Source organism: Streptomyces avidinii, assembly GCF_014650695.1.
Lineage (GTDB): Bacteria > Actinomycetota > Actinomycetes > Streptomycetales > Streptomycetaceae > Streptomyces > Streptomyces avidinii.
Genome location: NZ_BMVL01000007.1, coordinates 338664 through 452991, shown reverse-complemented (window position 1 = coordinate 452991; position 114328 = coordinate 338664). Strand labels below are relative to the sequence as shown.

The 114328-nt window shown below is 71.5% G+C and carries 109 protein-coding genes and 1 pseudogene (2 of these 110 only partly in view); 64 read left to right on the top strand and 46 right to left on the bottom strand.

The window, feature by feature from the left end; genetic code table 11:
• The 12 genes from IE257_RS21280 to IE257_RS21225 all read right to left on the bottom strand — a co-directional run.
• Positions 1-233: the 5' portion of a VgrG-related protein gene (locus IE257_RS21280; RefSeq protein WP_189970869.1), read on the bottom strand. It extends 1585 nt beyond the left edge of the window; 233 of the gene's 1818 nt are visible here — the first part of the coding sequence; the start codon lies at positions 231-233; its stop codon lies off the left edge, out of view.
• Positions 230-955 (bottom strand): CIS tube protein, encoded by a 726-nt coding sequence (locus tag IE257_RS21275; protein ID WP_189970867.1) that lies wholly within the window; start codon positions 953-955, stop codon positions 230-232. The genes IE257_RS21280 and IE257_RS21275 overlap by 4 nt, the downstream gene beginning before the upstream one ends.
• A 94-nt stretch (positions 956-1049) precedes the next feature.
• Positions 1050-1475, bottom strand: a complete 426-nt coding sequence (locus tag IE257_RS21270) for a phage tail protein (protein WP_189970865.1) — start codon at positions 1473-1475, stop codon at positions 1050-1052.
• A 34-nt stretch (positions 1476-1509) separates the two neighbouring features.
• On the bottom strand, positions 1510-4590 hold the full coding sequence (locus tag IE257_RS21265) for a hypothetical protein (protein ID WP_189970863.1): 3081 nt from the start codon (positions 4588-4590) through the stop codon (positions 1510-1512).
• 4 nt (positions 4591-4594) lie between these two features.
• Complete coding sequence (locus tag IE257_RS21260; RefSeq protein WP_189970861.1) at positions 4595-4753, bottom strand: DUF6760 family protein; 159 nt, start codon at positions 4751-4753, stop codon at positions 4595-4597.
• The gene (locus IE257_RS21255; RefSeq protein WP_189970859.1) at positions 4750-5244 is read right to left on the bottom strand and encodes a zinc-ribbon domain-containing protein; all 495 of its coding nucleotides are present in this window, start codon (positions 5242-5244) and stop codon (positions 4750-4752) included. The genes IE257_RS21260 and IE257_RS21255 overlap by 4 nt, the downstream gene beginning before the upstream one ends.
• The gene (locus IE257_RS21250) at positions 5241-5681 is read right to left on the bottom strand and encodes a phage tail protein (RefSeq protein WP_030388073.1); all 441 of its coding nucleotides are present in this window, start codon (positions 5679-5681) and stop codon (positions 5241-5243) included. Before IE257_RS21250 ends, IE257_RS21255 begins: the two co-directional genes overlap by 4 nt.
• Before the next feature lie 56 nt (positions 5682-5737).
• On the bottom strand, positions 5738-7297 hold the full coding sequence (locus IE257_RS21245) for a phage tail sheath family protein (protein ID WP_189970857.1): 1560 nt from the start codon (positions 7295-7297) through the stop codon (positions 5738-5740).
• Positions 7298-7469: 172 nt separating this feature from the next.
• Positions 7470-9569 carry an ATP-binding protein gene (locus tag IE257_RS21240; protein ID WP_189970855.1) on the bottom strand — a complete coding sequence of 700 codons (2100 nt, stop codon included), beginning with the start codon at positions 9567-9569 and terminating at the stop codon, positions 7470-7472.
• Positions 9566-10270 (bottom strand): Pvc16 family protein, encoded by a 705-nt coding sequence (locus IE257_RS21235; protein ID WP_189970853.1) that lies wholly within the window; start codon positions 10268-10270, stop codon positions 9566-9568. The genes IE257_RS21240 and IE257_RS21235 overlap by 4 nt, the downstream gene beginning before the upstream one ends.
• Complete coding sequence (locus IE257_RS21230; protein WP_189970851.1) at positions 10267-13449, bottom strand: DUF11 domain-containing protein; 3183 nt, start codon at positions 13447-13449, stop codon at positions 10267-10269. Before IE257_RS21230 ends, IE257_RS21235 begins: the two co-directional genes overlap by 4 nt.
• 198 nt (positions 13450-13647) lie before the next feature.
• A complete protein-coding gene (locus tag IE257_RS21225) occupies positions 13648-14313 on the bottom strand; it encodes a helix-turn-helix transcriptional regulator (protein WP_229920549.1) in 666 nt (221 codons plus the stop codon).
• Between the two features lie 168 nt (positions 14314-14481).
• Here IE257_RS21225 and IE257_RS21220 point away from each other — a divergent pair, with 168 nt between their 5' ends.
• Positions 14482-15873: a COG1470 family protein gene (locus IE257_RS21220; RefSeq protein ID WP_189970847.1), complete on the top strand. Its 1392-nt coding sequence runs from the start codon at positions 14482-14484 to the stop codon at positions 15871-15873.
• A 325-nt stretch (positions 15874-16198) separates the two neighbouring features.
• Here the strand turns inward: IE257_RS21220 and IE257_RS21215 are convergent, their stop codons facing one another.
• Entirely contained in the window at positions 16199-16810 is a 612-nt protein-coding gene (locus IE257_RS21215; RefSeq protein ID WP_229920548.1) for a potassium channel family protein, read from the bottom strand.
• Positions 16811-17130: 320 nt separating this feature from the next.
• Between IE257_RS21215 and IE257_RS21210 the strand changes: the two genes are divergently transcribed.
• On the top strand, positions 17131-17826 hold the full coding sequence (locus IE257_RS21210) for a hypothetical protein (protein WP_189970844.1): 696 nt from the start codon (positions 17131-17133) through the stop codon (positions 17824-17826).
• A gap of 104 nt (positions 17827-17930) precedes the next feature.
• Positions 17931-18368, top strand: coding sequence for a hypothetical protein (locus IE257_RS21205; protein WP_189970842.1), 438 nt, complete (start codon positions 17931-17933; stop codon positions 18366-18368).
• Between the two features lie 124 nt (positions 18369-18492).
• Here the strand turns inward: IE257_RS21205 and IE257_RS21200 are convergent, their stop codons facing one another.
• Complete coding sequence (locus IE257_RS21200; RefSeq protein WP_078626517.1) at positions 18493-19092, bottom strand: hypothetical protein; 600 nt, start codon at positions 19090-19092, stop codon at positions 18493-18495.
• A gap of 133 nt (positions 19093-19225) precedes the next feature.
• Here IE257_RS21200 and hemL point away from each other — a divergent pair, with 133 nt between their 5' ends.
• The 8 genes from hemL (at position 19226) to IE257_RS21160 (ending at position 27672) form a co-directional block, all read left to right on the top strand.
• A complete protein-coding gene (gene hemL, locus IE257_RS21195; protein WP_189970840.1) occupies positions 19226-20548 on the top strand; it encodes a glutamate-1-semialdehyde 2,1-aminomutase in 1323 nt (440 codons plus the stop codon).
• A complete protein-coding gene (locus IE257_RS21190; RefSeq protein WP_189970838.1) occupies positions 20545-21252 on the top strand; it encodes a histidine phosphatase family protein in 708 nt (235 codons plus the stop codon). Before hemL ends, IE257_RS21190 begins: the two co-directional genes overlap by 4 nt.
• 265 nt (positions 21253-21517) lie before the next feature.
• Positions 21518-22753: a polysaccharide deacetylase family protein gene (locus IE257_RS21185; RefSeq protein WP_189971049.1), complete on the top strand. Its 1236-nt coding sequence runs from the start codon at positions 21518-21520 to the stop codon at positions 22751-22753.
• Between the two features lie 90 nt (positions 22754-22843).
• The gene (locus IE257_RS21180; protein ID WP_189970836.1) at positions 22844-23476 is read left to right on the top strand and encodes a TlpA family protein disulfide reductase; all 633 of its coding nucleotides are present in this window, start codon (positions 22844-22846) and stop codon (positions 23474-23476) included.
• A 4-nt stretch (positions 23477-23480) separates the two neighbouring features.
• On the top strand, positions 23481-24254 hold the full coding sequence (locus IE257_RS21175; RefSeq protein ID WP_189970834.1) for a cytochrome c biogenesis CcdA family protein: 774 nt from the start codon (positions 23481-23483) through the stop codon (positions 24252-24254).
• Between the two features lie 13 nt (positions 24255-24267).
• On the top strand, positions 24268-26049 hold the full coding sequence (gene resB, locus IE257_RS21170) for a cytochrome c biogenesis protein ResB (protein ID WP_189970832.1): 1782 nt from the start codon (positions 24268-24270) through the stop codon (positions 26047-26049).
• Positions 26046-27143: a c-type cytochrome biogenesis protein CcsB gene (ccsB, locus tag IE257_RS21165; RefSeq protein WP_189970830.1), complete on the top strand. Its 1098-nt coding sequence runs from the start codon at positions 26046-26048 to the stop codon at positions 27141-27143. The genes resB and ccsB overlap by 4 nt, the downstream gene beginning before the upstream one ends.
• Before the next feature lie 25 nt (positions 27144-27168).
• On the top strand, positions 27169-27672 hold the full coding sequence (locus tag IE257_RS21160; protein ID WP_189970828.1) for an SRPBCC domain-containing protein: 504 nt from the start codon (positions 27169-27171) through the stop codon (positions 27670-27672).
• A gap of 89 nt (positions 27673-27761) precedes the next feature.
• On the opposite strand, the gene IE257_RS21155 is transcribed toward IE257_RS21160, so the two are convergent.
• Positions 27762-28226, bottom strand: a complete 465-nt coding sequence (locus IE257_RS21155) for a MarR family winged helix-turn-helix transcriptional regulator (protein ID WP_189970826.1) — start codon at positions 28224-28226, stop codon at positions 27762-27764.
• A gap of 98 nt (positions 28227-28324) precedes the next feature.
• Here IE257_RS21155 and IE257_RS21150 point away from each other — a divergent pair, with 98 nt between their 5' ends.
• Positions 28325-28690 (top strand): cupin domain-containing protein, encoded by a 366-nt coding sequence (locus IE257_RS21150; protein ID WP_229920547.1) that lies wholly within the window; start codon positions 28325-28327, stop codon positions 28688-28690.
• 78 nt (positions 28691-28768) lie between these two features.
• On the opposite strand, the gene IE257_RS21145 is transcribed toward IE257_RS21150, so the two are convergent.
• On the bottom strand, positions 28769-29065 hold the full coding sequence (locus tag IE257_RS21145) for a PLD nuclease N-terminal domain-containing protein (RefSeq protein WP_189970823.1): 297 nt from the start codon (positions 29063-29065) through the stop codon (positions 28769-28771).
• 90 nt (positions 29066-29155) lie between these two features.
• Between IE257_RS21145 and IE257_RS21140 the strand changes: the two genes are divergently transcribed.
• From IE257_RS21140 to mqnP, 3 genes are read left to right on the top strand one after another with little or no spacing between them, the layout of a single operon-like run.
• Positions 29156-30610 (top strand): menaquinone biosynthesis decarboxylase, encoded by a 1455-nt coding sequence (locus IE257_RS21140; protein ID WP_189970821.1) that lies wholly within the window; start codon positions 29156-29158, stop codon positions 30608-30610.
• Positions 30607-31083 carry a hypothetical protein gene (locus tag IE257_RS21135; protein ID WP_229920546.1) on the top strand — a complete coding sequence of 159 codons (477 nt, stop codon included), beginning with the start codon at positions 30607-30609 and terminating at the stop codon, positions 31081-31083. The genes IE257_RS21140 and IE257_RS21135 overlap by 4 nt, the downstream gene beginning before the upstream one ends.
• Positions 31080-32003: a menaquinone biosynthesis prenyltransferase MqnP gene (gene mqnP / locus IE257_RS21130; RefSeq protein ID WP_372453098.1), complete on the top strand. Its 924-nt coding sequence runs from the start codon at positions 31080-31082 to the stop codon at positions 32001-32003. Before IE257_RS21135 ends, mqnP begins: the two co-directional genes overlap by 4 nt.
• Here the strand turns inward: mqnP and IE257_RS21125 are convergent.
• Positions 32000-32626, bottom strand: coding sequence for a rhomboid family intramembrane serine protease (locus IE257_RS21125; protein WP_189970819.1), 627 nt, complete (start codon positions 32624-32626; stop codon positions 32000-32002). The genes mqnP and IE257_RS21125 overlap by 4 nt on opposite strands.
• Positions 32627-32712: 86 nt before the next feature.
• Here IE257_RS21125 and IE257_RS21120 point away from each other — a divergent pair, with 86 nt between their 5' ends.
• On the top strand, positions 32713-33402 hold the full coding sequence (locus IE257_RS21120) for a UbiX family flavin prenyltransferase (protein WP_189970817.1): 690 nt from the start codon (positions 32713-32715) through the stop codon (positions 33400-33402).
• Here IE257_RS21120 and IE257_RS21115 read toward each other — a convergent pair.
• Positions 33399-33536 carry a hypothetical protein gene (locus IE257_RS21115; RefSeq protein ID WP_189970815.1) on the bottom strand — a complete coding sequence of 46 codons (138 nt, stop codon included), beginning with the start codon at positions 33534-33536 and terminating at the stop codon, positions 33399-33401. The genes IE257_RS21120 and IE257_RS21115 overlap by 4 nt on opposite strands.
• A gap of 122 nt (positions 33537-33658) precedes the next feature.
• Between IE257_RS21115 and IE257_RS21110 the strand changes: the two genes are divergently transcribed.
• From IE257_RS21110 to IE257_RS21090, 5 genes are all read left to right on the top strand, one after another.
• Entirely contained in the window at positions 33659-34114 is a 456-nt protein-coding gene (locus IE257_RS21110; RefSeq protein WP_030710106.1) for an Lrp/AsnC family transcriptional regulator, read from the top strand.
• A gap of 61 nt (positions 34115-34175) precedes the next feature.
• Positions 34176-35339, top strand: a complete 1164-nt coding sequence (mqnE, locus tag IE257_RS21105; RefSeq protein ID WP_033224140.1) for an aminofutalosine synthase MqnE — start codon at positions 34176-34178, stop codon at positions 35337-35339.
• A gap of 100 nt (positions 35340-35439) precedes the next feature.
• The gene (locus IE257_RS21100; RefSeq protein WP_189970813.1) at positions 35440-35964 is read left to right on the top strand and encodes a GNAT family N-acetyltransferase; all 525 of its coding nucleotides are present in this window, start codon (positions 35440-35442) and stop codon (positions 35962-35964) included.
• A gap of 110 nt (positions 35965-36074) precedes the next feature.
• Positions 36075-36386: a DUF4229 domain-containing protein gene (locus tag IE257_RS21095; protein WP_229920545.1), complete on the top strand. Its 312-nt coding sequence runs from the start codon at positions 36075-36077 to the stop codon at positions 36384-36386.
• Positions 36387-36757: 371 nt separating this feature from the next.
• On the top strand, positions 36758-38077 hold the full coding sequence (locus IE257_RS21090; RefSeq protein WP_189970811.1) for a dicarboxylate/amino acid:cation symporter: 1320 nt from the start codon (positions 36758-36760) through the stop codon (positions 38075-38077).
• Between the two features lie 125 nt (positions 38078-38202).
• Here IE257_RS21090 and IE257_RS21085 read toward each other — a convergent pair whose 3' ends face one another.
• The 3 genes from IE257_RS21085 to IE257_RS21075 are packed head-to-tail and all read right to left on the bottom strand — an operon-like array spanning position 38203 to position 40363.
• Positions 38203-38523, bottom strand: a complete 321-nt coding sequence (locus IE257_RS21085) for a hypothetical protein (RefSeq protein WP_189970809.1) — start codon at positions 38521-38523, stop codon at positions 38203-38205.
• Positions 38520-39920 carry a hypothetical protein gene (locus IE257_RS21080; protein WP_189970806.1) on the bottom strand — a complete coding sequence of 467 codons (1401 nt, stop codon included), beginning with the start codon at positions 39918-39920 and terminating at the stop codon, positions 38520-38522. Before IE257_RS21080 ends, IE257_RS21085 begins: the two co-directional genes overlap by 4 nt.
• On the bottom strand, positions 39917-40363 hold the full coding sequence (locus tag IE257_RS21075; RefSeq protein WP_229920544.1) for a hypothetical protein: 447 nt from the start codon (positions 40361-40363) through the stop codon (positions 39917-39919). Before IE257_RS21075 ends, IE257_RS21080 begins: the two co-directional genes overlap by 4 nt.
• A gap of 536 nt (positions 40364-40899) precedes the next feature.
• Between IE257_RS21075 and IE257_RS21070 the strand changes: the two genes are divergently transcribed.
• The gene (locus tag IE257_RS21070; RefSeq protein ID WP_229920543.1) at positions 40900-41763 is read left to right on the top strand and encodes a helix-turn-helix domain-containing protein; all 864 of its coding nucleotides are present in this window, start codon (positions 40900-40902) and stop codon (positions 41761-41763) included.
• Positions 41764-41783: 20 nt separating this feature from the next.
• Here IE257_RS21070 and IE257_RS21065 read toward each other — a convergent pair whose 3' ends face one another.
• The gene (locus IE257_RS21065) at positions 41784-42584 is read right to left on the bottom strand and encodes a DUF4190 domain-containing protein (protein WP_189970802.1); all 801 of its coding nucleotides are present in this window, start codon (positions 42582-42584) and stop codon (positions 41784-41786) included.
• A 269-nt stretch (positions 42585-42853) separates the two neighbouring features.
• Here IE257_RS21065 and IE257_RS21060 point away from each other — a divergent pair, with 269 nt between their 5' ends.
• The gene (locus tag IE257_RS21060) at positions 42854-43060 is read left to right on the top strand and encodes a hypothetical protein (RefSeq protein ID WP_189970799.1); all 207 of its coding nucleotides are present in this window, start codon (positions 42854-42856) and stop codon (positions 43058-43060) included.
• A 116-nt stretch (positions 43061-43176) separates the two neighbouring features.
• On the top strand, positions 43177-45048 hold the full coding sequence (locus IE257_RS21055; protein ID WP_372453102.1) for an AMP-dependent synthetase/ligase: 1872 nt from the start codon (positions 43177-43179) through the stop codon (positions 45046-45048).
• A gap of 146 nt (positions 45049-45194) precedes the next feature.
• Here the strand turns inward: IE257_RS21055 and IE257_RS21050 are convergent, their stop codons facing one another.
• Positions 45195-46361: a lipase family protein gene (locus tag IE257_RS21050; RefSeq protein ID WP_189970795.1), complete on the bottom strand. Its 1167-nt coding sequence runs from the start codon at positions 46359-46361 to the stop codon at positions 45195-45197.
• A gap of 208 nt (positions 46362-46569) precedes the next feature.
• Positions 46570-47580, bottom strand: a complete 1011-nt coding sequence (locus IE257_RS21045; protein ID WP_189970793.1) for an AraC family transcriptional regulator — start codon at positions 47578-47580, stop codon at positions 46570-46572.
• A gap of 198 nt (positions 47581-47778) precedes the next feature.
• Here IE257_RS21045 and IE257_RS21040 point away from each other — a divergent pair, with 198 nt between their 5' ends.
• On the top strand, positions 47779-49527 hold the full coding sequence (locus tag IE257_RS21040; protein WP_189970791.1) for an AMP-dependent synthetase/ligase: 1749 nt from the start codon (positions 47779-47781) through the stop codon (positions 49525-49527).
• A 318-nt stretch (positions 49528-49845) separates the two neighbouring features.
• The gene (locus IE257_RS21035; protein ID WP_229920542.1) at positions 49846-51531 is read left to right on the top strand and encodes a lytic transglycosylase domain-containing protein; all 1686 of its coding nucleotides are present in this window, start codon (positions 49846-49848) and stop codon (positions 51529-51531) included.
• A 208-nt stretch (positions 51532-51739) separates the two neighbouring features.
• On the opposite strand, the gene IE257_RS21030 is transcribed toward IE257_RS21035, so the two are convergent.
• A complete protein-coding gene (locus tag IE257_RS21030; RefSeq protein WP_007265804.1) occupies positions 51740-51943 on the bottom strand; it encodes a cold-shock protein in 204 nt (67 codons plus the stop codon).
• Positions 51944-52180: 237 nt separating this feature from the next.
• Here IE257_RS21030 and IE257_RS21025 point away from each other — a divergent pair, with 237 nt between their 5' ends.
• From IE257_RS21025 to IE257_RS21010, 4 genes are all read left to right on the top strand, one after another.
• On the top strand, positions 52181-53044 hold the full coding sequence (locus IE257_RS21025; protein WP_189970789.1) for a menaquinone biosynthetic enzyme MqnA/MqnD family protein: 864 nt from the start codon (positions 52181-52183) through the stop codon (positions 53042-53044).
• Positions 53045-53253: 209 nt separating this feature from the next.
• Complete coding sequence (locus IE257_RS21020) at positions 53254-55119, top strand: serine/threonine-protein kinase (RefSeq protein ID WP_189970787.1); 1866 nt, start codon at positions 53254-53256, stop codon at positions 55117-55119.
• A gap of 78 nt (positions 55120-55197) precedes the next feature.
• Entirely contained in the window at positions 55198-56397 is a 1200-nt protein-coding gene (gene mqnC, locus IE257_RS21015; protein WP_033224154.1) for a cyclic dehypoxanthinyl futalosine synthase, read from the top strand.
• 16 nt (positions 56398-56413) lie between these two features.
• The gene (locus IE257_RS21010; protein ID WP_189970785.1) at positions 56414-57058 is read left to right on the top strand and encodes an imidazolonepropionase-like domain-containing protein; all 645 of its coding nucleotides are present in this window, start codon (positions 56414-56416) and stop codon (positions 57056-57058) included.
• Here the strand turns inward: IE257_RS21010 and IE257_RS21005 are convergent.
• Complete coding sequence (locus IE257_RS21005) at positions 57024-57476, bottom strand: LuxR C-terminal-related transcriptional regulator (RefSeq protein ID WP_209468416.1); 453 nt, start codon at positions 57474-57476, stop codon at positions 57024-57026. The two genes, IE257_RS21010 and IE257_RS21005, sit on opposite strands and share 35 nt — an antisense overlap.
• Positions 57477-57522: 46 nt before the next feature.
• Positions 57523-58422 (bottom strand): DUF3152 domain-containing protein, encoded by a 900-nt coding sequence (locus tag IE257_RS21000; RefSeq protein WP_189970782.1) that lies wholly within the window; start codon positions 58420-58422, stop codon positions 57523-57525.
• Positions 58423-58688: 266 nt separating this feature from the next.
• Between IE257_RS21000 and IE257_RS20995 the strand changes: the two genes are divergently transcribed.
• Together IE257_RS20995 and IE257_RS20990 are read left to right on the top strand one after the other, a co-directional pair.
• Positions 58689-59381 carry a demethylmenaquinone methyltransferase gene (locus IE257_RS20995; protein ID WP_189970780.1) on the top strand — a complete coding sequence of 231 codons (693 nt, stop codon included), beginning with the start codon at positions 58689-58691 and terminating at the stop codon, positions 59379-59381.
• Positions 59382-59419: 38 nt separating this feature from the next.
• On the top strand, positions 59420-60316 hold the full coding sequence (locus tag IE257_RS20990; RefSeq protein ID WP_245385410.1) for a glutaminase: 897 nt from the start codon (positions 59420-59422) through the stop codon (positions 60314-60316).
• Between the two features lie 63 nt (positions 60317-60379).
• Here IE257_RS20990 and IE257_RS20985 read toward each other — a convergent pair whose 3' ends face one another.
• Positions 60380-60898 carry a GNAT family N-acetyltransferase gene (locus IE257_RS20985; protein WP_189970776.1) on the bottom strand — a complete coding sequence of 173 codons (519 nt, stop codon included), beginning with the start codon at positions 60896-60898 and terminating at the stop codon, positions 60380-60382.
• 97 nt (positions 60899-60995) lie between these two features.
• Here IE257_RS20985 and IE257_RS20980 point away from each other — a divergent pair, with 97 nt between their 5' ends.
• Entirely contained in the window at positions 60996-62279 is a 1284-nt protein-coding gene (locus tag IE257_RS20980; protein ID WP_189970774.1) for a geranylgeranyl reductase family protein, read from the top strand.
• A gap of 46 nt (positions 62280-62325) precedes the next feature.
• Here IE257_RS20980 and IE257_RS20975 read toward each other — a convergent pair whose 3' ends face one another.
• The 5 genes from IE257_RS20975 to IE257_RS20955 form a co-directional block, all read right to left on the bottom strand.
• On the bottom strand, positions 62326-62625 hold the full coding sequence (locus IE257_RS20975; protein ID WP_189970773.1) for a hypothetical protein: 300 nt from the start codon (positions 62623-62625) through the stop codon (positions 62326-62328).
• A 67-nt stretch (positions 62626-62692) separates the two neighbouring features.
• Positions 62693-63928: an ABC transporter permease gene (locus tag IE257_RS20970; RefSeq protein WP_229920541.1), complete on the bottom strand. Its 1236-nt coding sequence runs from the start codon at positions 63926-63928 to the stop codon at positions 62693-62695.
• Positions 63925-64647, bottom strand: a complete 723-nt coding sequence (locus IE257_RS20965) for an ABC transporter ATP-binding protein (protein ID WP_229920540.1) — start codon at positions 64645-64647, stop codon at positions 63925-63927. The genes IE257_RS20970 and IE257_RS20965 overlap by 4 nt, the downstream gene beginning before the upstream one ends.
• Complete coding sequence (locus tag IE257_RS20960; RefSeq protein WP_229920539.1) at positions 64644-66227, bottom strand: peptidoglycan-binding protein; 1584 nt, start codon at positions 66225-66227, stop codon at positions 64644-64646. The genes IE257_RS20965 and IE257_RS20960 overlap by 4 nt, the downstream gene beginning before the upstream one ends.
• Positions 66224-66598 (bottom strand): hypothetical protein, encoded by a 375-nt coding sequence (locus tag IE257_RS20955; protein WP_189970769.1) that lies wholly within the window; start codon positions 66596-66598, stop codon positions 66224-66226. The genes IE257_RS20960 and IE257_RS20955 overlap by 4 nt, the downstream gene beginning before the upstream one ends.
• A gap of 334 nt (positions 66599-66932) precedes the next feature.
• Here IE257_RS20955 and IE257_RS20950 point away from each other — a divergent pair, with 334 nt between their 5' ends.
• Together IE257_RS20950 and IE257_RS20945 are read left to right on the top strand one after the other, a co-directional pair.
• Positions 66933-67343: a hypothetical protein gene (locus tag IE257_RS20950; protein ID WP_189970767.1), complete on the top strand. Its 411-nt coding sequence runs from the start codon at positions 66933-66935 to the stop codon at positions 67341-67343.
• Between the two features lie 29 nt (positions 67344-67372).
• Positions 67373-68341, top strand: coding sequence for a hypothetical protein (locus tag IE257_RS20945; RefSeq protein WP_189970766.1), 969 nt, complete (start codon positions 67373-67375; stop codon positions 68339-68341).
• Positions 68342-68472: 131 nt separating this feature from the next.
• On the opposite strand, the gene IE257_RS20940 is transcribed toward IE257_RS20945, so the two are convergent.
• On the bottom strand, positions 68473-69312 hold the full coding sequence (locus tag IE257_RS20940) for a C40 family peptidase (protein ID WP_189970764.1): 840 nt from the start codon (positions 69310-69312) through the stop codon (positions 68473-68475).
• An 849-nt stretch (positions 69313-70161) separates the two neighbouring features.
• On the opposite strand from IE257_RS20940, the gene IE257_RS20935 reads away from it, so the two are divergent.
• From IE257_RS20935 to nuoN, 14 genes are read left to right on the top strand one after another with little or no spacing between them, the layout of a single operon-like run.
• Positions 70162-70521, top strand: coding sequence for an NADH-quinone oxidoreductase subunit A (locus IE257_RS20935; RefSeq protein WP_030010013.1), 360 nt, complete (start codon positions 70162-70164; stop codon positions 70519-70521).
• Positions 70522-70535: 14 nt separating this feature from the next.
• Positions 70536-71090: a NuoB/complex I 20 kDa subunit family protein gene (locus tag IE257_RS20930; protein WP_123079911.1), complete on the top strand. Its 555-nt coding sequence runs from the start codon at positions 70536-70538 to the stop codon at positions 71088-71090.
• A complete protein-coding gene (locus IE257_RS20925) occupies positions 71087-71806 on the top strand; it encodes an NADH-quinone oxidoreductase subunit C (RefSeq protein ID WP_189970762.1) in 720 nt (239 codons plus the stop codon). Before IE257_RS20930 ends, IE257_RS20925 begins: the two co-directional genes overlap by 4 nt.
• The gene (locus IE257_RS20920; protein ID WP_189970760.1) at positions 71806-73146 is read left to right on the top strand and encodes an NADH-quinone oxidoreductase subunit D; all 1341 of its coding nucleotides are present in this window, start codon (positions 71806-71808) and stop codon (positions 73144-73146) included. The genes IE257_RS20925 and IE257_RS20920 overlap by 1 nt, the downstream gene beginning before the upstream one ends.
• A complete protein-coding gene (gene nuoE / locus IE257_RS20915) occupies positions 73143-73898 on the top strand; it encodes an NADH-quinone oxidoreductase subunit NuoE (RefSeq protein ID WP_189970758.1) in 756 nt (251 codons plus the stop codon). The genes IE257_RS20920 and nuoE overlap by 4 nt, the downstream gene beginning before the upstream one ends.
• On the top strand, positions 73898-75274 hold the full coding sequence (gene nuoF, locus IE257_RS20910) for an NADH-quinone oxidoreductase subunit NuoF (RefSeq protein ID WP_189970756.1): 1377 nt from the start codon (positions 73898-73900) through the stop codon (positions 75272-75274). The genes nuoE and nuoF overlap by 1 nt, the downstream gene beginning before the upstream one ends.
• Positions 75271-77775: an NADH-quinone oxidoreductase subunit G gene (locus IE257_RS20905; RefSeq protein ID WP_189970754.1), complete on the top strand. Its 2505-nt coding sequence runs from the start codon at positions 75271-75273 to the stop codon at positions 77773-77775. Before nuoF ends, IE257_RS20905 begins: the two co-directional genes overlap by 4 nt.
• A complete protein-coding gene (gene nuoH, locus IE257_RS20900) occupies positions 77772-79124 on the top strand; it encodes an NADH-quinone oxidoreductase subunit NuoH (protein WP_189970752.1) in 1353 nt (450 codons plus the stop codon). The genes IE257_RS20905 and nuoH overlap by 4 nt, the downstream gene beginning before the upstream one ends.
• Positions 79125-79127: 3 nt before the next feature.
• On the top strand, positions 79128-79724 hold the full coding sequence (nuoI, locus tag IE257_RS20895; protein WP_189970750.1) for an NADH-quinone oxidoreductase subunit NuoI: 597 nt from the start codon (positions 79128-79130) through the stop codon (positions 79722-79724).
• Complete coding sequence (locus IE257_RS20890; RefSeq protein ID WP_189970748.1) at positions 79721-80536, top strand: NADH-quinone oxidoreductase subunit J; 816 nt, start codon at positions 79721-79723, stop codon at positions 80534-80536. The genes nuoI and IE257_RS20890 overlap by 4 nt, the downstream gene beginning before the upstream one ends.
• A complete protein-coding gene (gene nuoK, locus IE257_RS20885) occupies positions 80533-80832 on the top strand; it encodes an NADH-quinone oxidoreductase subunit NuoK (protein WP_052874835.1) in 300 nt (99 codons plus the stop codon). The genes IE257_RS20890 and nuoK (IE257_RS20885) overlap by 4 nt, the downstream gene beginning before the upstream one ends.
• Before the next feature lie 9 nt (positions 80833-80841).
• Positions 80842-82737, top strand: coding sequence for an NADH-quinone oxidoreductase subunit L (gene nuoL, locus IE257_RS20880; protein WP_189970746.1), 1896 nt, complete (start codon positions 80842-80844; stop codon positions 82735-82737).
• A 1-nt stretch (position 82738) separates the two neighbouring features.
• Positions 82739-84331 (top strand): NADH-quinone oxidoreductase subunit M, encoded by a 1593-nt coding sequence (locus tag IE257_RS20875; RefSeq protein ID WP_189970744.1) that lies wholly within the window; start codon positions 82739-82741, stop codon positions 84329-84331.
• Positions 84328-85983, top strand: a complete 1656-nt coding sequence (nuoN, locus tag IE257_RS20870) for an NADH-quinone oxidoreductase subunit NuoN (protein WP_189970742.1) — start codon at positions 84328-84330, stop codon at positions 85981-85983. Before IE257_RS20875 ends, nuoN begins: the two co-directional genes overlap by 4 nt.
• Positions 85984-86050: 67 nt before the next feature.
• On the opposite strand, the gene IE257_RS20865 is transcribed toward nuoN, so the two are convergent.
• The 3 genes from IE257_RS20865 to fahA form a co-directional block, all read right to left on the bottom strand.
• Entirely contained in the window at positions 86051-86665 is a 615-nt protein-coding gene (locus tag IE257_RS20865) for a Uma2 family endonuclease (protein ID WP_189970740.1), read from the bottom strand.
• A gap of 121 nt (positions 86666-86786) precedes the next feature.
• Complete coding sequence (locus IE257_RS20860) at positions 86787-87392, bottom strand: hypothetical protein (protein ID WP_189970739.1); 606 nt, start codon at positions 87390-87392, stop codon at positions 86787-86789.
• 168 nt (positions 87393-87560) lie between these two features.
• Positions 87561-88784, bottom strand: coding sequence for a fumarylacetoacetase (gene fahA / locus IE257_RS20855; protein WP_189970737.1), 1224 nt, complete (start codon positions 88782-88784; stop codon positions 87561-87563).
• A gap of 339 nt (positions 88785-89123) precedes the next feature.
• Between fahA and IE257_RS20850 the strand changes: the two genes are divergently transcribed.
• A complete protein-coding gene (locus IE257_RS20850) occupies positions 89124-89942 on the top strand; it encodes an HAD family hydrolase (RefSeq protein WP_189970734.1) in 819 nt (272 codons plus the stop codon).
• A gap of 84 nt (positions 89943-90026) precedes the next feature.
• Here IE257_RS20850 and IE257_RS20845 read toward each other — a convergent pair whose 3' ends face one another.
• Positions 90027-92030: a CocE/NonD family hydrolase gene (locus tag IE257_RS20845; protein ID WP_189970732.1), complete on the bottom strand. Its 2004-nt coding sequence runs from the start codon at positions 92028-92030 to the stop codon at positions 90027-90029.
• Positions 92031-92090: 60 nt separating this feature from the next.
• Positions 92091-92333 (bottom strand): annotated as a pseudogene (locus IE257_RS20840) (peptide MFS transporter); the annotation flags it as partial.
• Between the two features lie 381 nt (positions 92334-92714).
• Between IE257_RS20840 and IE257_RS20835 the strand changes: the two are divergent.
• The 4 genes from IE257_RS20835 (at position 92715) to IE257_RS20820 (ending at position 95894) form a co-directional block, all read left to right on the top strand.
• Positions 92715-93725: a polyprenyl synthetase family protein gene (locus tag IE257_RS20835; RefSeq protein ID WP_052874826.1), complete on the top strand. Its 1011-nt coding sequence runs from the start codon at positions 92715-92717 to the stop codon at positions 93723-93725.
• Between the two features lie 222 nt (positions 93726-93947).
• Positions 93948-95159, top strand: a complete 1212-nt coding sequence (locus tag IE257_RS20830; RefSeq protein WP_189970730.1) for a LolA family protein — start codon at positions 93948-93950, stop codon at positions 95157-95159.
• A 118-nt stretch (positions 95160-95277) separates the two neighbouring features.
• On the top strand, positions 95278-95481 hold the full coding sequence (locus IE257_RS20825; RefSeq protein ID WP_225884906.1) for a ribbon-helix-helix domain-containing protein: 204 nt from the start codon (positions 95278-95280) through the stop codon (positions 95479-95481).
• Complete coding sequence (locus tag IE257_RS20820; protein WP_229920538.1) at positions 95478-95894, top strand: hypothetical protein; 417 nt, start codon at positions 95478-95480, stop codon at positions 95892-95894. Before IE257_RS20825 ends, IE257_RS20820 begins: the two co-directional genes overlap by 4 nt.
• A 114-nt stretch (positions 95895-96008) precedes the next feature.
• Here IE257_RS20820 and IE257_RS20815 read toward each other — a convergent pair whose 3' ends face one another.
• The 7 genes from IE257_RS20815 to IE257_RS20785 all read right to left on the bottom strand — a co-directional run bounded on the left by IE257_RS20815 (position 96009) and on the right by IE257_RS20785 (position 105720).
• Positions 96009-97325 (bottom strand): M28 family metallopeptidase, encoded by a 1317-nt coding sequence (locus tag IE257_RS20815; protein WP_189970728.1) that lies wholly within the window; start codon positions 97323-97325, stop codon positions 96009-96011.
• Between the two features lie 248 nt (positions 97326-97573).
• Positions 97574-98521, bottom strand: a complete 948-nt coding sequence (gene rarD, locus IE257_RS20810) for an EamA family transporter RarD (protein ID WP_189970726.1) — start codon at positions 98519-98521, stop codon at positions 97574-97576.
• Between the two features lie 223 nt (positions 98522-98744).
• The gene (locus IE257_RS20805) at positions 98745-99824 is read right to left on the bottom strand and encodes a 2-oxoacid:ferredoxin oxidoreductase subunit beta (RefSeq protein WP_189970724.1); all 1080 of its coding nucleotides are present in this window, start codon (positions 99822-99824) and stop codon (positions 98745-98747) included.
• Positions 99817-101760 carry a 2-oxoacid:acceptor oxidoreductase subunit alpha gene (locus IE257_RS20800; protein WP_189970722.1) on the bottom strand — a complete coding sequence of 648 codons (1944 nt, stop codon included), beginning with the start codon at positions 101758-101760 and terminating at the stop codon, positions 99817-99819. The genes IE257_RS20805 and IE257_RS20800 overlap by 8 nt, the downstream gene beginning before the upstream one ends.
• 150 nt (positions 101761-101910) lie before the next feature.
• Positions 101911-102570: a response regulator transcription factor gene (locus tag IE257_RS20795; RefSeq protein ID WP_189971029.1), complete on the bottom strand. Its 660-nt coding sequence runs from the start codon at positions 102568-102570 to the stop codon at positions 101911-101913.
• Positions 102571-102877: 307 nt separating this feature from the next.
• The gene (locus IE257_RS20790; protein WP_189970720.1) at positions 102878-104170 is read right to left on the bottom strand and encodes a sensor histidine kinase; all 1293 of its coding nucleotides are present in this window, start codon (positions 104168-104170) and stop codon (positions 102878-102880) included.
• Positions 104171-104541: 371 nt separating this feature from the next.
• A complete protein-coding gene (locus tag IE257_RS20785; RefSeq protein WP_189970719.1) occupies positions 104542-105720 on the bottom strand; it encodes a sensor histidine kinase in 1179 nt (392 codons plus the stop codon).
• Between the two features lie 147 nt (positions 105721-105867).
• On the opposite strand from IE257_RS20785, the gene IE257_RS20780 reads away from it, so the two are divergent.
• The 10 genes in view from IE257_RS20780 to IE257_RS20735 are tightly spaced (at most 38 nt apart) and all read left to right on the top strand, a layout consistent with a single transcriptional unit that may run on beyond the window.
• Complete coding sequence (locus tag IE257_RS20780) at positions 105868-106275, top strand: NADH-quinone oxidoreductase subunit A (RefSeq protein ID WP_229920537.1); 408 nt, start codon at positions 105868-105870, stop codon at positions 106273-106275.
• On the top strand, positions 106266-106859 hold the full coding sequence (locus tag IE257_RS20775; protein WP_229920536.1) for an NADH-quinone oxidoreductase subunit B: 594 nt from the start codon (positions 106266-106268) through the stop codon (positions 106857-106859). Before IE257_RS20780 ends, IE257_RS20775 begins: the two co-directional genes overlap by 10 nt.
• The gene (locus IE257_RS20770) at positions 106856-107941 is read left to right on the top strand and encodes an NADH-quinone oxidoreductase subunit C (protein ID WP_189970714.1); all 1086 of its coding nucleotides are present in this window, start codon (positions 106856-106858) and stop codon (positions 107939-107941) included. Before IE257_RS20775 ends, IE257_RS20770 begins: the two co-directional genes overlap by 4 nt.
• Positions 107938-108906: a complex I subunit 1/NuoH family protein gene (locus tag IE257_RS20765; RefSeq protein WP_189970711.1), complete on the top strand. Its 969-nt coding sequence runs from the start codon at positions 107938-107940 to the stop codon at positions 108904-108906. Before IE257_RS20770 ends, IE257_RS20765 begins: the two co-directional genes overlap by 4 nt.
• Positions 108906-109523 carry a NuoI/complex I 23 kDa subunit family protein gene (locus IE257_RS20760; protein ID WP_189970709.1) on the top strand — a complete coding sequence of 206 codons (618 nt, stop codon included), beginning with the start codon at positions 108906-108908 and terminating at the stop codon, positions 109521-109523. Before IE257_RS20765 ends, IE257_RS20760 begins: the two co-directional genes overlap by 1 nt.
• Complete coding sequence (locus IE257_RS20755; RefSeq protein WP_372453099.1) at positions 109520-110107, top strand: NADH-quinone oxidoreductase subunit J family protein; 588 nt, start codon at positions 109520-109522, stop codon at positions 110105-110107. Before IE257_RS20760 ends, IE257_RS20755 begins: the two co-directional genes overlap by 4 nt.
• A complete protein-coding gene (nuoK, locus tag IE257_RS20750; protein WP_030726044.1) occupies positions 110107-110454 on the top strand; it encodes an NADH-quinone oxidoreductase subunit NuoK in 348 nt (115 codons plus the stop codon). Before IE257_RS20755 ends, nuoK (IE257_RS20750) begins: the two co-directional genes overlap by 1 nt.
• The gene (locus IE257_RS20745) at positions 110451-112472 is read left to right on the top strand and encodes an NADH-quinone oxidoreductase subunit 5 family protein (protein WP_189970707.1); all 2022 of its coding nucleotides are present in this window, start codon (positions 110451-110453) and stop codon (positions 112470-112472) included. The genes nuoK (IE257_RS20750) and IE257_RS20745 overlap by 4 nt, the downstream gene beginning before the upstream one ends.
• A gap of 38 nt (positions 112473-112510) precedes the next feature.
• Positions 112511-114064, top strand: a complete 1554-nt coding sequence (locus IE257_RS20740; RefSeq protein ID WP_189971023.1) for a complex I subunit 4 family protein — start codon at positions 112511-112513, stop codon at positions 114062-114064.
• A gap of 5 nt (positions 114065-114069) precedes the next feature.
• On the top strand, positions 114070-114328 hold the start of the coding sequence (locus tag IE257_RS20735) for an NADH-quinone oxidoreductase subunit N (protein ID WP_189971025.1). The gene runs 1265 nt beyond the window's last position; 259 of the gene's 1524 nt are visible here — the first part of the coding sequence; it begins with the start codon at positions 114070-114072; its stop codon lies off the right edge, out of view.

Below are 114328 nucleotides of genomic sequence, written 5' to 3'. Positions count from 1 at the left end.
CCCTTCACGGTCGCCACCGACACCCGCAGCGGGGAGCCGATGGTGATGCCGGTGGCGCGCAGGAACTCGTGGTCGGGGTCGCGGTAGGTGAGGACCGCCGTGTCCGGCAGGCCCACGTTCTCGTCCACCACGCAGCTCACCAGTTGTGCCGCCCAGGTCGGCGGCAGTTCGCCGGGGGCCTCCACGATCGGGTCGGCCGCGAACGACCGGCCCCCGGACTCGGACCCGCTCACCGCTGCTCCTCCTCGCCGTGCTGGTCCTGCGTGCCCGGCACCACGATCTCGGTGCCGGGGACGAGTGCCATGGGGTCGTCTATGCCGTTGGCCTCCGCGATGACCCGCCAGGCCGTCGCGTCGCCGTACTCGCGCCAGGCGAGCATCGCCAGGCTGTCGCCCGCCACCACGATGTGCGTGCTGCGGGCGGTCCGTGAGCCGGAGGTCGGGTTCTGGCCGGGCGGGTCGACACTGGCCTCCTCGATGGACAGCGAGCAGGTGGCCCGCAGCGGCTTCCCGTCCACGTCGAAGAGCGTGTACGACACCGAGAGGTTCGACAGGACCCCGTCGAACGACGTCGTCCGCGCGCTGCCCCACTCGAAGCGAACCCAGGGGCTCGCCGGCTTCTTGCGGCCCAGGCTGGCCGGGGTCGGCACGCACGCCTTCATCAGCTTCTCCACCGCCTGCTCCACCGAGTTGTCGTGGGTGGCGGTCGCGTCCAGGAACACCTCCAGGCTCAGGGTGCGCGGACCGCTGCCCACGAACTCGGGCAGCGCGGACTGCCCGGCCATGCGGGACGGGGAGCGCCGCCACTCGGTGGTCTTGCCCAGCTGCAGGGTCGACGGGTTGAACTGGAGATCGAGCTTCGCGAGCACCCCGCCGGGCTTGGCCCCGACGGAGGTCGGGGGCTCCTTGAGGGTGAGCTGGGCCCGGGCGCGGCTGGCGCGTGCCGATGAGGCCATGGCGTGGTTCCCTTCGGGAGCGGGAGCGGGAGCGGGAGCGGGAGCGGGAGCAGGGGTGGTGCAGGAGGGCGGGTACGGGCGGGAGGCCGGGCGGTCAGGTGGGCAGCAGCCCCTGGTGGGCGATCTCCAACGTCTCCACCGCGGCGGCGGAGTTGGCGGGGTCGAAGGACGGGCCCTGCCATCGGACCGGGACGATCCCGAACACCTGCCAGCTGATGATCCGGCTCAGGTCCGGGCGTAGCGCCACGATCTCCCCGTCCTTGGGCTCGACCCGCCGAAGCGTCTCGTCCAGCCAGCGGCCGATCTTCGCGGTGTCCGCGGTGACGGGCCGGGTGAGGGTGATGTTCGACCAGGTCACGCGGCCCGGCAGCTGCCAGGTGAAGCCGTTGTTGCCGCCCTCGGCGTAGCTCTCCATCTCGACCTCGGCACCCATGCCGGAGCAGGTGTGGAAGGCGCCCAGGTCGTTGCCGCCGATCGCCAGCCGGAAGAACACGCTGGTGGCGAAGATGTTGTCCGTCATGGGTCCGTCGTCCGTTTCTCGTGCGTACGCGTTCTCAGCGGCGGCCGTCGAAGGGCCGGCCCGCGCGTTCCCGACCGCGCCGCAACTCGGTGCGCAGCAGGCGGGAGACAGGGTCCAGCAGGCGACGGGCCAGGTCGTCCAGATCGGAGTCGGGGACCTGCGGTGCCGGCGTTGTGTGCCGGTCGGCCGGGGCGGGCCGGGTGCCCCCGGCCGGGGTTCCGGAGCTCCCGGCCGGGGCGCGCTGCACCGGCGCCGGTGGCGCGGGGCCGGTGGCTCCGGGCGGGCCGGCTCCGGTGGCTCCGGTGGCTCCGGTGGCGCCGGTGGGGGCCGGTGTCCTGGGGCGCACGACGGGTACGGGCTGCGCCGACGGGGTGACCGGCGCCGGCTGGACCACGAGCGGCGGTGCGTGCGGGCCGGTCACGGGGAGGGGAGCGGCCGCGGCGCGGGCGGGGGCCTGAGCGGGCGGCGCGGGGCGCACGGCGCGTACGGCATGCACCGCGTGCGGGGTCGCCGCGCGCGGCCCGTCGACCGCGGCCCGCTGGACCTGCGGCTGCGCAGGGGTGCTCGGGGCGGGCCAGCGGGCCGGGACCACGGGACGGCTCGCCGGGCGGGCGGCGGCGGCAGCGGTGCTCCCCATGTCACGGGTGCCGAGGGCCAGGGGCCGGGCCGCCAGGAGCTGGAGGGTACGCGTGCGGGACCCGACGGGCGCCGCGGCGCCCGCGGCGGGGTGCGGGGCCACGCTCGGATCGGTGACCGCACGGGCGACGACCAGGGGAATCGGGTGGGCGGCCCCGGGGGGTGCGCCGGGGCCGCCGGTCTTGGGTGCGCGCGGGGCGGCAGAGCCTGCCCCGAGCACGGGTGCATGACCCGTCGGCGTCGACGGCGCACCGGGCGCAGCTGCGCGCTGTACGGCGGCAGGGGAGACGGGCCGAGCCGCTCGGGCCCGGGACGAGGCGGGAGGGGGCGGCGCGGCGCTCGGCGGCAGCGCGGGCAGCGGCGCCCCCAGGCCGCTACGGACCCGCGGCGTGGACCCACGGGTCGCGCCGGGCCCGGCCCTGTCGGCCGTGGGCTCCGTCTGGCGCTGGACGACGGGCATCGCGGGGTCGGTCGTGGGAGCCGCTGCGGGGTGGCCCGACGGGATGGCCGTGGCGGGCAGTTCGGCGAGGGGCGCCCCGAGCGGTGCGCGGGTCCGTGCCCGCTGCACGGGTGCCTCGAGGCCGGTGGCGGGCTCTGCCCGGCGGTGCGCGGCGGGCTTCGGGCCGCTGCTGTCGGGAGCGGCGCCGCCTGCGGTCGTGGGCTCCGTCTGGCGCTGCACGACGGGCATCGCGGGGTCGGTCGAGGCGGCCGCTGCGGGGTGGCCCGACGGGATGGCCGTGGCGGGCAGTTCGGTGAGGGGCGCCCCGAGCGGTGGGCGGCTTCCCACACGCACAGGCGTTTCCGGGCCGGCGGCGCCCTCGGCCGCCGGCTCTGCCCGGCGCTGGACGATGGGCATCGCCGGGTCGGGCGCGGGGGCCGTTACCGGGTGGTCCGACGGCGGGGCCGTGGGCGGCAGTCCGGTGAGACCGGTGCCGAGCGGTGGACGAACCTCCGCACGCTGCACGGGTGCCACGGCGCCCGCGGCGGGCTTCACCGGGCGGTGCTGCGGGGCTCCGCTGTCAGGGGCGGTCGCACCCTCGGCCGAGGGCTCCGCCCGGCGCTGGACCACGGGCGTCACGGGTACGGGAGCTGCTGCGGAGCGGCCCGACGGGGCGGCGTTCGAGGCCGTCGGCTCTGCCCGGCGCTGGACGATGGGCATGGCCGGGGTGGGCGCGGTGGGCGTTGCGGGGTGGTCCGACGGCGGGGTCGCGGGCGGCAGCCCGGTGACGGGAGTGCCGAGCGGTGCGCGACCGTCCGCACGCTGTACGGGCGTGCCCGACTCGGCCGTGGTCGTGACCGGGGCTGTCCGTACCGGTGCGGGGCGGACGACGGACACCCGGCGCCCGGGCGTGGCGGGGACCCGCGCGACGGTCAGCGTGCGGCCGACGGAGCGCGGGCGGACCACGGCGGCGGCGGATCCCGCGGACTCGGCGGATCCCGCGGACCCCGCGGACCCCGTGGAGCCGGACGGGCCGGCCGCGGCTCGCTGGACGGGCGGACCGGACGGGGACGGGGCCGCACTCCCGGCGGACGCTCCCCGGCCCGCCGAGGTGTCGGGGACCACCGCGATACGGCGGACCAGCGGGAACCGTGCGGGCGTCGGCGCACGGCCGGACGCGGCAGGGGTCACCGCGGCGCCGGCCCCGGCCCGCTGAACGGCGGGAGCCGGCGTGCCGAGGGTGGCTGCGGAGTGCGGGGCAGCGCCGCCACGGGCGACGCCCGACCCCGGTGAGCCGCCGCGCAACGGCGACGCGGCGTGCGGTACGGGCGCGCCCGGTCCGGACACCACCGGATCGGCGGCCGGGCCGCGGGTGCCCGGGTTGCCCGGACGGGACGGCGCGGCACCGGCCCGCTGTACGGCGGGGCCGGGTGTGCCGCGTACGGGGGCGGAGTGCGTGGACGCGCCGCCGCGGGCGGTGGCGCGGGTGACGACCGGGTCGGGGCCGGCCGTCGCCGGGCCGCTCGTGTCCGAGCCGCCCGGACCGGACGACGGGGTGCCGGGCCGCACCCGGCGCGAGATCTGCGCGGCGTCGGGCACCCGCGACGTACCCGAAGCAGCGGGGGTCGGTTCCGCTTCCTCCGGCTGTCGCAGCGCCCGCAGCAGCAGCGGGCCGCCGCCCCCGGGCCCGCTACGGGGACCGGCGGGGCGGGTGACCCCACGTACGAGGCCCGCCGGGGCGGACGGGAGCAGGGCGTGGGCGAGCCCTGTGTCGAACGACGGATCGCGCCACGCGGCCAGGCCGGCGCGGAAGGCGAGCCCGTCGCTGACGCCCATGGCCGCACGGGACACGGTCAGCGCGGGCGGCGCCGTCATGCGCCAGCCGCCGTCCCAGTCGCCGGGTACGGCACCGTCCGGCACGGCACTGTCCCGCACGGCGGGCGTGCCCCGCGCAGCCTCCGGTGACGCGGCCGCGGCCGCGCCCGCGGCTTCCGGCACGGCCGTGGCAGCGCGCCGACGCAGCCTGTCCCGCCATGCCATGCGTTCAACCGCCTTCGTTCACACGGGTGTTGATTCGACCGATCTCGGTGACCCACTCCTGGCGCTCGCCGTGGGTCAGGTCGAGGATCTCGTCGCGTTGCCAGTGGAAGTGGTAGGCGATGTACGCGATCTCCTCCCTGAGTCGGGGGAGGGCGTACGTCACGATTCCCCCAGGCGCCCACCGGAGAGGTCGACCTCGAAACCGCCTTCGCAGTGCGGGCAGGTGACGGCCGCGCGGGTGTGACCCTCGCTGTTGACGCGCCGGTAGAAGTCCTGCAGGAACGCGACGTCGGTCGCGTACATCCGCTCCACGATCCCGGCGTGCACGTCGGTGACGGTGCCGAGCCGGGTGATCACCTGGCTGAGCAGCACCACGCTGAGGTACGCCGGGTTCTCCTTGACCCGCAGGTCGATCTGGGGGCGCAGTTCGTCGCGGGCGGTGGCCAGGCGCATCGATCCGTGCCGGTGCACCGTGCCCGCCTCGTCGACGTACCCGCGCGGCAGCTCGAACTCGAACTCCGTCCGCAGTCCGTGGTCCTCGCGCCCTGCCGGAGCGGCGGCCGGGGGTGCGGCCGCCGGCTCCGGGGCCGCCGCGGGCGCAGTGGCCTGGAGGATCTCCTCCAGGCTGCCCGCCGTCACCGTACGGCGCCTCATTCGACGATGATCTCCTCGAACACGATGGTCACGGACTCGGTGGCCGCGGCGGACTCGCCGGCCTTGAGGGAGGGGCCCTCCCACTTGGAGGCCCAGCCCTGCATCAGCTGGATGCGGCGGACGGTCGCGCCCGTCGAGTCCTTGATCTCGATGGTGAGGTTCTGTCGCGCGGTGTCGACGGCACCGTTGTTCAGGGTCTCCTTGATCCACTTGGTGAACTCGCTGCTCTTGTCGAGTCCCCGGGTGATCGTGACCTCGCCCGCCTGGCGCGCGCCGGGCTGCTTGCGGATGATCTGCTTGCCCTCCGCGCTGACCTGGCGGACCTCGACGACCTCTTCCTCGACGGTCAGGCCGCTGATCTCCTGGATCGATTCGACCAGGTAGCCGCCGAGCTGCACGCCGAAGATATGGGTGGAAAGAGCATCGCCCTCTGCCATGACTGTCCTTCACCTTTCCTTGCTGCTGCTGCTGGTGGTGCCGCTGCCCCGGAGGGTCACTCGTCGACGAGGCTGGTGCTGTCGGAGAACTGGGCCAGCCGGAAGACCACGAACTCGGCGGGCTTGACGGGTGACACACCGATCTCACAGACCACGCGGCCCTGGTCGATCGATTCCTGCGGGTTGTTGTCCCGGTCGCACTTGACGTAGAACGCCTCCGCCGCCGTGCGGCCGAACAGCGCGCCGCGGCGCCATTCCTCGGTGAGGAACGCGGTGACGTTGCGCCGGATGCTCGACCAGAGCCGGTCGTCGTTCGGCTCGAAGACCACCCACTGGGTACCCAGGAGGATGGACTCCTCCAGGTAGTTGAAGAGGCGGCGCACGTTCAGGTAGCGCCAGGCCGGGTCCGAGGAGAGGGTGCGGGCGCCCCAGATCCGGATGCCCCGGCCGGGGAAGGCCCGTACGCAGTTCACCCCGATCGGGTTGAGCAGGTCCTGCTCGCCCTTGCTCAGGCGCAGTTCCAGGTCCACCGCACCGCGGATCACCTCGTTGGCGGGGGCCTTGTGCACACCGCGCTCGGCGTCGCTGCGCGCCCACACACCGGCGACGTGGCCGCTCGGCGGGACGGTCGTGTTGCGCCCGGCGGCCGGGTCGAAGACCCGCACCCACGGGTAGTACAGGGTGGCGTAGCGGGAGTCGTAGCCCGCCTCGTCGTTGCGCCAGGTGCGCACCTGCTGCGCGGAGAGCCCGGGCGGGGTGTCCAGGACGGCCACCCGGTCGCCCATCTGCTCGCAGTGCGAGATCACCGCGAGCTGCACGGTGCGCACGCCCTCGGAGTCGATGTCGCCGCGCTGGTAGGCGCTCATCAGGTCCGGCACCGCGACCATGGTGATCTCGTCGATGGTCTCCAGACCGGCGAACCCGGTGCGGGCGGCGGAGTCGCCGACGTACTCGGCCGGGTCGAGCCGCGCCACGCCGGCGCCGCCGGCCGGAGCGGGCGACGCGGCGGAGGCGTCGGGCACGACGACGGTCTGCCCGGCGGGCCGGGTCTGGGTCGCGCCCCGCTGCTCGGTGACCTCGATCAGCTTCGAGGCGCGGGCCTGGGTGACGAGGTAGCCCTTGACGTTCTTGCGGGCGGAGACCTCGTAGGTCTCGGCCACCTGCTCGCCCTGGCGGACCACGATCTTGAAGCGGTCCTCGGGCGGGTTCTCGCCCTCCGCGGCGGCGATCTCCACGGACACTCCGGTGACGCCCGGCCGGGCCGCGATCAGGAAGCCGCCGAGCTCGACGGGCTCCGCGGCGCGGGGCTGGGGGACGGAGCCCGCGGCGGCCGGTGCGGAGGCGTCCCGGGCCTGCCCGCCGATGCGGACGACGTACGCGGCGCCGCCGCCGTTGGCGAAGTACCCGTAGACGGCGTGCGGCAGGTAGGTGCCCTCGGTGAAGCCGCCGAACCGCTGGGAGTACTGGTCCCAGCTGGTGACCAGAGTCGGCTCGTGGAACGGGCCGGTCTGGGCGAAGCCCACGAACGCGGCGACGGCGGTGCCGACCCCTTCGATCGGGCGAGCACCGGACTGCACCTCCTCCACGTACACGCCCGGGGTGAGGTACGTCGGCATGCTCGCTCCTTCGGGTTACAGCTGCGCCATCAGGTCTGACCACAGCCTTTCCGTCGGCCGCCGCCTGCGACAAGGGCGTTCGGACCTGGCCGGGGGCAAGTGCGATGCCCTCCCGGTCGCCAGCGCCGGGCCGGCCAGGCACCGCGCTGCGCCCGTCGGCCGGCGCCCGCGCTCACACGCCGGTGACCTGGCTCAGGTACGGCCCGAACTCGCCCTCCAGGACCAGGCGGCCGAGCTTGCGGTACTCCTGGGCGACCGCCGTCACCACCTGGCCCATGGTCAGGGGTTCGCCCGACGCGGCCGCGGAGTAGGCGGCCGTCACGGCGCACGCCCGGATCGAGCCCCCGGACAGCTCGAAGCGGTCCGCACAGAAGCCGAGATCGAGGTCGCCGGCCCGGGGCAGCCGCTCGCCCAGGCACCGCTCCCACAGGGCCAGGCGCTGGGCGGCGTCGGGCACCGGGAAGTCGGCGACCACGTCCAGGCGGCGGGTGAACGCCTCGTCGAGGTTGGCCCGCAGATTGGTGGTGAGGACGGCGATGCCGTCGAACGACTCCATCCGCTGGAGCAGGTAGGCCGACTCCATATTGGCGTGCTTGTCGTGGGAGTCCTTCACCTCGGAGCGTTTGCCGAAGATCGCGTCGGCCTCGTCGAACAGCAGCACCGCGTTGACGGCCGAGGCCTCGGTGAAGATCCGTTCCAGGTTCTTCTCGGTCTCACCGACGTACTTGTCGACGACCGTGGACAGGTCCACCACGTACAGGTCCATGCCCAGGTCGGCCGCGACCACTTCGGCGGACATGGTCTTGCCGGTGCCTGAGGACCCGGCGAACAGCGCGATCACCCCGCGTCCGCGCCCGCCGCCGGGCCGCATGCCCCACTGCCCGAGCACCTGGTCGCGGTGGCGGGCGCGTACGGCGAGTTCCCGCAGCCGGCGGTGGGTGGGCGCGGGCAGTACCAGGTCGTCCCAGCCGACCGCGGGCTCCACCCGGCGGGCGAGGCGGGCGAGCCCCGCGCCGTTCTGGGCCCGTACGGCGGTGCGCAGGCCCTCGGCGGAGAGCGGGCGGCCGTCGAGCGCCGCGGTGCGCACCGCGGTGTCGGCGGCGCGCCGCAGCTGCCCGGCGTCCAGGCGGTGCGCGGACACGGACCGGGCGAGCTCGGGGATGTCCCCGTCCGCGCCGCGTCCTGCGGCGGCTCCCTCCAGCGCGTGCCGCCAGCGGGTGACGTGCCGGTCGGGGGTGGCGGCCGCCACCGTCAGGGTGACGGGGGTGTCGGCCGCCCAGGCGGGTTCCCAACCGCTCGTTCCGTGGGTGAACAGGGGGATGCCGCGCAGCGCGGTGCACAGCGTGCGCAGGATGCGGGTCCGTTCGTCGGGCTTGTCGGGCAGTTCCTCCAGCGGCCCCAGCAGCACACCGGCGCCCGTCAGCCGGGCCTCGCGGGCGGTGGCGCGGGCGAGTTCGGGCACGGCGCCGGCGTGCCGGGCCAGCGCCGCCGTGTCCAGCGCCAGGGGGCCCGGCCCGCACGCGTGCAGGGCGGCGGCGGCCAGGCCTTCCGCGTCGCCGCCGCGGGCCCGCAGGTGGACGTGGCGGGTGCCGCTGCCGGCCGCGGCGACGGCCCGCCGCAGCTCGGCCGGGTCGACGGCCGGGTCGTCGTGCGCCCGGCCGAGCACCTCGGCCAGTCGCGGATCGGGCCAGGCGTCGCCGAGCAGATGCGCGGTGACCCGGTCCGGGATGGCCAGCACCCGGGACAGGGGCGGCCGTTCCGGCTCGGTGACCTCCAGGAGGCCGCCCGCGACCAGCGGCGCGGTGGGGGAGAGCCGGAACCGCGCGGCTCCCGACCCGGTGCGGCCGCACAGTTCGAGGGCGAGGCCGACGGTGGGCCGGCGGCGCGTCAGGTCGTCGTTGAGGTAGCCGTAGAGCCGCTCGAAGCGGGCGTCCAGGTCCGGCGCCACGGCCACCAGGAGCAGGTCCAGGTCGAGCGGCTCCAGTGCGAAGCGCGTGGCGAGGACGTCGAGGGGCGAGCCGGCCGGCGGTGCGGCCGGCGCGGGCGCGGGCAGCGCGGGTCCGTGCGGTGCGTCCAGGATGCGGGCGACCGCCTCGGGCGTGAGGTACTGGCCCCGGTAGGGGTCGTCCGGGTCGGGATCGACGGCCCGCCGGAGCTCCACCGCCCGGCGCACCCGCTCCTCGACGAGCCGGAGCCGTGTCCACAGGTACGGGGTGGTGTCGGCCGTGGCCGTGGCTGCGGGCGCGGCCGGCGGCGCGGCGGTGTGCGTCACGGCTGCCGTTCCCCCCGTCGGCGGCGCGCGGGGGCGCCCGGCCGTTCCCGGGATCCGCCGAAGCCCTCGGGCCCCGGCTCGACCGTCTCGGTGTAGCGCAGCCGGCGCGCACCCCCGTCCCCGTCGGGTGCGGCCTGCGGTACGGAGCGCACGACGAGCCCCTCGGTGACCGGCGGGGCCGCGGCCCTGCTGATGCCCGCCAGCGGCGCCTTCACGCGCAGCCCGAGGGAGGGCTTCAGCTCGCCGCCGAGCGCCGACCACACGTCGGAGGCGGCCGGTGCGTCCAGGCCGGTGCCGCCCGCGTCCACGTCCACGAGCAGGCCGAGTTCGGCGAGCGTGCCGGTGAGCATGTGCGGGGGCAGCGTGTCGGTGTTCACGAGGCAGCCGAGCACCTGGGAGAGCAGCCGGTGCTCGTCCTGCGGCCGGCTCGCCCACGCGGTGACCAGGTACGTCAGCTCGAACCAGCGCGGCGGGGTGCGGCGCGCGACGACGAACCCGTCGGCGTCGTACACCTCGCCGGCGCCGCTGCCGCGCCGGGTGGCGTCCTCGCGGATGTCGTACAGGAACACGCAGACCGTGGGCGCGCTGCGGCGCGCCGCCCAGTCACTCGTCGGGGCGTCGAAGACCACCTCGACGCCCGACGCCTCCAGGCCGGACTCCGCCAGCAGCCGGCGCAGCCCCTCGTCGACTTCGTGGATCACCGGCGGGTCACCTCGTCGGGCGGCTGCACCGAACCGTTGACCACGAGGAAGTCGGTCTGCACCGGCGAGAAGCCGGGGCCGCTCGCGGTGATGATCCGGGGGCCCGTCTGGTCCTTGGCCAGGATCAGCAGCTGGCCGATGAAGGTGCCGTCGCGCCGGGGGAAGGTGGGTGCCGCCGCTGCCGTGATGCCCGGCTTCCACGTGAACCGCACCGGCACGCCGGACGGGAAGTCCTCGCCGCGTACGGAGGTGACGAAGCCGGGCTTGCCGATCGGCGGCACGGCCACGATGCGCGGCTGGAGGATGCGCAGTTGCTCCTGGGCGGTGTTGTCGCGGGGGTCGGCGTCGGTGCCGGTCGTGGTCAGGTTGCCGGTCACCTGAGCGGTGAGTGCCTTGTCCGGGTTGAGGACGACGCGCAGGACGGTCCGTGCGCCCGGCGCCAGGTCCGGCAGGACGCACTCCCCGTTCGTGTCGCAGCCCGGCGGCGGTCCGCCGGCCGGTACGCCCTGCGGGAGGCCGATGCGCAGCCGCAGGCCGGTGGCCAGGGCGTTGCGGCCGTTGCGGACGGTGTACGTGACGACGACGCGGCCGCCCACGTAGCCGGGGTTCGGCTGCGCCGTGATGCTCAGCCCGGGGCCGGCCGGGGGTGCGGGCGGTTCCGGCCGGGGCGCGGGCGGGGTCGTCGGCGGGGCCGGAGTGGGCGGCACCGGGGTCGGCGTCGGCGGCGTGGGGGTCGGCTTCGGGGGTACGGGTGCCTCGCGCACCGGCACCACGGTCCGGCCGGAGTTGTCGCTGGGACGGGGGTCGATCACGGTGCCGGTGACCGACCAGTCCACCGGCTGCTCCCCGGGGGTGATGCCGGTGAGGGTGACGGTCACCGGGACGGTGGCGCCGGGGGTCACCACGCCCAGCGTGCAGGTCAGCGCCGCCGCGTCACACGTGGCGCCGGGTGCGGTGAGCGCGGTGACGTTCACCCCGAGCGGGGGCGCGACGGTCAGCCGGGTACCGGGCGAGGCCGCGGGGCCCTGGTTGACGACGTCCACCCGGACCGTGGCGGAGTCCCCGACGGTGAGCGGCGGGGCCTTCTCGGGTGCCCGTACCGCGAGGTCCACGGACTGCTGCACGCCGGGCTCCTTCTGGCGGCCCGGCAGGCCCGTGACGAGCAGGGTGTGGTTGCCGGAGGCCACGTCCACCAGCTTGAGCTTCTCAGGGCTGTTGGGGGCCCGTGAGCCGCGGGCACTGAGGACCAGGCTCTTGCCGTCGGCGGTCCATGCGGCGTCGCGGGGCTGGAACGGTCCCTTGGCCGGGGGTTCGGGCAGTTCGCGGCCGCAGGCTCCCGGCACGTCGCGGGCGGCGGTGGGGAGCAGGACCCGGCAGGCACCGCCGCCGGCCGCGGAGGCGAGCAGGATGCCGCTGCGCTCGTCGACGCGGCCGCCGCCGTTCTTGCGGTTGAAGGCGATGGTGGCGCCGTCCGGTGAGAACGCGGGGCTGTCGTCGATGACCTCGCAGGCACCGGGACAGAGGGTGGCGCTCAGGTCGCGCTGCCGGTCCAGGTGGTCCACGGGCACGGTCCAGACGTGCTTGTTGCCGCCACGGCCGTTGATCACGAGGTTCCGGGTGAAGGCCAGGGTCGTGCCGTCGGAGGACCACGTGGGCTGGGCATCGCCGAGCCGGTCCTGGCCGGCGGGCGGGGTGATCTCGCCGCGGATCGCCCCGGTGGCGGCGTCCGCGATCAGGATGCGCGCGGGGCCCGTGTCACCGCCGACGCCACCGGGCGAGGTCCGGGTGAAGGCCAGGAGCTTGCCGTCGGGGGAGAACGCCGGGTCGGTGTCCCAGTCCTTGGGGCCGCGGCCGGCGAGCGGCAGGACCGCCTCGTTGGTGCCGTCGGCGTCCGCCGTCCAGATCCGTTCGATCCGGCCCTCACGTGTGTCCTCGAAGCGGGTCAGTACGATCCTGCGCCCGTCGGGCGTGTAGTTCTGCCGCTCGGTCCACGGGTCGAAGTCGGGGGCGGGCTGGAACAGCGGGTCCTTGGCCGGGTCCGTGTTGGTGTCGGCCGCCGGGTCCTCCTTGAGGATGGTCAGGTTGAGGTCGCGGGGGTCGGAGCCGTCCATCCGGGCGTCCTGCAGGGTCACCACGTGCGGCCCGGCAGCCGAGGTCCGCTCGACCACGACACCGCCGCCCTTCAGCGGACCGAGCCAGGTGGGCGGGCCGACCTCGCGGTCCTCGCTGAGCACGAGCTCGGGGGTGTCCGCCGAGTGCGCGGGCACCCGGAAGACGTGGTCCCAGTCGCCCTTGCAGTCACAGGTGCGGTCCGGGCTGAGGAAGAGCACACCGTTCCCGTCGGGCAGCCACGCTGCACCGTGGGTGCGCCAGTTCGCCTGGGCGCCCGCCAGCAGCGGACCGCCGCCGCGCCCGTCGGTCCAGCGCAGGCGGGGCCCGGCCGTGCCGGTGGTGGTGGCGGTGTAGGCGATCACGTCCCGGTTGGCGGTGTCGTCCACCGGGTTCCACACCGGCTCGGTGGCCGTGCCGCCCGCGGGGTCGGTGACGCGGGTGGCGGCGCCGCCGCGCAGGGGGCGTACGTAGACCTGCCGCCCGGCGGCCGGGTCGCTGTCGGAGGAGTACGCCAGCCGTCCGCCCTCCGGCGAGACCGTGGGGTGCTCCTCGTCCGCGGGCGAGTCGGTCAGCCGGGTGAGGCCGGTGCCGTCGGTGCGCACCAGGTACAGGTCGCGCTGGGGGCCGCCGGAACCCGAGGGCTGGGCGGAGTCGAAGACGACCGACCGGCCGTCCGGCGTCAGCCGGGGGTTCGCCACGTCGAGGCCGCTGGTCAGGCGGCGTACCGAGCCGTCCGCGGAGCGCAGGTAGACCTGCGGGGTCCGCTCGTCGCGGCGGCCGGCGAAGACCAACTGGTCGCCCAGCGCGGCGGGCTGGGTGTCCATGTGGGCCGGCCCCTCGCCGAACAGGGGGGTGCTGGACGTGCCGGTCGCCACCCGGCCCAGACTGCGGTGGCGCGTACCGGCGTACACGACCCGGCCGTCACCGGCGTCGGCCGCCAGGGGGCGCGCCTCGGCGTCGCCAGGGCCGGTGGCCGCCGTCACCGCGAGCAGGGGGACGAGCAGCAGCAGCGGTGCGCAGGCCCTCCCCCAGCGGCGTCGACGACTGCCGGAGCCACCCGTGCCCATCACGGTCCACCTCACAGTCCGGTACAGCTTCACGTATGACGCCGCCACTGTGCGGCCCGGCAGCGGCGGCCGGCAGGGCCGCGGGGCCGCACCCGGGGGAAGCGACCGGTGCGCTTTCGGGCAGTGGGGGTGCGGGCCGCCGGGGCCGGCGGGCCGCGGTCCGGGCGCCGGCTCCCGCCGCCGGCTCCCTTCGCACGGTCAGATCAGCCCGTTGCGCAGGGCGTATCCGACCGCATGCGTGCGATTGCGCAGGTGCAGCCGCGTGATGATCTCGCTCAGCACGTTCTTGACGGTCCGTTCGGAGTACGAGGTCTTGCGCGCGATCTCCGCGGTGTCCAGGCCCTCCGACACCAGGCGCAGCATGTCGGCCTCGCGCGCGGTCAGGGTGGACAGGGACACGGCGTGCGGGTCGAGGGGAGAACGCTGCAGGCTGCCCACGTGATCGAGGAGCTTCGCGAGCAGGTCGCCGGGCAGCACCCCCTCGCCGTTGGCTATCGCCAGGACCAGACGCAGCAGCCGGTCCTGGTCGGCCTCGCTGCGTCGCAGCACCGCGGTGACCCCGCATTCGATGGCCCGCTGCAAGGCGTCCCCGGATTCGAACGTGCCGACCACGAGCCCGGTGCGCGTGCTGGAGTCGTGCCGCAGCCGGTACAGCAGGGCGGCCGTCTCGTCGTCCACGCTGTCCACGGCGACGAGCGACACCTGCGCGCCGTCGGCGACGTCGACGAGTTCGATCTCGGGGCGCTGGCGCAGCTGGTGGACGACCCCGACGTGCAGGATCGGGTCCGGTGCGTAGACGGCCACGGTGACCCGTTCGCCGGCGCCGGATGAGGTGACGGTTCCTGTGTTCTGAGACTGGGTCATGTGTCGTACCTGTTCCATGATGCGTATGTGGGGTTACGGATGGAGAGGGATGGTCAACAAGTGGCTGGGCACTCGTAATTGATGAGAGTCCTTGGGGGCATGCGGGTTGCCCGGGGCGTTGCCCTCGTGTACGTGGAGGAGGCGTGGGATGCGTCATAGCGTCGTGGTGTGACATCCCCAGCAGCCTCTTCGAGCCCTGGTGCGCCCGTCCTCGACATCCCGCCGGTATCGGTGACGCCGGGCGGTACCGCATCCACCACCCTGACCGTCCGCAACGACAGCGACATCGTCGAGGCGTACCGCTTGGAAGTCGTCGGCGACTGCGCTGCCTGGACCACGGTGGAACCCGAGCGGGTCTCGCTCTACCCGGGCACCTCGGAAACGGTGACGATCCTTCTGGCGCCGCCCCGTTCATCGCAGGTACGGGCGGGGGACGTGCCGCTGGCCGTTCGCGTGCTGCCCACCGAGCAGCCCGAGGCCGTGCGGGTCCCCGAAACCACCGTGCATGTGGAGGAATTCCGGGAGTTGCGGGCTGAGAGCGCTCCCAGGCGGCGCCGCGGCTGGCTGCGCGGACGCTATCGGCTGGCCGTGCGCAACGAGGGCAACTGCCCCGTACGGCTGGGCTTCACGCCCGCCCAGCCGGGGGAGGAGCTGAAGTTCGCCTTCGCGCCCACGGAGCTGAAGCTGGAGCCGGGGGAGTCGGCGGAGGTGGGGCTGCGGGTCCGCACCGGCCGGCCGGTGTGGTTCGGGACCCCGGTGACCTGGCCGTTCACCGTCGCTGTGGCCGAACTCGAAGCCGACGCCGAAGCCGGCGGAGGCGAGGGCAAGGACGGAAAGGGCGTCAAGGACACCAAGGAGGCCAGGGAGCGGCCGGACCAGGACCCCGTCCGGGCGCCGCTGGACGTGGAGTTCGTCCAGATCCCGATCTTCCCGACCTGGCTGCTCGCGGTACTGGCCGCGCTGCTCGCGCTGCTGCTCGCCTGGTTCCTTCTGGTGCGTCCGGCCGTGCGCAGTACGGCCAAGGAGGCCGCCGACGAGGCGGTCCAGAAGAAGCCGACGCCCAGTGCGGACCTGAACGGGCAGACCCCGGTGACCGGCGACGGCAAGCAGCCGGGCGGCGGCAAGGGCACCCAGCCCGGCGCGGGCGGAGCCGGCCCGGGTGGTGGCACCGGCGGTGGCGGAGGCGGCGGTACCGGGACCGGAGGGGCGCAGAGCTCGGCCACCATCGACCTGCAGACGGGCGGTGGGCAGTCCAAGACCGGTACCTACACGGTGCCCGCGGGCAAGGCCTTCGGGATCACGGACATCGTTGTCGCGAACTTCCAGGGCGACGAAGGGGTGGTGACCATCGACTTCGGTGACCGCAAGATCACGACGATCGCGCTGGAGACGTTCCGCAACCAGGACTACCACTGGGTCACCCCCATCAGCATCACCGAGAGCCAGACTGTGACCGTTCAGGTGACCTGTGCAAAGCCAGGTACCCCGGCCACCGGCCGTCAGGCGCAGGAGTGTCACGAGGTGCTCAACGTGAGCGGCGTGCTGAGCGACCTCCGGTGACCCGAGCGGCACGGCCATAGTGGGTCAGGTTGTACGCCGGGGCAAAGAGGGCCTTTGCCCCGGCGTCCGGAAACCAGCACTCCTGAGGATCGATCGGGCGTTCCCCTCGCAACCGCCCGCTTTCGTTTCGACAGTGCCTGGAACGGTTAACCCGGGTACGCGCGCCACCAGTTGGTGAAGCGCCAAAAATGGCCTGAATTGGTCTCTCTCTTCCGGTCCGGTCAATGCGTGGTGATTCCCACGTGCCGGCCCGGTTCCAGGACCACGGCAGCCGCCCCGGGGCCGGCCGTGTTCGGCAGCATCGCCCGGGGCCGCAGCAGGTCCTTCAGGAGGGAACGCGAGCCGCCGGATCTCCCGGGTGCCGCGCTCCACCGGAGTCACGGGCCGGGCGGCGTGCCGTCGCTCCACCGGGACCGGCAGACTGATCACGGCGTTCCCGGCCCCGCTGGACCGCGTTGGCCAGGAGCCGGGCCGCCACGCCGAGGAGCAGCAGATTCAGCGTGATCTGCCCCGTGGTCAGCGCCCGGGCCGGCTCGCTCCGCGCCGTGATGTCCCCGAATCCGACCGTGCTGAACACGGTCATCGCGAAGTACAACCCGTCGGTGCGCGACAGAGGTTCGCTGAAGCTGCCCGGCGCGCTGTGCTCCAGCAGGAAGCAGGCGGTGGCGTACAGCAGGACGAACAGCGGCACGGTGATCGCCATGGCCTCCATGGCCTTCAGCCCGGGCCACGGCGACAGTGTGATCCTGCGGATCTGCCAGGCCAGGAGCACCACCACGGCCGCGACGCCACCGACCAGCACGAGGACGGTGGTGGCCGTGAAGGCCGAGTCCATGGGCAGCAGGTAGTAGGCGGTCACGAGGAGTGCCGCCGTCACCAGCGAACGCACCGAGGCGAGCAGTACCTGCCGACGGTGACGACCCGAGTTGCCCTTCACGACTCCACCCCCACCGCAGCGCATGCCCTGCCCCCAACCTCCCCGCCGGCCGGGGTGATCCGCGGCAGGCGCACCAGGACATCACCGGCATGGCCGCCTCGTGCGTACGCCGTGACTTCGCCGGCAGCAGCGTTTCGCGTCGGCCCGCACCCGCCTCCTGACCGCGATCACGGCGGGGACGGCGCCGGGAGAAGGGCCACACGGGTGATCGGAGACGGAACCGGCCCGGACGCACGGCGCCGCAAGCCGCCCCCGGGGCGGCGCGCGTACGATCACCGCGAACGGCACGCGCGGCCGCGTACCCCCGCGAGGAGTGGGTGATGACCGCTTCCGGCTCCGGACACGAACCCGCTCCGACCAGCGGGTGGGACGCCCGCCTGTACCGGCGGTGGATCGGCTACAACACGCTCGCCTTCATCACCGTGCTGACCGTCGGGTTCCTGCTGATCCTGCTGGGCAACGACGTCCTCCACATGAACCTGGCCAGCCACAACGTGATCCTCGCGCTCCTGATCGCGACCCTGGGGGCCGCACTGTTCGGCGGAGTCCTGGGAGCCCTGCAGTGGCTGGTCGTCAAGGAGCGGGTCCCCGTCCCCCGCAAGGTGTGGATCACTTCCAACGTCGGTCCGGCGCTGCTCGCATGGCTGGTGGTGATCATGCCCGCGGTGATCAGCGCGCAGGACTCCCACGAGACGGTCTCGACGGCCTACCTGCTGGCCGCCAGCCAGAGCCTGGCCCTGGGCCCCCTGCTCGGGCTGTCGCAGTCACTGGTCCTGCGCAAGGTCACCACGCGCTGGAAGTGGTGGATCGGAGCGAACCTCGCCTCCTGGCTCATCGTCGACGCCGTCATCTACCTGCTCTCCCGATGGGCGGACGACCTCAACGTCCTCACCGGTGACGGATCCCTGATCGAGGTCTACCTGACCCTGATCGCCACCACACCCCTGACCGGCAGGGCCCTGCTGTGGGTACTGGCCCCCTCAGCCCTCACCAGCCAGGCCGGGCAGGCCCCGTAAGGGCCGCCCGGGGAAGTCGAACGGCCGGGTCAGGGCCAGACGAGGCAGTACGGCTGGTGGCCGGATGTGCCCTGATCCATCCCGCACCGCCGAGGAGTACACCTGTGGACGCGTCCCAGCTTGCCGAACTGCGCACCATGTACGTCTTCACCCCCATAGAGGGGCAGACCTGGGGGCTGACGTATGACAGCTTGAAGGCCAGGCTCCTGGAGCGTGATCCGGACGAGTTCATCCGGATCGAGGAAGGCGGGCAGATCCGCGGCTCGGCCATGCACTACGGCATCACCCTCGACGGCGAAGAGCTCGAAGGCTACGCACGCGTCCGGCCGGAAGGCGTCTCGATCCTCGATGCCACTGCCCGAGCGGCTGCCGACTTCGCCGGCTGGCTTCGGGAGCACATCGTCCCGGAGGGCGTGGCGATGACCTTCAACACTGCATGGGGGTTGGAAGAGGACCTGCCGGATGCCCCGGTCCCCGAAGTGACGCGTCCCCGGCTCATCGCGGCCTTCCTCGCCCACCTCGAAGCCACCGGCCTGGAGTGAGTGCACCGAGGCGGTGCGGCGGTCGTCGCTGCCCTCGATGTGCCCTGGCCGCCTGACGGACGGCTTTCGAGCAGGGCCGGGCAGCCCCCTGCGCAGGGCCGCCCGGGGAAGTCGAACGGCCGGGTCAGGGCCAGACGAGGCAGTACGGCTGGTGGCCGGCTTCGTGGAGGCGGTGCGAGAAGTCCTGCCACTCGTGGAGCAGCTGGTAGACGTTGAAGGCGTCGCTCGGGCCGCCGCGGTCCGGGACCGTGGACCAGATGAAGGCCGCCGCGCCCACCGACTCCTCGCCGATCCCGCGCAGCGGGTCGACGACCGTCATCGGGAGCTTGACCACCGCGTAGTCGGGGTGGAGGACGACCAGCTCCAGCGGGGGCACCTTGTGGAGGGGTATGCCTTCGATGCCGGTCAGGACCATCGCGGCCACCGTCTCCGGCTTGATCTTGGTGAAGAGGCCGCCCATGCCGAGCTCGTCGCCGCCGAGCTCCTCCGGCCGCATCGTGACCGGGACCCGGGCCGCCGTGGCGCCGTCGGGGGCGCCGAAGTACTTGTACGTCACTCCCATGCCGCGGCCCTTGGGAAGGTCGTCCGACGGGGTCGTGGGCACGGGGACGGCGTCGGCCGCCTCCGTTCCGCGGCGGCGGTGCTTGCCCCGGCGGCGGGCCTCGCGGGCGCGCTGCGGATCGAGGCCGTCCGTTCCCTCGCCCGGTCCACCACCGCGTTGCATATCTCCACCCGACTGGTCTTGCTTGCCCCGGCCCCGCGGCCCCCGCCACGCAGCCTGATCATCATGGCAGTGACCTCCCCCGCGGCGACGCGGTGAAACGCCCGTCCGCAAGTCTGTCGCGGCCTCTGAGACCATGGCTGGTGTGAGCTACCCGTACCCGTATGAAGCCCCAGTTTCGCAGACGCTCTTCGAGCGCGCCTCCCTCGTGACCCCCGGCGGCGTGAACTCTCCCGTCCGCGCCTTCCGCGCCGTGGGCGGTACGCCCCGGTTCATGGTGTCCGGGACCGGTCCGTACCTCACCGATGCCGACGGTCGTGAGTACGTCGACCTCGTGTGCTCGTGGGGACCGATGATCCTCGGCCATTCCCACCCCGAGGTGATGGAGGCCGTACACGCGGCCGTCGCCCGTGGTACGTCCTTCGGTACGCCCGGCGAGGGCGAGGTCGCGCTGGCCGAGGAGATCGTCGCGCGCGTCACACCGGTGGAGCAGGTCCGCCTGGTCTCCTCGGGCACCGAGGCGACCATGTCGGCGATCCGGCTGGCACGCGGCTTCACCGGTCGCGCCAAGGTCGTGAAGTTCGCCGGCTGCTACCACGGTCACGTGGACGCGCTGCTGGCCGCCGCCGGTTCCGGTCTGGCGACCTTCGCCCTGCCGGACACCCCCGGCGTGACGGGCGCGCAGGCCGGCGACACGATCGTCCTCCCCTACAACGACCTCGAAGCGGTACGTGCGGCCTTCGCCGCGCACCCCGGTGAGATCGCGTGCGTGATCACCGAGGCCGCGCCCGGCAACATGGGTGTGGTCACCCCCGCCGAGGGCTTCAACCAGGGCCTCGCGGACCTCTGCCGCGAGAACGGCGCGCTCTACATCTCCGACGAGGTCATGACGGGCTTCCGGACCTCCCGCGCCGGCTGGTACGGCGTCGACGGGGTGCGGCCCGACCTGATGACCTTCGGCAAGGTCATGGGCGGCGGCTTCCCCGCCGCGGCCTTCGGCGGCCGCGCCGACGTCATGGGCCACCTCGCCCCGGTCGGTCCCGTCTACCAGGCCGGCACGCTCTCCGGCAATCCCATCGCCACCGCCGCCGGTCTCGCGCAGCTGCGCCTGCTCGACGGCGCCGCGTACGAGAAGGTCGACGCGGTCTCGAAGGAGATCCAGGGCCTGGTCACCGGCGCCCTCGCCAAGGAGGGCGTGGCGCACCGGCTGCAGACCGCGTCCAACATGTTCTCCGTCTTCTTCACCGAGGACGAGGTGCGCAACTACGACGACGCGAAGAAGCAGGAGAGCTTCCGCTTCAACGGGTTCTTCCACTCGATGCTGGCGCAGGGCGTCTACCTGCCGCCGTCCGCCTTCGAGTCCTGGTTCGTGTCCACCGCCCACGACGAGAAGGCGATCGAGCGCATCGCGGCGGCACTGCCGGCCGCCGCCCGAGCCGCCGCGGAGGCCACCGCATGAGCAGCAGCACCACGCCCCCCACACCTGCCACTCCCGACCTCACCGTCGTGCACCTGGTGCGCCACGGCGAGGTGCACAACCCCGACGGCGTGCTCTACGGGCGTCGTGACGGCTACCACCTCTCCGAGCTGGGCCGGCAGATGGCGGACCGGGTCGCCGAGCACCTCAAGGGCCGGGACATCGCCTACGTGGTGTCCTCCCCGCTGGAGCGGGCGCAGGAGACGGCGGAGCCGATCGCCAAGGTCCACGGCCTGGACCTGGCGACCGACGCGCGGCTGCTGGAGGCGGAGAACGTCTTCGAGGGCAAGACCTTCGGTGTCGGTGACGGCGCCCTGCGCAAGCCCGGCAACTGGAAGCACCTGACGAACCCGTTCAAGCCGTCCTGGGGCGAGCCGTACGTCGAGCAGGTGGTCCGGATGATGAGCGCGCTGGAGGCGGCGCGCGACGCGGCCCGCGGCCGTGAGGCGGTGGCGGTCAGCCACCAGCTGCCGATCTGGATCGTGCGCAGCTTCGCGGAGAAGCGTCGGCTGTGGCACGACCCGCGACGTCGGCAGTGCACGCTCGCCTCGATGACGTCCTTCACCTTCCAGGGCGACAAGCTCGTGTCGGTGGGCTACAGCGAGCCGGCCCGGGACCTGGTCCCGGCCCATCTGCTGGCCGGAGCCAAGCCGGTGAAGGGCAAGTCCAAGGCGTTCGGCGCCTAGGCAGGCTCTTTCGGATCGTGCCGGGCCCGATCCGAGCCCGGGCCCGATCCCGGACCTGAGGCGAGCCCGGGCCCGATCCGAGCCCGGTCCGGGCCCGCATCCCCGCATGATCGAGGGACTGTTACAGGCCGTTACGGTTCTCCCCAACTAAATACAAGACGCGCGGGAATCACCGTGTCAGCTCGCATGTCCGATCTGATTGTCCGTTTATATGGACATCGGGCCGGTATGGGTGGTCGACAGTGGGGACGGTGACATGCGCGACATCAGGGGAGTCAGTCGGAGGGGGCTGCTGGGACTGGGACTCGGTGCGGCCGCCGCGATGGGTGTCGCGGGCTGCGGCTCATCGGGCGAACCGGGTCCCGGCGCTCCCGGATCCGCCGAGCATCCGAACGGCCCGAAGCCCGGCCGGGAGCCGCTGTCCAGGCCCATCGGCGACGGCTCCACCGCCGACACCGGCCCGCAGCCGCACCAGCCGGACGCGCCCGTGCCGCTCCAGCCGGGCGAGACCCCACCGCAGTTCGTCGTCTTCAGCTGGGACGGCGCGGGCGAGATCGGCAACGGCCTCTTCCCGCGCTTCCTCAAGCTCGCCAAGGACCACGGCGCGGCCATGACCTTCTTCCTCTCCGGCATCTACCTGCTGCCCGAGTCGAAGCGGCACCTCTACCTGCCGCCGAACAACCCGGCCGGGGCCTCGGACATCGGATTCCTCAAGGACGAGAACATCCGCTCCACCTTGAAGTACGTCCGCGAGGCCTGGCTCGACGGGCACGAAATAGGGACCCACTTCAACGGCCACTTCTGCGCCGGCTCCGGCTCGGTCGGCAGGTGGACCCCGGAGGACTGGCAGAGCGAGATCGACCAGGCTGTGTCGTTCGTCACCAACTGGCGCACGAACACCGGGTTCACCGACCTCGAACCCCTGCCCTTCGACTACGGCAAGGAGCTGAAGGGGTCCCGCACCCCCTGCCTGCTCGGCCGGGACAACCTGCTGCCGACGGCCCAGCGGCTGGGCTGGCGCTACGACTCCGGCTCGCCCGGCGGCCTCCAGGTCTGGCCGGTGCGCCGGTCCGGCGTCTGGGACCTGCCGCTGCAGTCGCTGCCCTTCCCCGGGCACTCCTTCGAGGTCCTGTCGATGGACTACAACATCCTCGCCAACCAGTCGAAGAACAGTACGCGGGGGCTGCCCGCCAACTACCCGGGCTGGCGCACCCAGGCCACGGCCACCTACCTCGGCGGTTTCCGGCGGGCCTACGAGACCAACCGCGCGCCCCTCTTCATCGGCAACCACTTCGAGGAGTGGAACGGCGGCATCTACATGGATGCCGTCGAGGAAGCCCTCAAGGGCATGGCGGACAAAAGGGATGTACGCCTCGTATCCTTCCGGCAGTTCGTCGACTGGCTGGAGGTCCAGGACCCCAAGGTGCTCGCCAGGCTCCAGGGCCTCGGCCCGGGTCGGCCACCGGCCGGCGGCTGGAGCGCGTACCTGACCGCCACCTGACGGGATCCGGGGAACATCGACTGACCAGGGCATTGACATCCCTCCGGGGGGCGCGGAAGATCCGCGAATTGCTCATGCGAAACTTTTCACATGAGCCCTCGCCGCGCCCCCCGCCGCCGCCGCTCGACCGGCGGCCGTGCCACCCTGCTGACCGTGGTGACCCTCGCGGGCGCCCTGACGCTGTCGGCGTGCTCGGGTTCGGACGGCGGCACGGCCGCCACCGGGTCCGGCGGCAACTACGTCACGGGCGCGAGCGGCATCGCCACCGTCTCGAAGGGCGAGCGCACCGAGGCGCCCAAGCTCGACGGCGAGACGGTCGACGGGCAGAACCTCGACACCACCACCCTCAAGGGCAAGGTCGTGGTCCTCAACGTGTGGGGTTCCTGGTGCCCGCCGTGCCGCGCCGAGGCCCCGGCGTTCGCGAAGGTCTCCAAGGAGCTCGCCGAGGCCGGCAAGGACGTCGTCTTCGTGGGCATCAACACCCGCGACAACGAGAAGCAGAAGGCGGTCGCCTTCGAAGAGGCCTTCGGGATCACCTACCCGAGCCTCTTCGACCCCGACGGCAAGCTGATGCTCCGTTTCCCCAAGGGCAGCCTCAACCCGAACGCCATCCCCTCCACGCTCGTCCTGGACAAGGAGGGCAGGATCGCCGCACGGACCCTGGCCCCCCTCGGCGAGGACAAACTGCGCTCGATGATCGACCCCGTCCTCGCGGAGCAGTGACCTCGTGGTCGAGTACGTCCTCGCCGCAGAGGCCACCGGCGTGAACGAGACGGTCCTGAACGGGGCGCTGCTGCTGGCGCTGCCGATCTCGCTGCTCGCCGGCCTCGTCTCCTTCTTCTCCCCCTGCGTGCTGCCGCTCGTTCCCGGCTACCTCTCCTACGTGACCGGCGTCAGCGGCGCCGACCTCGCCGAGGCGCGCCGCGGGCGGATGCTGGCGGGCGCCAGCCTGTTCATCGCGGGCTTCACCGCCGTCTTCGTCTCCACCGGCGCGCTCTTCGGCTACTTCGGCGCCGAGCTCCAGGAGAACAAGCAGATCATCTCCCGGGTCCTGGGCGGCCTGGTGATCGTGCTCGGGCTCTTCTTCATGGGCGCGATCCCGGGTCTCACGATGCGGGAGTTCCGCTTCCACAAGAAGCCGACGGCGGGCCTGCTCGGCGCGCCCGTGCTCGGTGTGCTCTTCGGTGTCGGCTGGACCCCCTGCATGGGCCCGACGCTCGCCGCCGTCAACACCCTTTCCATCGACCAGGCGAGCGCCGGCCGGGGCGCGCTGCTGACCGTCGTCTACTGCCTGGGCCTCGGCGTGCCCTTCATCCTCGCCGCGATCGCCTTCCGCAAGGCGCTCGGTGCGTTCGGCTGGGTGAAGAAGCACTATGCATGGGTGATGCGCATCGGTGGCGGCATGCTGATCCTGACCGGTCTGCTGCTCGTCACAGGAATGTGGGACAGCATCGTCCGCGACATGCAGAGCTGGACCCAAAGCTTCACGGTGGGGATCTGAGGACTACAGGCACATGAGTACGACAGACAAAGCGAGCCCCGAGACGTCCGACGAGACAACCGACGAGACAACCGACGAGACGCCCGGCGAGACGTCCGAGGCGGAGTCGCGGGCGTCCGCCGCGGCGGACGCCACCGACGCCGCCGCCGGCGCCCAGCTCTCCACCGCCCCGCTGGAGGACAGCCCCGGCGGTCCGGCCGTCGGCATCGGCGTGATCGGCTGGGCCCGCTGGTTCTGGCGGCAGCTCACCTCCATGCGGGTGGCGCTGATCCTGCTCTTCCTGCTGTCCCTGGGCGCCATCCCCGGCTCCCTCATCCCGCAGAACAACGTCGACGCGCTGAAGGTCGCGAGCTGGAAGCGGGACAACCCGTCCTGGGTGACCGTCGCCGAGAAGCTCCAGCTCTTCGACGTCTACAGCTCGGTGTGGTTCTCCGCGATCTACCTGCTGCTGTTCATCTCCCTCATCGGCTGCATCGTGCCGCGCTCCTGGCAGTTCGTCGGCCAGCTCCGCGGCCGTCCGCCGGGTGCGCCCCGGCGCCTGGACCGGCTCCCCGCCCACACCACCTGGCGCACCGAGAAGACCCCGGACGAGGTCCTCTCGTACGCGCGGACCGTGCTGCGCGGCAGCCGCTTCCGCACCGAGCTGGGCAAGGGCCAGGTCGCGGCGGAGAAGGGCTACCTCCGCGAGGCCGGGAACCTGATCTTCCACGTCGCGCTGATCGTGATGCTGGTGGCCTTCGCCTGGGGCCAGTACTTCAAGTCCGAGGGCGGCAAGCTGGTCCTGCGCGGCAGCGGCTTCTCGAACACGCTCACCCAGTACGACGACTTCAAGTCCGGCGGTCTCTTCGACCCGGACGACCTGCCGCCCTTCAGCTTCACGCTGGACCGGTTCGACGCGACGTACGAGATGACCGGCCCGCAGCGGGGCACCCCGCGTGACTTCAAGGCGTACGTCACCTTCTCGGAGGGCGCCCACGGCACCCCGCAGAAGCGCGAGATCCAGGTCAACAAGCCCCTTGAGGTCGACGGCTCCAAGGTCTACCTGCTCGGGCACGGCTACGCGCCGATCGTCTCGGTGACCGACCCCACCGGCAAGGTGATCTTCAAGGACGCCGTGCCGGTGCTGCCGCAGGACGCCAACCTCACCTCCACCGGAGCCGTCAAGGTCACCGACGGCTACAAGGACAAGGACGGCAAGACGGAGCAGCTCGGCTTCAACGCCGTCTTCGTGCCGACCTTCGCGGGCGAGGGCAAGGGAACGATGTTCTCGCAGTTCCCGGCGCTGCTCATGCCGCGGCTCATGCTCAACGCCTTCCACGGCAGCCTCGGCGTGGACTCGGGTCTGCCGCAGAACGTGTACGTGCTCAAGACGGACAAGATGGAGCCGTTCAAGGACGAGTCGGGCCAGCAGTTCAAGCAGAAGCTGGAGCTCGGCCAGACGATGACCCTGCCGAACGGCGCGGGCACCGTGAAGTTCGAGGGCATCGAGCGCTGGGCCACCTTCTCCGTCACCCAGCAGCCCGGCAGCGGCCTCGCCCTCGCGGGCGCGATCGCCGCCATCGCGGGCCTGGCCGGATCGCTGTTCATCCAGCGCCGCCGGATCTGGGTCCGCGCGGTGACCGGCAAGGACGGCGTGACCGTCGTCGAGATGGCGGGCCTGGGCCGCAGCGAGTCCACCCGGCTCCCGCAGGAGCTGGCGGAGCTCGCCGCCACGCTGCACCAGCAGGCGCCGAGTGCGCCTGCCGCATTGGCCGAAACACGTGTTGAAGAAACCCCTGAAGGAGAGCGCGGATGACGCCGCTCGCAGCCGCAGCCAACGAGAATCTGGCTGAGATCAGCAACTACCTGATCTATTCGTCGATGGCGGTCTACATGCTCGCCTTCTTCGCGCACATCGCCGAGTGGACCTTCGGCAGCCGCAGCAAGGTGGCCCGTACGGCCGCCGCGCTGACCGGCGCCAAGGAGACCGGTGCGGCCCGGGCCGCCGCCCCCGCAGTCCAGGTCCGCGGCAAGGCCGGCGCCACCGCCGTCCTCGACCAGCCCAAGGTCACCACCCGCTCCGCCGCGGGCATCCGCGACGTACCGGACGGCCCCGGTGCCGCCGGCGGCACCGTGCAGGGCGACCTGTACGGGCGGATCGCGGTCTCGCTGACCGCACTCGCCTTCCTCGTGGAGGCGGGCGGGGTCGTGGCCCGCGCCCTGTCGGTGCAGCGCGCCCCCTGGGGCAACATGTACGAGTTCTCGATCACCTTCTCCACGGTGGCCGTCGGCGCGTACCTGGTCCTGCTGGCCCTGAAGAAGAACGTCCGCTGGCTCGGCCTGATCCTGGTCACCACCGTCCTGCTGGACCTCGGCATCGCCGTCACCTGGCTCTACACCGACAGCGACCAGCTGGTCCCGGCCCTGCACTCGTACTGGCTGTGGATCCACGTCTCCACCGCGATCTTCTGCGGCGCCGTCTTCTACATCGGTGCTGCGGGCGCGGTCCTCTACCTCTTCCGGGACTCCTACGAGAGCCAGCTGGAGGCGGGCCGCACGCCCGGGAAGTTCCGCACCTCGGTGCTGGAGCGGCTGCCCTCGGCGGCCTCCCTCGACAAGTTCTCCTACCGCATCAACGCGGCCGTCTTCCCGCTGTGGACCTTCACGATCATCGCGGGCGCGATCTGGGCGGGCGACGCCTGGGGCCGTTACTGGGGCTGGGACCCCAAGGAGGTCTGGTCCTTCGTGACCTGGGTGGCGTACGCCTGCTACCTGCACGCCCGTGCCACCGCCGGCTGGAAGGGCCGCAAGGCCGCGTACCTGGCGCTCTTCGCCTTCGCCTGCTGGATCTGGAACTACTACGGCGTGAACATCCTGCTCAGCGGCAAGCACTCGTACGCGGGCGTCTGACCGGCGGGAGTGGGACGCTGGTGGCATGTCCCTCGTGAGTCATGCCACCAGCGAGCACCTGGACGAGAACCACTGGCTGCTCCGCTTCGAGCTGCACCTGCCGCACGCCTACGAGGCCCTGTGGACGGCCCTGACCACACCTGACGGCCTGCGCGGCTGGCTGGCGGCGGCGGACGTCCTGGAGCGCAGGCTCGGCGGGGCGGTCACCCTGCGCTGGCTGAACACGGGGACCGTGGTCAGCGGGCACGTCACCGCCTGGGACGTGGAACGGGTCGCCGAGTACACGGTCACCGAGCACGGGCGGATCCGCTTCCACCTGGAGCCGGTCGGTACCGATTCGACGGTGATCCGGTTCGTGAACGAGCGGGGCGGCCCGGAGGCCACACGCCTCGACTGCCTGGCGGGCTGGCACGAGCACTTCGAGCTGCTGGACTCCGCGCTGGCCGGGCGGCCCGCGGACTGGGCCGCCTGGACGGACACCCGCTGGGCCGCGCTGCGCGAGGCCTACGCCTCCCTCGCCCGGGCCTAGGCCGTCTCTTTCGGATCTTGCCGGGCCCGGCACCGGACGCCGCGGGCTCGGCCGACAAGATCCGAAAGAGACGGCCCAGGACGGCTTCCTCACCAGACCGGGCGCAGCGGCGGCAGCGGTCCCTCTCCGTGGAAGGTGCGCACGACCTGTCCGAGGCCCCGGCGCAGGGCGGGCAGGTCGGTCTCGCGGCCGAGTCCGGCCTCCAGCTCGTGCAGGATCCGGCCCGCGACGGCGAGGTGGTCCCGGGCCGCCGGGGTGAGGACCACCAGTTTGCGGCGGCCGCCCTCGGGGTGCGGCTCGCGGCGGACGTATCCGCGCTTCTCCAGGTCGTCGACGAGCTGCCCGGCGGCCTGCTTGGTCACCCCGAGCCGCTCGGCGAGCTCGGTGGCGGTGGCGCCGGAGCGCCCGAGGGCCTGGAAGGCCATGCCGTGCACCGGGCGCAGGTCCGGGTATCCGGCCTCGGCGACGCGCCGGGTGAACTCGCCCAGCAGCAGTTGGAAGCCCAGGCCGAGCAGGAACAGCAGCTCGACGCCCTCGTTCTCGTCTCTCGTCACGCAAATATGGTGACACGGCAGAGTCAAGCTGCTTTACTCCCATCAAGTAAAGAAGCTTTACTCACTTGCGAAGAGAATGACGAGGAACCGCCTTGCACGTGATCAGCGTTTCGCCCGAGAACGTCATCACCACCCCCAACGCCACCATGACCGGCCTCGCCGCCCCCAGCCGCGGCAGCGTCGAGCTCAGCAGCTGGCACGTCGTCATGCCCGCGGGCAGCGCCGGCCCCGAGCACTCCGTCAGCCGCGAGCAGGTGTGGACCCTGACCGCCGGCTCCCTGGAGGTCACCTGCGAGGGCCGCACCGAGCAGGTCGCCGCCGGCCGGACCCTGGTCCTGCCGCCGGACGTGCTGCGCCGGATCCACGCCCGCGAGACCTTCGAGGCCCACGTCGTGATGCGCGCCGACGGCGTGGTGTCGGTCCCCGGGGAGGAGGGCACCCGCGTGCTGCCGTGGGCCCGGTAGGGGCGCGCGTACGCGCGGAGCGCGGCAAGCCGCGGGTGGTGGCTGCGTCCTGAGCCGAACGGGCCGGGCCCGCCGGGCTCAGTCCTTGTCGTCCCTGTCCTTCTTCTCCTGCTCGTCGCGCAGCGACTTCAGGAATTCCGGGTTGTCGTCGGGCGCCACCCACTGCGTCCGGCGCGCCCGGCCACCGCCCGATCGCACCCGCTGCCGCCCCGCGAACAGCCACGCCACCGGCCCCACGATGGAGAAGAGCAGGATGATGATCACCCAGACCACCTTGGGGAGGTGCTTGACGTCCTCCTCCGGGGTGTTCAGGCAATCGATGAAGGCGTAGATGGTCAGCGCGAGGATCAGCAGGAACGGCAGATAGCGCAGCACGGTGTGGGACCGACTCCCAGTCAGTGACGGGGGGCCCGCGTCGGGCCCCGGTGACGCCCCCAGGGTAGTTGGTGACGGATACTGACCCCTATGGCTTACGACGATCTCCGCTCGCTGCTCCGGGCTCTGGAGCGGGAGGGCGACCTCAAGCGCATCAAGGCCGAAGTCGACCCGTACCTGGAGGTCGGGGAGATCGTCGACAGAGTGAACAAGGCGGGGGGCCCGGCCCTCCTCTTCGAGAACGTCAAGGGCTCGGCGATGCCGCTGGCCATGAACGTCTTCGGTACCGACCGCCGCCTCCTGAAGGCCCTCGGCCTCAAGTCGTACGGCGAGATCAGCGAGAAGATCGGCGGCCTGCTGAAGCCGGAGCTCCCGCAGGGCTTCATCGGGGTCCGCGAGGCCTTCGGCAAACTCGGCTCGATGGTCCACGTGCCGCCGAAGAAGATCAAGGGCGAGGCCCCCGTCCAGGAGGTCGTCCTCACCGGCGACGACGTGGACCTGGACCTGCTGCCGGCCCTCTTCACCTGGCCCAAGGACGGCGGGTCCTTCTTCAACCTCGGCCTGACCCACACCAAGCACCCCGAGACGGGCGTGCGCAACCTCGGCCTGTACCGGCTCCAGCGCCACGACAAGCGCACCATCGGCATGCACTGGCAGATCCACAAGGACAGCCGCAACCACTACGCCGTCGCCGCGGCGAAGGGCGAGCGGCTGCCGGTCGCGATCGCGTTCGGCTGCCCGCCCGCGGTGACGTACGCGTCCACCGCGCCGCTGCCGGGTGACATCGACGAGTACCTGTTCGCCGGGTTCGTCGCGGGCAAGCGGATCGAGATGGTCGATTGCAAGACGGTCCCGCTCCAGGTCCCGGCCAATGCGGAGGTCGTGATCGAGGGCTGGCTGGAGCCCGGCGAGATGCTCCCCGAGGGCCCGTTCGGCGACCACACCGGCTTCTACACCCCGCAGGAGCCCTTCCCGGCCCTGAAGATCGACTGCGTGACGATGCGCAGGCGTCCGCTCATCCAGTCCATCGTGGTCGGCCGGCCGCCGACCGAGGACGGCCCGCTCGGCCGCGCGACGGAGCGTTTCTTCCTGCCCCTGCTCAAGATCATCGTGCCGGACATCGTGGACTACCACCTCCCGGAGTCGGGCGGCTTCCACAACTGCGCGATCGTCTCGATCGACAAGAAGTACCCCAAGCACGCCCAGAAGGTCATGCACGCCATCTGGGGCGCGCACATGATGTCGCTGACCAAGCTGATCATCGTGGTCGACAAGGACTGCGACGTCCACGACCTGCACGAGGTCTCCTGGCGGGCGCTGGGCAACACCGACTACTCCCGCGACCTCACCGTCGTCGAGGGGCCGGTGGACCACCTCGACCACGCCTCGTACCAGCAGTTCTGGGGCGGCAAGGCGGGCATCGACGCGACGAAGAAGCTGCCCGAGGAGGGCTACACCCGCGACGGCGGCTGGCCCGACATGGTCGAGTCCGACCCGGCCACCGCGGCCCTGGTGGACCGCCGCTGGAAGGAGTACGGACTGTGAGCCCGATCGTGGTGGGCGGCCCCGCCCTGTTCCTCGGCGACGGCACGCCGTGCGTCGCACTGGTGCGTCCCGAGCTCGACGTGAACGACCCGGGGCTGCGCCTCGCGGCCGAGCAGGCCGGGGTCACCCCCGAGGAGTTCGCCGGCGAGTCCGGCGTCTGGCAGGTGATGGCCGACCGCACGGACGGCGAGGGCCGCTCCTTCGATCTGCCCGAGCTGGCCGACGGCGACGCCGCGGTCTTCGCGGACGAGCTGCTGATCGGGCTGTCCGGTACCGGCGACTGCGAGCTGGAGCTCGCCGACGGCGTCCTCGTCCTCACCGTCACCTCCGCCGGCGAGGGCCGCAGCGCCCTGGCCGCACGGGTGGTGCCGCCGGCGGCGGAGGAGGGCGGACCGCTCGACCTGGAGCTCGGCACGCTCCCGGTCGCCGAGCTGCGCGACGAGGTCGCGGCGTTCCGCAGGAGCCTCGCATGATGACCACCGCAGAGGACGTCCTCGGCCCCGGCCCCGCGCCGGAGGCGAGCGGCAAGGTCAAGGCCTTCCTGAGGCTCGTACTGATCGAGCACTCGGTCTTCGCGTTGCCCTTCGCCTACATCGCGGCGTTCACCGCGATGTTCCGGCTCGACGGGCGCATCCACTGGGGCGTCCTGCTGCTCGTCACCATCTGCATGGTGGGGCTGCGGACCTTCGCCATGGCCGCGAACCGGATCATCGACCGCGAGATCGACGCCAGGAACCCGCGCACGGCCGGCCGTGAGCTCGTCACCGGCGCGGTGTCGGTCCGCGCGGCCTGGACCGGCGCCGGGATCGCGCTCCTCGTCTTCCTCGGCTCTGCGGCGCTGCTGAACCCGCTCTGCCTGGCGCTCGCGCCGGTCGCCGTGATCCCGATGGTGGTGTACCCGTACGGCAAGCGGTTCACGAACTTCCCGCACGCCATCCTGGGCCTGGCCCAGGCGATGGGCCCGGTCGGGGCCTGGCTCGCGGTCACCGGCGAGTGGTCGTGGGACGCGGTGATCCTGGGCCTCGCGGTGGGCGTGTGGATCGGCGGCTTCGACCTGATCTTCGCCTGCCAGGACGTGGCCGCCGACCGCGCGGAGGGCGTCAAGTCCGTCCCGGCCCGCTTCGGCGTCCCGGCCGCCCTCTGGGGCGCGCGCGGCGCGCACGTGGTGACCACGGCCCTGCTGGCCTGGTACGCGCTGGCCACGGACGCGGGCGTGCTGTTCTGGGCCGGCCTGGCGGTCGTCGTCGCCGCCTTCCTCTACGAGCACACGATCGTCAAGCCCCACGACCTGTCCCGCCTGAACCGGGCCTTCTTCACGGTCAACGGCTTCATCGGAATCGCCCTGTTCGCGTGCGCCCTGGCCGATCTGGCCGTGCGGGGTCTCACCCTCTAACTTCGGTGCGGCCCACCGTCGAGTGCACGGGCCGTCTCGCGTCCCCGCGCGGGAAGGGCGAAGGCCATGGCCGCTCCCGCCAGGAGGCCGAAGAGGTGGCCCTGCCAGCTGACTCCCGAGTCGTTCGGCAGGATGCCGAGGAATACGGAACTGCCCCAGAGGGCGGCGACGACCACGCCCACGACCACGCCCAGCGGCCGCCGTTCCACGAAGCCGCGCACCAGCAGGTAGCCGAAGAGGCCGAAGACCAGGCCCGAGGCGCCCGCCGTGATGCTGTTCGACGGGGAGACCAGCCAGACGCCGAACCCGTCCACCACGATGACGGCGGCGCACACGAGGAGGAAGCGGCGGATGCCGCTGAGGGCCGCGACGAAGCCGAGGGCCAGCAGCGGGACGGTGTTGGCCGCCACGTGGTCGAAGCCGAAATGGAGGAAGGGCGCGAGGGGTATTCCGGTCAGCCCGTCCGGCTCGCGGGCGATGATCCCGTACCCGTCCAGCGCATGGCCGGTGGCCAGGTCCAGCAGCTCGATCAGCCACAGCAGGGCCACCCAGCCGGCCATCAGCTTCCCCGCCGCCCTGGCCCGGTCGAGCTGCGTCCAGCCCTCTTCCACCGTCGTACTCATCCTCGTCCCCTCACCGTGTCCCGTCACGGGAACGTGCGGACACCTTACTGAGTGCCCATCGGTGGTGGCCGGATAGTCTCGGAGGTATGACTGAGCGCAAGCGCACCCCGTGGGTGGTCGGGGTTTCCGGGGCGTCCGGGACGCCGTACGCGGCGGCGGTGCTCCGCGGGCTGCTGGCCGCGGGGGAGAGTGTCGACCTGGTGGTGAGCCGCGCCTCGCGCCTCACCCTGCTGGACGAGACCGGGATCGCCTTCCGGGACGCGCACTGGCGCGAGGACCTGGGGGAGTGGCTGGGACGGGGAGCCGACGGGAAGCCCGAGACCTTCGCGCGGCCGGAGCTGGACGACGTCCGGTACTGGGGGGCGGGGGACCTGGCGGCGGGCCCGAGTTCGGGCTCGTACCCGGTCAAGGGGATGCTCATCGTCCCCGCGTCCACGGCCTGTGTGGCGGGCGTGGCGCTGGGGCTGTCGAAGGACCTGCTCCAGCGCGTGGCGAGCGTGACGCTGAAGGAGCGGCGCCGGCTGGTGGTCGCGGTGCGGGAGACCCCGCTGAACGGGCAGACGCTGCGGCATCTGGTGGCGCTGGACGAGGCGGGCGCGGTCGTGCTGCCCGCCTCTCCGGCGTTCTATACGGGTGCGACGCACATCCAGGATCTGGTGGACTTCGTCGCGGGGCGGGTGCTGGACGCGGCAGATGTGCCGCACCGGCTGTACCGCCGCTGGGAGGGGGAGCTGGGAGGCTCCCGTCCTGCCCGGGGGGCAGGTGGCGGTGACTAGGCCTTCTTCTTGCGGCCCAGCGGCTTGCGGGCCCTGTCGACGCGGTGGGCCGCGGCGGGCTGGTGGGCACGGGATCGGTTGGCCAGCTCCTGGAGCCCCCGCATGTGGGCGTAGGCCATCTCGATCGTGAACACGGTGAACCACTCCTGAAGATCGTCATTGATCTGCTGAAAGATTTCACAGGGTGTTGACCCTGTGTGCCTTAGATTCTATACCTAGACTTGCAGGATCGCCGAATAATGGAAGGCTCCACGTAATGGACACGGTGGACAGGCAGCTCATCCAGGCACTCCGGGAAAACGGTCGTGCCTCGTACGCGGAGTTGGGCCGTCTCGTGGGCCTCTCCGGCCCCAGCGTCACCGACCGCATCAACCGTCTCGAGACGGCCGGCGTCATCACCGGCTACCGCGCGACGGTGGACTCGCGTTCCCTCGGCCTCGGCGTCACGGCGCTGATCGGGCTCTCGATGTCCGACGCCGCCGACCACGAGGACGTGGCCCGGCGGCTGCGCGACCTCAACGAGATCGAGGACTGCTGGTTCATCGCGGGCGACGACTCCTTCATGCTCAAGGTGCGCGCCAACGACGTGGACGGCCTGGAGAAGATCATCCGCAGGCTCTCCGGCACCAAGGGCGTCTCGCGCACCCGCACCACCATCGTGCTCTCCACGAAGTGGGAGAACCGGGTCGGGGAGCTGCCCGAGGAAGCCTGAGAGTACGGTTGGGCAGGGTTCGCAGGACAGGCAGAGGCATCTAGAGGGAGGCGACCGGTACATGGACGCTGGGCTCAAGCGTGAGCTGGAGGAGAAGGTCCGCTCCGGCGAGCGGCTGACCCGTGAGGACGGTATCGCCCTCTACGAGTCGGACGACCTGGCCTGGCTCGGCGGCCTCGCCCACGAGGTGCGCACGCGCAAGAACGGTGACGTCGTCCACTTCAACGTCAACCGGCACCTCAACATGACCAACGTGTGCACCGCCTCGTGCGCGTACTGCTCGTTCCAGCGCAAGCCGGGCGAGAAGGACGCGTACACGATGCGCATCGAGGAGGCCGTGCGCCTGGCCAAGGCCATGGAGAACGACAACCTCACCGAGCTGCACATCGTCAACGGCCTGCACCCGAACCTGCCGTGGCGCTACTACCCGCGCTCGCTCTCCGAGCTCAAGAAGGCGCTGCCGAACGTCTCGCTGAAGGCGTTCACGGCGACCGAGATCCACCACTTCGAGACGATCTCGGGGATGTCGGCCTCCGACATCCTCGACGAGCTGATCGAGGCCGGCCTGGAGTCGCTCACCGGCGGCGGCGCGGAGATCTTCGACTGGGAGGTCCGCCAGCACATCGTCGACCACCGCACCCACTGGGAGGACTGGTCGCGCATCCACCGGCTCGCGCACGAGAAGGGTCTCAAGACCCCCTCGACCATGCTCTACGGGCACATCGAGGAGCCGCGCCACCGCGTGGACCACGTGCTGCGGCTGCGCGAGCTCCAGGACGAGACCGGCGGTTTCCAGGTCTTCATCCCGCTGCGCTACCAGCACGACTTCGTGGACATGCAGGACGGCAAGGTGCGCAACAAGCTCCAGGCGCGTACGACGATGGCGACGGGCGCCGAGGCGCTGAAGACCTTCGCCGTCTCGCGACTGCTCTTCGACAACGTGCCGCACGTCAAGGTCTTCTGGGTGATGCACGGCGTCCAGACCGCCCAGCTCGCGCTGCAGCACGGTGCGGACGACATGGACGGCTCGGTCGTCGAGTACAAGATCACGCACGACGCGGACAACTACGGCACCCCGAACAAACTGGGCCGGGACGACCTGCTGGAGCTGATCCGGGAAGCGGGCTTCCGCCCGGTCGAGCGCAACACGCGCTACGAGATCATCCGCGAGTACCCGGGTCCGGACGCGGACCTGCGCGAGACCCCGCAGGCGATGCGCGTCTGACGCACCGTCCGGCCGTCTCCCGGCGAGTCGACCCCGGCCCATGGGCCGGGGTTCGACTTTTTCCGGACCGGGCCGACGGAGTAATGGGTAAACTTGCAAAATGACCCTTACTTTCACCCTGGACCCGGTCGTCGACCCCTCCCTGAGTGATGGAATCCTGGCGCTGTGGGCCGACGTCTCCCACGCGGGCGGCGCCGTGGGTTTCGTGCCCCCGGTCACCCCCGACGACATCCGCCCCTCGCTCGACAAGCACCTCGCCGCCGTCGCCGACGGGGGCTGCCGACTGCTCGTCGGGCACGACGAGGACGGGGCGGTCGCCGCGACCGCCTTCCTCGCCCACAACACGCACCGGCTCCAGCTCCACTGGCTGTGGGCCTACACGGTGATGGTCCATCCGCGTCATCAGGGCAAGGGGTACGGGCGCGAACTGATGGCCGCGACGGAGGCCGCCGCCCGCTCCGTCGGGAACATCGACGCCATCCGCCTCACCTGCCGCGGAGGTCTCGGCCTGGAGCACTTCTACGCCTCCTGCGGCTACAAGGAGGTCGGCCGCGTCCCCGGCGCCGTCCGGGTGGCCCCGGGCGACGACCGCGACGACATCACCATGCTGCTGCCGCTGTACTGACGTGGGGACGGGCCCGCCGCCGCACCCCGGAGGGCGGTGGCCGGGTCCCGGCGTGCTTCACTGGACGGGCACCAGCCGCCGCAGACCACGACGAGAGAGAAGGGGTCACCGTGTCCCTCAAGCCGAGCGCAACGATCCGCTACACCGCGATGCGCCTGGGCATCTTCGTCGGATGCCTCGTCGCCGTCGCGGGCCTCGTCCGGATCGGCTGGGTGCCCGCAGGGCTCGGGGAGGCCAATGTCGCCTGGGTCGTCCTGCTCGCCCTGGTGATCTCCGCCCCGCTCTCCTTCGTCCTCCTGCGCAAGCAGCGCGACGAGATGTCCACGCAGATCTCCGGGCGCGTCGCGGGTGCGAAGGAGCGGCTCGCCGCGAACCGCACCCAGGAGGACCAGGCCGACGACGCGGCGCGAGTGGCCTCGTAACGCCCCAGTTGGCTTCATCACACACCGAACCGCCCCAGCACCGGGTATACCGCCCGTAACGCTGGGGCGGTGGCGTTTTTCCGGGCTGCGCAAGGGGGCCCCGTGCGCCGTTGTCTCAAAGGGCCCCTTTGAGATTCTCAAAGGGGAAGTGTTAGCGTGTTGAACATGTTGACCACAGTTGCGCACCCCCTGATCGCGAGCGTTCCGCTCGTGACGCGCCTGCACGTCGACCTCTGCCGCCGCGCGTCCGCGGCCTGTTGCTGTTGAGCTGAATCGATACAGCAGCCGTCCCGGCCGGCCCTTCCGGCTGCTGCCGCACCGCTTCACCACCGCAGTACTTCCCCCCTGTCTTCGTGCGCCACCTCCGGAGAGTGTCCGTGTCCGCGACCCCCCAGGCCCCCGCCAAGGCCTCGTTCAAGTTCCCCTTCTGGGCCCAGATCGTCGCCGGTCTGGCCCTCGGTGTCCTCTTCGGCTGGATAGCCCGCAGCCAGGACATCAGCTGGCTCGGCACCACCCTGGAGGAGGTCGGCGACATCTTCATCCAGCTGCTGAAGCTGGCCATCGCCCCGCTCGTCTTCTTCGCGATCCTGGTGTCGATCACCAACCTGCGGAAGGTGAACAACGCCGCACGGCTCGCCACCCGCACGCTCCTCTGGTTCATGATCACGTCGCTGATCGCGGTCGGCATCGGCATCGGCATCGGCCTGCTGACCGACCCCGGTGCGGGCACCGGCCTCACGGCCGCCGACGGCAAGGACCCCAAGCGGACCGGCTCCTGGATCGACTTCCTGACCGGGATCGTCCCGACGGACATCGTGACGCCCTTCACCGAGCTGAAGGTCCTTCAGATCGTCTTCCTGGCCGTCGTCGCCGGTATCGCCGCCCTCCAGCTCGGTGCCAAGGCCAAGCCCGTCCTGGACCTCGCCGAGTCCGCCCTGGAACTGCTCCAGAAGGCCCTGTGGTGGGTCATCCGCCTCGCCCCGATCGGCACCATCGGCCTCATCGGCACCGCGATCGCCACCTACGGCTGGGACCTGATCGGCAAGTACGCCACCTTCACCGCCGACGTCTACATCGGCTGCGCCCTGGTGATGTTCGGCGTCTACCCGCTGCTGCTCGCGACGGTCGCCAAGGTCAGCCCGATCCAGTTCTTCAAGGGCGCCTGGCCCGCCATCCAGCTGGCCTTCGTCTCCCGCTCCTCGGTCGGCACCATGCCGGTCACCCAGAAGGTCACCGAGCGCCTCGGCGTCCCGAAGGAGTACGCCTCCTTCGCCGTCCCGTTCGGCGCCACCACCAAGATGGACGGCTGCGCCGCGATCTACCCGGCGCTCGCCGCGATCTTCATCGCGCAGATCTTCGACGTGCAGCTGGGCATCAAGGAGTACCTGCTCATCGTGTTCGTCTCGGTCATCGGTTCGGCCGCCACGGCCGGTCTGACGGGCGCCACCGTCATGCTGACGCTGACCCTCTCCACGCTGGGCCTGCCGCTCGCGGGCGTCGGTCTGCTGCTGGCGATCGACCCGATCCTGGACATGATGCGCACCGCCACCAACGTGGCCGGCCAGGCCCTGGTCCCGGTCATCGTCTCGGCCCGCGAGGGGATCCTGGACAAGGAGGCCTACGCCTCCGCCTCGGGCTCCCCGCTGGACGAGCCGGCCCCGGCCGCCGAGTCGGTCGTCGTCGCGGCCTGACCCGCAGCGCCCCGTACGGAACGGCTCGCCGCAGCCCCCGCCCCCGTCCGGGCGGGGGCTGCGGCGTTCGCGCGGCCCGCGCCGTCAGCCCCCGGGCAGGCCGATGTCCTCGCGCCGGCGCCTGATCAGCCGAGCGTCGCGCCGCGGATGTACGCGGTCAGCCCGAGGATCAGGGGCGGGGCGAACCACCACAGGCCCATGGTCCGGCGCACGCTCGGGATGACGGTGATGAGCAGGCCCAGCGCGCTCAGGGACACGGAGACGAAGCACATCGCGGCCACGCCCTCGTAGCCCTGGTGGTCCCACTCGGCCTGCGGCCCGGCGAAGAGGGCCCCGGTCACCGCGACGGCGTTCAGCAGGTGGATGATCCCGAGCGGGACGCCCAGGACCCACCGCAGGCACCCCTGGTCCTCGGGCAGGTCGATGCTCTCGCGGGGGTACGTCATCGCATTGCGTCCTTCGCTTGACCGAGGTTCCCGACGAACCGGTCACCGTAGCCCTGGGCCTTGGGGAGGTCCCAGTAGGGTCCCCCGTTGTAGCGGGCGGCGATCTCCCGCATCTGGGCCTCCGTCATCCGATCGGCGGGCACGTCGGCGAGACCGCTCTCCGCCTTGATCTGCGCCAGGTAGCCGGCGGCTATGAAGGCATTCTGCTTGGGGTCCTGCAGGGCCTCCTCCACCAGGGTCCGCTGGTGGTCGGTGAGGTTCGCCGGGTCGTAGCCGAGCACTTCGGCGCCGCGCCGCAGCTGGATGGCGATCGGTCCGTACGAGGTCTCGTCCAGCCCTCCGCCGAGCCGCCACGGAAGGTTCTCGGGGGTGACCGGGCTCAGGCCCCACGGAGCGGCGGCCTGTTCACGGATCGTGCCGGTCACGTCGTCCAGCAGTCCGGGCTGGTAGCCGCCGATCTCCTGCCAGGCCACGCCCGCGACCAGCTCTTCCGGCAGTCCCGCGTTCCTGGCCGCCGCCCGCAGGATCTCCTTGTTCTGAGAGATCCAGTCCGCGTGCATGCCGTCCGTGACGAGGGGAACCCAGTAGTTGTCGGCGGCGTCCGGCAGCCCGGCGACCCGCATTTGGATGTCGCGGAGCTGCGGGGAGACCGGGGTGTCCGGCCCGACCGGGCCTGCCATGTCCTTCTTCGGCCCGCTTCCCGGCAGATGGGTCAGCGGGTCGGTGCGGGCCTCCGCCGCCTCGCGGCGGATGTCGGCCATGGCCGCGTAGATGTCGACCCCGCCCGCGCCGCCCTTCAGCCTGAACTCGGGCAGCAGCTCGTACGCCTGCTTCAGCGCGTGGACGCAAGAGCTGCGCGCCTCCTGCTCGGCGGCCTTGGCCAGGTGGAAGTTGCCGCCGGCGTCGTCGTGGAGGCGGTCGGCCTCCTCGCGGATGTCGTCCACGTCCATCGTGAGCTCGGCGAGACCGTCGAGGAAACCGGTCGTCGCCCGCATGTCCTCCCACTGGCACATCGGCTCCGCCTCCTGCGCGGTGCGGGTGATCGCGGTGCCCTTCGTGGCGATCAGCGCGGCGAGCCTGCGTTCGGCGCCCTTGCCGTTCGCGTAGTGGGACTTGGCGGTCGTCAGCGCCGCCGCGTACGCGTTCAGGGCACTCGCTGCCTTGTCGTACCCCTCGGCGATGTGCTGCACGAGCTGCCGGGCCTCGGAGAGGCGCGAGGTGTACGTGTGGCTGTTCTCGCTGTGCCATTCGGTGCCGGTCTCGGCGCGGCGGGCGGGCGTCTCGGCCTGTACGAGCAGATCGCGCAGGCGCTTGAACTCGGCGGCGTTGCGCTCCACCAGCGCCGGATTGCACTCCTCCAGGAACTGGACTTCCTTGCGGTGGGCGATCCCGCTCACTTGGCCTCCGGCTGTACGTACCGCCCCGATGCGAGGAGGTCGGAGAGGAAGGAGCGGGCGGTGTCGTCGTCCACCTGAGCGAAGTCGGTGCCGGCCGTCTTCAGGCGCGTGGCCAGGGCGGCGAGCAGGTTGACCGTGTCCTTGAACTGGTCGTCGGCGAACCGGGCGAAGCGCAGGACCTCCGCCGAGACGTCGGCGTGCGCCCGCGGGGCGCGGGCCATGGTGCTCGCCTCACCGTCGGGCCGGCCCTCGTGGAGGAGCGCGGCGATCTCGATCAGCAGGTTGGCGTTGCCGTTGATGGAGGCGGCCCCGGCCACCAGACTCCCGGCCGGACTCCCCGGCACGCCGCCGTCGGTGGGGGCGTGGTTGAGGCGCATGGCGGGCGACGGCTGCTGCGCGAGTACGGCGGCTTTGTGCTGCGCCCATTCCGTGTCGAACGACATGTGTCCCCTGGGTGGTTGATAACCGGACATGACCGGATTCAACTGATCATGTTCATGGGAGACGTGGGAAGGGGACCGTACGGTTCCAAGGGGCGCGGAACCGACAAGAACGGGTGCGGATCCGGCCCGCGTCCGCACCCGCGCCCGACCCCGCCCGCGCCGGTGGGACCGGGCCGTGGGGAGCCGCGCGCCGGGGTGCTCGGACGTATAAAGACCAAAGAACCGGGGGAAAATACCAACCCACCCCACCCAACCGGCACGCGTCGCTCGGTCGGGTGAATCGTGCCAACTGGGCTGGATTTCCTATGGGTTGCTTGGCATATGCTCGCCCCGGCAACCTCAGACATGAGACGGCCCCCGACGGGACTGCGAATCCCGGCCGAGGGCCTGACCAATCAGGAAGCTTCAACCTTCCCCATGGCTACCAAGTAGGAAGCAATCCCTTCCCCATGGCTTTTGAGCACCCTACCGCGCCCGTCTGCGCCTCGCCCCGAGTTCCCTGCGGGACCCCCCGAACCGGTGTCATCCACGTCAACGTGCGGCTCGCCCGTCACTACACCGTGGTCGCCAACCACCTCGCCCAGCACGGCCGGTTGTCGGCGACGGCGATCGGCGTCGCGGTGCACATCCAGTCGCTGCCCGAAGGGGCGCCGGTGAGCGTCAAGGCGCTCGCCGCGCGGTTCCCGGAGGGCGAGATCCGGATCGCCACCGCCCTGCGGGAGTTGGAGAAGCACGGCTTCCTGGAGCGGCGGCGCGAGCGGCCGGCGACCGGCCGGGTCGTGACCCGGACGTACTCGTACAACATGCCGGGAGCCACCCCGGGCGGGCCGCCGGAGCCGCCCGGGCCGCCGGACCGGGCACCCGTACCGGAGCCGGTGGTGGTGCCGGAGCCGGGGCCGCAGCCCCAGGAGGTCTCCGCGCCCGCGCCCGCACCCGTGCCCGCGCCCGCTGCCGCTCCCGCGCAGGAAGCCGTGCCCGCCCCCGCGCCGGAAATCCCTGCTCCGCCGGAGGATCAGCGCCTGCACCCCGGTGCGGTCGACCTGCTCGCCGGCCTGCGGCGGCGCGACCCGCGGCTGCTGCTGGGCGAGCGCGACGTACGGTGGCTCGCGCCGGGCGTATCGGCCTGGCTGGAGCGCGGGATCGCCCCGGAGATGGTCGCGCGGGCCCTGTGCGCAGGCCTCCCCGAGCAGATGCGGCGCCCCGCGTCCGTACTCGCGTACCGGCTGGCCGAGCTGATCCCGCCGCACCTGCCCCCGGCCCCGCCGGGCCCGGAGGCCCGGGACATGAGGCCACCCGACCCGCTCCAGAACTGCGGCGGCTGCGATCGCGCCTTCCGCGCCCCGAAACCGGGACGCTGCCGCCACTGTCCGCCCGCCGAGGGCGGGGCCGCCGCGGCCTGACGACCGCCGCGGGCCGTGGCTCAGGAACCGGCGACGCGGATCGAGCCGGTGGTGGGACCGTTGGGATCGCCCACGAAGCAGCTGATTTCGCGGTCGCCGCGGATCCAGGTGGTGGCCTGGGGGTAGTAGTAGTAGATCTCCAGCTTCCCGGGGGGATTCACCTCGGCGCCCACGTACGCGGTGAACGCCGGTCCCCCGCACTTCTCCTCGGCGATGGCGACGATCTTCTCCGTGCCCGGGTACGCGCCGTCGTCCAGCTTGACGACGGCGAACGTCTCACCCTTGTGCGGCTGGTCGCACGGCACGATGCGCACCGAGAGGGCGGCCTGGCCGCCGTCCTTGTCGTGGTAGTCCTTCAGGTCGTCGGTGGTGTTGAAGCAGTCCCCCTCGCGGACGTCGTTCACGCCGCCGGAGACCGGTTCGGTGACCTCGCCGCTGCTGTCGCGCTTCGGCGGGGTGTCGTCCAGCGCTCCGGTGAGGCCGAGGACCACGAAGATCCCGTAGAAGGCGATGGTCACGCCGTGGATGACGATCGCCGCGACGGCGAGCCCCTTGCCCTTCTCGCCGCGCGTGCGGATCTGGGAGAGGGCGATGATGCCGAGGATCAGCGGGACCAGGGGCAGCGCGCAGGCGAGCGACATCACGAACGCCACGATGGCCAGGGCGTTGGTCTTCTGCGGCTGCGGTGCGTACCAACCCGGCTGCGGGCCGCCGACGTACGGCCCGGGCTGGCCCGGCTGCCCCGGCTGCCCCGGGTATCCGTACCCTCCCGGCTGCGAGTACGGGCCGGGGGAGGACGGCGGCTGCGGCGGTATGGACATGCTGGTGGAGCTCCTTGCTCAGAGGGTGGGACGCGACAACAGCCGGGCGGCACGCGGCCGCTCCGCATCCGGCGTGGTCCCGGACGCCTTCCGCGGGCGGCGGTTGCCGTGCCCCGACGCACTGCCTGCCGACGTTGTCGTGCGGCCCCACGCTACCTGGCGGGTCCGACACCCTTCGGGGGTCCGGGCGGCGGCGGCCGTCGCGCGGCGCTGCCCGGAGCGGTCCGTGCACATGGTGTGAAGGCCGCGCACGGGCCGGGCGCACTGCCGTGGCCGACCTGACGGGCGATCGACTCCACGGCGGCTTCGGTGCGCGCCGGCGGGTCGGCCGCCAACGCCCGGCGCCGGTCGGTCGGGTGGGCCGTCGTCGGCCGGCCGACCGGCTCGCCGAGGCGGCGGGCGACCGGGACTTCCGTGACGGCGTGCGGACCGACCTCGCCTCCGGGGTGTGGGGCGGTGGCGTGGAGCGTCCGTGAAGAACGGGTCCAGGGGCTGGTCGGGCCGGTTACCCCTCCGTAGATTACCGGCGGTAACGCTCGTGCCGAGCCGAGGAGAGTACGCCGTGGAAGCCGAGCTGAAGCCGGTCGGTCCCGTGGGACCGGTGGGACCAGTGGGACCGGTAGAACCCGTCAAGACCGTGATCGGCGGGGTGGTCCGGGAAGTGCGGGTGCCCGCGCTCGTGGCCCCGCCGGACCGGGGGTCCCTCGGGGACCTGCCGTTCCAGAACGCCTGGGAGGCCCCCGGGGAGGCGGTGCTCGCCCGCAAGGACCGCGAGGGCGTCTGGCACGACGTCTCGGCCGCGGAGTTCGCGGCCCAGGTGCTCGCCGTGGCCAAGGGCCTGATCGCCGAAGGGCTCCGCGAGGGCGACCGCCTCGCCATCATGGCCCGGACCACCTACGAGTGGACCCTGCTCGACTTCGCCGGATGGGCCGCCGGGCTGGTCACCGTACCGATCTACCCGACCTCCTCCGCCCTCCAGGCGCGCTGGATCATCCAGGACTCCGGGGCCGTGGCCTGCGCCGTCGAGGACACCGCGCAGGCCCGGCTCATCAGCGCCCAGCGCGGCAACCTGCCCTGGCTGACGCACCTGTGGGAACTCGACACCGGTGCGGTGGCCCGGCTGGTCAAGGCCGGGGAACGCATCCCGGACGCGGTGGTGCACAACCGCCGGGTCGCCCGTACGCCGGACTCCGTCGCGACCCTCATCTACACCTCCGGCACCACCGGGCAGCCCAAGGGATGCGTGATCACCCACGGCAACTTCTACGCCCAGGTGGACAACGCGGTGGAGCTGCTGCACCCCGTCTTCAGGTCCGTCAGCAAGGACCCGGCCTCCACCCTGCTGTTCCTGCCGCTCAGCCATGTCTTCGGGCGGATGGTGGCCGTCGGCTGCATGCGGGCCCGCGTCAAGCTGGGGCACGCGCCCAGCATCAGCACCGAGGACCTGCTCGCCGACCTCGCCGGCTTCCGGCCCACCTTCCTGCTGGCCATCCCGTACGTACTGGAGAAGGTCTACAACACCGCCCGCGCCACCGCGGAGAAGATGGGCCGGGCCTCCTCCTTCGACCGGGCCGCCCGCATCGCGCAGCGCTTCGGCGAGGTCGCCGAGGGCAAGGCCCCCGGCCTCGGACTGCGGCTCGCCCGGTCCGTGTACGACCCGCTCGTCTACCGGCGGATCCGGGCCGCGCTCGGGGGCCGCGTCCGCTACGTCCTGAGCGGCGGATCGCCGCTGGGCCGGCGGCTCGCCGCCTTCTACACCGGCGCGGGCGTCGAGGTCTTCGAGGGCTACGGGCTGACGGAGACCACCGGCGCGAGCACCGTGACCCCGCCGCAGCGCCCCCGCCTCGGCACCGTCGGCTGGCCGCTGCCGGGCACGGCCGTACGCATCGCGGACGACGGGGAGGTGCTGCTGGGCGGCGGCCACGTCTTCGCCGGCTACTGGAACGCGGCGCAGGCCGCCCCGTACGGGAGCTGGCTGGCCACCGGCGACATCGGCGAGCTCGACGCCGACGGGTACCTCACCATCACCGGCCGCAAGAAGGACCTGATCATCACCTCCGGCGGCAAGAACGTGGCCCCCGCACCGCTGGAGGACTGGCTGCGGGCCCATCCGCTGGTCGGCCAGTGCATGGTCGTCGGCGACAACCGGCCGTACATCACCGCACTGATCACCCTGGAACCGGACGGTCTCCACCACTGGCGCCAGATGCACAAGAAGCAGAACGTGCCGATCCGCGAGCTGGTCCGGGACGAGGAACTGCGGGCCGACCTCCAGCGTGCGGTGGACGAGGCGAACCGGCTGGTCTCGCGGGCCGAGTCGATCCGCCGCTTCGCCGTCCTGCCGGTCGACTTCACCGAGGCCCGCGGCCACCTGACCCCGTCGCTGAAGCTCCGACGCGGCGCGATCACCCGCGACTACGCCGACCGCATCCGGGAGCTCTACCGCGGTCCGCGCGAGCCCTGACGCGCGCGGACCGCCACGGGCGAGCGCATGCACCGCCCGGCCCGGTCGGCGTACGGGAGTACGCCGACGAGTTCCTCCTCCGCGGGCGGCTGTCGTCCGGGAGCCGGTCCTGCCCCGCCGGGAGGTGCCCGACGGGGCGCATCGGGTCAGCAGTTGGCGTGGGTCGGGCGCCCGGCGAAGCGGTCCGCCAGCCAGTTCCCGGCCGCCGGGGAGTGCGTGATCACGCCGCTGACGTGCTCACCGACCCACACGGTGTCGAACTCGACGTTCGCACCCCGCGCGCACCAGTCGGAGCGCAGCCGGCGGCCCACCCCGTACGGGATCAGCTCGTCGGCGAGCGCGTGGTATTGGTACACGGGCGCGGCCGGGGCGGTGCCGCCGAGCCGGCTCCGGTTCAGCCGGGCCCGCCAGTCCGGCTGGGCGAGCGGGTCGCGCGTGGTGAGGTCGGAGATCCGCTTGAAGGACCCGGCGATCGAGTCGATCGCGACGCAGTTCTCCTTCATCCCGGCGACCAGCGCCCTGCCCGGCGGGTTGAGGTAGGAGTCCAGTTTCAGCTCGGGGAAGGCCGCGTCCTGCCCGGCGGCCGCCATGAAAATGAGTCCGGACCCGTAGGAGCCGTTGTTGAACTCGGCCACCTTCAGCAGGTCCCCGGGGACCCCGCCGGTCGCCGTGCCCTTGACCTGGAGCTCGGGGGCGTACGAACCCTGCAGTTCGGCGGCCCAGCTGCTGGCCTGGCCGCCCTGCGAGTAGCCCATGATGCCCACCGGGCCGTTCGCGGACAGTCCCGCCTCGGGCAGCCGCTGGGCGGCGCGCGCGGCGTCGAGGACGGCGTGCCCGGCGGAGGGGCCCACGGTGTAGGTGTGGACGCCCGGGGTGCCGAGACCCTCGTAGTCGGTGACGACCACGGCCCAGCCGCGCAGGGTGAGCTGCTGAATGAGGTTGGCCTCCATGGCGGTGCCGTGGGGGAGGTTGTTGCTCGGCGCGCAGGAGTCACCCATCCCGACCGTGCCGACGGCGTACGTGACCAGCGGGCGCGGCCCGGTGCGGCCGTCCTGCGGAACGATGACCGTGCCGGAGACGATGTTCGGGGCCCCGTCGGCGGTGGTGGACCGGTAGTGGATCTTCCAGGCCTTGGTGCCGGTGGGCTGGCCGGGCAGCGGGTGGAAGGCGGAAGGGGCGCTGCTGACGACATCGCCCGGGGCGCCGGCGCCGGCGGTGGAGGCGGTCGCCGTGGGGACCGCGGCCGAGACGGTCAGGGCGGCGGCCAGGGCGGTCACGGTGGCGAGAGGGGTGCGGTGGCTTCGGAAGCGCATGGGCGGCTCTCCCAGGGGGATCGTTCCGTGCGGGGTAGGTGAGGTGAAGGTAGTGACCGACCGGTAGGAAGGTCGCTGACCGCACAGCTCACCTTTCCTGACCCGCCCTCGCACGCGCCCCGCCCTTGCACGGGCCCCGCCCTTGCACGGGCCCCGCCCTCGCACGCGCCCGGGCCGCGGTCCGCCCCGGCCGCGGACGGGCCCGGCCTCAGCCGCCCGAGGCGATCCGGTAGGCCCCCGGTGTCGTGCCCGTCCAGCGGCGGAAGGCCCGGTGGAAGGCCGTGTCCTCCGAGAAGCCCAGCCGCGCGGCGAGTTCCGCGATCGGCTCCCCGCTCTCCGCCAGGCCCGCGATCGCCGCGTCCCGCCGCACGTGGTCCTTCAACTGCTGGAAGGACGTCCCCTCCTGCTGGAGCCGGCGGCGCAGCGTCGCCGGCGACACCGCGAGGCGCGCCGCCACCTCGCCGAGCGCGGGCAGCCGCGGCGACGTGCGCAGCCGCTGCGTCAGGGTGCGGCGTACCTGCTCCGCGACCGTGGTGCCGTACTCCGGACGGGACAACAGGTCGAAGGGGGCGCGGCGGAGCATCGCGTCGAGCGCGGGCTCGTCCCGTACGAGCGGTGCGGTCAGCCAGTGCGCGTCGAAGACCGCACCCGTCCGGTCCTCGCCGAAGCGAACCGGACAGTCGAAGAGCGTCTCGTACTCCTCCCGGTGCGCCGGCGGGGGATAGCGGAAGGCGGCGTACGCGAGCGGGATGCGCCGCCCCACGAGCCAGCTGCTCAGCCGGTGCCAGATGGCGAGCACGCACTCGGTGAGGAACCGGTCCTCGTCCCGGGCGAACTCGTTGCGCACGGTGAACCGGGCCTCGTCGCCGACGACTTCGAGCGCCAGCTCCGGCTCGCTGGGGAAGAGTCCGTAGAAGGCGGCGGCCCGCTCCGTGGCCGCGCCCAGGTCGCGGCAGCCGAGCGAGGCGTGGCACATCATCGCGAAGGTGCCGGGGCGGCTCGGAACCGGACTCAGCGCGAGGAACTCGTCCTGCGTGGTCCGGTACAGCGCCCGGAAGAGCCGGGCGAACTGCGCGGGCGTGATCCGCGCCCGGTCGTCGCCCAGCAGCAGCGGCGGGATCTGCGCCTCCTGGAGCAGCGGCACGGTGTCGATGCCGCTGCCGCGGGCCCCCGAGAGCAGGGCCCGTACATGGTGCACGGTGATCGTCCGCCTCCCCATGGCTCCGACGGTAGCCCGCCGGGGCCCGGGGCGATACGGACGCGGAGGCACGGATGAGCGCCGGGGTCAGTGGGGGTGACGCTTCCGGTCATGCCGCGGCGGCGGTCCGCCTGCCTAGCGTCGGAGGGGGCGGAGGTCACCGGCCCAGGTCACGACCCAGGTCACCAACCAGGTCACCAACCCCCGGGAGGGCATGCGATGGACGGTCGACCGAGCACACTGGCGGTGTTCACCCAGTGGACCGAGGAGCGGTACGGGCCGGAGCCCGCCCTGCGGTTCCGGTCACCCGACGGCGAGTGGCTCTCCCGCACGTACGGGGAACTCGGCGCGCAGGTGCGGGCCGTCGGGTGCGCGCTGCTCGGCCTGGGCGTGGCGGCCGGGGAACGGGTCGCCGTACTGGCCGAGACGCGGCCGCAGTGGACGTACACGCACTTCGGGGCGCTCGCGGCGGGCGCGGTCCTCGTACCGGTGTATCCGACGGCGGGGGAGGAGGAGGTCGCCTGGGTCCTCGCGGACTCGGAGGCGGTGGTCGTGGTCTGCGACGACGGGCGGCAGGCGGCCCGCGTCGAGGCCCTGCGGCCGAAACTGCCCGCGCTGCGGGCGGTGGTGCTGATGGACGAACTGGCCGAACCGGCCGAACCGGCCGAACCGCCTCGCGGGGTGGCGGAGTCCGAACTGCTGGCCCGAGCGGCGGCCGTGACCCCCGGGGCGGACGCGTCGATCGTCTACACCTCGGGCACGACGGGCCTGCCGAAGGGGTGCCGCCTCACCCACGGGAACCTGGGGGCCGTCCAGGACGCCACCGTCCCGCTGATCAAGGGCGGGCCGGGGGACTCGACCTACCTGTACCTGCCGCTCGCGCACATGCTGGCCCAGCTGATCCAGTACACGACCCTGATCGCGGGCGGGGAGCTGTGCTACTTCGGCGGCCGGATCGAGAACGTCCTGGCGGAGCTCGCGGAGGTGGCCCCCACCCATCTGCCATCGGTGCCGCGGCTGTTCGAGAAGCTGCACTCGGTGGTGCTCTCGCTGGCGGAGTCGCAGCAGGGCGGCCGCGAACGCTTCGAGGCGGCGGTGCGGGTGGGGGTGCTGGCGGCGGACGGCCGCCTCCCGGAGGAACTCCGGGCGGAGCACGAGGCGGCCGAGAAGGCGCTGTACGCCCCGGTCCGCGCCGCCTTCGGCGGCCGGCTCCGGTGGGCGCTCACCGGCGGCGCCCCGATCGCCCCGGCGACCCTGGACCTCCTGCGGGCCTGCGGGATCTGCGTGTACGAGGGGTACGGGATGACGGAGTCGGGCGGCGTCATCTCCCTCAACCACCCGGAGGCGGTGCGCCACGGGACGGTGGGCCGCCCGATCGCGGACTGCGAGGTGCGGATCGCGCAGGACGGGGAGGTGCTGGCGCGCGGGCCGATGGTGTTCCCGGGCTACCACGCCAACACCGCGGCGACGGCCGGGGCGCTGGACCCGGAGGGCTGGCTGCACACCGGTGACCTGGGGGAGCTGGACGCCGACGGCTTCCTGCGCATCACCGGCCGGAAGAAGGAGCTCATCATCACCTCCGCCGGGAAGAACATCACCCCGACGGAGGTGGAGTTCGCCGTCCAGCGCTCGCGCTACGTCTCCCGCGCGGTCCTGATCGGAGACCGCCGGCCGTATCCGGTCGCCCTGATCACGCTGGACGCGCAGGAGGTCACGGACTGGGCGACCCGCGAGGCCCTCGACCTGGGCCCCACCCCCGCCACGCACCCGGCGGTCCACGCCCTCATCGACGCGGCGGTCACGGAGGCCAACCGGGCGGTCTCCCGCCCGTCCCGCATCCGCGCCTTCCACATCCTCCCGGAGGACTTCACCCCGGAGGCGGGCACACTGACGCCGTCCCTGAAACTCCGCCGGGGCGTGGTGGCGGAGCGCTACGCCCCGGAGATCGCGGGGTTGTACGGGGGGTGAGGGGGCGGGATGCGGGGTCAAGCCACGGGGCGCCGGATCCGGCCGTGGCGGGATCCGGCGCCCCTTCGGTCGCGACCGTCGAGGCGTGCCGCAGCAGGGGGTAAATTGGTGCTCATCGGGGTGATCCGGGCGGGGAGTTGGGCGGGGAGTCGGGTGTTCTGTCCGTTCGGCCATGAGACCCGGGTGAAGCCGAGACGAATGGTGCGTCACATCTGCCGGCGCGACGGCGAGTCGGGTTCGAATACCTGATAGACAGTGGATATTCACGGCTAGACCGGCCGTATACCTTTGACGGCTCCTTGGGGGGATCGCCGCACTGTGAAGCCGCTTCACCGCCACCTCGTCAACACCTCGCGCAAGGTCCTGTGCACGGCCGCACTCGCGGCCAGCCTGACCACCGCCGCGGTCGTGACCAGTCCGTCGACCGCCGACGCGGGAGAGTCCGAGCCCACTCCGGACAGTCCGCAGGCCGCCGACCGCGGTGACGCCCGGCTGGATCTGCCCGACATCGTCGCCGACCCGCCACCCACCGGCGCCGGCGCAACCGAGGGAGCCAGCGGGATACCCGCGACCGCCCTCGACGCCTATCACCGTGCCGAGGTGTCCGTGGCCGCGGCGCTCCCCGGCTGCAAGCTGCCCTGGCAGCTGCTCGCCGGTATCGGCCGCGTCGAGTCCGTCCATGCCTCGGGCTACGGCCTCAAGGCCGACGGCTACACCGAGAAGCCCATCCGCGGCCCCCGCCTCGACGGCAACGGCTTCGCCGAGATCCGGGACACGGACGCGGGCGAGTGGGACGCGGACGCCGTGTACGACCGGGCCGTCGGCCCGATGCAGTTCATCCCGTCCACCTGGCGCACCTGGGGTGCCGACGGCAACGGGGACTCCAAGCGCGACCCGAACAACATCTACGACGCGGCGCTGGGCGCGGGTCTCTACCTGTGCGCGGGAGACCGCGACCTGTCGGTCGCGGCCAAGCTCGACGCGGCGATCCTCAGCTACAACAACTCCCGCGAGTACGTGAACACCGTGCTCGGCTACATGCGCCAGTACCAGACGGGCGGCGCCACCGAGGTGGCGAACCCGCCCGCCGGGGACTATTCGACGCCGCCGCCGGGCACCACCCTGCCCAGCCCGCACGTGCCGACCCCCACGCCGACGCCCAAGCCGACGCCGACCCCCACACCGACTCCGACGCCGAAGCCCACTCCGACGCCGGAGCAGCCGAAGCCGCCCGCCGCCCGCCTGGCGAGCCTGACGGTCCTCAGCGGTCCGGGCCTGACGGCCGAGGCCGGTGCGGCCTTCACCGACGTCCCGCGGGTCAAGGTGCTCCTGAGCGACGGCAAGCCCGCCGTCAACCAGGAAGTGATCTTCGCGGTGGAGAAGGACACCACCGGCGGCACCCTCTTCGGTACGGCGGACTCCCTGGTGGTCAAGGCGGGCGCCGACGGCATCGCCGCCGCGCCCGGCCTGAAGGCGGGCGCCAAGGCCGGCACCTTCACGCTGCGCGTCTCGGCCTACGACCCGCAGGGCGGCTTCACCGAGAACCTCGACGGCAAGGTCACGGTCACGGTCGCGGACAAGCTGGCCCGTGCGGGCGACGCGAAGCCGCTGGAGACGATCGCCGGCAAGAGCTTCACCGACGTGGAGGTCTTCGCGACCGCCGCCGGCAAGGCCGTCGCGGGTACGGAGACCGTCGCCGACCTGGTCGTGAAGGACGCGGACGGCAAGTGGGTCCCGGTGGACCCGGCGACCGCGAAGGGCCCGTACTTCAAGGACGAGGCCGGCAAGAAGGTCTTCGGGCAGCTGCTGGCCAGGACGGGAGCCGACGGCAAGATCGTCCTGCCGGAGCTGTTCACCACGGACGTGGCCCCGGGCACCTACTTCGTGCGCCTGACCACCAAGGAGAACGTGACCCTGGTCCTGGAGCTCAAGGTCACGGCTCCGGCCACGACCCCGGCTCCGACCCCGGACCCGGCTCCCACGAAGACGGCGACCCGCCCCTGAGGCAATAGGGCCGGCAGTCGCCGGCCGGTACGCCAGTGGCCCACGGCACCGTTCCCACGGTGCCGGGGGCCACTGCGTTGCCCCCCCCGGCCGGCGGACGGCCGGGGCGGGGCAAAAAGGCAGGAGCCCTGCCTGATCTGCTCGCGCAGAGGGGACAGGGCTCCTTGGGTACTGCATTTCCAACCCGCGATGGGATTGGCCCAGGCGACTAGGCCGGGGTGACGTTCTCCGCCTGCGGGCCCTTCGGACCCTGCGTGACGTCGAAGTTCACCTGCTGGTTCTCCTCCAGGGAGCGGAAGCCAGAGGCGTTGATCGCGGAGTAGTGGACGAAGACATCCGGGCCGCCGCCGTCCTGGGCGATGAAGCCGAAGCCCTTTTCAGCGTTGAACCACTTCACGGTTCCGGTAGCCATGAGCCCTCCTATGGGCCAAAGGGTCGCCCTGCTCCAGAACCTGCTAAGAAGTCTGAAAACTACAAAAGCCTGCGGGTCACATTCTCCGCAGGCCTCGTACTGCAAGGGAAACCAAACTGCAACTTGCGGCGAGCCTAGCACGCACTCTGTGGTGGAGACCAGAGGGAAAGATCACGTCACCCGGACGTTTGAGACCCGCTGGAAGGCTGACGCCGACCCGGGGGCTAGTCTCGCGATGTGGACCTCTATCGCAGCCGGCCCCGCGTCGGCCACATTCAGTTCCTGAACTGCCTGCCCCTCTACTGGGGGCTGGCCAGAACCGGCACTCTGCTGGACCTGGAGCTGACCAAGGACTCCCCCGAGAAGCTCAGCGAGCGCCTCGTCCAGGGGGACCTGGACATCGCCCCGATCACCCTCGTGGAGTTCCTCCGCAACGCCGACCAGCTCGTCGCCTTCCCCGACATCGCGGTCGGCTGCGACGGTCCGGTGATGTCCTGCGTGATCGTCTCGCAGGTCCCCCTGGAGCAGCTCGACGGCGCCCGCGTCGCGCTCGGCTCCACCTCTCGTACGTCCGTGCGCCTCGCCCAGCTGCTGCTTTCCGAGCAGTACGGGGTACGGCCCGACTACTACACCTGCCCGCCCGACCTGAGCGTGATGATGCAGGAGGCGGACGCGGCCGTACTGATCGGGGACGCCGCGCTGCGCGCCTCGCTGCACGACGCACCCCGGCTCGGGCTGACCGTGCACGACCTCGGGCACATGTGGAAGGAGTGGACCGGGCTGCCGTTCGTCTTCGCCGTCTGGGCCGCCCGCAAGGACTACCTCGCCCGCGAGCCCGCCGTCGTGCGGGAGGTCCACGAGGCCTTCCTCTCCTCCCGGGACGTCTCCCTGGAGGAGGTCACCAAGGTGGCCGAACAGGCGGCCCGTTGGGAGGCCTTCGACGCGGAGCTGCTGGAGCGGTACTTCACGACCCTCGACTTCCGCTTCGGCCCCGAGCAGCTGGCCGGCGTACGGGAATTCGCGCGCCGTACGGGACCGACGACCGGGTACCCCGCGGATGTCGACGTGGAGCTGCTCAGCGCGGTGGTCCAGGAGGCTTGAGCGGGTTTACCCGGCGGTAGTCCAAAGGCCCGGCGGGCGAATGTGCGGTTTACCGGGAATTCTCGCCCTTTTTGCATTTCTCGCCCCGCGGCGGAAATGCAAAAGGGTGACCGTGCACCTTCCCCCGCCCCACCCGGCACCCCACTAGGCTGCTGCTGCTCGGCCGGGCGGCACAAGGCGCCCGGGAACACGGGGAATTGGGGGACGCGATGCAGCCGCTCGAAGCCGGGGAACCGCGGACCATCGGCGCGTACCGGCTGCTGGGCCGACTCGGCGCGGGTGGCATGGGCCGGGTCTACCTGGGGCGCAGCGCCGGCGGCCGGACCGTCGCCGTCAAGATCGTGCACCCCCACTTCGCCACCGACGAGGAGTTCCGGGCCCGGTTCCGGCGCGAGGTCGAGGCGGCCCGCCGGGTGGGCGGCGAGTGGACCGCGCCCGTGCTGGACGCGGACCCCGACGCCCCCGTGCCGTGGGTGGCCACCGGATACGTCGCCGGACCCTCCTTGGACCGTGCGCTGGCCGGCCACGGGCCGCTCCCCGAGGCCTCGGTACGGGCCATCGGCGCGGGGCTGGCCCGCGCCCTGGTGGCCGTGCACGGCCTGGGTCTCGTACACCGTGACGTGAAGCCGTCGAACGTGATGCTCACCCTCGACGGGCCGCGGCTGATCGACTTCGGGATCGCGCGGGCCACGGACGGCACCGCCTCGCTCACCTCCACCGGGGTCTCCGTCGGCTCACCCGGCTACATGTCACCCGAGCAGATCCTCGGCAAGGGGATCACCGGGGCGGCCGACGTGTTCTCGCTCGGCGCGGTCATGGCCTTCGCGGCGACCGGGCGGCCGCCCTTCACCGGGGACAACTCGGCCACCCTCCTCTACAAGGTGGTGCACGAGCCGCCCGAGCTCGGTGCGCTCCCGGCCGGGGAGCTGCGCGACCTGATCGAGGCCTGCCTGGCCAAGACGGCCGCGGAGCGCCCCGCCCCCGAGGCGGTCGCGGCGGCCCTCGGTGGCGCGCTGGGCGTCCCGGGCTGGCTTCCCGGGCCGCTGGTGGAGGAGGCCAGCCGGGCCGCGGTGGCGCTGCTGGACCTGGACGCGGACACCCCCGCGGGCGGATCCGAAGCGTCGGCGGGCGGGGGCTTCGGGACGTCCCGCACGCCGTACGCGGACGGCCCGTCCGGGCCGGTGCCGTTCACGGCCGCCTCGTACGGCGGTCCCGCCGGGGGCGGCTTCGGTCCGCCCGACCCTGCCTACCGCAGCGCAGTCCCGGGCGCCGGCTCGCCGTACGGCGCCGCCGGGGGCGGCTCCGGCTCCGCCGGTACGGGCGCCGCGGTGGCCGGGGCTCCGACCGCGGGCTCGGCCGGCGGAGCCGGTCCGTACGGAACCCCCGGCCCGGGAACCGGCGGTGGGGGGCTGCCCGGGCAGCGGACCGACCCGGAGGGTACGGGGCGGCAGGTCACCGTCCGGGCGGCCGGGCGCCGGTTCAGCTGCACCGTGGTCCTGGCCGCGGCGGCCGTACTGGCGGTGCTGTCCGGCGGGCTGTACTGGCTGGACGTCCTGCCCGGCCAGGGCACCGAGGAGCGGGACCTGGCCGACGGCGGACCGCGGACCTCCGCCTCCGCGCCCGCCCCCGCGGCATCGGCCTCCTCGGCCCCGAACCCGACCGGGACCGCGGGCCCGAAGCCGACCGGGAGCCCGGCCGCGCCCAAGGGAACCCGCGAGGACGTGCCCAAGGAGCTCGTCGGCACCTGGAAGGGCACGGTCACCACCGCCCGCCTCGGCCTGTCCTCGGAGTTCGAGATCACCATCAGGGCGGGCCGGGTCGGTGAGGTCGTCGGCCGGGACAAGTCGGTCCTGGCCGTCCTGGGCACCGACTGCAGCGGCGACTGGAAGCTCTCCTCCGCCACCGACCGCTCGCTGGTCCTGGACACCTCGGGCGGCCCCAACCCGGCTCCCGGGGTCTGCTCCGACGGCTCCGCCGACGAGCGCTTCAGCCTCAACGCCGACGGGACGCTGCACTACAGGTCGGGCGATACCCCGGCCGGAAACCCCGAGGGCGACCTCAGGCGCAGCCCCTGAAATGCGCCGGGTGGCCCTGGCGTAGGCTGGATCGGTCCGGACCTTGACACAGACACACCGCCGAAAGGTGACTCACCGGTGACCGACCAGGCCGTTCTCCAGTCTGTCCTCGACCGCGCCGCCGCGGGGGGCCGGATCACCAAGGAAGAGGCGCTCGACCTCTACCGCCACGCGCCGCTGCACGCGCTCGGCCAGGCGGCCGACGCCGTGCGCCGCCGCCGCTACGCCGGTACCGAGCACATCGCGACGTACATCATCGAGCGGAACATCAACTACACCAACGTGTGCGTCACGGCGTGCAAGTTCTGTGCCTTCTACGCGGCCCCCAAGGACGCGAAGAAGGGCTGGTCCCGCGACCTCGACGACATCCTGCGCCGCTGCGCGGAGACCGTCGAGCTCGGTGGTACGCAGATCATGTTCCAGGGCGGGCACCACCCGGACTACGGCGTCGAGTACTACGAGCACCACTTCTCCGCCATCAAGAAGGACTTCCCGCAGCTGGTCATCCACTCCCTCGGCGCGTCCGAGGTCGAGCACATGGCCCGCATCTCGGGCGTCTCGGCGGAGGAGGCCATCCAGCGCATCCACGCGGCCGGCCTCGACTCCTTCGCGGGCGCCGGCGCCGAGCTCCTGCCGGAGCGGCCGCGTACGGCGATCGCCCCGCTCAAGGAGTCCGGCGAGCGCTGGCTGGAGATCATGGAGATCGCCCACAAGTTGGGCGTGGAGTCCACCTCCACGATGCTGATGGGCACCGGCGAGACCAACGCCGAGCGCATCGAGCACATCGCGATGATCCGGGACACCCAGGACCGTACGGGCGGCTTCCGCGCCTTCATCCCGTACACCTACCAGCCCGAGAACAACCGCCTCAAGGGCCGCACCCAGGCGACGATCTTCGAGTACCTGCGCATGATCGCGATCGCGCGCCTCTTCCTCGACAACATCGCCCACATCCAGGGCTCCTGGCTGACCGTCGGCAAGGAGGCGGGCCAGCTGTCGCTGCACTACGGCGCCGACGACCTCGGGTCGATCATGCTGGAGGAGAACGTGGTCTCCTCGGCCGGTGCCAAGCACCGCTCCAACCGCCAGGAGATCATCGACCTGATCCGCAAGGCGGGCCGCACCCCGGCGCAGCGCGCGACCACCTACGAGCACCTGCTCGTGCACGACGACCCGGCGAACGACCCGGTCGACGAGCGGGTGGTCTCGCACATCTCCTCCACCGCCATCGAGGGCGGCACGGCGCACCCCGAGCTGAAGCTCATCTCCACGAACTGACGACGCCCGCCGACCGATGCTGACGCTGCACACCGCCGAACTCCTGGTCCCCGGGCCGGGGTCCGCGCCGCTGCCGGGCGGCGCGGTCCTCGTCGACGGCGACCGGATAGCCCGCGTCGGCCCGTACGAGGAGGTCGCCGCGGGCCACCCGCACGCCCGGACCCGGCGCTGGCCCGGGGTGATCACCCCGGGGCTGGTCGTGCGCGGGGCGGACGAGCTGCTGGAGCGGACGTACTACCCGGACGATCCGTACGAGGTCACCGAGCTCGGCGCCGACCCGATCAGGGGCGAGGCGGCGCTGGAGGCGCTGAAGATGACCGAGCCGCGGTGGGGCAACAGCGCCCGGCGGGGCACGCAGCGGCTCCTGGCCCGCGGGGTGGTGGCGGTCTGCGGCCGCTTCACGATCCCGGCGGTGCGCACGGCGGTGTCCCGGTCCGGGCTCGCCATCCTGGCACCGGTGGCCTACGAGGGGCTGCCCGCGCTGGATCCGTTCGCCGGGCGGGGCGCGGCGGCGGAGGCCTTCCACGGCATTCTGGAGGCGGGGGTTCCGGCGCGCTTCTCGGCCTTCGCGGTGGCGGACGAGGCCGAGCTGCTGGAGCAGGGCGCGACCACGTGCGTGGCCACGGTCATCGGCGGGCGGCTGCTCCACCGCCGTCGCTGAGCCCGGTCCGCGCGCAGGGTCCGGAGCCGGCGGTGCGCAGGGTGTCCTCCCGGGCGAGCGCGGCCAGCAGGCAGGCCTGGAGGCGGCTGATGCCGCCCAGCTTGGCCCGTATGTTCACGACGTGGAACTTGACCGTGCTGACCGAGAGTTGCAGCTCGACGGCGAGTTCCCGGTTGGAGGCGCCGGTGGCCAGGCACAGGAACACCGCCGACTCCTGCTCGGTCAGCTGGGCGTCGGCGGCCCGGTCCGAGGCCGGGCGGTCCGTGGCGGTCGGGTCCGTCAGGGTCCGGTCCGTGGTCGGGCGCTCGGTCGCCGGTCTGTCCCCGCTCGACGCGTCCTCGGGCGGCGCCTGCTCCTGCGCGCCCGGCTCCTCGTACGAGGGAAACCACGCGGGGACGCTGAAGCTGACGACGCGCACGGTTTCTCCTCGCCCCCGGGCGCCCGTCCTTGAGCCGCCTCTCGCCCTATAGGACGGATGGACCGGACAGGTAGGTTCCATTCGAGTCGTACGGCCAGGCGTTGGACTTGCAGCCGAGCAGCCCCTTGATCTGTTGCATCATCGCGGGAGCGGGCTGGCCCGGACCCGGGCACGACTCGTGGCCGCGGCCGAGCTCGTGTCCGACCTCGTGGTTGATGATCAGCGCCCGGTACTCCTCGGGCGAGCCGCTGAACTGCGGCGAACCCTCCTGCCAGCGCTTGAGGTTGACCACGACGGTGTGCCCCGAGCTGCAGTTGGTCTCGCCGATGAGCTCGGGCGTGACCACGTCGCACAGGAGGTCGGTGGTCTTGGGCGTCGCGATCTTGATGGTGAAATCGACCGGCTGGCCCGCCCCGACGAGCTGGAAGCCGTACTTCGGGTCCTTGGTCCAGCCGCGCGGATCCCCGAGGATCGCCTCGACCGAGCGGGCGGCCGACTCCGGGTCGACTCCGCTGCCCTCCTCGACCTCGATCCGCCAGCGGCGTGCGGGCCCCTTGCCCTGCGCGTTGCCTGCGGTGCCGGAGGCCTTGAAGACACCCGGCCGGGCGGCCGTCGCGGAGGGCTGCGGCGAGGGCGAGCCCTTGGGCTGCACCGAGGGCGAGGCGGAGGGCTGGGGGGAGGGGGGCTTCTGGCCGCCCTGCGGGACCGCATTCCCATCGCCGTCGGCGGACTGCGCGTCCGTCGGGTCCGGCTGGGCCGCGGTCCGGCCCGCGGTGGTTTTCGCGCCGTCGTCCCCGGGCATCAGCGTGTACGCGGTCGCCGAGACCACGACCAGTGCCGCCGAGCCGAGGAGGATCGTGCGCCGCAGCCGCTTGCGCCGCTCGGCCCGGCGCTTGGCGCGCGGGCCGCTGCGGCTGGAGCGACCGGTGGAATGGCCTGCCGGCATCGTGAAGCTTTCTGTTCGCGGCGGCCACTGCCGGACCGGCCACGATTCGGGTGCCGTTCCGGTGGGTGACCCTCACCGGGCCGCACCCTGTCAGTCAACGTGTCCGCGGGTGCGCGGCGTAACTGTCCTTCGGAACAGTTTCCGACATCCACCCCCCGGCGGTCACAGCGGGTAGCCGTGGAGCCCCTGCGGCCCGGCGGGGGCGCGGCCTGAGAGGATGGGTGCGTACCCGCCGATCCGCATCGCACACCGAGGGGCGAACGCCAGTGACAAGGGCTTCCCTGGACAAGCAGCCGCACGAAGTCGCCTCCATGTTCGACGGCATCGCGGAGAAATACGACCTCACCAACGACGTCATCTCGCTGGGTCAGGCCCGGATGTGGCGCAAGGAGGTCGCCAAGGCGGTCGGCGCGCGCCCCGGTCACACGGTCCTCGACCTGGCCGCCGGAACCGCGACCTCCTCGCTGCCCTTCGCCGCCACCGGCGCGTACGTGGTCCCCTGCGACTTCTCCCTGGGCATGCTCATGGAGGGCAAGAAGAAGCACTCCTGGCTGCCGCTGACCGCCGGTGACGCGACGAAGCTGCCGTTCAAGGACGACGCCTTCGACACCGTCACGATCTCCTTCGGGCTGCGCAACGTCCAGGACACCGACGCCGCGCTGCGCGAGCTGTACCGGGTGACGAAGCCCGGCGGGCAGGTCATCATCTGCGAGTTCTCGCAGCCCACCTGGGCGCCGTTCCGGACGGTCTACATGGAGTACCTGATGCGCGCGCTGCCGCCGGTGGCCCGCACGGTGGTGTCCGACCCCGACCCGTACGTCTACCTCGCCGAGTCCATCCGCGAATGGCCGGACCAGCCGGCGCTGGCCGCCCTGCTGCAGAAGGCCGGCTGGTCCAAGGTGGCCTGGCGCAACCTCAGCGGCGGCATCGTCGCGCTGCACCGGGGCACCAAGGGCTGACTGCCGTGCCGGACGTCGCGCCCACGGATTACGGGCCCCTGCTGGAGCGGATCGCGGCCGACATCGCCCCGTTGAGGGGCAGTGGCACCCCGGCCGAGTACATCCCCGCGCTCGCCGCCGTGGACCCGCGGCAGTTCGGGATGGCCATCGCCGACCTCGACGGCAACGTCTTCGGGGTCGGGGACTGGCAGGTTCCCTTCTCCGCGCAGTCCATCACCAAGGTCTTCGCGCTGGCCCTGGCCCTGGCCGAGGGCGGCGACAGCCTGTGGGAGCGGGTCGGCCGGGAGCCCTCCGGCAACCCGTTCAACTCGCTCGTGCAGCTGGAGTACGAAAACGGCATTCCACGCAATCCATTCATCAACGCGGGCGCCCTCGTGGTGACCGACCGGCTCCAGACGCTGACGGGCGACGCGAGCAGCGAACTGCTGGAGTTCCTGCGGCAGGAGAGCCGGAACCCGGACATAGGCTTCGACGCCGAGGTCGCGGCCTCCGAGCAGGAGCACGGCGACCGCAACGCCGCCGTCGCCCACTTCATGGCCTCGTACGGGAACATCGACAACCCGGTGCCCGCGCTGCTGGAGCACTACTTCTGGCAGTGCTCCATCGAGATGAGCTGCGCCGACCTGGCCCGTGCCGGGCGCTTCCTGGCGCGGCACGGGCTCCGGGCGGACGGCTCGCGGCTGCTGACGCGCAGCGAGGCCAAGCAGATCAACGCGGTGATGCTGACCTGCGGGACGTACGACGCGGCGGGCGAGTTCGCGTACCGCGTCGGCCTGCCGGGCAAGAGCGGCGTCGGCGGGGGCATCGTCGCGGTCGTCCCGGGCCAGTGCGTCCTCGCGGTGTGGAGCCCGGGCCTGGACGCCCGGGGCAACTCGGTGGCGGGCGTGGCGGCACTGGACCGGTTCACGACCCTGACGGGCCTGTCCGTGTTCTAGGCCGTCTCGGGCCGCCCCCCGAGAACCGGAGTCGCCGCAGGACACGGACCGCTCCCTTCCGTTCTACAGTGCGAGTTCGTAGCGGCGGGCGCGGTTGCCCGCCGGGGTGGTGAACTCCTCGGCCAGCACCATGCACAGGCGTTCCGCGACCGCCACCGAGCGGTCGTTGCGGGCGTCGATCATCGCGACCACCCGGGTCAGGCCGGCCGCCCGGACCCGTTCCAGCGTGGCCAGCGCAGCGGCGTACGCGTAGCCCTGGCCCCACGCGGAGCGGCCCAGCCGCCAGCCGATCTCGATCTCGCCGACCGGCCCCCACCCCTTCTCCCGGGGCCACGGCTGGGCGCCGGTGAAGCCGATCACCGCGCCCTGCCCGTCGAGCAGGGTCCACAGGCAGTAGCCGAGCTGGGCGTCGTGCATGCGCTGGCGCGCGGTGATCTCCTCGTACGCGGACAGTTCCGCGGGACCGCCGAGGAACTCCATGACGTCGGGGTCGGCGAAGACCGAGTGCCAGGCGTGCGCGTCCTCGTCCGTGGGCACGCGGAGCTGTACGGCGGGAAGTGGCCGGGTCTGCGAGGTGGTCATCGGAGGCACCCTTCGGATCGTGATCTCTCTCGCTGCATAGACTGCACATGTCCGGTGCCGCCTGGCACCCTTTATCGAGCCTTCGGGAGACCCCGCAGTGACCGAGCTCCTCTCCGAACACTCCGCGGACGTGATCGTCGTCGGGGCCGGGCCCGCCGGCTCGACCACCGCCTACTACCTCGCCAAGGCCGGATTGGACGTCCTGCTGCTGGAGAAGACGGCGTTCCCGCGCGAGAAGGTCTGCGGCGACGGCCTGACCCCGCGCGCCACCAAGCAGCTGGTGGCGATGGGCATCGACATCTCCGAAGAGGCCGGCTGGCTGCGGAACAAGGGTCTGCGGATCATCGGCGGCGGGCAGCGGCTCCAGCTGGACTGGCCGGAACTCGCCTCCTACCCGGACTACGGACTCGTCCGCAAGCGCGACGACTTCGACGAGACCCTGGCCCGCCAGGCGCAGAAGGCCGGCGCCCGGCTGTACGAGCGCTGCACCGTCGGCGAGCCCGTGCGCGACGCGCGCACCGGCCACATCACCGGCGTGCAGGCGAAGCTGGGCGAGGAGAAGACCCCGGTCACCTTCCACGCCCCGCTGGTCGTCGCCGCCGACGGCAACTCCTCCCGGCTGTCCCTGGCGATGGGGCTGCACCGGCGCGAGGACCGCCCGATGGGCGTGGCCGTACGGACGTACTTCACCTCGCCGCGGCACGACGACGACTACCTGGAGTCCTGGCTGGAGCTGTGGGACCGGCGCGGCGCGCAGGACCGGCTGCTGCCCGGCTACGGCTGGATCTTCGGCATGGGCGACGGCACCTCCAACGTCGGCCTCGGCATCCTGAACTCCTCCTCCGCCTTCAAGGAGCTGGACTGGCGCGAGGTCCTGAAGGCCTGGTGCGCCTCGATGCCCGCGGACTGGGGCTACACCCCCGAGAACATGACGCAGCCGATCCGCGGCGCGGCCCTGCCGATGGCCTTCAACCGGCAGCCGCACTACACCAAGGGCCTGCTACTGGTCGGCGACGCGGGCGGGCTCGTCAACCCGTTCAACGGCGAGGGCATCGCCTACGCCATGGAGTCGGGCCGGATCGCGGCCGACGTCATCGTGCAGGCCCAGGCCCGCGCCACCCCGGCGCAGCGCGAACTGGCGCTGCACAACTACCCGAAGGTGCTCAAGGAGACCTACGGCGGCTACTACACGCTGGGCCGCGCCTTCGTGAAGCTGATCGGCAACCCGAAGGTCATGAAGATCGCCGCCCAGCGCGGCCTGACCCACCCGGTGCTGATGCGGTTCACCCTGAAGATGCTGGCCAACCTGACCGACCCGACGGGCGGCGACGCGATGGACCGCATCATCAACGGCCTCTCGAAGGTGGCCCCGAAGGCCTGAGCCGGATGACGGCGGGCGGCGTCCTGATGGGCGCCGGCCCGCCCGGTCAGCCGTCCGTACCGGTGTCCGCCGGGGCCCCCGCTCCGGCTTCCGGGCCCGAAGGGGCAGGGGCCTCCGGGCTGCCGTGGACGGTACGCACGCACCGTGCCAGCAGGACCAGGCCGCACAGCAGCAGGACTCCCGAGGCGGTCCAGCCCAGCCCCAGCGTGAGCGGGTGGCCGGGCTTGTGCCAGGGGCGGGCGGTGGTCAGCAGCCAGCCGCCGACGGCCAGCAGACCGAGGCCGAGCGCCGCCGGGACCGCGGTGGGGTCACCGGCGCCGTGGGACTCGTACGACTTCGGGTTCACGGGACCACCACCTCCTGGGGACGGTCGGGCGCACTGGCGCCCGTTGTCTTCCCCGTTGTCTTCCCCGCTATCTTCGCAGGGCCTCGGCCGGTTCGACACGGGCCGCCCGCCAGGCGGGATAGAGGCCGGCGAGCAGCCCGGTGACCAGGCCGGTGAGCGGGGCCGCGGCCACGGTGACCGGGTGGATCACCGGGGTCCAGTCCCGGACGAGGCAGACCCCGACCACGGTCATTTCGCCCAGCGAGGTCCCGACCAGGCCGCCGAGCGCTCCGAGGGCCGCGGACTCGGTGAGGAACTGGGCCGAGACGTGCCGCCCCCGGGCGCCGAGCGCCCGCCGCAGCCCGATCTCGCCGGTCCGTTCCAGTACGGCGACCAGGGTGGTGTTCGCGATCCCGACCGCACCGATGACCAGGCAGATCCCGGCCAGCAGCAGGAAGAGCGCGCTCAGGTCGGCGGTGACACCGGAGCGCAGCATCCGCGGATCGGGTGGCGGGACGGCCTTGAGGTACTCGGGGTGGTCGGGGCGCAGCGCGAGCGGGGCCAGGTCGGCGACCTGCCGGGCGGCGCCGAGTTCGGTGGCGATCAGCACGCTCGCGGCTCCGGGCGCCGGCGGCCCCCAGAGCTGCTCGGCGGTGGCGCGCGGCACGAGGACCGACATCAGGTGCTCGGGCCGGCGTTCGAGGTCGGCGACGATCCCCGCCACGGTGAAGGGCTCCTGGCCGATGTACAGGGCGGGCCGGGTGGCCAGGGTGGTGATCCCGAGGCGGGCGGCGAGCCCGCTGCCGATGACGACCACGCGCTCGTGGCCGCGCTCGGCGAAGTCGTCGTAGAGCCGTCCCTGCTGGAGGGTGGGTACGAGGGCGGCGACGGCCCCGGGGGAGGCGGCGACGACGGCCGTGCCGGTGGCGGGGTCGCCGGCCCCGGACGGCAGCGGGCCGACCGTGGTCCGGGAGTCGAGCCGCACCGTCCACAGCACCCCGGCGTGCTCGATCCCGGCGACGGCGCGCAGCCGCTGCTCGGCATCGGCGGGGAAGCCGGGCCCGGCGAACTCGTTCTGCTGGGCGGCGACGTCCTCGACGCTGACCTCGGTGGCGGTCAGGACGTTGAACCGGCCGTCGATCTGGGCGGAGATGGTGGCGGTGAGGCCGAGGACGGCGACGAAACTGCCGACGCCGAGGACGGTGCCGAGGGCGGTGAGCACGGCCCGGCCGGGGCGGCGCAGCATGCCGGCGACCGCCTCGGCCAGGGCGTCGCGTACGGACAGCCGGGTCGGTGCGACGGCACTCGGCGGCGTGGCGCTCACGGGTGGAGCCGTCCGTCGCGGATGGTGACGGTCCGGTGCCCGCGCCGGGCCACCTCGGGGTCGTGCGTGATGACGAGGACGGTCATCCCGGCCCCGTGCAGGTCGTCCAGCAGCCCGAGGACGGACGCGGCGTTGGCGGAGTCGAGATTGCCGGTGGGTTCGTCGCACAGCAGCAGCGAGGGGCGCCCGACCAGGGCGCGGGCGATGGCCACCCGCTGGCGCTCGCCGCCCGACAGCCGGCCGGGCACGGCGCCGGTCCGGTGTCCGAGACCGACCTGGTCCAGAGCCGCGCGGGCACGTACGAGGCGCTGGGCGCGGGGGATGCCGGTGTAGAGCATGGCGAGGGCGACGTTCTCCAGGGCGGACCGGTGGGGCAGCAGGTGGAAGGACTGGAAGACGAAGCCGATCCGGCGGCCGCGCAGGGCGGTGCGCTCCCGGTCGGGGAGTGCGGCGGTGTCGATCCCGTCGAGGAGGTACCGGCCGCTGGTGGGGGAGTCGAGCAGCCCGGCGACGTTGAGGAAGGTGGACTTCCCTGAGCCGGAAGGGCCGACGACGGTGATGAACTCGCCGCGCCGGACGGTCAGGTCGCAGGGGTGCAGGGCCTCGACGGGCGGCGGCCCGGGGTAGGTGAGACCGACCCCGCGGAGTTCGATCACGGGGCTGTCGCCTTCGTCGGACGGCTGCGGGTCCTGCCTCGACTGCCGCCGCAGGAGCCTCACTGGGACTTCCCCGGGGTCTTCCGCGGCGCGGCGCCGATCACCACTCTGGTCCCGGCGGCCAGTGCGCCCGGCCGGGCCGGGGTGACGGCCACGTAGCCGTCGCCGCTGGTGCCGGTGCGCACCTCGACGCGCCGCTGGATGCCTTCGGCGGACACGGCGGTGACGACCGTACGCCCGTCCGTGCCCGCCGAGACGGCGGTGACCGGGACGACGAGGGCCGCGCCGTCGGTGGCCGCGGACTCGATGGTCAGCCGGACGTCCTGCCCGGCGAAGCCGGCGGGCAGCGGCTGGTCGGCGCGGACCACCATCCGGTAGCCGAGGTCGGCGCCGCCCCCGCCGCCCCCACCGCCCTTGGAGTCCTGGCCCTGGCCCTGGCCCTGCTGCGGGAGCCCGCCGGCGGGCTGTGCGGCGGTCCGCTCGGTGGCGACGAGCGCCACCTTGCCACGGGCATCGGTGCCGGAGACCTCGGAGGAGATCACCACGGCCATGCCGGCACGCAGCAGCTGCCGCTTGTCATCCTTGAGGTAGGCCTCCACGACGAGTTCCCCGGCGGAGAGCGTGAGCACCGGCCCGGAGACGGGGGAGCCCGCGCGGGCGCCGACGGAACTGACGCGGGCCGGGAAGGAACCCAGGAACACGGTCTCGGCGGCGGGCAGCATCGGCCCGTCCGCGGCCTCGGCCGCCGCGAGCGCGGCCCGGGCCTCGCCGAGCGCCTCCCGGGCCCGCGCCAGCTCCCGGCCGGAGCCGGAGCCCGGTCCGGTGCCGGTGCCGGAGCCCGTGCCGGTGCCGGAGCCCGCGGCGGGGCTCGGGGTGGCCGTCGCCCCGCCCTTGCCGGATCCGGGCTCCGCGGACGCGCCGACCGGGCCGCTCGCGTCCTCCACGGCCCAGGTCGCGGACCGTACGGCCTCCCGCGCCGACTTGAGCGCCGCGCCCCCGTCGGCGACCGCGGGCAGCGGCTCGTACCCGATGGCCCGGTAGCGGGCCGCGAGCGCGGCCTTCGTACCGGCCCCGAAGACGCCCTTCGCGTCGGTGCCGGTGCCGTGCCCGAGCTCGCGCAGCGCCTGCTGCAGCTGCGTCACGTCGTCGCCGGTGGCCCCGGGCCTCAGATCGCGGTACATCGGCTGCGCGCCGTGCAGGGTGAACACGGGCCGCCCGGACACCTCGGCGATCAGCCGCCCCGCCGCGACCGGGTCCCCGGCCTTCAGCGGAAGTTTGGTCACCACCGCGGCCCCCGTGCCCTCACCGGAGCGCATGCCCTGCGGGGACACGGCGACGCTCTGGTCGGCGGTCACGGTCCCGCGCATCACCACGGTCCGGGCGAGCACCCGCCGCTCGACCTCGGCGATCAGGGCCCCCTGTGCGGGCGGCCCGGTCTCCGCGGCCACCTGCGCCGGGGACTTCACCAGGGCGGTGGCCAGCAGTCCGCCGACCGCCATCAGCGCGGCCCCGCCGACGACCGCGAGCACCACGCGCCGGCCGCGCGCCGGCCCGCCGCGATCGCCGCAGTGGTCGTCGGGAGCCTCGGGGGCCTCGGGGGACAGGGCCTCGGTGTGCTCCACGACCTGCTCCGGTTCGCTCATCTCTCCGGCCGGCACTTCTTCAACGCGTCGATGTGGTCGCGCTTGAGGGCGGTCCACTGCTCGGGAGTGCCCCTGCGCTCGTCGATCTGGGCGGTGACCGGGTCCGGGTCGGGGTACCAGGAGACGCCCTCGGCCCGCAGGCACGCGGACTCCTTCTGCGCGGCGGTCACCTGCGCGGGATCGGCAGGCTGGGGTTTCGCCGGGGGCGGCAGCAGTGGCTCGCAGGCCTTGTGCGCCTCCTCGTTCCAGGGCTTCGACTTGTCGACGCGCGGAGCCCCGTAATCCGTATAAACAATCGCCACACCCTGCTTCTTCAGGCAATCGTGGTAGGCGATTTCCTCCGCCGTGGGCGGCGGACTGTCACTTGCCACAGGTTCTCCGTCTCCGCCGCCACATCCCGTCAGAGAAATGCACAGGACGAGCAGGGCGGTCAAATACCTTGCATGCACGACGGGTTCCCTTGAGGCGGTAGGAGTGGATTTTGCGCATCCGTTTCAGGGTGGGGGAGGTGCGCGCCGCCAGATAGTAGATAGCTGTGCCCTGCGGGGGCAAGTTACCTGTCGGACAACAGAAATGACTGTCCATCAGCTGAGAAAAGACTTGTTCTGGCGCAAAGGTTCGCTGTTGAATCCCCGCCGGGCGGAAAGGCGTGAACCGCCCTGCCCGACACACTCCGACTTTCACCCGAAGAGCGAGGCAAGAGTGATGGACAACGCAATGCGCAAGCTGGCGTCCGGCTGCGCCGCGGCCGTTTCGGTCGGTGCCATTCTGCTGGGAACTGCGGGCCCCGCGGCCGCCTGGGCGCGCGACGGAAATCTGGAGAACCAGGAGTTCGGGCTTTACTACTGGCAGAACCAATCGGGCTGTGTCTTCGACCTGGTGACGAATGACCTGAACTTCAGCGACGACAAGTACCAGGGGTCCTGCTCGGCCAGCGGCTCCTGGATCAACGACACCACCGAGTCGTACCGGAACCGGGACATCTACGCCTGGAAGGTCGGTACCGACAAGGACTTGGGCGGCAACGTCGGAGAGATCCCGTCGAACTACGCGGGCAACGCCTCGGACAAGTTCAAGAACAAGATCAGCTCGGCCAAGTACACCCTCCACCCGTAATCCGGATCCGGCAGAAGGAGCTCCACACCATGCACACCTCCCGGCGCCGCCGGCCCGCCGCCGCTCCGGCCGCCCTTCTGATGGCGGCCGTTCTCCTGGCCGGCTGTGCCGGGACCGACGGCGCCGGGGCCGGTGAACCGGAGCTCGGCCCCGTCGAGGTGAACCCCGCGACGGCCGCCCTTTCCCTCCCGATGGACGCATACACGGACACCGAGGCCGAAAGGATCCGGATGGGCCAAGTCCAGCAGAACCTGGTCTCCCGGTGCATGGCCCGGTACGGGTTCACCTACGAGGGCGTGAGATCGGCCGAGCCCCCCGCCACCGGGGCCGAGGACCGCCACCGCTACCTCTTCGGCCTGGCCGATCCGCAGTTCGCGGCGGCCCACGGGTACGACAAGACCGCCGGCGAGGGGACACCGGCCAAGCCGCAGGCACCGCCGCTGAGCGACAGTGCGTACGTCGTGATGACGGGCGAGCAGTCCGGAACGCAGGGCGGAAGGATTCCCGACGCGAACACCGAGGAGGAGGCCGCGGCTGTCGACAGCGGTCTGACGACGGCCGGGCAGAAGGTGCCGGCAGGCGGGTGCGGGCGGGAGGGGTACCGCAAGCTGTACGCACCGACGAAGGACAGCGTGGACCTGCTCTTCACGTTCGAACTGGCCTCGGAGGCGCACGACCGCTCCCGTCAGGACTCCCGGGTCGTCGACGCCCTCAAGAAATGGTCGTCCTGCATGGACAAGTCGGGATACACCGGCATCGAATCGCCGTACGACGTCGTCGAGAAGCTGGGCCTGGAGAACGACAAGGGCGGCCCGAAGGCCGTGACGGCGGCCGGGGCGGACGTCGCGTGCAAGCGCGAGGTCAACCTCGTCGGGATCTGGGGCGCGGTCGAGAAGGCCTACCAGGAAAGGCTCGTCGAGGAGCACGCCGAGACGCTGGCGCTCTACAAGAGGCAGCGCGAGGCCCGCTTCAAGCTGGCGGCCTCCCTGGGCCGCTAGGGGCGCACGGAGCCGCGAGAACGCGAAGAACGGCCCCAGGGCCGGTACTCCACCCCCGAGCGGGGGAGTACCGGCCCTCGGCCGTGTTCAGGCGTTCACATGTTCAGCTGCCCTGAACCGAGCGGCGGTGCTCAGAGGACGCGGACGGCGCCCGTCGGCTTGTCGTAGCTCAGGTTGCGCTCGACGATGCCGGTGCTGGGGTTCTGCGCGCCGACGAACTTGCCGCCGCCGACGTAGATCGCGACGTGGTAGGCGCTGCCCTTGGAGCCCCAGTACAGGATGTCGCCCGGCTGAAGGGCGTTCAGCGACACCGAGGTGCCGGCCGAGGACTGGGCCTGGGACATGCGCGGCAGGCTGATGCCGGCCTGGCGGTAGGCGGCCTGGACGAGACCGGAGCAGTCGAACGAGGACGGACCGGTGCCGCCCATCACGTACGCCTTGCCGACCTGCGCGCGGGCGAAGTTGACGATGGCCGCGGCGGAGCCGGTGGCCGGGGCGGAGACGGTGCCGGTGCCCTGCGGGGCGGAGGCGCTCTTCAGCGTGGTGCGGTCGGAGCTGCGGTCGGAGCTGCGGCTGGAGCGCTCGGCCTCGGCCTTGCGGTCGGCCTCCTCCTTCGCCTTCTTCTCGGCGTCGGCCTTCTTCTGGGCCTCTTCCTTGGCCTGCTTCGCCTCGGCGGCGGCGCCGGTGCGGGCGCTCTCCTCCTGGGCGGTCAGTTCGCCCTCGATGGCCGCGAAGCGGGTGTTCTCGGCGGCCACGGTGACGGCGGAGGAGACCTCGGCGCCCAGGTCCATGTTGAGGACCGGCATTTCGAGCGTCGTCTCGGCCACGGGCTCGGCGGACGGGGACGCGCTCGCGGTGCCGGCCATGGCCAGGGTGCTGAGGACGCCACCGGCAACTCCGGCGCGGACCGCGAGCTTCGAGGCGCTGCGGCGGGGCTTCCGGTGGCTGGGTATGTGAGCGGTGTGGGACATGAGGACAACCGCTATCAGGGCGTCCGGGTTCCCTTCAAGAAACGTGGGTTGCGCCACAGTTGCGCGCGAAGGCCGCTAACCGGGCGCCTCTCGCTTCTTATTGACGCCGTAACGGGCGAAACGGACAGGCCATCACAGGGCTGTGATCATGGGGTATCGGTATTAAGTCCTAAATGCGCTCTGACCTACCATCACTCCGCACAGATGGCCAAGCCCTCTTTCGGAAGCGTCGATTCAGAGTGGCGCAGGTCACAGCGAGATCACGCGATGTGGACGCTGTGCCCCTCCCGTGACCTTCCTGTGAACGGGCCGAGAGGTTCGTGAACGGATGCACGCACTCGCCCGGTCCCGCACGCGGCCGCCGGACGCTCCCGTCCGTCCGGCATCGGCCCCCTCGTCCGCCCCGCCGTCCACCCCCGCACCCCTCGCGTCTGCCCCGCGTCCACCTCCGTACACAGGGGATCCCCCGACCGAGCGACGGCGATCCCTTTACCACCACCACACCCCCGTTGCCAATTTGCCTGCACAGGGAATCGTTTGATAGGGCAAGCCGCCCTCTACCTGCGGTAACGGGCCTGGATGTCACCTTTGGTGATCATGTGGATGCTTCGCGTATGAAGATCACCACTCATCGGACTTCATGATCGTTCGTCAGGTGGTGGAGATCACAAACTCGGTGTTGCAACCCGTGTCGCAGATCACAGACGAGCGGGCATAAGATGCGCACCAGTCCGGCTTGTGAACTGCCTCACATGCAAGCGCTTGATCGAAGGCGTGATCTACCCGAGGCGGTGCACGCGGCGCCGGCAGCGGTCCAACGGTCAAGGACGACTGGAAGGAGCGAGGAGCGTGAATGCGTACGCGCCCATCCTCGTGCTCGGCGCCCTCGGCGCAGGGTTTGCGATCTTCTCCGTGGTCATGGCCACGCTGATCGGCCCAAAACGGTACAACCGGGCAAAGCTCGAAGCCTACGAGTGCGGCATCGAGCCGACGCCGATGCCGGCCGGCGGTGGCCGCTTCCCGATCAAGTACTACCTGACGGCGATGCTCTTCATCGTCTTCGACATCGAGGTTGTCTTCCTCTACCCCTGGGCCGTCACCTTCGACTCCCTGGGGATCTTCGGGCTCGTCGAGATGCTGCTCTTCGTGCTCACCGTCTTCGTCGCCTACGCCTACGTGTGGCGCCGCGGCGGCCTGGAATGGGACTGAGGGGCTGAATTTCCATGGGACTGGAAGAGAAGCTGCCGAGCGGCTTTCTGCTGACCACCGTCGAACAGGCCGCGGGGTGGGTGCGCAAGTCGTCCGTCTTCCCGGCGACCTTCGGCCTGGCCTGCTGCGCCATCGAGATGATGACCACCGGAGCGGGCCGGTACGACCTGGCCCGCTTCGGCATGGAGGTCTTCCGCGGCTCCCCGCGCCAGGCCGATCTGATGATCGTGGCCGGGCGGGTCAGTCAGAAGATGGCGCCGGTGCTGCGGCAGGTGTACGACCAGATGCCCGCTCCCAAGTGGGTCATCTCCATGGGTGTTTGTGCATCGTCGGGCGGAATGTTCAATAACTACGCGATTGTCCAGGGCGTCGATCACATCGTCCCGGTGGACATCTATCTCCCCGGCTGCCCGCCCCGCCCCGAGATGCTGTTGGACGCGATCCTCAAGCTCCACCAGAAGATCCAGGGCTCCAAGCTCGGCGTGAACCGGGAAGAGGCGGCCCGTGAGGCGGAGGAGGCGGCCCTCAAGGCCCTCCCCACGATCGAGATGAAGGGGCTGCTCCGGTGAGCGAGACCCAAGAGCCGGAGAACGGCAGCAACGTCCCCGCGCCGCGCGCCCAGGGCCCCGAGGTGATCGGTGTCCGCAAGGGCATGTTCGGCGCCGAGGGCGGCGGGGACACCAGCGGCTACGGCGGCCTGGTGCGGACCGTGGCCATGCCCGGCGCGACGAGCCGGCCGTACGGCTCCTACTTCGACGAGGTGGCCGACGAGCTCGAAGGCGCCCTGGAGGAGCAGGACCTGGTCCCCGGGAACGCGATCGAGAAGACGGTCGTCGACCGCGGCGAGCTCACTTTCCACATCGCCCGCGAGCACCTTGTCCGGGTCGCGCAGGTCCTGCGCGACGACCCGGCCCTGCGCTTCGAGCTCTGCACCGGCGTCTCCGGCGTGCACTTCCCCGGGGACAAGGGCCGCGAGCTGCACGCCGTCTACCACCTGCGCTCGCTCACGCACGGCCGGATCCTGCGGCTGGAGGTGTCCGTCCCGGACAGCGACCCGCACGTCCCCTCGCTCGTCGCGGTCTATCCGACCAACGACTGGCACGAGCGCGAGACGTACGACTTCTTCGGCCTGATCTTCGACGGGCACCCGGCCCTCACCCGGATCATGATGCCGGACGACTGGCAGGGCTTCCCGCAGCGCAAGGACTACCCGCTCGGCGGCATCCCCGTCGAGTACAAGGGCGCCCAGATCCCGGCTCCCGACCAGCGGAGGTCGTACAGCTGATGTCCACGTCAAACCACGCCTCCGCCGACCACGCCTCCGCGCGCGAGACGACCGAGGGCACCGTCTACACCGTCACCGGCGGCGACTGGGACGAGATCGTCCAGTCCGCGGCCAGGGCCGACGACGAGCGGATCGTCGTCAACATGGGTCCGCAGCACCCGTCCACCCACGGAGTGCTGCGCCTGATCCTGGAGATCGACGGCGAGACGGTCACCGAGGCCCGCTGCGGTATCGGCTACCTGCACACCGGCATCGAGAAGAACCTCGAATTCCGGAACTGGACGCAGGGCACCACCTTCGTGACGCGCATGGACTACCTGACGCCGTTCTTCAACGAGACGGCGTACTGCCTCGGCGTCGAGAGGCTGCTCGGCATCACCGACCAGATCCCGGACCGCGCCACCGTCGTCCGCGTCCTGCTGATGGAGCTCAACCGGATCTCCTCCCACCTGGTGTGCATCGCCACCGGCGGCATGGAGCTGGGCGCGACCACGATCATGATCTACGGCTTCCGCGACCGCGAGCTGATCCTCGACATCTTCGAGCTGATCACCGGACTGCGCATGAACCACGCGTTCGTCCGCCCCGGCGGCCTCGCCCAGGACCTGCCCCCGGGCGCCGTCGACCAGCTGCGCGAGTTCGTGAAGACGATGAAGAAGAACCTGCCGGAGTACGACAAGCTCGCCACCGGCAACCCCATCTTCAAGGCCCGCATGCAGGACGTCGGCTACCTCGACCTCACCGGCTGCATGGCGCTCGGCGCCACCGGCCCGATCCTGCGCTCCGCCGGCCTCCCGCACGACCTGCGCAAGTCGGACCCGTACTGCGGCTACGAGAACTACGAGTTCGACGTACCGACCACGGAGACCTGCGACTCCTACGGGCGGTTCCTGATCCGCCTGGAGGAGATGCGCCAGTCGCTGCGGATCGTCGAGCAGTGCCTGGAGCGCCTGGAGCCGGGACCGGTGATGGTCGCCGACAAGAAGATCGCGTGGCCGGCGCAGCTGGCGATGGGCCCCGACGGCCTCGGTAACTCGCTCGACCACATCAGGAACATCATGGGCACCTCCATGGAGGCCCTCATCCACCACTTCAAGCTGGTGACCGAGGGCTTCCGGGTACCGGCCGGCCAGGCGTACGCGGCCGTCGAGTCCCCCAAGGGCGAGCTCGGCGTCCACATGGTCTCCGACGGCGGCACCCGCCCCTACCGGGTCCACTTCCGCGACCCGTCCTTCACCAACCTGCAGGCCATGGCCGCGATGTGCGAGGGCGGCCAGGTCGCCGACGTCATCGTCGCCGTCGCCTCCATCGACCCCGTGATGGGAGGCGTCGACCGATGACCGCCAGTCCTTCGAACCAAGGGGTCTCGCTGGGCATGCCCCAGCTGCCGGCCCCCGACTTTCCGGCGGAGGTACGCGAGCGCCTCGAAGCCGACGCCAAGGAAGTCATCGCGCGCTACCCCGACAGCCGCTCCGCGCTGCTGCCGCTGCTGCACCTGACCCAGTCGCAGGAGGGGTACGTCTCGCGCACCGGCATCCGCTTCTGCGCGGAGGTGCTGGGCCTGACCACCGCCGAGGTCACGGCGGTGGCGACCTTCTACACGATGTACCGGCGGCGGCCCTCCGGCGACTACCAGGTCGGCGTCTGTACGAACACCCTGTGCGCGGTGATGGGCGGCGACGCCATCTTCGAGGAGCTCAAGGAGCACCTCGGGGTCGGCAACAACGAGACCACCCCCGACGGCAAGGTCACCCTCGAACACATCGAGTGCAACGCGGCCTGCGACTACGCCCCGGTGGTGATGGTCAACTGGGAGTTCTTCGACAACCAGACCCCCGAATCCGCCAAGGCCATGGTCGACGACCTGCTGGCCGGCCGCGAGGTCTCCCCGACCCGGGGCGCGCCGCTGTGCACCTACAAGGAAACCGCCCGGATCCTGGCCGGCTTCCCGGACGAGCGGGAGGGCGCGGTCGAGGCGACCGGCGGCGCCGGACCCGCCTCGCTGATCGGGCTGCGCATCGCGCGCGGCGAGTCCGCGCACACCTCGATCGTCCATCCGCGTGGCGAGGCCACCGCCGAGGGAGGGGAGTGATGTCCGTGTCTTCCGAGCTGAGCAACGGGGGTACCTCCCGGCCGGAGGCCGGGGGCGGGACGAGTCCGGAGAAGCTCCTCGCCCCCGTGCTGTCCTCCTTCTGGGACGAGCCGCGGTCGTGGACGCTGGAGACCTACCGGCGTCACGAGGGGTACGAGGGCCTGCGCAAGGCGCTCGCCATGACCCCGGACGACCTCATCGCGTACGTCAAGGACTCGGGTCTGCGCGGCCGCGGCGGCGCGGGCTTCCCCACCGGCATGAAGTGGCAGTTCATCCCGCAGGGCGACGGAAAGCCGCACTACCTCGTCGTGAACGCGGACGAGTCGGAGCCGGGAACCTGCAAGGACATCCCCCTCCTCTTCGCCAACCCGCACTCCCTCATCGAGGGAATGATCATCGCCTGCTACGCGATCCGCTCGGAGCACGCCTTCATCTACCTGCGCGGCGAGACGGTGCCCGTCCTGCGGCGCCTGCACGAGGCCGTGCGCGAGGCGTACGCGGCCGGATACCTCGGCAAGGACATCGACGGCACCGGGCGCAACCTCGACGTCACGGTGCACGCGGGCGCGGGCGCGTACATCTGCGGCGAGGAGACGGCGCTGCTCGACTCCCTCGAAGGCCGACGCGGTCAGCCCCGGCTGCGTCCCCCCTTCCCCGCGGTCGAGGGGCTCTACGCCTGCCCCACTGTCGTGAACAACGTCGAGTCCATCGCCTCGGTTCCCGCGATCCTGAACAAGGGCAAGGACTGGTTCAAGTCGATGGGGACCGAGAAGTCCCCCGGCTTCACGCTGTACTCGCTCTCCGGTCACGTCGTCGGACCCGGCCAGTACGAGGCCCCGCTGGGCATCACCCTGCGCCAGCTCCTCGACATGAGCGGCGGCATGCGCCCCGGACACCGGCTGAAGTTCTGGACCCCCGGCGGCTCCTCCACCCCGATGTTCACCGACGAGCACCTCGACGTCCCGCTGGACTACGAGGGGGTGGGCGCCGCCGGCTCGATGCTCGGCACCAAGGCCCTCCAGTGCTTCGACGAGACGACCTGCGTGGTGCGGGCCGTCACCCGGTGGACCGAGTTCTACGCCCACGAGTCCTGCGGCAAGTGCACGCCGTGCCGCGAAGGCACCTACTGGCTGGTCCAGTTGCTGCGCGACATCGAGGCCGGCAAGGGCGTCATGTCCGACCTCGACAAGCTGAACGACATCGCCGACAACATCAACGGCAAGTCCTTCTGCGCGCTCGGCGACGGCGCGGCCAGCCCGATCTTCTCCTCGCTCAAGTACTTCCGCGAGGAGTACGAGCAGCACATCACGGGCAAGGGCTGCCCCTTCGACCCCAGGAAGTCGACCCTCTGGGCCGACACGGAGGTGAACGCATGACCGTCACCACTCCAGCGGCCTCCGGGGGCGGAGCGGCGGTTCCACCGGAGAACACCGTCTCGCTGACCATCGACGGGGTCGAACTGTCGGTGCCCAAGGGCACCCTCGTCATCCGGGCCGCCGAACAGCTCGGCATCGAGATCCCCCGGTTCTGCGATCACCCCCTGCTCTCGCCGGCCGGCGCCTGCCGCCAGTGCATCGTCGAGGTCGAGGGCCAGCGCAAGCCGATGGCCTCCTGCACCATCACCTGCACCGACGGCATGGTCGTCAAGACCCAGCTGACCTCCGAGGTCGCCGACAAGTCCCAGCGCGGTGTGATGGAGCTGCTGCTCATCAACCACCCACTGGACTGCCCGGTCTGCGACAAGGGCGGCGAGTGCCCGCTGCAGAACCAGGCGATGTCGCACGGCAACGCCGAATCCCGGTTCGAGGGCAAGAAGCGCACCTACGAGAAGCCGGTCCCGATCTCCACCCAGGTGCTGCTGGACCGCGAGCGGTGCGTGCTGTGCGCGCGCTGCACCCGCTTCTCCAACGAGATCGCCGGCGACCCGATGATCGAGCTGCTGGAACGCGGCGCGCTCCAGCAGGTCGGCACCGGCGAGGGCGACCCCTTCGAGTCGTACTTCTCCGGCAACACCATCCAGATCTGCCCGGTCGGCGCCCTCACCTCGGCCGCCTACCGGTTCCGCTCCCGCCCCTTCGACCTGGTCTCCTCCCCGAGCGTGTGCGAGCACTGCGCGGGCGGCTGCGCGACCCGCACCGACCACCGCCGCGGCAAGGTGCTGCGCCGGCTCGCCGCCGAGGACCCCGAGGTCAACGAGGAGTGGATCTGCGACAAGGGCCGCTTCGGGTTCCGCTACGCGCAGCGCCCGGACCGGCTGACCACGCCGCTGGTGCGCAATGCCGCCGGGCAGCTGGAGCCGGCGAGCTGGCCCGAGGCCCTGGAGGCGGCGGCGAACGGCCTCGCCGCAGCGCGCGGCCGGGCCGGGGTGCTGACCGGCGGCCGGCTCCCCGTCGAGGACGCCTACGCGTACGCCAAGTTCGCCCGGGTGGTGCTCGACACCAACGACATCGATTTCCGGGCCCGCGTGCACAGCGCCGAGGAGGCCGAGTTCCTGGCCTCGGAGGTCGCCGGGTACGGGGTCGACCTCGGCGGCCGGTGGCTCTCGTACACCGCCCTGGAGGCGGCCCCCGCGGTGCTGCTCGTCGGCATCGAGGCGGAGGAGGAGGCCCCCGGCGTCTTCCTGCGACTGCGCAAGGCCCACCGCAAGCACAAGCAGCGGACCTTCTCCGTCGCCCCCTTCGCCACCCGCGGCCTGGACAAGACCGGCGGCACCCTGCTGGCCGCCGCCCCCGGCACCGAGCCCGAGTGGCTCGACGCGCTGGCCTCCCGGACCGGACTGGAGACCGGGGGCGCCGAAGCCGCCGAGGCGCTGCGGCTGCCCGGCTCGGTCATCCTCGTCGGGGAGCGCCTCGCCGGCGTGCCGGGCGCGCTGACCGCCGCCGTACGGGCCGCCGGCGTCACCGGAGCCACCCTGGTGTGGATCCCGCGCCGGGCCGGTGAGCGGGCCGCCGTCGAGGCGGGCGCGCTGCCGACCCTGCTGCCGGGGGGCCGTCCGGCCACCGACCCGCGGGCCCGCGACGAGGTCGCCACCGCCTGGGGCCTGGACGAACTCCCGCACCGCTACGGCCGCGACACCGGCCAGATCATCGAGGCCGCGGCGACCGGGGAGCTCTCCGCCCTGCTGATCGCGGGCGTCGAGGTCGCCGACCTGCCGGACCCGGCCCGCGCACGGACCGCCCTGCAGGAGGCCTTCGTGGTCTCCCTGGAGCTGCGGCCCAGCGAGGTCACCGACCATGCGGACGTGGTCCTCCCGGTCGCCGCGGTGGCCGAGAAGGCCGGTGCCTTCATCAACTGGGAGGGCAGGGTCCGGCCGTTCGAGGCCGCGCTCAAGCCCGACCAGATGACCCGCCGGCTCGCCCCGGCCGACGCCCGCGTGCTGCACATGCTGGCCGACGCGGCCGACCGGCCGATCTCGCTGCCCGACGTACACGCCGTACGCCGGGAGCTGGACCGGCTCGGCCCGTGGGCCGGGGAGCGGGCCGCCGAGCAGGGCGCGGACACCGTGCCGCTGCCCCGCCCGGGCGCCGGCGAGGCGGTCCTCGCGGGCCACCGGCTGCTCCTCGACCTCGGCCGGCTCCAGGAGGGCGACGACGCCCTGGCCGGCACCCGGCACGAGGCGAGCGCCCGGCTCTCGGCCGCCACGGCCGCCGAGACCGGCGTCAAGGACGGCGACGCCCTCGCGGTCACCGGCCCGGCCGGTTCCGTGGAACTCCCGCTCCGGATCACCGAGATGCCCGACCGCGTGGTCTGGCTCCCGCTGAACTCCACCGGCTCCGGCGTCCTCGCCGACGCCGGCGCCCGCCCGGGCACCCTCGTACGCATCGGCCCGGCGACCCCGGCCGGCGCAGGCGACACCACTGCGGAGGTGGGCGCGTGAACACCGTTCAACTCGCTGCCGAGGACCTGTCCCTGTTCGGCCGGGACGTCTGGTGGCTCGTCCTCCTCAAGGCGGTCTTCTGCTTCGCCTTCCTGATGGTGACGGTGCTCTTCTCCATCGTGTGGGAGCGCAAGGTCGTCGCCTGGATGCAGCTGCGCATCGGCCCGAACCGGCACGGCCCCTGGGGCATGCTCCAGTCGCTCGCCGACGGCGTGAAGCTGATGCTCAAGGAAGACCTGATCGTCAAGCGGGCCGACAAGGTCATCTACGTCCTCGCCCCGATCATCGCGGCGATCCCGGCCTTCATGGCCATCGCGGTGATCCCCTTCGGGCCGCCCGACGACGAGGTCTCCATCTTCGGCCAGCGCACCACGATGCAGCTGACCGACCTGCCCATCGCGATGCTCTACATCCTCGCGGTGGCCTCGGTCGGCATCTACGGCATCGTGCTGGCCGGCTGGTCCTCCGGCTCGACCTACCCGCTCCTCGGCGGCCTGCGCTCCTGCGCGCAGATGATCTCCTACGAGATCGCGATGGGCGCGGCCTTCGCCTCGGTCTTCCTCTACTCCGGGTCGATGTCGACCTCGGCGATCGTGGAGGCCCAGGAGGACCGCTGGTTCATCGTGCTGCTGCCGGTGTCCTTCATCATCTACGTCGTCACGATGGTCGGCGAGACGAACCGCGCCCCCTTCGACATGCCGGAGTCCGAGGGCGACCTGGTCGGCGGCTTCAACACCGAGTACTCGTCCATCAAGTTCGCGCTGTTCATGCTGGCGGAGTACGTCAACATGGTCACCGTCTCGGCGGTCTCGGTCACCCTCTTCCTGGGCGGCTGGCGGGCCCCGTACCCGATCAGCTCCTTCTGGGAGGGCGCGAACCACGGCTGGTGGCCGATGCTCTGGTTCGTCCTCAAGGTGCAGCTGCTGCTGTTCTTCTTCATCTGGCTGCGCGGCACGCTGCCGCGTGTGCGCTACGACCAGCTGATGAAGCTCGGCTGGAAGGTACTGATCCCGGTCTCGGTGGTCTGGCTGATGCTGGTGGCCACCGTCCGGGCGCTGCGCAACGAGGCGTACGACTTCAGCGAGATCGTCCTCTACGTCGGCGGCGCCGTCGTGGCGATCCTGCTCCTCTCCTTCGTCGCGGACGTCTTCCGCGACAAGCGGGAGAAGGCGGCGGCCGCGGAGGCCGTGCACGACACCGAGCCCTTCGACCCGCTGGCGGGCGGATTCCCCGTACCGCCCAAGCCCGGCCAGCACCTGGCACCCGTACCGCGCAGGCGGTCCCGCACCGAGCGGGAGCTGATTGTCAGTGGCGGCACGAATACTGACAGTGACCGAGAGGAGGCTTGAGAGATGTCCGACGAGAAGTGGCAGAACCCGGTGGCGGGCTTCGGCGTGACCTTCAAGGCCATGTTCAAGAAGCGCCTCACCGAGCAGTACCCGGAGCAGCAGAAGACGACCGCACCGCGCTTCCACGGACGGCATCAGCTCAACCGGCACCCCGACGGTCTGGAGAAGTGCATCGGGTGCGAGCTGTGTGCCTGGGCCTGTCCCGCCGACGCGATCTATGTGGAGGGCGCGGACAACACCGAGGAGGAGCGCTACTCCCCGGGTGAGCGGTACGGCGCCGTCTACCAGATCAACTACGCCCGCTGCATCCTGTGCGGGCTGTGCGTGGAGGCGTGCCCGACCAGGGCGCTCACCATGACGAACGAGTTCGAACTGGCCGACTCCAGCCGCGAATCGCTCATCTACACCAAGGAGCAGCTGCTCTCCGGTCTGACCGAGGGCATGGTCGAGGCACCGCACTCGATCTTCCCCGGCGCGGACGACACGGACTACTACCGCGGACTGGTGACCGGGGCGGCCCCGGGCACGGTCCGGCAGGTCGCCGTCTCCAAGGGCGAAGTCGCCCCGGAGAACGGGAAGTCCGAGGAGGTGGACGCATGAGCGCCGTGGCCGCCTCCGTGTCCTCCATGACCTCCACGGGCGAGGCGATCCAGTTCTGGGTCCTCGGCACGGTCGCCGTCATCGGCGCTCTGGCCACGATCCTGATGAAGAAGGCCGTCCACAGTGCCCTCAGCCTGGCCGGGACGATGATCATCCTGGCCGTCTTCTACCTCGCCAACGGGGCGTACTTCCTGGGCGTCGTCCAGGTCATCGTCTACACCGGCGCGATCATGATGCTCTTCCTCTTCGTGGTCATGCTCGTCGGCGTCACCGCCGCCGACTCGCTGAAGGAGACCATCAAGGGACAGCGCTGGCTGGCCGCCCTGTGCGGGCTCGGCTTCGGCACCCTGCTGATCGGCGGCATCGCCAACGCCGGGCTCACCCACTTCAACGGGCTCGGCCGGGTCAACTCCGCCGGGCACATCGAGGGCCTCGCGCAGCTGATCTTCACCAAGTACGTCTTCGCCTTCGAGATCACCGGCGCGCTGCTGATCACCGCGTCCGTCGGCGCGATGGTGCTCACCCACCGCGAGCGCACCGAACGGGCCGCCACCCAGCGCGAGCTCGCCGAGAAGCGGGTCCGCGAGGGCGTCCAGCTCCCGCCTCTGCCCGCGCCCGGCGTCTATGCCCGGCACAACGCGGTGGACGTCGCCGGCCTGCTGCCGGACGGCACCCCGTCCGAGCTGACCGTCAACCGGACACTGCGCGCCCGCGGTCAGATCCGGGACGTCTCCAGCCAGGCGATCGACGACCTCAAGGCACTGGAGCAGGCCTCGTCCGAGCGCCTCGGCCGTGAGGAGGCCTCGAAGTGAATCCGGTCAACTACCTGTACCTGGCGGCCCTGCTGTTCACGATCGGTGGCGTCGGGGTCCTGATCCGCAAGAACGCGATCGTGCTGTTCATGTGCGTCGAGCTGATGCTCAACGCCTGCAACCTCGCCTTCGTCGCGTTCTCCCGGATGCACGGCAACCTCGACGGCCAGATCATCGCGTTCTTCACGATGGTCGTCGCCGCCGCGGAGGTCGTGGTCGGCCTGGCGATCATCGTGTCGCTGTTCCGTACCCGCCACTCGGCCTCGGTCGACGACGCCAGCCTGATGAAGCTGTAAGGGGTCGCTGTGGAGAACCTGATTGCGCTGCTGGTGGCAGCGCCCCTGCTCGGAGCGGTGGTGCTGCTGTGCGGCGGCCGGCGCCTCGACAAGGTCGGTCACTGGATCGGCACCCTGCTCGCGGCCGTCTCCTTCGGGATCGGCGTCGCACTGTTCGCCGACATGCTGGGGCGCACGGCCGAGGACCGGACCCTGACCCAGAACCTGTACACCTGGATCCCCGTCGAGGGCTTCCAGGCGGACATGGCCTTCCAGCTGGACCAGCTGTCGATGACCTTCGTCCTGCTGATCTCCGGGGTGGGCACGCTCATCCACGTGTACTCGATCGGGTACATGGAGCACGACGAGCGCCGCCGCCGCTTCTTCGGCTACCTGAACCTGTTCGTCGCGGCGATGCTCCTGCTGGTCCTCGCCGACAACTACCTGCTGCTGTACTTCGGCTGGGAGGGCGTGGGCCTCGCCTCGTACCTCCTGATCGGTTTCTGGCAGCACAAGCCCAGCGCGGCCACCGCCGCCAAGAAGGCCTTCCTGGTCAACCGCGTCGGCGACATCGGCCTGTCGATCGCGATCATGCTGATGTTCACCACCTTCGGGACCTTCGCCTTCGAGCCGGTCCTCGCGTCGGTGGGCGAGACCTCCGAGGGCACGCTGACGGCGATCGGCCTGATGCTGCTGCTGGCCGCCTGCGGCAAGTCCGCGCAGGTCCCGCTGCAGTCCTGGCTCGGGGACGCGATGGAGGGCCCGACCCCGGTCTCGGCCCTGATCCACGCGGCCACCATGGTGACGGCGGGCGTGTACCTGATCGTCCGCTCCGCCGCCATCTTCAACGGAGCGCCGGACGCCCAGCTGGTGGTCACCGTCGTCGGCGCGGTCACGCTCCTCTTCGGTGCGATCGTCGGTTGTGCGAAGGACGACATCAAGAAGGCCCTGGCGGGCTCGACGATGTCGCAGATCGGCTACATGATCCTCGCCGCGGGCCTCGGCCCGATCGGCTACGTCTTCGCGATCATGCACCTCGTGACGCACGGTTTCTTCAAGGCGGGCCTCTTCCTCGGCGCCGGTTCCGTGATGCACGGGATGAACGACGAGGTCGACATGCGCAAGTACGGCGGCCTGCGGAAGTACATGCCGGTCACCTACGCGACCTTCGGACTCGGGTACCTGGCGATCATCGGCTTCCCGGGCCTGTCGGGCTTCTTCTCCAAGGACATGATCATCGAGGCGGCCTTCGCGAAGGGCGGCACCGAGGGCTGGATCCTGGGCGGCGTGACCCTGCTGGGCGCCGGCATCACCGCCTTCTACATGACCCGCGTCATGCTCCTCACCTTCTTCGGTGAGAAGCGCTGGCAGCCCGACGCCGGAGGCGAGTTGCCGCACCCGCACGAGTCCCCGAAGTCGATGACCCTCCCGATGGTCATCCTGGCGCTCGGTTCGGTCTTCGCCGGCGCCTTCTTCGAGATCGGCGAGCGCTTCCTGAAGTGGCTGGAGCCCGTCACCGGCTACGAGCACGGCAACCCGCCGGTCAGCGCCATGACGGTCACCGCGGCCACCATGGTGGTCCTCGTCATCGGCATCGCCATCGCCTGGACCATGTACGGACGCAAGCCCGTCCCGGTCGTCGCCCCGCGCGGCTCGCTCCTCACCCGGGCGGCCCGCAAGGACCTCTACCAGGACGACTTCAACCACGTCGTGCTGGTGCGCGGCGGGGAGCACCTGACCCGCTCGCTCGTATACCTCGACCACAGCGTGGTCGACGGGGTGGTCAACGGGACGGCCGCCTCGGTCGGCGGGCTCTCGGGCCGCCTGCGCAAGCTGCAGAACGGCTACGCCCGCAGCTACGCGGTCTCGATGTTCGGGGGCACGGTGGTTCTGATCGCCGCGACCCTGCTGATGAGGGCGGTGTGAAATGAACTTCCCGCTTCTGACGGTGACGGCCGCGGTCCCCGCGGTCGGCGCGATCCTGACAGCGGCCGTCCCGGCCGCCCGCAGGACCGCGGCCAAGTGGCTCGCGCTGCTCTTCTCGCTGGCGACCCTGGCCCTGGCCGTGCTCGTCGCGATCCGCTTCGACCCGAGCGGCGACCGCTACCAGCTCACCGAATCCAGGCCGTGGATCGCCGACTTCGGTGTCCGCTACGAGCTGGGCGTGGACGGGATCGGGGTGGTGCTCATCGGGCTCACCGCGCTGTTGATCCCCTTCGTGATCGCGGCCGGCTGGCACGACGCCGACCCCCTGGAGACCAAGTCCACCCGGTGGCGGCCGACCCAGGGGTTCTTCGCCCTGATCCTGCTGGTCGAGGCGATGGTGATCATCTCCTTCGAGGCCACCGACGTCTTCCTCTTCTACATCTTCTTCGAAGCCATGCTCATCCCGATGTACTTCCTCATCGGCGGCTTCGGGGACCGGGCACACGGCGGTTCCGAGGAGAACGCGGCCACGCAGCGCTCCTACGCGGCGGTCAAGTTCCTCCTCTACAACCTGGTCGGCGGCCTGATCATGCTGGCGGCCGTCATCGGCCTCTACGTGGTCGCCGGGAACTTCTCGCTCCAGGAGATCATCGCCGCCCGCGCCGCGGGCACGCTCGACATGTCGACCAACACCGAGCGGCTGCTGTTCCTCGGCTTCTTCTTCGCCTTCGCGGTGAAGGCCCCGCTGTGGCCGCTGCACACCTGGCTGCCGAACGCGATGGGCGAGTCCACCGCCCCGGTCGCCGTACTGATCACCGCGGTCGTCGACAAGGTCGGCACCTTCGCGATGCTCCGCTTCTGCCTCGGGCTCTTCCCCGACGCCAGCAAGTGGGCCACGCCGGTGATCCTCGTCCTGGCCCTGATCAGCATCGTCTACGGGGCGCTGGTCGCCGTCGGGCAGCGGGACATCAAGCGGCTGGTGGCCTACGCCTCGATCTCGCACTTCGGCTTCATCATCCTGGGCATCTTCGCGATGACCTCCCAGGGGCAGTCCGGTGCCACCCTCTACATGGTCAACCACGGCCTGTCGACGGCGGCGCTGATGCTGGTGGCCGGCTTCCTGATCTCGCGGCGCGGCTCGCGGCTCATCGCCGACTACGGCGGCGTCCAGAAGGTGGCCCCGGTCCTTGCCGGCACCTTCCTGATCGGCGGCCTCGCCACCCTCTCGCTGCCGGGCCTCGCGCCCTTCGTCAGTGAATTCCTGGTGCTGGTCGGCACGTTCGCCCGGTACCCGGTCGTCGGGATCATCGCCACCACCGGCATCGTGCTGGCCGCGCTGTACACGCTGGTGCTCTACCAGCGCACCATGACGGGCCCCGTGAAGGAGGAGGTCCGCAGCATGCCGGACCTGCGCCTGCGGGAGGTCCTGGTGGTCGCCCCGCTGATCGCCCTGCTGATCGGGCTGGGCGTCTACCCGAAGGTGCTCACCGACATCGTCAACCCGGCGGTGGAGCACACCATGTCGGACGTGAAGCAGACGGACCCGAAGCCCGAGGTCGACGTCGAAGCCAAGAACGGGGAGGCGGCGAAGTGAGCACACTGACTTCCGCCCACAGCCTGTGGACACTGGCGGCCGAGGCACCGGCCGACCGGATCCCGGCACCGACCATCGAATACGCACAGCTCGCGCCCACGCTGATCGTGGTGGGCGCGGCGGTGCTCGGGATCCTGGTCGAGGCCTTCGTGCCCCGCAAGTCCCGCTACTACGTACAGGTGTTCCTCACCGTCGCCGCGCTGGCCTCGGCCTTCGCCGCGGTCGTCGGCCTCGCGGCCGGCGGGTACGCCTCCGGCAAGGCCCACATCGCCGCGATGGGCGCCATCGCCGTCGACGGTCCGGCGCTGTTCCTCCAGGGCACCATCCTGCTGGCCTCGGTCGTCGCGGTCTTCACCTTCGCCGAGCGCCGGCTGGACCCGGCGGCGCACGGCAAGCGCGTGGACTCCTTCGCCGCCCAGGCGGCGTCCGTACCGGGCAGCGACAGCGAGAAGGCCGCCGTCAAGGCCGGCTTCACCACCACCGAGGTCTTCCCGCTGGCCCTGTTCGCGATCGCCGGCATGCTGATCTTCCCGGCGGCCAACGACCTGCTGACGCTGTTCATCGCCCTTGAGGTGTTCTCCCTCCCGCTCTACCTGCTCTGCGCCCTCGCCCGCCGCCAGCGGCTGATGTCGCAGGAGGCCGCGGTGAAGTACTTCCTGCTGGGTGCCTTCTCCTCCGCCTTCCTCCTCTTCGGCATCGCACTGCTCTACGGGTACGCGGGCTCGGTCTCGTACGCGGTGATCGCCGACGTGGTCGACGGCACGGTCGCGAACATCGACCCGGCGCTGGCCTCCACCATGGGCAACGACGCGCTGCTGCTGATCGGCGGTGCACTGATCATGACGGGCCTGCTCTTCAAGGTGGGTGCGGTCCCCTTCCACATGTGGACCCCGGACGTCTACCAGGGCGCCCCGACCCCGATCACCGGATTCATGGCGGCGGCGACGAAGGTGGCCGCGTTCGGCGCCCTTCTGCGGCTGCTCTATGTGGTCCTGCCGGGGCTGCGGTGGGACTGGCGTCCGGTGATGTGGGCGGTGGCCATCGTCACGATGCTCGCCGGTGCGGTGATCGCCGTGACCCAGACGGACGTCAAGCGGCTGCTGGCCTACTCCTCGATCGCGCACGCGGGCTTCATCCTGGCCGGTGTGATCGCGACTTCGGCGGAGGGCGTCCAGTCCGTCCTCTTCTACCTGGGCGCGTACTCGTTCGTGACGATCGGCGCCTTCGCCGTGGTCACGCTGGTGCGCGATGCGGGCGGCGAGGCCACGCACCTGTCCAAGTGGGCGGGGCTCGGGCGGCGTTCGCCGCTGACGGCAGCCGTCTTCGCGGTGTTCCTGCTGGCCTTCGCGGGTATCCCGCTGACCTCGGGCTTCACCGGCAAGTTCGCCGTGTTCAAGGCGGCGGCGGAGAGCGGCGCCGGGGTGCTGGTCGTGATCGGTGTCCTCTCCTCCGCGATCGCCGCGTTCTTCTACATCCGGGTGATCGTCCTGATGTTCTTCAGCGAGCCGAAGGCCGACGGCCCGACGGTTGCCGTTCCCTCGCCGTTGACGATGACCACCATCGCGGTGGGCGTCGCCGTCACCCTGGCCCTGGGCGTCGCCCCGCAGTACTTCCTGGAGCTGGCGGGGCAGGCGAGCACCTTCGTCCGCTGACCGGTCCGCGCAATGGCCAAGGGCCCGGTCCCCTTCGGGGGAACCGGGCCCTTGGTCGTGCGCGGGTCTACTCCGGTAGCCCCTTCGGTTTGATGGTGGTGAGGTCCAGGTCGATGGGGAACGGAACCGCGACCTTCAGCCGGTCGTGGAAGATGCCCGTGGCGACGTAGACACGCGTGGCCGGTTCGAGTTCGAACACATAGACGACTGCCCGGTCGTTCTTGTTCTCGACCCGCCAGTAGTGGGGGATTCCTGCCCGGGCGTATTTGGCCGGCTTGGTCTCGCGGTCCCGGCCGATCGAATCGGGGGAGACGACCTCGATGGCCAGCCGGACGGACGCGGCGGGGATCCGTGTCTGTTGCTCGGGGCCCCGGGCCAGTTCCTCATCGACGACCAGGACGTCCGGCTCGGGCCGGTTCAGCCGGTCGATGTCGATCGTGAACTCTCGCATCACTTCGAGTCCGTCCGGAACCAGTGATTCGAGTTGCCATTCGAAGAATCGCAGGGCTCGCATGTGGAAACGGGTTTGCGGACTCACGAAAATCAGGCTCCCGTCGATCAGCTCCGTGTGCGGAGGCAGGTTGGGAAGCCGGTCAAGGTCGTCGGCCGTCCACCCGCCCGAGGGCGGGACGGGCCAGCGCGGGGCGGGCTCCTGCTCGGGGGTCTCGGGATCGACGCTCATCGGTAGTGCTCCCATGCCACGGAGTCTCGCGAGTCCGACCAGCGTATCGCCCGCGATTCCCGGAGAAGCCGTCCTTATGCGTGAGTCATATGCACATGGCACTTGACTGCGCAGGTGCGGACTAGCGGCCGTGCCCGTGCGCGGGGTTCGCCGGTGTGGGCGCCTTCTTCGGACAGGTCAGCGCCGGGTTCCAGTTGTGGAAGCGGCCGGCCGGGTTCTCCTTGTACGCCCACATGTGCAGGTCGTAGTGCTTGGGCATGCCCGCCCAGTGGCCCGGCATCGGCCCGTCGAAGGGCAGCCCGAACATGCTCGGACGGTCGTCGGCGGTCTTCAGGTCCTGGTCCCGGTCGGTGGACATCCACTCCACGGTCTGGAGCTTGCGACGGCCGTTGCGGTCCTTCTCCTTGCTGTAGAGGAGCGCGGTCGGCCTGGCGGGGTCCTTGGAACCCCAGTTGGCCTGCTTCACGTAGTGGTAGCCCATGGCGCCCACCCCGAACGGGTTGGTCATGCATTCCTCGCCGTGGGGGACGTACCCGTCCTTGAGGGCCTCCCGCTCGTCCGCGTACTTGGCCGTCACCGCGATCGCCGTCGCCATGTCCCGCATGGCCTTCGCGTCGCGCGGATCGGGAGCCGGCCCCTCGACCCCGTGCGCCGGGGCCACGGCGGCCAGGCCGAGCGACACGGCGGCCGCGCAGGTCAGAAAGGTCTTCAGAGTGCGTACGGACATGGCGGCAGCTCCTGGCGGTGGGGGTACGGGGTACGGGTTCCCGCTTCCATCCGCCCACCATCCCGGCCCCGGCCGCCGGGCGCACGCGGCGCGCCTCCGAACGGGGGCCGCACGCGGACGGCGGTGGCGGCCGGGGCCGCCACCGCCGTCCCGGCGTACGCCGCGGGCCTAGCGCGAACCCGCGATGCGGCCGACGACCTCGCCGAGGCCGACGCGGGTGCCGTCCGGGCCGGGGGCCCAGGCGGTGAGGCTGACGGTGTCCCCGTCCTCCAGGAAGGTGCGCTTGCCGTCGGTGAGCTCGATGGCGTCGCGGCCGTTCCAGGTGAGTTCCAGCAGCGAGCCGCGCTGGCCGACCTCGGGACCGCTGACGGTGCCGGAACCGAAGACGTCGCCGGTGCGCAGGGAGGCGCCGTTGACGGTCATGTGGGCGAGCTGCTGGGCGGCCGTCCAGTACATGGTGGCGAAGGGCGGCTGCGCCACCTCCTGCCCGTTGATGGAGACGCTGATGCGCAGGTCGAAGCCGCCGGGGCGGTCCAGGTCCGTGTCGTCCAGGTAGGGCTGGAGCGGGAAGTCCCGGGCGGGCGGGGTGACCCGGGCCGCGTCCAGGGCCTCCAGCGGGGTGACCCAGGCGGAGACGGAGGTGGCGAAGGACTTGCCGAGGAAGGGGCCGAGCGGCACGTACTCCCAGGCCTGGATGTCTCGCGCCGACCAGTCGTTGAGGAGGAACAGCCCGAAGACGTGCTCCTCGAAGTCGCCCAGCGCCACCGGCCGGCCCAGCTCGGAGGGGGTGCCGACGACGAAGCCCACCTCGGCCTCGATGTCGAGCTTCACCGACGGGCCGAAGACCGGCGCCGGGTCGGTGGGCGCCTTGCGCTGGCCGCTGGGGCGCACGACGTCGGTGCCGGAGACCACGATCGTGCCGGAGCGGCCGTGGTAACCGATCGGCAGGTGCTTCCAGTTGAGGGTGAGCGCATCGCCGTCCGGGCGGAACATCTTCCCCACGTTGGTGGCGTGGTGCTCGCTCGCGTAGAAGTCGACGTAGTCGGCGACCTCGTACGGCAGGTGCAGGGTGACCTCGTCGAGCGGCACCAGGTGGGGCTCGACGGTGGGGCGGTGGCCGGGGTCGGTGACCCACGCGGTCAGCGCGCGGCGCACGTCGCGCCAGGCGGTGTGGCCGGCAGCGAGCAGCGGGTTGAGCGAGGACCGGCCGAGCAGGTCCGCGAACGGAGAGCCGAGCGCGGCCGCGGCCGCCCCCGCGTCGAGGACGAATCCGCCGATGCGTACGCCGACCCGCCGCCGGTCGTCCGCGGCGGTCGAGAAGACGCCGTAGGGGAGGTTGTGCGGCCCGAACGGGTCGCCCTCGGGGACATCGAGGGGGCTCTGCTGGGGCATGGGGTACTGCCTCGCTTTCGACGCGGTCCGGGGGTGTCCCGGTAGACACGGTGCGGGACACGCTACTCAGGATCCCGCAGGAAAGCGCGGGTACCCGGGCGGAGATGAAACACACCCCGGGACGACGCTCGTGGTCAGGTATCCACAGTTCCGGTCATATCTGATCTTTTGGTGCGTGCGGCCGAGTGAGGGCTCTACGGTCGGGGTTGTGTACTTCCCTGCCCTGTCCCTGCCCTGCTCGACGCAGGAGCGCATCAAAGTGACGGATGGGGCGTGCGGGAGGCCGGATTCGGGCATTATTTGTAGGACTTGTCCAAAGGGGTCCGTATCCTTGGCGCCGTGACTTCCGCCCCGCCTCCGGCCCTTCCCTATGCCTTGATCGCCACTGACCTGGACGGGACTCTGCTGCAAGCCGGGGACACCGTTTCTGCCCGTTCCCACGCGGCACTCGCGATGGCGCGCTCGGCCGGCGCCCAGCACATCATCGTCACCGGACGCCCCGTCCCCCAGGTCCGACACGTCCTGGACGGGCTCGGCCATACGGGGCTCGCGGTGTGCGGGCAGGGCGCGCAGGTGTACGACGCGGCGCGCGGGCGCCTGCTGCACTCCGTGTCCATGGACCGCGAGCTGGCCGAGGTGGCCCTCGGCAAGATCGAGGCGGAGATCGGCGAGGTCTACGCGGCGGTCAACCAGGAGGGGGTGGACGCGGAGATGCTGATAGGGCCGGGCTACCGGATGTGGCACCCCCACCTTCCGACGGTCAGCGTCCAGCGACGGTGCGACCTGTGGTCGGCGCCGATCAACAAGGTGCTGCTCCAGCACCCGGAACTGGACGACGACGAACTGACGCGGGTGGCGCGCTCGGTGGTCGGCCACCTGGTGAACGTCACGATGGCGGGCGAGCACACGGTGGAACTCCAGCCGCCGGGCATCGACAAGGCCAGCGGGCTCGCGCGGGCGGCGGCGATCCTGGGCGCGTCCCCGGCCGGGACGATCGCCTTCGGCGACATGCCCAACGACATCCCGATGTTCGCGTGGGCCGCCCATGGGGTGGCGATGGCCAACTCCCACCACGAGCTGATGGCTGTCGCCGACGAGATCACCCTCTCGAACGAGGCGGACGGCATCGCGGTGGTGCTGGAGCGGTTGTTCGGCTGACAGTTCAGCCTCGCCGGCGTTCGGGGCGCGGGCGCGTGGGGGCGCGGGCGCGGAGCCCCCGAGAGCCGCCCCGCCCCGGCAGGCCTAGCCCGCGGCCCGCGGAAGCCGGCGTTCCCACGTGCGGTGGAAGACCACCTCGTCCCCGTCCCGGCACACCACCTCGTTCGACGTCAGGAAACCGCCCTCGTCCGAGCGGATCTCCGAGCGGGTTTCCACCCGCGCGTCCCAGCCCAGTTCCGGCCGGTGGAGCCGGATCCGCCACCGCGAGAGCGTGCGCGCCGACAGCGCGTCCGCGTCCTGGATCTCGTACACCTCCTCCGCGTCCTCGGCGTACTCCAGGCCGTCCGGGTACACCCGCGTGCCGCCGTACCGCGGGTCCACCTCCAACCGCCACGTCCCGCGCGCCACGTCCCGTACGACGAGCCGTTCCGGGCGCGGCTCGTCCAGCGTCTCCGGGAAGGCCACGCCCAGCGGCTCCGACTGCTCCGGGGCCTCGAAGACGATCCCGCCGTCCGCCGCCGACGCGGCGCGCACGGGGAGGGTCAGCGCGCTGCCCGAGGGGTCCAGGGTCCAGCCGGCCTCGGAGCCGGCCCGCGGCCAGATCCACGGCCAGTACGCGGAGGACACGGCGAGGCGGATCCGGTGCCCCGGGGCGAAGGCGTGCCCGATGCCGTTCAGCTCGAAGGTGACGTCCTCGTACGAGCCCACCGGCCAGGGCAGCGCCCGGTCGCGGCCCCGGCGGGCGGACAGGTTCAGCGCGCCCCGCGTGACCAGCGTCGAGGAGCCGTCCGGGGCGACGTCGCACAGCCGCGCCACGACCTGCCCGTACGGCACGTCGAGCCGCAGCCGCAGGGTGACCGACGGCCGTCCCAGGATCTCCACCGGCTCCTCGCGCCCCACCGGGAACTCGAAGCAGGCCGACTTCGCGTCCTCCTCCCGTTGGTCCGGCGGCAGGTCGGCGTCATTGCCGAAGGGGAAGAACCGGCCCGCGTCCAGCCCGGTGTGCTGCGGGGAGGCGACGTCCACCGGCGCGCCCTGGAACACGTACGGGACGGGGATGACCGATGCCGAGGGCCAGGCCTTCTCGCCGACCCAGCGGCCGGGGAGCTCCTCGTACACCGTCGCCGGCGGGTGCGAGTCGCTGATCCAGGTGCGCAGCAGCGGCTCCTCCATCACTCCGTTGTCCGCGCCCTTCAGCCAGTGGTCCCACCAGCGCAGGGTCTCCTGGAGGAAGCCGATGGCGGGTCCGGGCGGCAGCCCGCGGTCCGGGTACTGGTGCGACCAGGGCCCGATCAGGCCCCGTACGCGGGCCGGCGGCAGGTGCTCGACCAGCCGCAGCACCGTGTCCCGGTACGGGTCGTGCCAGCCGCCGACCGCGAGCACGGCCGCGCCGATCGCCGTGTAGTCCTCGCAGACGCTGCCGTGGCGCCAGTAGTCGTCGCGCGTCTGGTGCGAGAGCCAGGTGTGCACGAGGGGTTCCACCGCCTCCAGCCGGTCCAGCCACTGCCGGCGCCAGTCGTCGCCGACGAACTGCGGGTCCGGCGGCCGGGAGGCGAAGGCCAGCATGGTCGCCGCCCAGGCGTGCATGTCCACGGCGAGCACCGAGCCGCCCATGTAGTGGACGTCGTTGTCGAACCGGTCGTCCGTGGAGCAGACGGTGACGACCGCCTTCAGCGGCTCGGGGGCCAGGGCGGCGATCTGGAGCGAATTGAACCCGCCCCAGGAGATCCCGAACATCCCCACCGACCCCGTGCACCACGGCTGCGCCGCCAGCCACTCCACCACCGCGACCCCGTCGGCCAGCTCGCGGGCGTCGTACTCGTCGCCGGGCCGGCCGCCGCTGCAGCCGTGTCCGCGCACGTCCACCCGTACCGAGGCGTAGCCGTGCCCCGCGTACCAGGGATGGCGCTGCCAGTCGCGGGGCGCGGTCCAGTCGGTGAGCCGGTACGGGAGGTACTCCAGCAGGGCCGGAACCGGCTCGTCCGTCACCGGGCGCCAGATCCGCGCGTAGAGCTCCACGCCGTCGGGGAGCGGGATCCGGACATCCTCGTGGGTGGTGCCGTACGGGAAGTCGGTACGGATGATCATCTGGTCTCAGCCGCCAATCGCCTCGGACGTATCCGTCGTACGCATTCCTCGGACCCGGCCTCAGTGGACGGGGTGCATCGTGCGCCGCAGCCACGGCGCCATCGCCATCACGACCACGCCAACCGCCACCGCGACGGCGCCGTTGAGGCCGAAGTACACGGGGTTCGACACCTGGCCGTAGACCTTGACCACCTGGGCCTGGATGCCGTTGGCCAGCGCGAGCGAGAGGAACCAGAGCGCCATCGTCTGGCTGCCGAAGGCGCGCGGGGCGAGCTTGGTGGTGGCCGACATGCCCGAGCGTTCGCCACCGTGTCCGCGAAGTAGAGGACGAGGATGGCCTGCATGCCCAGGAACGAGAAGCGCTCCCAGACCTCCAGCCCGGAGAGCGTGGCGAGGCCCCGGGGGTGGCCGAGGAAGGCGTGGTCGTCGCGGGGCGGCGGCTGGTCGGCCTCCGGATCCGCGGGCTCGTCCATATCGGTCGTAGTTCTGGGCAAAGCGTATTCTCCGGTTGATTCGGCTTCTCCAGAACATACCGGGACGCATCGGACAGTGCGCGGGTGGTGGCCGGGAAGGCGCTCTCGGTGATCGAAAACAGACCCGATACGCTGGCTTGAGTGATGGCAGCGACACATCGACAATCCATGTGATCGTCAGCGTGATCGTCAGCAGACAGGAGTACCCCTCGTGACCGTCGTCGGGCCGTTCGGACTGAGCGTGCGGGACCAGGCTCTTGAGACCGATGTCCAGGCCGGACTGGCCGCCGTCGAGGCGGGTCTGCTGGAAGCCACCAAGAGCGAAGTCCCCTTCATCACCGAGGCCGCACAGCACCTGGTCCGGGCCGGCGGCAAGCGGTTCCGGCCGCTGCTGGTGATGCTCGCGTCCCGTTTCGGTGACCCGTACGCGCCCGGCATCGTGCCGTCCGCCGTCGTGGTCGAGCTCACGCACCTCGCGACGCTCTACCACGACGACGTCATGGACGAGGCGGACGTGCGCCGCGGGGTGGAGAGCGCGAACGCCCGCTGGGGCAACTCGGTGGCCGTCCTCACGGGTGACTTCCTGTTCGCCCGCGCCTCGCACATCCTGGCCGACCTCGGGCCGGAGGCCGTACGCATCCAGGCCGAGGCCTTCGAGCGGCTGGTGACGGGCCAGATCCTGGAGACGGCCGGTCCGCGCGACGGCCGCGACCCCGTCGCCCACTACCTCGACGTCATCGCCGGCAAGACCGGCTCGCTGATCGCGGTCTCCGGCCGCTTCGGCGCGCTCATGTCCGGCGCCGACGAGTCGGTCGTCGACATCCTGACCCAGTACGGCGAGCGGCTCGGCACCGCCTTCCAGCTCGCGGACGACGTCCTCGACATCGCCTCCGACGCGCACGAGTCCGGCAAGACCCCGGGCACCGACCTGCGCGAGGGCATCCCGACGCTGCCCGTCCTGCGGCTGCGCGAGATGGCGGCCCAGGGCGGCGACCCGGCCGACCAGGAGCTCGTATCCCTCCTGGACGGCGACCTGACGGACGACGCCCGCCACGCCGAGGTCCTCACCCGGCTGCGGGCGCACCCCGCGCTGGAGCGGGCCCGCCGCGACACCATCCAGTACGCCGAGGACGCGCGCGCCACGCTCGCGCCGCTGCCGGAGTGCTTCGCGAAGTCGGCCCTCGAAGAGCTGTGCGATGCCGTGGTGCACCGCGCCGGATAGCCGACGTACCTGCGGAACGGGCCCTTCCGCCCCGGCGACCCCTACGGGTCGGGGGAGGGGGGCCCTTTGCATGTCATCCCACGGGCGTACGCGGAGTTGCGTCCGGGGACTGACGCCCCCGCGCCCCGGATTTGGTCAGATGGAGTCATCAAACCCCACCAGATCGGGTGAGCGCGGCGACACGGTGGTCACCGCAGTCGACACAGAGGGCAGGGCACTGACATGGCACCGAACACCAAGACTTCTCGCAAGGCCGCCCGGTACGCCGTACCGGTAGCGGTGGCGGGTGTGGCCGCGGCGACCGTTGCGATGGTCCCGGCCTTCGCAAACGCCGGCGGGCCCGACCTGCCGAAGGTGACGGCGCAGCAGCTCATCGAGAAGGTCGCCGCCTCGGACGTGCAGCAGCTGTCCGGGACCGCCCGGATCACCACCGACCTCGGTCTGCCGAAGATCGCGAGCGGGCTGCTCGGCGGCGGCGGCATCGCGGGCGGCTCCGCCAATCCGGAGGACAAGGTCGCCCAGCTGGCGAACGGCAGCCACACCCTGCGCGTCGCGGCCGACGGCCCGGACCGCCAGCGGCTGACCTTCCTCGACGGCAAGGACGAGTACAGCCTCATCCACAACGGCGACGACGTGTGGGGCTACGACTCCAAGTCGAACGAGGTCTTCCACGAGAAGAACGCCGAGGCCGGCAAGGGCAAGGAAGGCAAGGAGCACAAGACCGGCGACCGGCTCGCCGCCTCGCCGCAGAAGCTGGCCGAGGAGCTCCTGGCCGCCGCCGGCCCCACCACGGACGTCAGCGTCGGCGCTACCGCGCAGGTGGCCGGGCGGGACGCCTACCAGCTGGTGCTCAAGCCCAAGCAGAGCGGCTCCACGGTCGGCTCGGTCCAGATCGCGGTGGACGCGAAGAACGGCGTCCCGCTGCGTGTGCAGGTGCTCTCCGCCCAGGGCGGCAAGCCGATCGTGGACGCCGGCTTCACCAAGGTGGACTTCGCCAAGCCGGCCGCGGACACCTTCGCCTTCACCGCACCCAAGGGCGCCAAGGTGACCGAGGGCGTCGACGGGGCGGGCAAGGGCAAGGACGGTGCGGACGAGCACTGGAAGGCGCTGGACTCCTTCCCGGGCCTGGGTGACCTGGCCGGCGGTGCAGGCGGCAAGGGCGACGTGAAGGTGCTCGGCGAGGGCTGGTCGACCATCGCCCGGATCGACTCCGGCACGCAGCGCAGCCTGAAGGACCTGGAGAACGACAAGAACGCCCCGAAGGAGGCCAAGCAGTTCCTCGACTCCCTCGGGGACAAGGTCAACGGGAAGTTCGGTGAGGGCCGCGTCCTGTCGACCCGCCTGGTCAACGCACTGATCACGGACGACGGCAAGGTCTACGTCGGCGCGGTCACCAAGGACGCGCTGGTGCAGGCGGCCAACGCCAACAAGTAGTCGCACGGACGTCGCCCGACGGGCGAGCGCACCGCGAGGGTGGGCCGGGACTGTGTCTCTGCCCACCCTCGCGGCATTCCTGCCACCCGTACAGCGCACCCGCTGTACGGTGATGGACATGTCGAGACACGTCACCATCCGCCTGGACGAAGAGTTCCACGAACGCCTCAAGGCGCGTGCGGCGGCGCTGGGGACGACGGTCACCGCGTTGATCACCGAGGTCACCGAACGCGAACTCGACGAGGACCGGAAGAACTTCCTCTCCGGCATAGAGGAGTTCGCCGACCACTGGGGCTACTTCCAGGAGCGGTTCGGCAATTGAAGATCACCATGGAGTGGGCCTGGACCGCTCTGGCCCACCATCTCCCGTCCGATCCCGCCGTGTGGGATCCCTCCGGGGTGGCCGCCGCGGTCGCCCGGCACCAGAACGACCTCGTCCTGGTGCCCGAACAGCCCGCCCCGGACACCGCGTGGCGGGCCGCCGCGTTTTTGCACACCCTCGCGGTGTGCCCCGCGCTGGAATCCCCGATGAACGAGTTCTACGCGGCCGCGGCCACCCGCTCGTACCTGCGGGTGGCCGGGGCGAAGCAACTGCCCTCGCCGGAGGAGCTCGGCGACCTGGTGGAGGCTGCGAAGTGCGGGCGGGCGGACATCGCGGCCGTGGCCTCGGAGCTGCGCGCCAGGATCCAGGGGCCGCTCCAGGTGTCGGGACAGGCACGCGCCGAGGACGCCTGAGCTCCGGCACGACCGGATCGGATCGCGCCGGAGCCCCGGAGTCCGCAGGCCCGGATCAGCGGCCCGCAGGCCCGGATCAGCGGCCCGCAGGGCCGGATCAGCGGGCCGGAAGGCCTAGAAAGTGATCTTCCAGCTGTTGATGTAGCCGGTGTCCTGCGCCGCCGAGTCCTTGACCCGGAGCTTCCAGACACCGTTGGCGACCTCGCTGGAGGCGTTCACCGTGTACGTCTGGACGAGGTTGTCGGCGCTGCCGCCCGAGCGGTTGTGCAGGTTGTAGACGGTGCCGTCGGGGGCGAGCAGGTCGACCACCAGGTCACCGCGGTAGGTGTGGACGATGTTCACGTCGACCTTGGTGGTCGCGGGCGCGTTGCCCGTCACGCCGGAGGCCGTGATCGAGGAGGTCACCGCCGCTGCCGGGGAGTCCGGGATGGTCACGTCCGTCGTGTTCTCGAAGGACTGGCCCGGCGGGACCGGAGTGGCCGCCCCGAGCGTCCAGATCGCGTAGGCGACGGCGTCGGAGTTGCGGTCCAGGGCGGTGTCGTTGATGTTCGACAGGCTGTCGCACGAGGAGTGGTAGCAGCGGTCGAAGGCCTGACCGGAGGTGCCGCCCCACTTCTGCGCCTGCGCGGCCGTCTTGGTGTAGTCGGCGCCGGAGAACAGACCGCCGACGGGGATGCCCGCGCTCTTGAAGGGGGCGTGGTCGGACCGGCCGTCGCCCTCCGTCTCGATCTCGGTCGGGATGCCGAGGCCGGCGTAGTAGTTCTTGAAGGTCTGCTCGATCGTGGGGTCGTCGTCGTAGACGAAGTAGCCCGGGTTCGGCGAGCCGATCATGTCGAAGTTCAGGTAGCCGGAGATCTTCGCCTTCTCGGCCGCCGGCAGGTTGTTGACGTAGTACTTCGAGCCGATCAGGCCCAGCTCCTCCGCGCCCCACCAGCCGAAGCGCAGGTGCTTGGTGGGCTGCAGACCGGCCCGGGAGACGGCGAGGGCCGTCTCCAGGACGGCCGCGCTGCCGGAGCCGTTGTCGTTGATGCCCGCGCCCGAGGTCACCGAGTCCAGGTGCGAGCCGGCCATCAGCACCGAGTTCGGGTCGCCGCCCGGCCAGTCGGCGATCAGGTTGTAGCCGGTGGCACCGCTGGAGGTGAAGGTCTGCAGGGTGGTCGTGAAGCCGGCCGCGTCGAGCTTGGCCTTCACGTAGTCGATCGAGGCCTTGTAGCCGGTCCTGCCGTGGGCGCGGTTGCCGCCGTTGTTGGCGGCGATCGTCGAGAGCTGCGACAGGTGGGCCTTGACGTTGGCCAGCGGTATGTCGGGCGGTGTCGGCGCCGCGGTGACCGCCGTGGGGGCGGCGAGTGCGGCGGGGGCGGTGGAGGCGAAGAGGCCGGCGACCGCGAACGCGGTCACGGCAGCAAGGCGCCGGGAGACGGACAGGCTCATGTGGGGGCTCCGGGATTCCGCGGGGACATGACGGAACGAGTGGGGATAGAGCAGGTGAGCGTTAGTGCGTCAGTGCGAGCCTGATGTTCAGCGAGAGTGTGACTGTCCGTCAAGACCACAATTCGGTCAGGGCGGTTCGGAAAACGGACGATCCCCGGTACGGGTGGTCCGTACCGGGGATCGAGGGTGTGAGGGGTTTGCTGGTGCGTGCCCTGGGGTGGGCCCCGGAGTACGCCGCCGAGTGTCCGTTACGCGGGCTCGCGGGCCGGGGCCGCCACGACGGCCGGCGCCGCGGCCTCCAGCCTGATGCGGGAGCGCCGCGCCGTCCGCAGCGCGTCCCAGGTGAGGAGCGCGAGCGCGGCCCACACCAGGGAGAAGCCCGCCCAGCGCTCGGGCGGCATGGCCTCGTGGAAGTACAGGACGCCGAGCCCGAACTGGAAGACCGGGGCCATGTACTGGAGCAGCCCGAGGGTGGACAGCGGGACCCGGATCGCCGCCATCCCGAAGAACACCAGCGGGATCGCGGTGACCAGCCCGGTCGCGGCCAGCAGGGCCGAGTGGGCGAAGCCGTGCGAGGCGAACGTGGACTGGCCCTGCGCGCCGAGCCACAGCACGTAGCCGAGGGCCGGCAGGAACAGTACGGCCGTCTCCGCGGCCAGCGACTCCAGCCCGCCCATGTTGAGCTTCTTCTTGATCAGTCCGTACGTGGCGAAGGAGAAGGCCAGGACCAGCGAGATCCATGGCGGCCGCCCGTAGCCGATGGCGAGCACCAGGACGGCGGCGAAGCTGAGGCCGACCGCGACCCACTGCGCGCGGCGCAGCCGCTCACCGAGCACCAGCACGCCGATGGCGATGCTGACCAGCGGATTGATGAAGTAACCGAGGCTCGCCTCGACGACGTGGCCGTTGTTGACGGCCCAGATGTACAGGCCCCAGTTCACGGTGATCACCGTGGCGGCCAGCGCGGTCAGGCCGAGCTTCCGGGGCTGGCGGAGCAGCTCCCGTATCCAGCCCCAGCGGCGCAGGGCGAGCAGTGCCAGGCCGACCACGGCCAGGGACCACACCATGCGGTGGGCGAGGATCTCGACGGCTTCGGAGGGCTTCAGGAGCGGCCAGAAGAGGGGGACCAGCCCCCACATTCCGTATGCGCCGAATCCGTAGAGCAAACCCGTGCGCTGCTCGTTCTCTGCCTTCACGGGGCCTCCTGTGCGACTTCCAGCCAACTTCACGACGGTATCGCCGTACGGCCCAGATGTCATGCCCGTAATCACGAGATACTCATGACATCTTTCGTCGGGCCCGCGAGGTCCGCCCCGACTCCGCCCCGCCTCCGCCCCGCCTTCGGGTCCTGCCGGACGCGACGGAGCCCGGATCCTGGGGCAGGATCCGGGCTCCGGGGGTGCGTGCGGTATCAGCCCGCTATCCGACGACGGTCCAGGTGTCGTTGCCGGTCAGCAGGGCCCCCAGGTCGCCCTTGCCGCTGCGGTCGATGGCCGCGTCGAGCTGGTCGGCCATGAGGGTGTCGTAGACGGGCCTCTCGACGCTGCGGAACACCCCGATCGGGGTGTGGTGCAGCGTGTCCGGGTCGGCCAGGCGCGAGAGCGCGAAGGCGGTGGTCGCGCTGGAGTTCCGCGCGTCGTGCACCAGGATCTGGGCCTCGTTGGCCGTGGTCACCGGAACGACCTCCAGGTCCCCGGTGGCCGGGTTGCGCACGACACCCTTTGCGCCGTCCGCGCCGAAGCGGATCGGCTGCCCGTCCTCCAGCCGGATTACGGCCTCCTGGGCCTGGTCCTTGTCCTTGAGGACCTCGAAGGCGCCGTCGTTGAAGATGTTGCAGTTCTGGTAGATCTCCACGAGCGCCGTGCCCTGGTGGTCGGCCGCCTGGCGCAGGACCTCGGTGAGGTGCTTGCGGTCGGAGTCGACGGTGCGGGCGACGAAGGAGGCTTCGGCGCCGATCGCCAGCGACACCGGGTTGAAGGGCGCGTCCAGCGAGCCCATCGGCGTCGACTTCGTGATCTTGCCGACCTCGGAGGTGGGGGAGTACTGGCCCTTGGTCAGCCCGTAGATCCGGTTGTTGAACAGGAGGATCTTGAGGTTGACGTTGCGGCGGAGGGCGTGGATGAGGTGGTTGCCGCCGATGGAGAGCGCGTCGCCGTCGCCCGTGACGACCCAGACGGACAGGTCGCGGCGGGAGGTGGCGAGGCCGGTGGCGATGGCCGGGGCTCGGCCGTGGATCGAGTGCATCCCGTAGGTGTTCATGTAGTACGGGAAGCGGGAGGAGCAGCCGATGCCCGAGACGAAGACGATGTTCTCCTTCGCGAGGCCGAATTCGGGCATGAAGCCCTGAACGGCGGCCAGTACGGCGTAGTCACCGCAACCCGGGCACCAGCGGACCTCCTGGTCCGACTTGAAGTCCTTCATCGACTGCTTGCTCTCGGCCTTCGGTACCAGCGAGAGCAGGGTCCGAGCCCCGTCGGTCGCCTCCGTCACCTCAGTCATCGATGGCCTCCTTGAGGACCGTGGCGAGCTGCTCCGCCTTGAACGGCATTCCGTTGACCTGGTTGTACGACTGGGCGTCGACCAGGTATTTCGCCCGGATCAGGGTGGCGAGCTGCCCGAGGTTCATCTCCGGCACCACTACCTTCTCGTAACGCTCCAGGACCTCGCCGAGATTCCTGGGGAAGGGGTTGAGGTGGCGCAGGTGGGCCTGGGCGATGGGGAGTCCGGCGCCGCGCAGCCGGCGGACGGCCGCGGTGATGGGGCCGTACGTGGAACCCCAGCCCAGGACCAGGGTGGTGGCGCCGTCCGGGTCGTCCACGTCGACGTCGGGCACCCGGATGCCGTCGACCTTGGCCTGCCGGGTGCGGACCATGAGGTCGTGGTTGGCGGGGTCGTACGAGATGTTGCCGCTGCCGTCCTGCTTCTCGATGCCGCCGATGCGGTGTTCGAGACCGGGGGTGCCGGGGATGGCCCAGGGCCGCGCGAGGGTTTCCGGATCCCGTTTGTAGGGCCAGAACACCTCGGTGCCGTCGGCGAGGGTGTGGTTCGCGCCGGTGGCGAACTTGACCTTCAGGTCGGGCAGGTCGGCGACCTCCGGAACCCGCCAGGGCTCCGACCCGTTGGCGAGGTAGCCGTCGGAGAGCAGGAAGACCGGGGTCCGGTAGGTGAGTGCGATCCGGGCCGCGTCGAGGGCGGCGTCGAAGCAGTCCGCGGGGGTCCGCGGCGCCACGATCGGCACGGGGGCCTCGCCGTTGCGGCCGAACATGGCCTGGAGGAGGTCCGCCTGCTCCGTCTTGGTCGGCAGGCCGGTGGAGGGGCCGCCGCGCTGGATGTCCACGATCATCAGCGGAAGCTCCAGAGACACCGCGAGGCCGATCGCCTCCGACTTGAGCGCCACACCGGGTCCGGAGGTGGTGGTCACCCCGAGGGCGCCGCCGAAGGCCGCCCCGAGCGCCGCGCCGATGCCGGCGATCTCGTCCTCGGCCTGGAAGGTCCGCACGCCGAAGTTCTTGTGCTTCGACAGCTCGTGCAGGATGTCCGAGGCGGGGGTGATCGGGTAGGAGCCCAGGTAGAGGGGCAGATCGGCCTGCTGGCTCGCGGCGACGAGACCGTAGGAGAGCGCCAGGTTCCCCGAGATGTTGCGGTAGGTGCCGGTGGGGAAGGCCCGGGTGGCGGGGGCGACCTCGTAGGAGACCGCGAAGTCCTCGGTCGTCTCCCCGAAGTTCCAGCCGGCCCGGAAGGCGACGATGTTCGCCTCGGCGATCTCGGGCTTCTTCGCGAACTTCTGCCGCAGGAAGCTCTCCGTGCCCCCGGTGGGCCGGTGGTACATCCACGACAGCAGGCCCAGCGCGAACATGTTCTTGCTGCGCTCGGCCTCCTTGCGGGAGAGGCCGAAGTCCTTCAGGGCCTCGACCGTCAGCGTGGTCAGCGGTACGGGGTGCAGGTTGTAGGCATCGAGGGAGCCGTCCTCCAGCGGCGAGGTCGCGTAGCCGACCTTGGCCATCGGGCGCTTGGTGAACTCATCCGTGTTGATGATGATGTCCGCGCCGCGCGGCACGTCCGCGATGTTCGCCTTGAGGGCCGCCGGATTCATCGCCACCAGCACGTTCGGGGCGTCGCCCGGCGTGAGGATGTCGTGGTCGGCGAAGTGGAGCTGGAAGGAGGAGACACCCGGGAGGGTTCCGGCGGGGGCGCGGATCTCGGCGGGGAAGTTCGGCAGCGTCGACAGGTCGTTCCCGAACGACGCCGTCTCCGAGGTGAACCGGTCACCGGTGAGCTGCATACCGTCACCTGAGTCACCCGCGAATCGGATGATCACACGATCGAGGCGGCGCACTTCCTTGCCGCCCGGGCTCTCCGGGGTGCGCTGTCCACCGACGACCGCACCCCCGGCCCCGTCGGCCTGCTCGGCTGGGCTGCTGACCTGGCTGGTCACTGAACTGGACCTCCTTCGAGGCGTGACCCCCCGGGACCCACCCTACGACGGTAGGGATCAAGGCCCCCAGGAGTGGTCACATTCTGGACCGTAGGACCGCCCCTTGAGACAGCCCTGCCGGTATGCCGTATCTGACAGAGTGTCAGTCGATCAAGATTTCAGATAGGTGAGAACGGCCAGTACTCGCCGGTGATCCCCGTCACTCGGCGACAGGCCCAACTTCATGAAGATGTTGCTGACGTGCTTCTCCACCGCGCCGTCACTGACGACGAGCTGTTTCGCCACGGCGGAATTCGTACGGCCCTCGGCCATCAGCCCGAGCACCTCCCGCTCGCGCGGGGTCAGGCCCGCCAGCACGTCCTGCTTGCGGCTGCGGCCGAGCAGCTGGGCGACGACCTCGGGGTCCAGCGCCGTACCGCCCCTGGCCACCCGCACCACCGCGTCCAGGAACTCCCGCACCTCGGCCACCCGGTCCTTGAGCAGGTACCCCACTCCGGTACTGGAACCGGCCAGCAGTTCGGTGGCGTACTGCTCCTCGACGTACTGGGACAGCACGAGCACGCCTATCCCGGGGTAGTCGCGGCGCAGCCGGACGGCCGCCCGTACTCCCTCGTCGGTGTGGGTCGGCGGCATCCGCACGTCCGCGACCACCACATCCGGCAGCGCGTCCTCCGCCGCCAGCTCCGCCACCGTCTTGAGCAGGGCTTCCGCGTCCCCGACGCCCGCCACGACGTCATGCCCCCGGTCGGTCAGCAACCTGGTCAGGCCCTCGCGCAGCAGCACTGAATCCTCGGCGATGACCACCCGCACCCTGTCTTCCACGACTCAGCAGCTCCGCATCCACTTGGTACCGCACTACCCGACTCAGCCAAGCATCCCAGCCTCAAGTCCCGGTGAAGGCAGAGCCGGGACAACACGTCGGCGTACGGGGGGAGTTTTCGAGTACTGGAAGGTCGCATACCGCAAACGGGTGCCGCGCGCGGCGGGAGTTGCGGGGAGCGGGAAGCCGGGACCCGGGAGCCGGGACGGGCGACGGGGGACGGGGCGAAGGGCCGGACGGTCGAGGAAGGGCCGGGCCACCGGCCCGGCCCTTCCTCGATGATCGCCCGGCGAGGCCCTACGCCCGCCAGGGCAGCTCGGCCGTGACCGCCGTCCCGCCCCCGGCGGGGGAGTCGACGACCAGCACCCCGTCCACGGCGTCCAGCCGCTCGGTCAGCCCCGCCAGCCCCGTCCCCTCCGCCGGCCCGGCCCCGCCGCGGCCGTCGTCCGCGACCTGGATCAGCAGCCGCTCCCCGGATTTCCACACGTCCACCGAGGCAGACCGGGCCCGGGAGTGCTTGCTGACGTTCTGCAGCAGCTCCGACACCGTGAAGTACGCGATCCCCTCGATCGCCGCCGCGGGCCGGGCCGGCAGATCCACGGCCACCCGTACGGGCACCGCGCACCGCGCCGCCACCGACGACAGCGCCGCGTCCAGCCCGCGGTCGGTCAGTACGGCCGGATGGATCCCGCGCGCCAGGTCGCGCAGCTCCTGGAGGGCGACCTTCACCTCGCCGTGCGCCTCGTCCACCATGCGGGCGGCGGCGCGCGGGTCCTCGGTCAGCTTCTCCTTCGCCAGCCCCAGGTCCATCGCCAGCGCCACCAGCCGGGCCTGCGCCCCGTCGTGCAGGTCCCGCTCGATGCGCCGCAGGTCGGCCGCCGCGGTGTCCACGACCACCCCGCGGTCGGACTCCAGCTCGCTGACCCGGTCGGCCAGGCCGGACGCCCCGAGCAGCCCGCCGACCATCACCCGGTCGACGGTGGTCAGGGCCCGGATCACCCAGGGTGTGGCGAGGGTGATCGACAGCCCGACGAGGCAGGTGAGGGCGATCTCGGCGGGCGAGTCGAGGTAGAAGGCGTAGTCGTCGTTCTGGAAGAGCTGCAGACCGGGCTGGTCGGTGTAGGCCGGGAAGACCCAGAACCAGAGCGGGTACAGCAGGTACGCCCAACCGCACGCCCACAGCACCAGGGACAGGCAGAAGGAGAACACCGCCCACGGGAAGTGGATGACCGAGTACAGCACGTGACGCCAGGCGCTCCCGCTCTTGAGCAGGGCGCCCATGGCGGCGAGCGGCCCGGCCTTCCTGGCCCGGATCGGCGCCGGCGCGGCGATCCCGGTCCCGAGCAGCACGCGCACCCGGGCCCGCTCCAGGTGCCCGAACCCGCGGCACATGGCGAGCACGCCGGCGAGCACCGGAACGCCGAGGAACGTGACGAGCAGCCCGGCGCCGAGGCTCACACCCGTGATGGCGAGCGAGAAGTACAGCGTGCTCAGCGGTAGCCCGATCAGCAGGTACCCGAACTCCCGCCAGGTCCGCCCCTCGACCGGAGCCCGCAGCACCGCCCCGACCCCGCCCTTGCTGTTGCCCATGATCCGACCCGCCCTTCCAAGCCTCCGATACCCCTCCACCCTGCCGTCCCCGACCACCCCACAACCATGCGGCGAGTGGGCCTCTCCACCGGGGGGTTAACCCCACCCCGGTCCCTTTCCACCCACGCGTGTCCGAGGCGGCGCCGCCATCAGATCCAGCCCCGCCGGCGTTCGAGGCGCGCGGTCCGGGGCGGAGCCCTGAGATCCGGGGCGGAGCCCGGGAAAACGGCGCCGCGCTCCGGGAAACGGCGCCGCGCTCCGGGAAACGGCGCCGCGCTCTGGAAAACGGCGCCGCGCCCGACACGCGAACGGGACCCCCGCCCAACCCGGACGGGAGTCCCGCTCACCCGCGCGACAAGGGGGCCGGGGGCCTACCCCCGGTCCCGCCACGGCAGCTCGGCCGTGACCATGGTCCCCGCGCCCGCGGGCGAGTCCACCACCAGCACCCCGTCCACCGCACCCAACCGCTCCGCCAGCCCCGCCAACCCGCTCCCCCCGGCCGCACTCGCCCCGCCCCGCCCGTCGTCGGACACCCGCAGCATCAGCCGCGCCCCCGCCCGCCACACCTCCACCGTCGCGCCGCGCGCCCCCGGCCCCGCGTGCTTGCTCACGTTCTGCAGGAGCTCGGACACGACGAAGTACGCGATCCCCTCGATCGCCTCCGCCGGCCGCGCCCCCGGCAGATCCACCACCACCTTCACCGGCACCACGCACCGCGCCGCCACCGACGACAGCGCCGCGTCCAGCCCCCGGTCCGTCAGCACCGCCGGGTGGATCCCCCGCGCGAGATCCCGTAGCTCCTGGAGTGCCAGCTTCACTTCCCCGTGCGCCTCGTCGACCATCGCCGCCGCGCCCTCCGGGTCCTCCAGCAGCTTCTCCTTCGCCAGGCCCAGCCCCATCGCCAGCGCCACCAGCCGGGCCTGCGCCCCGTCGTGCAGGTCCCGCTCGATGCGCCGCAGGTCGGCCGCCGCGGTGTCGACCACCACGCCCCGGTCGGACTCCAGCTCCGCGATCCGCCGCTCCAGGTCGTCGGAGGGCGACAGCAGCCCCCGTACCATCGCCCGGTCCACGTTGGCCATCAGCCGCACCAGATACGGCAGCACCGGCCACAGCACGAACAGGCCGGTCAGCGCTACCGTGAAGGTGAGTACTCCCCACGGCAGCCGGATCAGCTGGTACAGCACCGTCCGCCAGCCGACCGGATCCTTGATGCTCGTCCACAGCCAGGGGAAGAATCCGCCGGACCGTTTCGGACCGGGGATCGGGGTCGGCTCGTCCACCCGTACGCCCAGCAGGCCGCGGGCACGGGCCCGATCCAGCCGTCCCAGATGACGGGACAGATACAGACCGCACGCGAGCAGCGGAATTCCGATCGCGGTCACGGAGAGACCGCCCGCAGTGGAAACCATGACAACCGCGTAAACGAAACCGACGACCGCCAGCGGCAGGTTGCTCAGCAGATAGGCGATCTCCTTCCACGTCACCGCGCTGAAAACAGCGCGTACGGGGGGAGGACGATCGTTGTCGGGGATGGCATGGCTCAAGGTCATGCGCCACAGCCTGTCAAGTGCGACCCGCTGATGCCATGGGGTGGCCGGGGTGCTGTGAACGGGGGATAACCCCACCCCGTGTGAGGCAGGCCCTAGACTCCCGTCCGTACCAGATCGTCGACAGTGACCGAGGAGCGAGGAACGGACGTGCCCGAACCAACGGTATCGACCGTAACCGTGCTCGCGGCGGACTACTTCCGGAGTTATTCGGTCGTCGGTCTGATGGCCGTCCTCGGTGTGCTCTTCGTGGCCGTCGCCTTCGGAGCGGGCCGCCTGCTGCGGCCCGTCGTCCCGACCCCCGAGAAGCTGCTGACCTACGAATGCGGAGTGGACCCGGTCGGCGAGGGCTGGGCGCACACCCAGGTCCGCTACTACGTCTACGCGTTCCTCTACGTCATCTTCGCCGTCGACTCGATCTTCCTGTTCCCGTGGGCGACGGTGTTCGCCGCCGCCGGTTACGGCGCCACGACGCTGGTGGAGATGTTCATCTTCCTGGGCTTCCTGGCCGTCGGCCTGCTCTATGCGTACAAGAAGGGCGTCCTCGAATGGACGTGACACCTCAGCCGGAGCTGCTCCCGGAGCCCAAGCGCCTGGGAGTCCTCTCCCGCCTGGCCCCGGAACCGATGAAGGTGGTCCTGAACTGGGGCCGCCGGTACAGCCTGTGGGTCTTCAACTTCGGCCTGGCCTGCTGCGCGATCGAGTTCATCGCCGCGTCCATGGCCCGGCACGACTTCATCCGGCTCGGCGTGATCCCCTTCGCGCCGGGGCCGCGCCAGGCCGACCTCATGATCGTCTCGGGCACCGTCACGGACAAGATGGCCCCGGCCGTGAAGCGGCTCTACGAGCAGATGCCGGAGCCGAAGTACGTCATCTCCTTCGGCGCCTGCTCCAACTGCGGCGGCCCCTACTGGGACTCGTACTCGGTGACCAAGGGCGTCGACCAGATCATCCCGGTCGACGTCTACGTGCCGGGCTGCCCGCCGCGACCCGAGGCGCTCCTCCAGGGCATCCTCAAGCTCCAGGAGAAGATCGCCCGTGAATCGCTGGCGGAGCGGTACGCGAACGGGCCGTCGGTGTCGCAGCTGACGAGCGGCCTGGTCACTGCGCCGCCCGCGCCCGCCCCGGGGGCCGGCACGTGAACCTCTACGACTCCCTCCCCGACGCGGCGCCGACGGTCTTCGGCGCCGAGGCCGTCGCCGAGTTCTCGTACGACGTCCTCACTGTGGACGTGCCCGTCGGCAGCTGGATCTCCGCCCTCGAAATCGCCCGGGACAAGCTCGGCTGCACCTACTTCGACTGGCTGAGCGCGGTGGACGAGCCCGGCACCGGCTTCCGGATCTGCGCGCACGTCGCGTCCCTGGAGAACCACCGGGTGCGCCGGCTGCTGCTGCGCACGACCGTCCCGCACAGCGCCGCCTCCCTGCCGTCCGCGGTCGCCGTCTACGCGGGCGCGGAATGGCACGAGCGGGAGACCTTCGAGATGTTCGGGGTGACCTTCACCGACCACCCGAACCTCGTCCCCCTCCTCCTCCCGGAGAACTTCGAGGGACACCCGCTGCGCAAGGACTTCGTCCTGGCCGCGCGCGTCGCCAAGGCCTGGCCGGGAGCCAAGGAGCCGGGCGAGGCGCACGACCCGGACGCACCCAAGCGCCGTCAGATGCTTCCGCCGGGCGTTCCGGACCCCAACGACTGGGGCCCGATGAAGGGTCAGCTCCCACCGGCCCCCGCCCGCCCGGCCCGTACCCCGCGCGCGGCCGGCGCCGCGGGCGCCGCCGCACGCACCCCGCGCGAGGGCGCACCCGTGCGCCGTACCCGCTCGGTCACCGAGGGATCGGCCACCCAGCCCCCGGCCGAGACCACCGCAGAAGCCGCGCCCCGCCCGCCGCGCCGTACCCGCTCGGTGGCGGAGGGCTCGGCAAGTCAGTCACCCCAGGCCGACGCGGCCACGGAGGCGACGGGGGAGGCCGCGCCCCGCCCGCCGCGCCGTACCCGCTCGGTGGCGGAGGGCTCGGCGAGCCAGTCACCCCCGGCCGAAGCGCCGAGGCCGGCGCCGCGCAGCTCGGACGCCCCCTGGCACGACCCGAAGCCCGCCTTCGAGGAGCCGCCGACCCCGCCGGAGGCCGAACCGGCGGAACCGGCGGGTTCGGACGCCGCCCCGCAGTCCGAACCCAAGACCGATCCCAAAACCGACTCCACCCCCGACAACGGAGGCGACGCGTGAACGACGTCCTCGACGTCGCCCTGCGGCTGATCGTCGTCTTCGCCGTCTTCCTCGTGCTCCCGCTCGTCGTCGGGCAGACCGAGCACAAGGTGATGGCCCACATGCAGGGCCGCCTCGGCCCCATGTACGCCGGCGGCTTCCACGGCTGGGCCCAGCTCGTCGCCGACGGCGTGAAGTTCGCGCAGAAGGAGGACATCGTCCCGGCGGGCGCCGACCGCCGGATCTTCCAGCTCGCTCCCGCCGTCGCCCTGCTGCCGTACCTCCTCGTCCTCCTGGCCATCCCGATCGGCCCGGGCGAGGGCGCCGTCGGCCAGGTCATCGACGCGGGCCTGTTCTTCGTACTGGCCGTCATGGGCGTCGGAGTCCTCGGCTCACTGATGGCCGGCTGGGCCTCCGCGAACAAGTTCTCCCTGCTCGGCGGCCTGCGCACCGCCGCCCAGCTGCTCGCCTACGAGCTCCCCATGCTGCTCGCCGCCGCCTCCGTGGCCATGGCCGCCGGCACGGTCTCCCTCCCCGGCATCGTCGAGGCCTTCGCGTGGTGGTGGCTGCCCTGGCAGATCGTCGGCGCCCTCGTCTTCTTCACCGCCGGCCTCGCCGAACTGCAGCGTCCCCCCTTCGACATGCCCGTCGCCGACTCCGAGATCATCTTCGGCGCGTACACCGAGTACACCGGCCTGCGCTTCGCGCTGTTCCTGCTCGCCGAGTACGCCGGCATCGTCGTCCTCTGCTTCCTCACCACCGTCCTCTTCCTCGGCGGCTGGCACGGTCCCTTCGGCGCCCACGACATCGGCTGGGTCTGGACCCTGCTCAAGACCGCGATCCTCGCCTTCGTCGTGATCTGGCTCCGGGTGAGCTACCCGCGCCTGCGCGAGGACCAGCTCCAGAAGCTCGCCTGGACCACACTCATCCCGCTCGCGCTCGCCCAGATCGCGCTCACCGGCATCGTGAAGGTGGCGATCCAGTAATGCCCATCCCCGGATCCGGCCTGGCCAAGGGCCTGGCCGTCACGCTGCGCACGATGACGAAGCGCTCGCACACGGCCCAGTACCCCGAGGTGCAGCCCGAACTCCCGCCCCGCTCCCGCGGAGTCATCGGCCTGTTCGAGGAGAACTGCACCGTCTGCATGCTCTGCGCCCGTGAGTGCCCCGACTGGTGCATCTACATCGACTCCCACAAGGAAACGGTCCCGGCGTCCACCCCCGGAGGCCGCGAGCGCAGCCGCAACGTCCTCGACCGCTTCGCCATCGACTTCTCCCTCTGCATGTACTGCGGTATCTGCATCGAGGTGTGCCCCTTCGACGCCCTCTTCTGGTCGCCGGAGTTCGAGTACGCGGAGACCGACATCCACGAGCTGACCCATGAGCGCGACAAGCTCCGCGAGTGGATGTGGACCGTCCCGGCGCCGCCCGCGCTGGACCCGGCCGCCGAGGAACCCAAGGAGATCGCCGCCGCCCGCAAGGCAGTGGAGAAGGCCGAAGCCGCAGCCGCGGCGGCGGCCGCCGCCGAAGCCGCCGCCCGGGCGGCCGAGACCGAACCGCCGACCGAACCGCCGACCGAACCGACCCCGGAGGGAGACGCGTGAGCCCCGCCGCCACCCTGGCCGCAGCCGCCACCACCGGGCCCGGCTTCCTCTCCCCGACCGGCGTCGAGATCGCCTTCGTCCTCGTCGGACTCGCCACCCTCGGCGCGGCCCTCGTCACGGTCACCACGAAGCAGCTGGTGCACGCCGCGCTGTGGCTGGTCGTCGCGCTCGGCGGCATCGCCGTCGAGTACCTGCTGCTGACCGCCGAGTTCATCGCCTGGGTCCAGGTCCTCATCTACCTCGGTTCCGTGGTCGTCCTCCTCCTCTTCGGACTGATGCTCACCAAGGCCCCCATCGGCCGCTCCCCGGACGCGGACTCCGGCAACCGCTGGATCGCGCTCGGCGTCGCCGTCGTCGCGGCCGCGTCGCTCGTCTGGGTGGTCGTCGACGCCTTCCGCACCACCTGGATCGACCTCGACGGACCGGTCCAGGGCTCCACGAAGGTCTCCGGCGAGATCCTCTTCCAGCACTGGGTGCTGCCCTTCGAGGCGCTCTCCGTCCTCCTCCTCGCGGCCCTGATCGGCGCCATCGTGCTGTCCCGCAGGAACGACCCCGCCGACGCCAGCGACAAGGGGCAGCGCTGATGCACCTCGCCTACCCCGCCGTACTCGCGGCGCTCCTCTTCTGCACGGGCCTGTACGGCGTACTGGCCCGCCGCAACGCCATCCTGGTCCTGATGTCCGTCGAGCTGATGCTCAACGCCGTCAACCTGAACCTGGTGGCCTTCGACGTCTGGCTGCGCGACGCCCTGCACGCCGGCCAGGCCCTCACCCTCTTCACCATCGCGATCGCCGCCGCCGAGATCGGCATCGGCCTCGCGATCGTGCTGATGGTGTACCGCAACCGGGGCACCTCCGACGTCGACCGGCTGCGCGACACCGCCGAGGGCCACGAGCCCGCCGCGAACAACCAGAGCGAGGTCACCGCGTGAGCACCACGACCCTCGCCGTCCTCGTCCCGCTGCTGCCCTTCCTGGGCGCGGTGGCGGGACTGCTGCTCGGCCGCACCGCCCCGGGATTCGTCCGGCCGCTCGCGATCCTGCCGACGCTCGCCGCCGCCGTACTGGCCGTCGTCGTCGCCGTCCGCCAGGGCGGCGGGCCGGCGATCAGCACCGCGACCGAGCTGACCCCGACCGGCTCGGTGCCGATCGACCTCTCGCTCTACATCGACGGCTTCGCCGCACTGGTCGCCGTCCTGGTCGGCGTGGTCGCCACCTGCGTACAGGTCTACTCGACGGCGTACCTCCGTGAGGACCCGCGCTACCCCTCGTATGCCGCTCTCGTCTCACTGTTCACCTCCGCCATGCTGCTCGTCGTCTACTCCGGCGACCTGATGGTGCTGCTGGTCGGCTGGGAGATCATGGGCATCTGCTCGTACTTCCTGGTCGGCCACTACTGGGAGACCGAAGCGGCCCGCTCCGCCTCCCTGAAGGCCTTCCTCGTCACCAAGCTCGGCGACGTCCCCTTCCTGATCGGCCTGTTCGCGCTCGCCGCCGACGCCGGCTCCTTCCAGATCACGAAGATCCTGGGCACCGTCGCCGCGGGCGGACTCGACCACCCGACCCTGATCGCGCTGCTCCTGCTCGCCGGAGTCGCGGGCAAGTCCGCGCAGTTCCCCCTGCACACCTGGCTCCCCGACGCCATGGCGGGCCCCACCCCGGTTTCGGCGCTGATCCACGCCGCGACGATGGTCGCCGCCGGTGTCTACTTCATCGCCCGTCTCCTGCCCGTCTTCGCGGCATCCAGCGCCGCGCTGGTGGTCATGGCCGTCATGGCGGCCGTCACGATGGTCGGATCCGGCCTGGCCGCCATCGCCCAGGACGACATCAAGCGGGTGCTCGCCTACTCCACGGTCGGCCAGCTCGGCTACATGGTCGGCGCCCTGGCCGTCGGCGACCGCGGCGCCGCCGTCTTCCACCTCCTGTCCCACGGCGCCTTCAAGGCGCTCCTCTTCCTCGGCGCCGGCGTGATCATCCACGCCGCCGGTACGAACTCCCTGGGCGCCATGTCCCGGATGGGCGGCCTGGCCAAGCGCATCCCCGACGCCTTCTGGACGATGACGATCGCGCTGCTCGCGCTCGCCGCCGTCCCGCCCTTCGCCGGCTTCTTCTCCAAGGAAGCCGTCCTCGTCGCCGCCGAGCACACCGCGACCGGCCACTCGGAATTCGCACCCAGCGCCGCTGGCTGGCTCGTACTCGTCGCCGGTCTGCTGACCGCCCTGCTCACCGCCGCCTACGCCACCCGGCTGTGGCTGATGGCCTTCCGCGGCCGGGGCGCGGCCGCCCCCGACCACGGCAAGGAACCCCTCGCCATGACCGGCGTGCTGTGGCTGCTGGCGATCCCGTCGGTCGGCTTCGGCCTCGCGGCGGGCCCCATCGCCGGCTGGTTCGACGGCGGGGAGCTCACCCCGACCCTGGTCACCTCGGTCCTCGGTACGGGCGCCGCTGCCATCGGCGCGATGCTGACCTACGCCCTGTGGCAGCGGGCCTCCGCGAAGGCCGCCCTCGTGAGCGCCGCCGGCACCCGGGTCGCAGCCGCAGCCGGAGAGCCCGCCGCCGTCGCCGCCGCCGAATCCGCCGCGGAAGCCCCCGAGGTGGCCGAGGTGACCCACGATCACCCCGCCGTCCCGGCCGGCCCCGCCGCCGACCCCGGCAAGGCGTTCCTCGGACCGCTGCACCGTCACGCGGCCGACGGCTTCCACCTCGACGCCGTCTACGACCGGCTCTTCGTCCGGCCCGTCCGGGCCGCCGCGAGTCTCGTCCGCTTCCTCGACCGCGAGGTCGTGGACACGTACGTCCGCGGCGCCGGCACCGGTACCCAACTGCTCGGCAGCCTCGTGCGCCGTGCCCAGACCGGCAACGTGCAGAGCTACCTGAGCGCCCTGCTCGCCGGCGCCGTGGTCCTGGCGATCGCCACCGCCGTCCTCGCCAACGTCAACGCCGGATCGTGAGCCGTGAGTCAGCCGTGATTGATATCAGCCCGTCCGTGATGCAGTTCCTTCTGGCGTTCATCGTGGTCGCACCGCTTCTCGGCTCCGCCGCGGCGCTCCTGCCTGCGCCGCCCGGCCTCAAGGGCAAGAGCCCCGAACAGGCCGTGCTCCGCCACGGCGTGACCGTGACCGGCGTGATCCTCGCCGCGGCCATCGCCCTCACCCTGGGCTTCGACCACGACGCCCCGTCCCGCTTCCAGGCGACGACGGACATCAGCTGGATCCAGGCGCTGAACGTCCGGATCCACCTCGGCATCGACGGCATCTCGCTCCCCCTCCTCCTGATGACCGCGCTGCTGTTCTTCCTCTGCGCGCTCTACAGCTACTTCAAGCTCCCCGCAGGCCCCTCCCCGAAGGCCTTCGTCGCGCTGCTCCTGGTCCTGGAGTCCGGCACCCTCGCCACCTTCGCCGTCCTCGACCTGCTGCTCTTCTTCCTCGCCTTCGAGATGGTCCTCATCCCGATGTACTTCCTCATCGCCCGCTGGGGCGGTGCTCAGCGGCAGGCCGCCGCCTGGAGGTTCATCCTCTACACGCTCCTCGGCTCCGTCGTCATGCTGCTCGGCCTGCTGCTGATCGGACTGAACAGCGGCACTTTCGACATGGTGACACTGGCCTCTGACAACGGTCGCGAACTGTCCCACACCACCCAGCTCCTGGCCGTCCTCTCCATCGGTCTCGGCCTCGCCGTGAAGACCCCGATGTGGCCGCTGCACAGCTGGCTGCCGGACGCCCACACCGCCGCGCCCACCGTCGGATCCGTCCTGCTGGCCGGCGTCCTGCTCAAGATGGGCACGTACGGGTTCGTCCGCATCCTGCTGCCCGCCACCCCCGACGGCATGGCCACCTTCGCCCCCTACCTCGGCGCCTTCGCCGCCGTCGGCATCGTCTACGGATCGCTCGCCTGCCTCGCGCTGGCCCGCAAGGGGAACAAGGGCGACCTCAAGCGCCTCATCGCCTACTCCTCCGTCGGCCACATGGGCTTCGTCCTCCTCGGCATCGCGAGCATGACCCCCACCGGCGTCAACGGCGCGCTCTTCGCCAACATCGCCCACGGCCTGATCACCGGCCTCCTCTTCTTCCTGGTCGGCGCCCTCAAGGACCGCTACGGCACCGCCGACCTCGACACCCTCGCCGGAGCCACCGGCGCCGCCCTGTACGGCCGCGCCCCCCGCTTCGGCGCGTTCCTCGCGTTCGCCGCCGTCGCCTCCCTGGGCCTGCCGGGCCTCGCCGGGTTCTGGGGCGAAATGCTGGCCCTCTTCGGTGCCTTCGACCCCGCCGAGGGCCTCTCCCGCCCCGCGTTCCTCACGTACATGGCCGTCGGCGCGTTCGGCACCCTGCTCACCGCCGCCTACCTCCTGATCGTCGTACGGCGCGTCTGCATGGGAGACCCGAAAGCCGGTCCTGAGCTCGCCGTCGCGGACATCCAGCACTACGAGTTCGCCGCCTGGACCCCGCTCGTCGCCCTCACCGTCCTCGCCGGCCTGTGGCCCGCGGTCCTCCTCGGCCTCACCGACCCGGCCGTCCAGAAGCTCCTCGCAGGAGGCAATTCATGACGGCCATGACGGCCCTGACGGCCCTTTCCGCAGAGGCCCCGAGCCTGGTCCAGTCCGTCGACTGGCTCGCCATCGCACCCGTGGTGATCACCGCCGCCGTCGGCCTGGTCGTCCTCGTCGCCGACCTGTTCCTCGCCGAGCGCCACAAGCCGGTCCTCGGCTGGATCTCGGTGGCCGGCCTGGCCGCCGCGACCGCCACCCTGCTTCCCCTGCGCGCCGGTGACCGCACCACCTTCTGCCTCACCGGCGACCCGGCGGCCTGCA

Bases quoted from the DNA above. Each gene is read 5' to 3' on its own strand.
- IE257_RS21275 (WP_189970867.1), bottom strand. From the start codon at position 955: ATGGCCTCATCGGCACGCGCCAGCCGCGCCCGGGCCCAGCTCACCCTC.
- IE257_RS21270 (WP_189970865.1), bottom strand. From the start codon at position 1,475: ATGACGGACAACATCTTCGCCACCAGCGTGTTCTTCCGGCTGGCGATC.
- IE257_RS21265 (WP_189970863.1), bottom strand. From the start codon at position 4,590: ATGGCATGGCGGGACAGGCTGCGTCGGCGCGCTGCCACGGCCGTGCCG.
- IE257_RS21255 (WP_189970859.1), bottom strand. From the start codon at position 5,244: ATGAGGCGCCGTACGGTGACGGCGGGCAGCCTGGAGGAGATCCTCCAG.
- IE257_RS21250 (WP_030388073.1), bottom strand. From the start codon at position 5,681: ATGGCAGAGGGCGATGCTCTTTCCACCCATATCTTCGGCGTGCAGCTC.
- IE257_RS21245 (WP_189970857.1), bottom strand. From the start codon at position 7,297: ATGCCGACGTACCTCACCCCGGGCGTGTACGTGGAGGAGGTGCAGTCC.
- IE257_RS21230 (WP_189970851.1), bottom strand. From the start codon at position 13,449: ATGGGCACGGGTGGCTCCGGCAGTCGTCGACGCCGCTGGGGGAGGGCC.
- IE257_RS21225 (WP_229920549.1), bottom strand. From the start codon at position 14,313: ATGACCCAGTCTCAGAACACAGGAACCGTCACCTCATCCGGCGCCGGC.
- IE257_RS21210 (WP_189970844.1), top strand. From the start codon at position 17,131: ATGACCGCTTCCGGCTCCGGACACGAACCCGCTCCGACCAGCGGGTGG.
- IE257_RS21200 (WP_078626517.1), bottom strand. From the start codon at position 19,092: ATGCAACGCGGTGGTGGACCGGGCGAGGGAACGGACGGCCTCGATCCG.
- hemL (WP_189970840.1), top strand. From the start codon at position 19,226: ATGGCTGGTGTGAGCTACCCGTACCCGTATGAAGCCCCAGTTTCGCAG.
- IE257_RS21190 (WP_189970838.1), top strand. From the start codon at position 20,545: ATGAGCAGCAGCACCACGCCCCCCACACCTGCCACTCCCGACCTCACC.
- IE257_RS21180 (WP_189970836.1), top strand. From the start codon at position 22,844: ATGAGCCCTCGCCGCGCCCCCCGCCGCCGCCGCTCGACCGGCGGCCGT.
- resB (WP_189970832.1), top strand. From the start codon at position 24,268: ATGAGTACGACAGACAAAGCGAGCCCCGAGACGTCCGACGAGACAACC.
- ccsB (WP_189970830.1), top strand. From the start codon at position 26,046: ATGACGCCGCTCGCAGCCGCAGCCAACGAGAATCTGGCTGAGATCAGC.
- IE257_RS21160 (WP_189970828.1), top strand. From the start codon at position 27,169: ATGTCCCTCGTGAGTCATGCCACCAGCGAGCACCTGGACGAGAACCAC.
- IE257_RS21140 (WP_189970821.1), top strand. From the start codon at position 29,156: ATGGCTTACGACGATCTCCGCTCGCTGCTCCGGGCTCTGGAGCGGGAG.
- mqnP (WP_372453098.1), top strand. From the start codon at position 31,080: ATGATGACCACCGCAGAGGACGTCCTCGGCCCCGGCCCCGCGCCGGAG.
- IE257_RS21125 (WP_189970819.1), bottom strand. From the start codon at position 32,626: ATGAGTACGACGGTGGAAGAGGGCTGGACGCAGCTCGACCGGGCCAGG.
- IE257_RS21120 (WP_189970817.1), top strand. From the start codon at position 32,713: ATGACTGAGCGCAAGCGCACCCCGTGGGTGGTCGGGGTTTCCGGGGCG.
- IE257_RS21110 (WP_030710106.1), top strand. From the start codon at position 33,659: ATGGACACGGTGGACAGGCAGCTCATCCAGGCACTCCGGGAAAACGGT.
- mqnE (WP_033224140.1), top strand. From the start codon at position 34,176: ATGGACGCTGGGCTCAAGCGTGAGCTGGAGGAGAAGGTCCGCTCCGGC.
- IE257_RS21100 (WP_189970813.1), top strand. From the start codon at position 35,440: ATGACCCTTACTTTCACCCTGGACCCGGTCGTCGACCCCTCCCTGAGT.
- IE257_RS21085 (WP_189970809.1), bottom strand. From the start codon at position 38,523: ATGACGTACCCCCGCGAGAGCATCGACCTGCCCGAGGACCAGGGGTGC.
- IE257_RS21075 (WP_229920544.1), bottom strand. From the start codon at position 40,363: ATGTCGTTCGACACGGAATGGGCGCAGCACAAAGCCGCCGTACTCGCG.
- IE257_RS21065 (WP_189970802.1), bottom strand. From the start codon at position 42,584: ATGTCCATACCGCCGCAGCCGCCGTCCTCCCCCGGCCCGTACTCGCAG.
- IE257_RS21050 (WP_189970795.1), bottom strand. From the start codon at position 46,361: ATGCGCTTCCGAAGCCACCGCACCCCTCTCGCCACCGTGACCGCCCTG.
- IE257_RS21045 (WP_189970793.1), bottom strand. From the start codon at position 47,580: ATGGGGAGGCGGACGATCACCGTGCACCATGTACGGGCCCTGCTCTCG.
- IE257_RS21040 (WP_189970791.1), top strand. From the start codon at position 47,779: ATGGACGGTCGACCGAGCACACTGGCGGTGTTCACCCAGTGGACCGAG.
- IE257_RS21030 (WP_007265804.1), bottom strand. From the start codon at position 51,943: ATGGCTACCGGAACCGTGAAGTGGTTCAACGCTGAAAAGGGCTTCGGC.
- IE257_RS21020 (WP_189970787.1), top strand. From the start codon at position 53,254: ATGCAGCCGCTCGAAGCCGGGGAACCGCGGACCATCGGCGCGTACCGG.
- IE257_RS21010 (WP_189970785.1), top strand. From the start codon at position 56,414: ATGCTGACGCTGCACACCGCCGAACTCCTGGTCCCCGGGCCGGGGTCC.
- IE257_RS21000 (WP_189970782.1), bottom strand. From the start codon at position 58,422: ATGCCGGCAGGCCATTCCACCGGTCGCTCCAGCCGCAGCGGCCCGCGC.
- IE257_RS20985 (WP_189970776.1), bottom strand. From the start codon at position 60,898: ATGACCACCTCGCAGACCCGGCCACTTCCCGCCGTACAGCTCCGCGTG.
- IE257_RS20960 (WP_229920539.1), bottom strand. From the start codon at position 66,227: ATGAGCGAACCGGAGCAGGTCGTGGAGCACACCGAGGCCCTGTCCCCC.
- IE257_RS20950 (WP_189970767.1), top strand. From the start codon at position 66,933: ATGGACAACGCAATGCGCAAGCTGGCGTCCGGCTGCGCCGCGGCCGTT.
- IE257_RS20945 (WP_189970766.1), top strand. From the start codon at position 67,373: ATGCACACCTCCCGGCGCCGCCGGCCCGCCGCCGCTCCGGCCGCCCTT.
- IE257_RS20940 (WP_189970764.1), bottom strand. From the start codon at position 69,312: ATGTCCCACACCGCTCACATACCCAGCCACCGGAAGCCCCGCCGCAGC.
- IE257_RS20930 (WP_123079911.1), top strand. From the start codon at position 70,536: ATGGGACTGGAAGAGAAGCTGCCGAGCGGCTTTCTGCTGACCACCGTC.
- IE257_RS20920 (WP_189970760.1), top strand. From the start codon at position 71,806: ATGTCCACGTCAAACCACGCCTCCGCCGACCACGCCTCCGCGCGCGAG.
- nuoE (WP_189970758.1), top strand. From the start codon at position 73,143: ATGACCGCCAGTCCTTCGAACCAAGGGGTCTCGCTGGGCATGCCCCAG.
- nuoF (WP_189970756.1), top strand. From the start codon at position 73,898: ATGTCCGTGTCTTCCGAGCTGAGCAACGGGGGTACCTCCCGGCCGGAG.
- IE257_RS20905 (WP_189970754.1), top strand. From the start codon at position 75,271: ATGACCGTCACCACTCCAGCGGCCTCCGGGGGCGGAGCGGCGGTTCCA.
- nuoI (WP_189970750.1), top strand. From the start codon at position 79,128: ATGTCCGACGAGAAGTGGCAGAACCCGGTGGCGGGCTTCGGCGTGACC.
- IE257_RS20890 (WP_189970748.1), top strand. From the start codon at position 79,721: ATGAGCGCCGTGGCCGCCTCCGTGTCCTCCATGACCTCCACGGGCGAG.
- IE257_RS20875 (WP_189970744.1), top strand. From the start codon at position 82,739: ATGAACTTCCCGCTTCTGACGGTGACGGCCGCGGTCCCCGCGGTCGGC.
- IE257_RS20865 (WP_189970740.1), bottom strand. From the start codon at position 86,665: ATGAGCGTCGATCCCGAGACCCCCGAGCAGGAGCCCGCCCCGCGCTGG.
- IE257_RS20860 (WP_189970739.1), bottom strand. From the start codon at position 87,392: ATGTCCGTACGCACTCTGAAGACCTTTCTGACCTGCGCGGCCGCCGTG.
- fahA (WP_189970737.1), bottom strand. From the start codon at position 88,784: ATGCCCCAGCAGAGCCCCCTCGATGTCCCCGAGGGCGACCCGTTCGGG.
- IE257_RS20845 (WP_189970732.1), bottom strand. From the start codon at position 92,030: ATGATCATCCGTACCGACTTCCCGTACGGCACCACCCACGAGGATGTC.
- IE257_RS20830 (WP_189970730.1), top strand. From the start codon at position 93,948: ATGGCACCGAACACCAAGACTTCTCGCAAGGCCGCCCGGTACGCCGTA.
- IE257_RS20825 (WP_225884906.1), top strand. From the start codon at position 95,278: ATGTCGAGACACGTCACCATCCGCCTGGACGAAGAGTTCCACGAACGC.
- IE257_RS20815 (WP_189970728.1), bottom strand. From the start codon at position 97,325: ATGAGCCTGTCCGTCTCCCGGCGCCTTGCTGCCGTGACCGCGTTCGCG.
- IE257_RS20805 (WP_189970724.1), bottom strand. From the start codon at position 99,824: ATGACTGAGGTGACGGAGGCGACCGACGGGGCTCGGACCCTGCTCTCG.
- IE257_RS20790 (WP_189970720.1), bottom strand. From the start codon at position 104,170: ATGGGCAACAGCAAGGGCGGGGTCGGGGCGGTGCTGCGGGCTCCGGTC.
- IE257_RS20785 (WP_189970719.1), bottom strand. From the start codon at position 105,720: ATGACCTTGAGCCATGCCATCCCCGACAACGATCGTCCTCCCCCCGTA.
- IE257_RS20775 (WP_229920536.1), top strand. From the start codon at position 106,266: ATGGACGTGACACCTCAGCCGGAGCTGCTCCCGGAGCCCAAGCGCCTG.
- IE257_RS20760 (WP_189970709.1), top strand. From the start codon at position 108,906: ATGCCCATCCCCGGATCCGGCCTGGCCAAGGGCCTGGCCGTCACGCTG.
- nuoK (WP_030726044.1), top strand. From the start codon at position 110,107: ATGCACCTCGCCTACCCCGCCGTACTCGCGGCGCTCCTCTTCTGCACG.
- IE257_RS20740 (WP_189971023.1), top strand. From the start codon at position 112,511: ATGCAGTTCCTTCTGGCGTTCATCGTGGTCGCACCGCTTCTCGGCTCC.